Raw genomic sequence first — 115,343 nt, 5'->3', positions numbered from 1 at the left:
ATTTTAATTAAAAACTTGTAAGTGCTTTTTAATAAGGTTTCTAAATGATAATCCAATCCTGCCTCATAATGAGCTACTAAATTTAAAACTCTAGAAAAACACAATAAATCCTCACGCATTGACAATGATTTATTTGAAATAATTTTATCTAAGTATTTAATACACTCCTTATTATTACCAGCTCCAAAATGCAAACTTGCAAACTTGTAATAAAATATCATTTTATGATGCGCATCTATTTTATTATCAAATTGAACTAATTCAGTCTCAATTTCCGGAATCAATATTAGGCCATCATCAAAACTACCATCTATAAAGTGTAAATTTATTTTATGAAAATTACCATACAAAAAAACTAAAGAAGCCACATTTTCATCCTTCGGAAAATTAGATTGGTTAACAACAGAATGAAAGCTAGCCAACTTAGTTTCAAATTTTTCTTTATTTTTTATAAAATATAAAGCCTCTAACAAATAGTTATTTCCTTTTAAAAAAAACACAGGATTTAAGCTAATCATACTTGGGTTTTCATAAAATAAATTCACCCATTTTAAAGCATATTTATAACAGTTTAAAAAGTCCTGTGTTAAAAAACTATACCATAAATACGCTTTATAATACCATAATTTTTCTCTAAACCCCAAAGCAGATAAATCTACTTTAGGCAATCTGTCATTAAAATACGTCGTAACAGCTTTGCTTTCTTCTTCATTTTTTACATAACCCGTTTTTAATATTATACTATAAAGCTGTAATGATAAATTAGATAACTTACTAGCAACAACATTTAACTCACTTAATTGTTTTGCCTGAATAGTTAATTGATCTGCCCTATTACTAATACTTCTAGTTATGTACTGTGTTTCGATAATTTTTTCAAGTTCGACAATCTCAAAAGCAAGGTTTTTTTCTTCATTAATTATTGCTAACTCTTTGGCCTTATCTAAGATTTTAAGACTCTGTCTATACAATCCTTTGTGATATAAAATAGATGCAAAATCCAATTGTTCTCTTATTTGAGAGCGAATATTTTGATGAGAAGGGTTTAATTTAAGACTAATTAATATTTGCTTATACAAGTGTGCTTTAACATTAGCTAACTGCTGTTTTTTAACCACTCCACTTTTTAAAATAGCGTTTTCATTATACATTGAAGCTTTGTCTAAAAGATTAAAAAGATTTAAAAATTTAGAATCAGAATTCACTCCAAGTCTACCCACGTACAATTTAAATTGTCGCTTTTCAGACTTAGTTAAAGACTTAACTAATAAAAATAAATTATCTTTTTGCTCTTTAGTCATCAACTAATTAATTTCTTATATAACTGATTATTAGTGTTTTATAATATATTTCGTGTCTTGAACATCGTAGCTTCTCCTCCAATGCTAAATCAAACAGTTAACCAAAGTATACATTAGTAATTCAAAAGAAAAATAATTCTCTCTAAAAATGTCAAAAAACGCAATTCAAATATTTGATACAACGCTACGTGATGGCGAACAAGTACCAGGTTGTAAGCTAAATACAGAGCAAAAAGTAATTATTGCTACACAATTAGATCAATTAGGTGTTAACGTAATCGAAGCAGGTTTTCCTGTCTCTAGTCCAGGTGACTTCAAATCTGTAGAAGAAATATCAAAAATCGTAAAAAGCGCTACCGTTTGTGGCCTAACTAGAGCTGTAGAAAACGATATAAAAGTAGCTGCCCAAGCATTAACTCATGCTAAACATCCAAGAATTCATACAGGAATTGGCACATCTGACTCACACATAATTCATAAATTTAAATCAAACAAAGCAGATATCATACAACGCGCTTACGAAGCTGTAAAATATGCAAAATCCTTTGTTGAAGATGTCGAATTTTATGCTGAAGATGCTGGACGTACAGATAACGAGTATTTAGCAAGAGTGTGCGAAGCTGCAATAAAGGCAGGAGCAACAGTACTAAATATCCCTGATACAACGGGATACTGCTTACCAAGCGAGTATGGCGCAAAAATTAAATATTTAAAAGAGAATGTAAAAGGTATAGAAAACGCCATTTTATCTTGTCATTGCCATAACGATTTAGGTTTAGCAACCGCCAACTCTATTGAAGGCGTTATTAACGGAGCAAGACAAATAGAATGTACCATAAACGGAATTGGAGAGCGCGCAGGTAATACTGCACTTGAAGAAGTAGTCATGGTATTAAAACAACACCCTTACCTAAACCTAGATACTAGTATAAAAACCGAAATGCTTTACGGTCTCAGTCAATTAGTTTCAGATAGCATGGGGATTTACACACAACCAAATAAAGCTATTGTTGGAGCAAATGCTTTTGCACACAGCTCTGGCATACATCAAGATGGTGTGATAAAAAACCGTGAAACTTACGAAATAATCAACCCTAAAGATGTTGGTGTTACAGAATCTGCAATTGTATTAACAGCCAGAAGTGGTCGTGCTGCATTAGCATACAGAGCAAAAAACGTAGGTTACGAATTAACTAAACTTCAATTAGATGATGTTTATGCCAACTTTTTAAGTTTTGCTGATAGAAAAAAAGAAATAAATGATGGCGATATTCACCAAATTATTGAAACTAGTAAAGTGTATCAACAAATAATTTCGGCTTAATTATGGGACAAACATTATTTGATAAAGTTTGGGATGCTCACGTTGTAGAAACCGTTAAAGACGGACCGCAAGTATTATATATCGACAAACACTTAATACACGAGGTAACAAGTCCGCAAGCTTTTAATGAATTAGAAGAGCGAAATATACCTGTTTTTAGACCAAAACAAATTGTTGCAACTGCAGACCATAATACACCTACACAAAATCAACACTTACCCGTTAAAGATCTATTGTCTAGGAATCAATTAGAACAATTATCTCAAAACTGTAAAAAAAACAATATTACACTTTACCAATTAGGACACCAATACAATGGGATTGTTCATGTTATGGCTCCAGAATTAGGGATTACGCAACCAGGAATGACAATGGTTTGCGGTGACAGTCACACCTCAACACATGGTGCTTTTGGAACCATCGCTTTTGGTATTGGAACCAGTCAAGTCGCACAAGTTTTTGCAAGTCAATGCTTGCTTTTAACTAAGCCAAAAAGCTTGAGAGTGACCGTTAACGGTAAACTTAAAAATGGCGTATTACCTAAAGATGTTATTTTATACATTATTGCCAAACTAGGCACAAATTCTGGTACTGGCTACTTTTGCGAATACGCAGGAGATGTTTTTGAAAACATGTCCATGGAAGGCCGAATGACCGTTTGTAATATGAGTATTGAAATGGGCGCTCGAGGCGGAATGATTGCACCGGACCAAACCACTTTTGACTATGTAAAGAACAAAGAATTTGCACCAAAAGGAGACGCTTTTGATAAAAAAGTAGCCTATTGGAAAACATTACCAACGGATACCGATGCTATTTTTGACAAAGAATATGCTTTTGACGCACAAGACATAGAGCCTATGGTAACCTATGGCACAAACCCAGGAATGGGAATTAAGGTTACAGAAAACATACCTACAATAAATGATGCCTCTTTTGAAAAATCCTTAAAATATATGGATTTCAAAAAAGGAGAATCTTTAATTAACAAACCTATTAACTATGTCTTTATTGGCAGCTGTACAAATTCTAGAATTGAAGATTTTAGAATTGCAGCAAATTATATAAAAGGAAAACAAAAAGCAGATAATGTTACTGCATGGCTAGTTCCTGGCAGTAAACAAGTAGAAGCCCAAATTATAAAAGAAGGCCTTAAAGATGTATTTGACGCAGCTGGTTTTGAATTAAGACAACCAGGCTGCTCCGCTTGTTTAGCTATGAACGACGATAAAATTCCGCAAGGCGAATATTGTGTCTCAACCTCAAACCGAAACTTTGAAGGAAGACAAGGACAAGGTTCTAGAACTATTTTAGCTAGTCCTTTAGTAGCAGCTGCAACAGCTATTGAAGGCAAAATTGTGGACATAACAAAACAACTAAATTAAGATGGAAAAGTTTACAACATTACAATCTCAAGCTATTCCGTTAGCAATAGAAAACATAGATACAGATCAGATAATTCCTGCTCGATTTTTAAAAGCAACAGACCGTAAAGGCTTTGGAGACAACCTTTTTAAAGACTGGAGATTTAACAAAGACAATTCTATAAATGAAGCTTTCTCTTTAAACAATCCCAAATACTCTGGAAGCATTTTAGTCGCTGGAGATAATTTTGGTTGCGGTTCTAGTCGCGAGCACGCAGCTTGGGCTTTAAGTGATTACGGTTTTAAAGTAATAGTTTCAAGCTTTTTTGCAGACATCTTTAAGGGTAACGCATTAAACAACGGACTATTACCTGTTCAAGTTTCAGCAGAATTCCTAAAGGTATTGTTAGACGTTACAACTAATAGCCCCGAAACTGTTTTAGAGGTCAACCTTGAAGCACAAATTATCTCCGTAAAAGACACTTCTTTTAAGGAAGCATTTGAAATTGATGCTTACAAAAAAACCTGTATGATTAATGGTTACGATGATATTGACTACTTATTGAGTAAAAAAGAAAAAATTTCGGCTTTTGAAGCCAAAAAAAATACTAATAATTATACTATGAAATTAAACATAGCAGTTTTACCTGGTGATGGTATAGGTCCAGAAGTGACTAATCAATCTATAAAAGTTTTAAAAGCTATCGCTTTAGAATTTGATCACACCTTTTTATTTAAGGAAGCTCCTGTTGGCGCAATTGCAATTGACCAACACAACAACCCACTACCGGATAACACTTTGGATTTGTGCAAGTCTAGTGATGCCATTTTATTTGGGGCGATTGGAGATCCTAAATATGATAACGATCCAACAGCAAAAATAAGACCCGAACAAGGCTTATTAAAACTTAGAAAAGAACTTGGTTTATACGCAAACATAAGACCTGTAAAAGCATACGACATGCTTTTAGACAAATCGCCTCTAAAACAACACATTATAGAAGGTACAGATATTAGTATCTACAGAGAGTTGACAGGCGGAATTTACTTTGGCAAAAAACACTTAAGCGAAGACGGAAATACAGCATCTGATTTATGCGAATATTCTAAACACGAAATAGAACGCATCGCGCATTTAGCATTTAAAAACGCACAAAGCAGAAAGAAAAAGGTAACACTAGTTGATAAAGCTAATGTTTTAGAAACCTCTAGATTATGGCGCAAAGTTGTTACCGACCTAGCAAAAGACTATCCAGATGTGACCTTAGACTTTTTATTTGTGGATAATGCTGCCATGCAAATAATTTTAAATCCAAAACAGTTTGATGTTATTTTGACCGAAAACTTATTTGGAGACGTTATAAGTGACGAAGCTAGTGTAATTGGTGGTTCTATTGGACTATTAGCATCAGCCTCCATTGGAGACAAATACGCCATGTTTGAACCTATACACGGATCTTACCCGCAAGCAACTGGAAAAGGGATTGCAAATCCAATTGCATCTATATTAAGTGCGGCAATGCTTTTAGAACATTTTGACTTACACGAAGAAGCTAAATTAATAAAAGAAGGGGTGGAAAAATCTTTAAAATTAGAAATCACAACGCCAGATTTAAACGCATCATATACTAATGTTTCCACCGCTAAGGTTGGAGATTTTATTGCCGATTTTATAAGTAATCCAAATGATACGAATATTAATTTCAACAATATTCACTTAGGACAATCTACGATTATTTAACATTGTTTTTTTAGTCTAAAAAAAGCTCAGCAATTAAATTGCCGAGCTTTTTTTGTTTTAAATTATTTATAATTAGCCACAAAAAAACCTGAAAACAAAATGTCTTCAGGTTTTTTCAACAAATTAACTAAAGCTTAATGTTCATTTAATCTAAAGTCTGGATAAGCATCCATTCCATGCTCATGAGCATCAAGTCCTTCTAATTCCTCTTTTTCAGAAACTCTAATTCCAACTGTTTTCTTCATTATAAAAATAATTAAAAATGAAGACACAATACATATTGCTGCGTAAGACCCAACACCAATTAACTGGCTAAAAAATTGCGACCCACTAGCTAAATCTCCAAATATACCAACTGCTAAAGTTCCCCAAATTCCACAAGCCAAATGCACAGCAATTGCCCCAACCGGATCATCTAGTTTTAATTTATCTATTAATGATACTGCAAAAACAATTATTGCTCCAGCAATTGCACCAATTAATATAGCATCTGTCGGACTCATTTGATCTGCTCCAGCAGTAATTCCAACTAAACCTCCCAAAATACCATTTAAAAACATGGTTAAATCAAGGTTTTTATAAAGCGTTGTAGATACCAAAGCTGCTACAACACCTCCTGCTGCTGCTGCAAGACAAGTAGTTACAAGTGTTAGCGATGTTAAACTTGGATCGGCAGATAACACAGACCCACCATTAAACCCAAACCACCCAAGCCAAAGTATTAAAACTCCTGCAGTTGCTAATGGTATATTGTGTCCAGGAATCGCCTGAAGCTTTCCGTTTTTAAATTTCCCAATTCTTGGACCTAATAAGCAAACAGCAACTAACGCTGCCCATCCACCAACAGAGTGTACTAAAGTTGATCCTGCAAAGTCATAAAAAGGTGTTTCTAAACTGTCCAAAAATCCACCTCCCCATTTCCAAGAACCTGCAATTGGATATACTAAACCTACATATATAATAGTAAAAACCATAAATGGTCCTATTTTCATACGTTCAGCAACTGCTCCAGAGACTATAGTTGCAGCTGTTGCAGCAAACATCCCTTGAAACAAGAAGTCTGTCCAGTACGTATAACCTTCGTTATAAGCTAGGTCTAAAATTGCTTTTCCTGTTTCTGTATCAATTACAGTTGGAGATTCTAATCCAAAACCTGCAAAACCAATAAACCCATTAAATTCTCCAGGATACATTAAGTTGAAACCTACTAAACAATAAAGCAATAGTCCAACCGTGATTATAAATATGTTTTTAAATAAAATGTTTAGTGTGTTTTTTTGTCTCGTTAGTCCTATTTCCAAAAATGCAAAACCTAAATGCATAAAGAAAACCAGTGCTGTACAGATCATCATCCATACGTTATTTGTAGTAAGTAATTCCATGTTTTTTATTTTAAAGTGTTTCCTCCTTTTGCTCCTGTTCGTATTCTATAAACCTCATCAATTTGCGAGACAAATATTTTACCATCACCAACTTCTCCGGTAGACCCTGATTCTAAAATGGCTTTTATGGTTACTTCTTCAAAATCATCATTAACAACTATTGATAAATAGCGTCTTTGTATATCACTTGTACTATAAGAAACCCCTCTGTACACATGACCTTCTTTTTCGTTACCTAAACCTGTAACATCCCAATAAGAGAAGAAGTTTACGCCAACTTCATGCAATGCATTTTTAACTGCAGAAAATTTAGATTTTCTGATTATTGCTTCTACTTTTTTCATAATTAGTTTTTGTTAGAATTTATATATCGCTGCCAAAACAAAAGAACCTAAGCTTTTTGTTGCCATTAAATCTGTATCAATAAAATCGTCTTCAGAACTACTATCAAATCTAAATTCTGGTTTAATAATTAAGTCTTCGTCAATAACTAAGCTTCCTGTAAGCGTTAACCCAATAATACTTGGGTCATCATCTACAGATTCGCTTTGAGTTTGAAAATATTCTCCTCTTAATCCAATTGTAAATGTGTCGCTAAGACCATATTGTGGATATAAGTCTACTCCATAAAAACCTTCGCCATCACTGTCTGCATAGGCAGCGTTAATACCAATAAAAAAATCGTCTGAAGCATCAAAACCTCCAGTGTAGTCTACTTCAAAACCTAGTCCTGCATCATCGTATAGCAGATTTAAAAATTGTCCACTATATCCCAATTGCGCACCAACAGCGTAGCTTCCATCTGGATTGAACTCTGTTACATCTGTCTGGTTAAAAACACCTAGCATTAAACTGAAATCTTCAGATAATGTAAAATCTGCTTTTATACCTGTATGAGAAAATGGCCCATTTGAAAATAAATAAGACGTACTATAATTAAAATTTCCTGCTGGTGCAATAACCTCGTAACCTAAAAAGGTATTAAACTTACCTAATGTTAATTTTGTGTTTTCGCTAATATTATAAAAAGCAAACAATTGATTTAATACGGTTGCACTAGCCTCATCTCCTCTTGGACCAAAAACCAAATCTGCAACTGCTCCAACACGACCTTTCTCGTAGGATGCAATTATATTTCCCATTCCTAATGAAAATCCAGCAGTATTTGCAAAAGACGTTGTTGGAGCAATTTGATTTTCATCATTTGGCGCTGTTAAATTGGTTCTATGGTATGCATCCACACTACCTTCAATAGCAAACTTTTTTTCTAGTGTATTAGCATCTTCTTGGGCAAACAATGTTGTTGCAACCAAAAGAAGCGATAGAGTCAGTAATTGTTTCATAAAGATTGGTATTAAATTGGTTGGTTAATATCTCAAATCTATGTTAAAATTTATTTAACCCCTAAAAAACACGGGTTTACATCTTTATTTTTATTATAATTTCAATTTTACCCCTATTTTTTATAGGGTGTCGCAAATTACACGTCTATTTTTTAATAATATCGTATCATACAATTTGAGTAATTATTATAAAAACTGATATTATTTTGAGCTTTCTTTAGTTTTTTAAATTTTACGCAAACGTTTTCGCAATAAAAAGACCTATTTAACACATATTCCTCTTTGATGATTTATTAGTTTAATCCACATAAAATTATTTATAGTGTATTATATAATAGTCTAAATCAGAATTTCGGAAAAGTGTTTCTACTTTTTTCAAATTCCATTACTAGCGTGTATCTTACAGTTGTAATAAGGCACAAAAAGCCTTTAAATTTTACTTATTATGCTTAAAAAACAAGGACTTTATTTACCGGAATTTGAACACGATAATTGTGGTGCAGGATTTATATGTAGTTTAACCGGAAAACGATCTAACGATATTATCCATAAAGCGCTTGAAATATTAGTAAAATTAGAGCATCGTGGCGCTGTAAGTTCCGATGGAGTAACTGGAGATGGTGCAGGTATTTTAATTGATATTCCGCATAAATTCTTCAAGATTTTCTGTGAGTTTGATTTACCTGAAGCTGGAGAGTACGCAGTCAGTAATGTTTTCTTGCCAAGAAAGGAAAACCAACGTCAATATTGTATTGATATTTTTGAAAAAGAAATACAAAATCAAGGCCTTAAATTAATTGGTTGGAGAGACGTACCAGTTAACAGTAAAGTTTTAGGTGAAATTGCAAAAGTAACAGAACCTTTTGTAAAACAAATTTTTATAGGAAAGGCTAGCGATGCCCAAACCGAAAGAGAATTCAACATAAAATTATATGCTGCACGAAAAATTGCAGAACACACTATATATGATTCTAAATTATCCGAATCAAAATTCTTCTACCTACCAAGTCTATCTACTAAAATCATAATATTTAAAGGCTTACTAATGCCAGAACATATTAACGAATATTATTTAGACTTATTCAATTCGGCTTTAGACACTAGACTAGCATTAGTACACCAGCGTTTTTCCACTAATACATTTCCAACTTGGGATTTAGCACAACCGTTTAGATATATCTGTCATAATGGAGAAATAAATACGGTTAGAGGTAATGTATCACGTATGTTTTCTCGTGAAGAGATCATGGAAAGCCCATTATTTGGAGATGATATTAAAAAAATAATCCCTACTATCTTAATAGGGAAATCAGATTCTGCAACCCTAGACATGGTGGTTGAGTTACTATTAATGACAGGACGTTCGCTTCCAGAAGCGATGATGATGCTAGTTCCCGAAGCTTGGGAGAAAAACCCACACATGTCGGATTCTAAAAAAGCATTTTACGAATACAACTCCTGCCTAATGGAACCTTGGGACGGACCAGCTTCAATCCCATTTACAGACGGTAATTTTATAGGTGCTGTTTTGGACCGTAACGGATTACGACCATCACGATACACAGTTACCAAACAAGGAAATGTTATTATGTCTTCAGAAACTGGCGTTGTAGATATTGCTCCAGAAAACATAGAATTCCATGGTCGTTTAGAACCAGGAAAAATGTTTTTAGTTAACATGAGCGAAGGGCGCATTGTTAATGATGAAGAAATTAAAGAAGAAATAGCTGCAAAACACCCATACAGACAATGGTTAAACGAAAATCTAATACATCTTAGAGATATTGAAGCTAAAGAAGGACATATTAAATATGACGAAATAGAACTTAAAAAACGTGAAGTCGTTTTTGGCTATACGGAAGAAGATTTAAACACCATTATTCGTCCTATGGCACAATTAGGAAAAGAGCCTATTGGATCCATGGGAAGCGATACACCAATTGCAATTTTATCAGAAAGACCACAATTAATTTACAACTACTTCAAACAGTTATTTGCTCAAGTCACCAATCCGCCTTTAGATGGTATTAGAGAAGAGTTAATTACAGATATAAGCTTAACACTAGGTAGTGACGTCAATATATTTGACATCAATGCAGAACACTGTAAAAAATTAAAAATCCAAAATCCAGTTATCTCTAAACACGATTTAGATAAGATTAGAGATTATGATACTAATCCTGATTTTAAAGTCGAATCTATTTCGATGTTATACGAAGTAAATCGTGGATTAAATGAGCTTGAAGTCGCACTAGAAAACTTAGTCACTAAAGCTTCTAAAGCTATTGATAATGGCGCAAACATTATTATTTTATCAGATCGATTTGTAGACGAAAATCACGCACCAATTCCAGCACTTTTAGCTTGCTCTTACGTTAATCATGCGTTACACAAGTTAAAAAAACGCTCTAGAATTAGCTTAATTATTGAATCTGCAGAACCTCGTGAAGTACACCACTTTGCACTACTATTTGGTTATGGTGCAAGTGCTGTAAATCCATACATTGTAAACGAAATTGTACAAGAGCAAGTCAACAATGCAGATCTTACAGATTTAGAATATTTAGCTGCCATTAAAAACTACAACAAAGCAGTTGGAAAAGGAATTTTAAAAGTAATGAACAAGATTGGAATCTCCACCTTAAACTCTTATCGTGGCTCTCAATTGTTTGAATGTATCGGAATTAAAACCTCAACAGTCGAAAAATATTTTCCAAACACACCAACGCGTATTCAAGGTATTGGCTTAAGAGAAATAGAACAAGAAATTGTGAAACGCCACAAAAGGGCTTTTCATAAAAATACAGAACCACAAATTGAAGTTGGAGGAGATTATAGATGGAGACGTGGACAAGAAAAGCACATGTTTAACCCATTAACAGTTGCCAAACTTCAGGAATCGGTAAGAACCAATAAAGCATCTACATTTAAGGAATTTTCAGAATTAGTCAATAATCAATCTAAAAACCTAATGACTATCAGAGGCTTATTTGAATTTGATCAATTTGACCCAATTCCATTAGAAGAAGTAGAACCTTGGACAGAAATTGTAAAACGTTTCAAAACAGGAGCCATGTCTTATGGTTCGATTAGTAAAGAAGCACACGAAAATTTAGCGGTTGCCATGAACAGAATTGGAGGAAAATCTAACTCTGGTGAAGGTGGAGAAGACCAAGAACGTTTCTATAAAAGCTCACAAGGAGACTGGAGAAACTCAGCAATCAAGCAAGTCGCTTCTGGACGTTTTGGAGTGACTTCAAATTACTTAACAAGCGCAAGCGAAATTCAGATAAAAATAGCACAAGGTGCAAAACCTGGAGAAGGTGGTCAATTACCAGGACCAAAAGTAAATCCGGAAATTGCAAAAACAAGAAACTCGACACCTTATGTTGGTTTAATTTCACCACCACCTCATCACGACATTTACTCTATTGAAGATTTATCGCAATTAATTTACGATGTAAAATCAGCAAACAGAGAAGCTAGAATTAATGTAAAACTAGTATCAGAAATTGGAGTCGGTACAGTTGCAGCGGGAGTTGCTAAAGCAAAAGCAGACGTTATTTTAATTGCTGGTTTTGATGGTGGGACAGGTGCAACACCTTTAACCTCACAAAAACACACTGGTTTACCTTGGGAACTTGGTGTTGCAGAAGCACAGCAAACTTTAGTAATGAATGACCTTAGAAATCGTGTGGTTTTAGAATGTGACGGACAATTAAAAACAGGTCGTGATGTAGCTATTGCTTGTCTATTAGGAGCTGAAGAATTTGGTTTTGCTACTGCGCCTTTAGTAGCTTCAGGATGTATCATGATGCGTGTATGCCACTTAAACACCTGTCCAGTTGGAATTGCAACTCAAAATCCAGAACTACGTAAAAAATTTAAAGGAAAACCAGAACACGTCGTTAACTACATGTATTTTGTAGCACAAGAATTACGCGAGATTATGGCAAAATTAGGATTTAGAACTATTAATGAAATGGTTGGACAATCTCAAAAACTAAACAGAAATAAAGCTATAGATCATTACAAATCTTCAGGAATTGACTTAACACCAATCTTACACAAAGTAGAAGTCGCGGAAGATGTGCAATTATACAACACGTATTGTCAAGACCACAACTTGAATGTGCACTTAGATTTTAAAATAATCAAACAAGCACACCAAGCTTTATTTAGAAGACAAAAAACAAACTTAGCCATGCCTATTACAAATATAGATAGAGCAGTTGGAGCGATAATAAGTAACGAAATTTCGAAAATTTATGGGGCAGATGGTTTACCAAAAGACACAATAGATATTGACTTTACAGGTTCTGCAGGACAAAGTTTTGGAGCTTTTGCAACCAAAGGTTTAAAATTCACCGTGCACGGAAATACAAATGATTACTTAGGTAAAGGTTTATCAGGTGCTAAATTAATTATTAAAGTGCCAGAAAAATGCACCATTGTTCCGGAAGACAATATTATTACAGGAAACGTAACGCTGTATGGCGCAACCTCTGGAGAAGTTTATATAAACGGTAAAGCTGGCGAGCGTTTTTGTGTTAGAAATTCTGGCGCACAAGCAGTAGTTGAAGGTATTGGAGATCACGGCTGCGAGTATATGACTGGTGGAGTTGCTGTTATTCTTGGTACTGTAGGTCGAAACTTTGGAGCAGGAATGAGCGGAGGAGTTGCTTATGTTTTAGATGAAAAAGGAACCTTCAAACAAAACTGCAATTCCGAAGATTTAAATATCGATCCAATTGAAAACGAAGCTGACACGATTCAGTTAAAACAATTAATCGAAAATCATTTTGAAGCAACAGGAAGCCCGTTAGCAGAACGTATTTTAAAAGACTGGAACAATTACCTTCCTAAGTTTAAAAAAGTGTTGCCAGAAGAGTACAGACAAGCCTTAGTGAGATTAGAACAAGAACAACTAGAATTAGCTTAAATTATGGGAAAGATAACAGGATTTTTAGAGTTTAAGCGTGAGAACGAAAGTTATATCGCGCCAGAAAAACGCATAGAAAATTACAAAGAATTTACGGTTCCTTTACCAGAAAACCACTTGAAAGAACAAGGCGCACGCTGTATGGATTGCGGAATTCCGTTTTGCCACAGTGGTTGTCCGCTAGGGAATTTAATTCCAGATTTTAACGATAAAGTTTATCAAGGAAAATGGAAAGAAGCTGCTGAAATCTTACACAAAACCAACAACTTCCCAGAGTTTACAGGACGTTTATGCCCAGCACCTTGCGAAGAAGCTTGTGTTTTAGGTATTAATGAAGACCCAGTAACTATAGAAAATATTGAAAAAAACATAGTAGAAACCGCCTTTAATGAAGGTTGGATTACTGCACAGCCACCAAAAGTTAGAACCGAAAAAACCGTTGCTGTTATAGGCTCTGGACCAGCGGGATTAGCTGCTGCGCAACAATTAAATCGCGCAGGGCACACTGTTACTGTTTTTGAACGTGACGAAAAAGTAGGAGGCTTATTACGTTATGGTATCCCAGATTTTAAAATGGAGAAGAACGTGATTGACAGACGTGTTGCTGTTTTAGAAGAAGAAGGTATTATTTTTAAAACCAATGCACATGTTGGTGTTAATGTGGATGCAAACAAACTGAAAGATGACTTTGATGCTGTTGTGTTATGTGGAGGCGCTACAGTAAGACGAAGCATTCCTATTCCTGGAGCAGACTTGAAAGGCGTGACTCAAGCGATGGATTTTTTAAAACTAAATAATCAATACGTAGATGGTTTAGTAGATTTTAAAGACGTGATTTCTGCAAAAGGAAAAGACATTATCGTAATTGGTGGTGGAGATACAGGAAGTGATTGTATAGGAACGTCTAATCGTCATGGCGCAACTTCTGTGACTAATTTTGAGATTTTAAGCAAACCTTCTGAAGGCAGACCAGCAAATCAACCTTGGCCTTACTGGCCTATGAAGTTAAAAACAACCTCATCGCACCAAGAAGGTGTCGAGCGTTTTTTTAGCATTTCAACAAAAGAGTTTATTGGCGACAAAAAAGGAAACTTAAAAGGCTTAAAAACAGTTGAAGTCGAATGGATTTTTACTCCAGGAGAACGACCACAACTTAAAGAAGTTCCAAATACCGAAAAAGAATGGAAATGCGACATCGCATTATTAGCACTTGGATTTACAGGCGCTGAAAAAACTTTAGCTGATCAGTTTGGTTTAAAAATGGATTTTAGAACCAATATTGAAGCTGCAACAAAGGATTACAAAACAAATATCCCTGGTGTTTTTGCAGCTGGAGACATGCGTCGTGGACAATCATTAATTGTTTGGGCTATTTCTGAAGGAAGACAAGCTGCACATCATATTGACACGTATTTAATGGGAGAATCTAGCTTACCTTTAAAAGATGATAGCGATTTGCCTCGTGTTTAATATATTGAAAGTCGCTTAAGCTAAAAAAGCAAACTACTAAACTCAATTAAGAAGATTGCTTCGTTCCTCGCAATGACATACAGGACGTCATTACGAGGAGGAACGACGAAGTAATCTGTTTAATTAAAGCAAGAAAACTCTTTAAAACAAAAATTTTAAAAAAATTAGAGAGATTGATCCATTCCTCGCAATGACATACAGCACGTCATTGCGAGGAGGTACGACGAAGTAATCTGTTTAACTGAAACAAAAAAAAAAAAAACAATACTTAAATACAATCAAAAGATTGCTTCGTTCCTCGCAATGACACACAACACGTCATTACGAGGAGGCACGACGAAGTAATCTACTCAAATAAAAAACAAAATACTTTAAGAAAAACACCAAGTTTTGAAAGATTGCTTCGTACCTCGCAATGACAACACTAATTAAAAATTAAACAACCAGCCTTCACTTAAATCATTCCAATTTGGATTTTCTAAATTAATTAAACCTTCCTTCCTTTTCCTATTACCTGCTTTTAATTGTTTTTCTCTAATAATTGCCAAATTAATATCATCAAATTCTTCAAAATAAACTAGTTTTTGGCAATTATACCTTGATGCAAAACCTTTATAAACTTTTGTTTTATGTTGATATATGCGTTTTATTAGATGACTTGTTACACCTATATAAATTACAGTATTGTTTTTATTAGTCAAAAAATAAATATGAGACTTTTTCATATTTAAAGATAGAAATTTTGGTTTATACCTATTGTTTTTTCGAAATAAACCCGGATTTACTGATGATTAACAGAAAAACTGAAGAGATTGCTTCGTTCCTCGCAATGACATACAGCACGTCATTACGAGGAGGTACGACGAAGTAATCTGTTTAACTGAAACAAAAAACACAAAAAAAACAATACTTAAATACATTCAAAAGATTGCTTCGTTCCTCGCAATGACGAAAATAATGTTACTCAGGATACTTCCCACGAATTCCATCCAAACACAAATTACCAATACTACCAACATGCGTGTGTTGTTTAGATGTATCTGGCTCATAAGTTCCGTTTTCCACTTCGCCTCCAATTTTTTGATACGCTTCTCTAAAAGGCATACCTTCTACTACTAAAGTATTAATATTATCTACTGTAAATAGGTATTGATACTTTGCATCGTTTAAGTCTATTTCTTTTACAACAACTTGCTGAATGGCGTAATTAAAAATATCTAATAAGTCTTTTACATCTTCAATTGCTGCAATAATATTCTCTTTTAACAACTGAAAATCTCTATGGTATCCACTTGGCAAATTATTGGTAATCAAAACCATTTCAGTATGCAATGCTTGAATCTTATTGGCTTTCCCTCTAATTAATTCAAACACATCAGGATTCTTTTTATGTGGCATAATACTACTTCCTGTTGTTAACTCGTCGGGAAAAGCAATAAAGCCAAAATTCTGACTATTATACACACAAATATCCATTGCAAAACGTGCTAACGTATTACACACACTACCTAAAGCTAAAGCGATGGTACGTTCGCTTTTCCCTCTACTCATTTGCGCAGCAACAACGTTGTATTTTAAAGTAGCAAAGTTTAATTCTTTAGTCGTTAATTCTCTATCAATAGGAAACGAACTTCCGTAACCAGCAGCAGAACCTAGTGGATTTTGATCTACGGTCTTCAAGGCTGCATTTAACAAGTATACATCATCAATTAAAACCTCAGCATATGCAGAAAACCACAACCCAAATGAAGATGGCATTGCCACTTGTAAATGCGTATAACCAGGAAGCAAAGCGTCTTTATGCATTTCAGCCAAACCTAAAAGCGTATCAAAAAACGTTTTTGTTTTCTGATTGATTTCCTTTAAACTCTCTTTGTAATACAGCTGAAGCGCAACTAAAACTTGATCGTTTCTAGATCGTGCTGTGTGGATTTTCTTTCCGACATCACCTAAGGTTTTAGTCAGCTCATATTCAATTTTAGAATGTACATCTTCAAAGGACGCTTCGATAACAAAGGTTCCGTTTTCTATAGTTTCCGCAATAGCGTGCAAACCATTTTTAAGCTGTCCTAATTCTTCCGAAGAAACAATGCCAATAGACTCCAACATTATTGCATGCGCTAAAGATGCTTGCACATCGTACTTTGCAATATGTAAATCAATTTCTCTATCGTTTCCAACAGTAAATTGCTCTATTTTTTTATCGATACTAATTCCTTTGTCCCAGAGTTTCATAATTTTATTTTTTATTGTCATTGCGAGGAAGAATGACGAAGCAATCTGTTCCTTAAACATGAGATTGCTTCACTATGTTCGCAATGACGTTTCGCTTTTGCTACAGTACTTTTTCTAATAATTCAATATATATTTTAATCCCTTCTTCAATCTCTTTTAAGTAAATAAACTCGTCAGCAGAATGTGATCGCGTGCTATCTCCAGGCCCTAATTTTAAAGATGGACAACTCAACACCGCTTGATCTGATAAGGTTGGCGAACCATAGGTGCTTCTTCCAATTTCTATTCCTGCAATTACCAATGGATGCTCGATTGGAATGGATGACGAATTTAATTTTATACCTCTAGGAATAATACTATCGCAAGGCGCTTCCTTTTGTAAAATATCGACAATATCTTGGTTAGAATATTTATCGTTTACACGGACATCAACCACCAATTTCACATCCGCAGGAACTGCATTATGCTGCTTTCCTGCGTTGATTTGTGTAACGGTCAACTTTACCTCTCCCAAAGCTTCCGACGTCTTATCAAACGTGTAATTTTTAAACCATTCTAATACCGGAATTGATTTATAAATCGCATTATCGTGATTTGGATGCGCAGCGTGACTTGGCGTTCCTTTTACGATTGCATCAAACACAACTAAGCCTTTTTCGGCAACAGCCAAATTCATTAAAGTCGGCTCTCCAACAATAGCAACATCCACTTTTGGAATGACCGACAACATACTATTTAACCCATTTTCTCCGCTGCTTTCCTCTTCTGCGGAAGCGACAATTACTAGATTATAATTTAGGTCTTTTTTATCATAGAAATAAGCAAACGTTGCCAACAAACTCACCAAACAACCTCCAGCATCATTACTGCCTAAACCATATAATTTTCCGTCTTCAACAATAGCTTTAAATGGATCTTTAGTGTAACCATTATTAGGTTTTACCGTATCATGATGCGAGTTTAGCAATAGCGTTGGTTTGCTCTCGTCAAAATGCTTATTGGTTGCCCAAACATTATGATTGGTTCTTTTAAAAGGGATACCTTGTTGCCCAAACCAATGCTCGATATGCGCTGCTGTTGGACCTTCTTCCGAAGAAAACGACTGCGTTTCTATCAATTGTTTTAATAAAGCAATTGCTCTTGTTGTTAGTTTTTCTATCATTTTGAAATGGTTGTGTGTGTATTATTTTTATCGAAAAGCATTTCTGATTTACCAATACAAACTTTTTGAACTTGATTATTTACAGCATGAAAACAGTTATTTAATTTTGGCAACATGCCTTCATAAATAATACCGTTTTCAATTAACGGTTGATAGGTTTTTGTGTTGATGTTTTGGATAACAGAATCCTCATTATTTACATCTTCTAAAACACCATTTTTTTCGAAGCAATAATATAATTCAGTTTTATATTTTGTTGCGAAACCAATTGCTAATTCGGAAGCAATCGTATCTGCATTTGTGTTTAATAATTGCCCGTTTTTATCATGTGTAATTGCGCAAAACACAGGTGTAATCGTATTGTTTAAAAGAATCTCTAACGTTTCTATATTTACTTGTTTGACGTCTCCTGCAAACCCATAATCGATAGGCTTTGATGGTCTTAAATCCGAAACTATTGTGTTACCATCCGCTCCTGAAAAACCAATAGCATTACAATTATTGGCTTGTAATTGTGCGACTATAGTTTTATTGATTTTTCCAGCATATACCATTGTAATAATATCTAAAGTCACTTTGTCGGTTACGCGTCTTCCGTCAATCATTTTAACCTCAACTTGCATTTGTTGTGCTAATTTGGTTGCTAATTTTCCACCTCCATGTATTAAGATTTTAGGAGTATCTATAGTCGCGAATGCTTTTAGGAACTGCTGTAAAGCGTTATCATCATCGATGATGTTTCCTCCTATTTTTATGATTTTTAGTGTTTTCATGCTTATTCTTCTCTTGATGTGATACTGAAATTAATTCAGTATGACGTGACGGGTTAACATCAATTTGTTACTTACTTTAAATCTTCAGTCGTCAAGCTGAACTTGTTTCAGCTTCTCATTATTAGCTTCTTGTGTGATGCTGAAATTAATTCAGCATGACGTAATGGGTTAACATTAACCTGTTACTTACTTTAAATCTTTAGTCGTCAAGCTGAACTTGTTTCAGATTCTTATTATTAGCTTCTTGTGTGATACCGAAATTAATTCAGTATTACTATGTAATCTATTTCAATTAAAAGATTACTTCAATCGTTCCTCATTCGTAATGACGTTTACAATTTCTCCAAAATCTGTTTCAATACAATTTGCGCAGCAAAAGTTCTATTATTAGCTTGTTTAATTACAACAGACTGCTCACTATCCAAAACCGCATCTTCCACAACCACGTTACGTCTTACAGGCAAACAATGCATAAATTTTGCATGACCCAACTTCGCTTTTGTCATCATCCAATTCTTGTCTTGACTCAGTACTTTTCCGTAGTCTTTATAATTACTCCAGTTTTTAACATATACAAAATCGGCATCTTTCAAAGCCTCTTCCTGATTGTGATTTATTGGTGTGTTTTTCGTGATTACTTCGCTTAATTCATAACCTTCAGGATGCGTAATGGTTAAATCTACATCCATATTTTGCATCATTTCTACAAACGAATTCGCAACCGCTTGTGGCAATGCTTTTGGATGTGGTGCCCAAGACAATACTACTTTAGGTTTCGTTTTTTTAGATAATTCGGTAATCGTAATTGCATCAGCCAACGCTTGTAAAGGATGCGCTGTTGCACTTTCCATATTTATAATTGGCACTGTTGCGTATTTTACAAAGTTGTTCATCACAAACTCACTTTCATCCTTTGTCTTATCTGTTAAACTTGGGAATGCTCTCACAGCAATCACATCTCCATATTGCGAAATTACCTGCGCTGCTTCTTTAATGTGTTCCGATGTGTTTGTATTCATAATTGTACCATCTTCAAATTCTAAGTTCCAAGCGTCGTTTAAGTTTAAAATCATCACGTCCATTCCTAAGTTTTTCGCAGCTTTTTCTGTGCTTAATCGCGTTCTTAAACTGGAATTAAAAAACAGCATGACTAATGTTTTATGTTTTCCTAAATCTTCGAATTTAAAAGGATTTTTTTTAGTAAAATAGCGTCCTTTATGGTTTCTTGAAGATTTGATATATCTTTTATTTTTGTGTATTTTTTCATGTATTTATTATTCTCGTCTCGCTGAATGTGTTTTAATTTCTCACTGTTATGTGATTCTGAAACTAGTTCAGAATGACGTTACGTTTTTAATTGTCTTTTTACAACCTTTTAATATTCAATAAAACTCATATTTTAAAGTAACTTCCCTCAAGTATTCACCACTCTCGTCAAGCTGAATTTATTTCAGCTTCTCATTACTATCAGTTTCCCAATATTATGTGATTCTGAAACTAGTTCAGAATGACGTTACGTTTTTAATTGTCTTTTTACAACCTTTTAATATTCAATAAAACTCATATTTTAAAGTAACTACTCTCAAATATTCACAACTCTCGTCAAGCTGAATTTATTTCAGCTTCTCATTATTATGCGATTCTGAAACCAGTTCAGAATGACGTTGCTCAAGCTAGCCTTGTAACTCACTTTTTAAAGCCTCAAAAAACAAATCGATATGTTCTTTCTTTATCGTTAAAGGCGGAAGAATCCGTAATAAATTCGGGTTCTTAGCACTTCCTGTAAATATTTTATGATCGAAAATCAACTTTTTACGAAGATCTGCAATTGGAAAATCAAATTCCAATCCCAACATCAAACCACGTCCTTTTATGTTTTTTATAGCTGAAATTTCTTTCGCTTTTTCCATGAAATAAGCCGAAATCTCATTAGCATTTTGCATCAAATTCTCTTCTTTAATTACTTCCAAAACAGTAGAAGATGCAGCACATGCCAAGTGATTTCCTCCAAAAGTGGTTCCTAACAAACCAAAAGAGGCTTTAATATTTGGATGAATCAAAATCCCACCAATCGGAAAACCATTTCCCATACCTTTGGCAATCGATATAATATCAGGCGTCACATTATATTTCTGAAACGCGAAGAAATCTCCAGTTCTCCCAAAACCAGATTGCACCTCATCCGCAATAAAACAGGTGTTGTATTTTTTACACAATGCATCAATGCCTTCATAGAAAGTTGCAGTGCTTTCATCTAAACCTCCAACTCCCTGAATACATTCTATAATTACTGCACAAACATCGTTTTTAACCAATGCTTTTTCCACACCTGCTAAGTCTCCTAATTCTAGAATTTCAACCTCTTGCTGCGCATTAATTGGCGCAATAATCTTCGCGTTATCTGTTGCTGCAACTGCTGCAGAAGTACGACCATGGAAGCCATTTTTAAAAGCAATCACTTTTTTCTTTCCATTATGGAAGGATGCCAACTTTAAAGCATTCTCGTTAGCTTCTGCTCCAGAATTACACAAAAACAACTCATATTCTTTACAACCTGATAATTGCTCTAATTTATTGGCTAATTGCACTTGTAATGGATTCTGAATCGAGTTACTATAAAACCCTAATTTGGCAACTTGATCAGAAATGGCAGCCACATATTTTGGGTGCGAATGTCCAATAGAAATCACAGCATGTCCACCATATAAATCTAAATATTTGGTGTTATTTTCATCAAAAACAAAGACATCTACAGCCTTTACAGGTGTGATATCAAATAATGGATAGACGTTAAATAAACTCATATCTGCTCTTCTTTTATGGTATTAATTTTGTTAAACGAGGCAACCATACCTTGTATTAATGACGAACTCAATCCTTTGTGTTCCATCTCATTCAAACCTTCAATTGTACACCCTTTTGGAGTCGTTACTCTGTCTATTTCCTCTTCCGGATGATTCCCATTGGTAATCAATAAACTTGCTGCACCCTCACTGGTATACATCGCTAATTCTTGTGCTTCTTTTGCATCAAAACCTAACTGAATAGCAGCTTGAGTTGTAGCTCTAATTAAACGCATCCAAAACGCCACACCACTTGCGCAAACCACAGTAGCAGCTTGCATTTGACTTTCCGGAATACTTAACGAATGTCCTAAACGGTTAAAAATAGCCTCAGCAATTTTAATGCGTTTTGCGCCTTGCTCATTACTACACAAACACGTCATGGATTTACCAACTGCAATTGCTGTATTTGGCATCGCACGAATAATAAATTTATCTGCACCAACTTGCGCTTCAATCTTAGGAATTAGAAAACCTGTAATGGTCGAAATCAAGACGTGCTTCTCTGTTAATTCGGGCTTAATATCATTTAATATTTGCTCAAAATGCGCTGGTTGCACTGCAAAAATTATAATATCAGATTGTTTTACAGCTTCGGTATTATCCGTTGTTAAATGCACATTTTTATAACCATCAAACTCTTGAATCTCATCCAAATTCCGTTTGGTTAAATACAAACTAGTAATCGCATTGTTGGTAATCAAACCTTTTGCGATAGACTTTCCTAAGTTTCCTGTTCCTATAATTGCTATTTTCATTTGTTTGATTTTTTGTCATTACGAAAGAAGAATGACTGAAGTAATCTCATTAAACAGATTGCTTAAGGTTTACTTCGTTCACTCGTAAAGCTCGCAATGACTATTATCTTTTTAATTAAACGTTCTTTTTACTAAGACCTTTCGACTGCGCTCAAGGTGACCTCTTTTTGTTATTTGGGCGTTACCACAAGGGTCGCGTTTTCCGTTATATCTTTTTTGCCTTGTTCTCGATACAAATTTGCTCATGCTTCACAAATTCACTCGAACTGACGTCAAAAAAGGATGCCACTTCAACCGCTAACGCAGCTGCAGTACTTTTAAAAATAAGTTGCTTTCAATTTTAAACCTTCTGTTTCATCAAAACCAAACATTAAATTCATGTTTTGAACAGCTTGTCCCGAAGCGCCTTTTAATAAATTATCAATAATGCTAGTGACCAATAATTTGTCTTCATGTTTATGCAAATGAAGCATACACTTATTGGTATTTACTACTTGTTTTAAGTGAATCTCCTCATCCGAAACCACAGTAAAAGCAGCATCTTTATAAAACGCGTTATACAATGCTTTTGCGTCTTCCAAGCTTCCTTTAAACTTAGTGTACATAGTTGCAAAAATTCCTCTAGAAAAATCACCACGATTTGGCATAAAGTTAATTTCCGAATTAAAGTCTGACTGTAGCAGTTTCACAGATTGATTAATCTCTCCTAAATGTTGATGCGTAAAAGCCTTATAATGCGAAAAGTTATTATCTCGCCACGTAAAATGTGTGGTTGCCGATAAAGATGTTCCTGCGCCTGTCGCTCCTGTAACCGCATTAATATGTACATCGTTTTGCAATACCTCAGCTTCAGCTAAAGGCAATAAAGCCAACTGAATAGCAGATGCAAAACACCCTGGATTTGCAATATAATTCGTTTTTTTAATCACTTCTTTATTTAATTCTGGTAAACCATAAACAAACGTTTTACCTTCAAAAATGGCGTCTTTAGTTAACCTGAAATCATTACTTAAATCAATAATTTTAGTTTCAGCAGAAAATGAATTGCTCTCTAAAAATACTTTAGAATTTCCGTGACCTAAACACAAAAACAACACCTCTACTTCTGAGTTAACTTGACTTGAAAACTCTAAATCTGTACTGCCAATTAAATCTTGGTGTACTTTAGATATTTTGTTACCAGCATTTGACGTACTGTAAATAAAATTGATGTTTGCTTTTGGATGATTTAACAACAATCTAATAAGTTCTCCAGCTGTATAACCTGCTCCTCCAATGATTCCTATTTCTAATTTTTTCATATTGATTCTTTTACTTTACCATTCTTCGCTTAACACTTCGACTGCGCTCAGTGTGACACAAAACAATAATTTGCTTTAATTATCATTTTTGAGATACTGAAACACATTCAGTATGACTAAAATCAAGAGTTTACTTGCTGATAAATTTTATTTTGGTTGCCAACTATTTTGATAAACCCTTTAGCTTCATCTGCAGTCCAACCTTTATTTTCTTCGCCATAACTTCCAAACTTTGCATTCATTAAATCATGCTTAGAGTTAATTCCGTCTACGGTAAAATGATATGGTTTTAAGGTCACAAAAACATCTCCCGACACTTTGTCTTGGCTGCTTTGCAAAAAGGCTTCCATATCTCGCATTACAGGATCTAAATATTGTCCTTCATGCAAATGCATTCCGTAGAAATTTGACATATAATCCTTGTGTTGTAATTGCCATTTGGTCAACGTATGCTTTTCTAATAAATGATGTGCTTTTATAATAACCAAAGCACCTGCAGCTTCAAAACCAACACGCCCTTTTATACCAACAATAGTATCTCCAACATGTATATCTCTTCCAATTGCGTGCGCAGACGCTAGATTGTTTAATACTTCAATATTAACTTCTGGTGCATTTTTAATTCCGTTTACAGCAATCAATTCTCCTTTTAAAAAAGTTAGTGTCAATTTTTCATCCTCTGCATGTTTTAATTGCGAAGGATAAGCACTTTCGGGTAATGGTTTTTCTGATGTTAATGTTTCTTCTCCACCAACACTGGTTCCCCAAAGTCCTTTATTAACAGAGTATTTTGCCTTTTCCCAAGAAGCTTCGATACCGTTTTCTTTTAAGTAATCAATTTCTTGTTGTCTGCTTAAACTTCCGTCTCTAATTGGCGTGATGATTTTAATATGTGGTGCCAACGTTTGAAAAATCATATCAAAACGCACTTGATCGTTTCCTGCTCCTGTGCTTCCGTGTGCGATATATTCCGCATCAATACTTTTTGCATATTCGATAATTTCGATAGCTTGAATAATACGTTCTGCACTTACAGATAAAGGATAGGTATTGTTCTTCAAAACATTTCCGAAGATTAAATACTTAATCACTTTATCATAATACGATGCAATTGCGTCAATATTTTTATAGGTTGATACACCCATTTTATAAGCATTAGCTTCGATAGTTTTAATTTCTTCATCAGAAAAACCACCCGTATTTACGCTTACCGCGTGCACATCGTAACCCGCTTTACTTAAACTTACTGCGCAATAGGATGTGTCTAATCCACCACTATATGCTATGACTAATTTTTTACTCATCTTTCTTTTCTTTTTTTAAGAACATGGATTGCTTAATATTTTTCAATCTAGTCCATACTTTTTTATCATAATTATGATTGTGTGTTGTTTTAATTGTTTTTGAATCTTCTTTTGAAGGATCATACAACATCCCTGTACACAAACACATTTTTTGTTCTGTTCTGGTTAAAACATCAAAGTTTTTGCAGGTTTGACAACCATTCCAAAAAGATTGATCGTCTGTTAATTCGGAAAACGTAACCGGTTTATAACCTAAGTCGCTATTCATTTTCATAACCGCTAAACCTGTAGTAATACTAAATACTTTAGCATCTGGAAACTTGGTTCTAGAATGCACAAATATTTTCTGTTTGATCTGTTTAGCTAAGCCAATGTTTCTAAAATCTGGATGTACAATTAATCCAGAATTAGCTACAAATTTGCCATGACCCCATTGTTCGATATAACAAAATCCAGCAAATTTATCGTCCTCTAAAGCGATAACAGCATTGCCATTTTCCATTTTGGTAATGATGTATTCTGGCTTGCGTTTTGCAATCCCAGTGCCTCTAACTTGAGCAGCATCAGCAATAGTGTTACAAATAATATCTGCGTAAATACTATGCGATTTATTAGCAATAACAATTTCCATTGTAATTGAATTTTAAATTAAAAAATGTAATAATTTTTGTTTTTGAAAGCAGAACCGGACTCACCTTAGTTCTATAAATAGAAGTACACCCTAAGGGCGACGACGAAAAATTGGACGTAGGATTGTCCTGTTATTATTTCTAATAACTGTATTAAAAAAAGAAACTATTTGTATTGAATTGTTCACTGTTTGAAAAAAATAAAAACTATTAACTAAAAGCTTGAAGTATGCGTATTAGCGACGTCGTCTGCGTAATAGCAAACTTGTGGGTCTTTCGTTTTTATTTAGTAATGTAAACATGATACAAACGTATAATTTAATTTGATACAAAAGTTGATTTTGTTTCATTTTTGATGAATTTTTACGAATTTGAGAGTATTTACGGTCATAATTATCAAAATCACACTAAAAACTGAAATAAATCTGGTTTATCATTTAGATAATCACCATAAAAATTATAGCGTTTCATTTTAGTAATTAATGGCTCTAAATCGTTTGGAGATTTTAACTCAATTCCAACTACAGCAACATCGTTTTCTCGGTTTGCTTTTTTAGTGTATTCAAAATGAGTAATATCATCTGTATCGCCTAAAATATCAACAACAAAATCTCTTAATGCTCCGGAGCGTTGCGGAAACTTAACAATAAAATAGTGCTTTAAATCGGCATGCAATAATGCACGCTCTTTAATTTCGGCAGTACGCGTGATATCGTTATTACTTCCGCTAATAACACAAACTATATTTTTACCTTTAATTTCTTCTTTAAAATACTCTAAAGCAGATAAACTTAAAACTCCCGCAGGCTCTGCTACAATAGCTTCTTTATTGTATAAATCCAAAATGGTTTGACAAATCTTACCTTCATCTACGGTAACCACACGATGTAGCGTCTCTTTACAAATGGCGAAATTTAAATCGCCAACGCGTTTAACTGCAGCACCATCAACAAAGCTATCAATCTCTTCTAGTTCCGTATTTTTATTATTTCTTATTGACGTTAACATCGAAGGTGCACCTTTTGGCTCCACACCTATAATTTTTGTTTGCGGTGATAATAACTTAAAAACAGACGATAACCCTGAAGACAAACCACCTCCACCAATAGGTACGAAAACATAATCTATTGGATGAGACTCCGTTTGATCTATAATTTCTAGACCAACCGTTGCTTGACCTTCAATTACTTTTTTATCGTTAAATGGATGAATAAACGCTTTATTTAAACGTTCGCAATCCTCCATTGCTGCATGATACGCATCATCAAACGTATCGCCAATTAAAACGACTTCAATATACTCTTCGCCAAACATTTTAACCTGTTCCACCTTTTGATTTGGTGTTGGAGAAGGCATAAAAATAGTTCCTTTTATTTTTAATAATTTACAAGACAACGCCACACCTTGCGCATGGTTTCCTGCACTTGCACATACAATTCCTTTTTCTGCTTCTGCTTCAGTTAAAGACGACATTTTATTGTAAGCGCCTCTAATTTTATAGGAACGTACTTGCTGCAAGTCTTCGCGTTTAAACATGATATTTGCTTCAAATTGCTTTGAATATCGCATGTTTGAAATTAAAGGCGTTACGGTTGCAACGCCTCTTAATTTTTCGGCAGCAGCCTCAACAGCTTCTAAAGTGGGCCTGTATGTTGTTTTGGTTTCCTCCATGTTTGATGATATCCTAAATCAAGTTCAGGATGACAGTATTTTATTTTGTAAATGAAACACTTCGACTGCGCTCAGTGTGACAAGCTAATTAGCTATTATGCTAAAACTGATGCTTCCGTCTTAACATCCGATTTTATAATCTTCATTGCTGTCATTGCAGCTCTTAATCGATTTCCGACTGCTTCGATTGGATGATTTCTAATCGCATCGTTTACTGCTATTAATTCGATATTATCAACCCCTGTTGTTGCAGAAAATGATTTACCAATTATATCTGTTTCAACCGTATTCATAAAATCGGTTAATAACGGTTTGCAAGCGTGGTCAAATAAATAACAACCATATTCTGCCGTATCAGAAATGACCCTGTTCATTTCAAATAATTTTTTTCTAGCAATTGTATTCGCTATTAATGGTAACTCGTGAAGTGACTCGTAATACGCAGAATCTTCAATAATACCTGCACTTACCATAGTTTCGTAAGCTAATTCTACACCAGACTTTACAAATGCTACTAATAACGTACCGTGATCAAAATACTCTTGTTCAGGAATATGATCCGTTGTTAATGCTGTTTTCTCAAAAGCAGTTTCGCCAGTTGCCGCTCTCCATTTTAAAAGGTTTACATCATCATTTGCCCAATCTTCCATCATGGTTTTAGAGAAGTGACCTGAGATAATATCGTCCATATGCTTTTCGAATAACGGACGCATGATATCTTTTAATTCTTCAGACAATTGGTATGCTTTAATTTTTGCTGGATTGGATAAACGATCCATCATATTTGTAATTCCACCATGTTTTAAGGCTTCAGTAATCGTTTCCCAACCAAACTGAATTAATTTTCCAGCATAACTAGGCTCAATACCTTCTGCCACCATTTTATCGAATGACAAAATTGCTCCTGTTTGAAGTAAACCACATAAAATAGTTTGCTCTCCCATTAAATCACTTTTTACCTCAGCAACAAAAGACGATTCTAACACTCCTGCACGATGACCACCAGTTGCAGCTGCATAAGCTTTTGCCTGAGCCCAACCTTTATTTTCTGGATCGTTTTCTGGATGTACAGCAATAAGTGTTGGCACACCAAAACCACGTTTATACTCTTCTCTAACTTCGGTTCCTGGACATTTTGGAGCAACCATAATTACAGTTATATCTTCTCTTACTTTAGTGCCTTCTTCTACAATATTAAATCCGTGAGAATAACTTAGCGTAGCACCTTTTTTCATTAAAGGCATCACTGCTTTTACCACGTTTGTATGTTGCTTATCTGGCGTTAAATTCAAAACTAAATCTGCAGTAGGAATTAACTCGTCATAAGTCCCAACAGTAAATCCGTTAGAATTTGCGTTTTTAAAAGACTCGCGTTGCTCGTCAATTGCTACTTGCCTTAATGTGTATGAAATATCTAAACCAGAATCTCTCATGTTTAATCCTTGGTTTAAACCTTGTGCGCCACAACCAACAATTACAATTTTTTTGCCTTTTAATGCATTAACACCATCTTCAAACTCTGAAGCATCCATGAATCTACATTTACCTAATTGATCTAATTGGTTTCTTAATGATAATGTGTTGAAATAATTTGACATTGTCTTTTATTTTAATTGTTGGTTATGCTTGAAAAGCTTCTAGCATTGTTGATATTTTCATTTCGTCTTTTGTAACAGCAATACGTCCTGAGCGTGTAAATTGCATGATTCCAAAAGCACTTAATTCTCGATATAATAATTCTATTTCTTCTTTACGTCCTGATTTTTCAATAACAAAAAAGTCACGATTTACAGTTACAATTCTAGCGTTGCTTTCTTTAATTATATTCTGAATTTGTCGCTCCTCAAACAATAAATCAGATTTCATTTTAAAAATGCAAGACTCTTGATAGATGGTATCTTCATCTGTATGAAAATAAGCCTTAATAACTTCGACTTGTTTTTCAATTTGACCAATTATTTTTTTCATTTGGTCTTCGGTAATATTAACAACAATTGTAAATTTTGAAACGCCTTCAATTTCTGAAACCGAAGAATTTATGCTTTCAATATTTATATGTCTGCGCTGAAATATTGCCGAAATACGATTTAATAATCCTATATTATTTTCGGTGTAAACCGAAACAGTGTATATGTTGTTTTCTGCTTCCATATTATTCTAATCTTACGTCTGAAACTGATGCTCCTGTAGGTATCATTGGAAAAACATTGTCTTCCTTTTCTACACAAACTTCTAAAAAGTATGGTCCATCTGTGTTTATCATTTTAGCAACTGCATCCTTTAAATCTTCACGCTTTGTTACTTTTTGGGCTTCAATAAAATAGCCTTTTGCAATAGCTACAAAATCTGGATTTATCATTTCTGTAGACGCATAACGTTTATCGAAAAATAACTGTTGCCATTGGCGAACCATACCTAAAAACTCATTGTTTAAAACCACAATTTTTACTGGTACTTTTTGCTGAAAAATAGTACCCAATTCTTGAATGGTCATTTGATAACCACCATCACCAGAAATTGAAATTACCTCACGTTCTGGAGCTGCCATTTTTGCTCCAATTGCAGCAGGTAAACCAAAGCCCATTGTACCTAATCCACCAGAAGTGATATTGCTTCTTGTTTTATTAAAATTGGCATAACGACAAGCTATCATTTGGTGTTGACCAACGTCTGTTACAATAGCTGCATCACCTTTAGTTTGTGAATTAATTTCTTTTAAAACTTCACCCATTGTTAAACCTTCTTTTGTAGGATGGATGTCGTTTTTTATTACTTTCTCATATTCAATAGCATATAAATCTTTAAACTTTTGATGCCATTCTGGATGTGTTTTTTCTTCTAAAAGCGGAAGTAAAGCTGTTAAACTTTCTTTTGCATCACCTAAAACTGCCACATCTGTTTTTACATTTTTATCAATTTCGGCTGGATCAATTTCAAAATGAATCACTTTTGCCTGTTTCGCATAAGTTGCCAAATTACCAGTAACACGATCGTCAAAACGCATACCGATTGCTATTAGAAGGTCGCAGTCGTTAGTTAAAACATTTGGTGCATAATTACCATGCATACCAACCATACCAATATTTAAAGGATGAGATGTTGGAATTGCTCCTGCACCTAAAATGGTCCAAGCAGATGGGATTCCTGCTTTTTCTACTACAGCTTTAAATTCGGCTTCAGCCTGACCTAAAGACACGCCTTGACCCCAAACAATCATTGGTTTTTTTGCAGCATTAATTAATTTTGCAGCAGCTTTTACCGAAGTCTGGTCTAATTTTGGAATCGGAATATAACTTCTGACCCCTTTACATTTTTCGTATTTAAAATCGAACTCTTCAAACTGAGCATCTTTTGTTATATCAATTAAAACAGGACCTGGACGACCACTTTTAGCAATATAAAAGGCTTTGGCCATAACTTCAGGAATATCTGAAGCTTTAGTAATTTGGCAATTCCATTTTGTAACTGGAGTAGATATGCCAACAATATCTGTTTCCTGAAAAGCATCACTACCTAATAAATGCGAAGCCACTTGACCTGTAATACAGACCATTGGAGTGCTATCTATTTGCGCATCTGCAATACCTGTAATTAAGTTAGTTGCTCCTGGTCCCGACGTTGCAATTGCGACACCAACTTTACCAGAAATACGTGCATAACCTTGAGCAGAATGGGTTGCACCTTGCTCATGACGTGTTAACACATGATGAATTTTATCTTGATACTTATAAAGCTCGTCATAAACTGGCATGATTGCTCCACCAGGATATCCATAAAGGATATCAACCCCTTCGGCTAACAAACATTTTATAATAGCTTCACTACCAGAAATACGTTCTGTATTTTGCGTTGTGTTTGTTTCTTTTTCTATTGTTTTTGTATCCATATTAATCTTGTTAGGATCATTATATTTCTTGTTTAAAACTCGTCAGTAACACATCCTTTTGATGCAGACGATACGGTTTTAGCATATTTATATAATACACCACGTTTAAACTTTAAATCTGGTGCTTTCCATGATTGTCTTCTTTTTTGTAATTCCTCTTCAGACACTTCCAAAATAATACTGTTTGTTTCAGCATCAATAGTAATCATATCACCATCTTTTACAAATGCAATAGTCCCACCTTCTTGCGCTTCTGGCGTAATGTGTCCAACAACAAAACCATGTGTACCTCCAGAGAAACGACCATCTGTAATTAGTGCGACATCTTTACCTAAACCTGCTCCCATAATTGCTGCAGTTGGCTTTAACATTTCTGGCATTCCTGGACCTCCTTTTGGACCTTCGTAACGAATTACGACAACATCTCCTTTTTCTACTAATCCATCTCTTATACCATCATTGGCAGCATATTCGCCTTCAAATACTTTTGCTTTACCAATAAAACTTAACCCTTCTTTTCCTGTAATTTTAGCCACACTTCCTTCGGTTGCTAGATTACCATAAAGCATACGTAAGTGTCCCGAAATTTTAATTGGTTTTTCAATTGGCTTTATCACATCTTGACCTTCTTTTAGATCTTCAACATCCAATAAATTCTCTGCAATTGTTTTTCCTGTAACCGTTAAACAATCTCCATGAATTAAGCCTTTCTTTAAAAGGTATTTTAACACTGCAGGAATTCCGCCAACAGCGTGTACATCTTCCATTAGGTATTTTCCGCTAGGTTTTAAGTCGGCTAAAAATGGTGTATTGTCGCTTATATCTTGAAAATCTTTTAATGTGAAATCTATATCTGCTGCTCTTGCAATTGCTAAAAAGTGAAGTACAGCATTTGTAGAGCCTCCTAAAATTGTGACTAATCTAACCGCATTTTCAAGAGATTTACGTGTAATAATATCCGATGGCTTAATGTCTTTTTCTAATAACACACGCATGGCTTCACCAGCTTTAACAGACTCTTCTTTTTTGGCATCACTTAATGCTGGGTTTGAAGAATTAAATGGTAAAGTCATCCCTAAAGCTTCAATAGCCGAAGCCATAGTATTTGCGGTATACATACCACCACAAGCTCCTGCTCCTGGACATGCTTTTTCGACTATATTTTGATATTCTGTTTCTTCCATGGTTCCAGCAACTTTGCTTCCCCAAGCTTCAAAAGCAGAAACGACGTCTAATTTTTTTCCGTTATGACAACCAGAATCAATGGTACCACCATAAACCAAAATGGATGGACGGTTTAGCCTAATCATAGCAATTAAAGCTCCTGGCATATTTTTATCGCATCCAACAACTGTAATCAAACCATCATAACTCATGGCTTGCACAACGGTTTCCATAGAATCTGCAATAATATCACGAGATGGTAATGAATAACGCATGCCTGGCGTACCCATAGAAATACCATCACTTACACCAATAGTATTAAAAATAAGACCAATAATATCCTCGTTTTTAGTCCCTTCTTTTGCCAATTTTGCCAAATCATTTAAATGCATATTACAAGGGTTACCTTCGTAACCTGTGCTTGCAATACCAATAATTGGCTTAAAAAAATCTTCTTTTGTTAATCCAATAGCGTGCAACATAGCTTGAGCAGCGGGTTGCGTTGGATCTTGAGTGACTGTTTTACTGTATTTGTTTAATTCCATTTATGGTCGACTTCTATTTAAATATTAATCTAAATTAGAGTTTTGACCTTTTATGGTTAGTCTGTTTTTAAAAGACAGACTAAAGTCAGGTCGTAAAAATATAATATAAATTATTGATAATCAATATTTTAAGTTTAAAATATTATGACACCCAAGGTGCTTAATTTTATTTAAATACTTTTAAAAAGTGGGTTTAGAGATTTAGGGAAGTAATGAAAACAAAAAAACCGATTCAAATTAATGAATCGGTTTTGATGGTGGTCCCACCTGGGCTCGAACCAGGGACTTTCTGATTATGAGTCAGATACTCTAACCAGCTGAGTTATAGGACCCGAAATCGGATTGCAATATTACTACTTATTTTAAAGTCTTGCAAGACTTTTTTTAATTACTTAATCTCTTGACATAACTCTATTAATACACCATTGGACGATTTTGGATGTAAAAAAGCAACTAACTTATTGTCTGCTCCCTTTTTAAGTGTTTCATTTAAGACAATAAAACCTTCAGATTTTAATCTTAAAATTTCTGCTTTTATATCATCTACAGCAAAAGCTATGTGATGTATACCTTCACCTTTTTTCTCTAAAAACTTTGCAATTGGGCTATCTGACTTTGTTGCTTCCAATAACTCTATCTTATTGGGTCCAACTTCAAAAAAAGAGGTATTAACCCCTTCACTTTCTACCGTTTCAATTTTATAGTGTGGCTTGCCAAAAAGTTTAGCAAAAAGCGCATTAGATTCCTGTAAATTTTTGACTGCTATACCAATATGTTCTATTTTTTCCATTAATTATATAATTTAGGGTATAATAATTGCTTAATTATGGCTTAAAAGTAATATATTATTGTAATAACAACTATTTTTGCAACATGGAAGAAAGTCAAAGACAAAAAAATAGCCTCGGTTTTACAACGTGATTTAGTAGATATCCTTCAAGGTGCTGCTACACAAGGTGGAATGCGTGGTATAATTATATCTGTATCTAAGGTTAGAGTAACTGCAGATTTAACAGACGCTAAGGTTTATTTAAGCATATTCCCGAATGATAAAGCTAAAGAGCTTTTAGAAGGAATTAGAGCTAACAAACCTATGATTAGACATGAATTGGCACAACGTACCAAAAACCAATTACGCAGAATGCCTGTATTAGAGTTTTACGTTGACGACAGTTTAGAGCATATCGATAAAATTGAAAAATCTTTAAAAGGGGATGAAAATCCAATACAAAACCCAGATTTATTAGATAAACGTAGCAAAGGTTAATTGAATTTTTCATTATACATAGCAAAACGCTACATACGCAGTAAAAGCAGTAATAATGCCATTAACTTTATTACAATAATAGCTATTGTAGGTATCGTTTTAGGTGCAGCTTCACTGTTTATCGTACTATCTGGTTTTGCTGGATTAAGAGATTTTACGCTAGAATTTTCAAGTATTATAGATCCTGATTTAAAAGCAGAAACCAATATTGGTAAATCATTTACTCTAGATGAAAGCCAGAACCAACAATTGCTTGCTATAGATGGTGTTGCTAACTTTTCTAAAATAATAGAAGAACGTATTATCGCGTCTTCAGATGGTAATAACCATCCTGCTTATATAAAAGGGGTTGACCAAAATTATAACAAAATAACAGCCATAGACTCTGTAATACCTTACGGTAATTGGTTATATCAAGATACACCACAAATAGTTGTTGGTTGGGCAATATCTAACAGATTATCCGTATTTGTAAACGATTATAGTAAGACCGTTACACTATCTGTTCCAAAACCTGGAAAAGGTCAGATTACCTCTCAAAATCAAGCAATAAATCAAGTCAATACTATTAATGTTGGTATCTATGATATTAACGAAGAACTTAATAATAAATACATTTTTGCTTCAATTGAAACTGCTCGTCAATTATTAAATTACCAACCAAACCAAATTACCAGTCTAGAGTTTAAATTGACTGACAATGCTAACCAAGAAACAGTTATAACCAACATTAAACGCATTTTAGGTAAAAACATTATTATAAAAAATAAGGACCAACTAAACGATGCGATATACAAAATGCTAAATACAGAGAATTTAGCAGTCTATTTAATTTTTACATTAGTACTTATAATTGCCTTATTTAACGTCATAGGTTCTATTATAATGATGATTTTAGACAAAAAGAAAACCTTAAGTACCCTATACAATATAGGAGCAACAGTAAAAGACATAAGAAACATCTTTTTTTATCAAGGCATTTTAATGACTATTATTGGTGGGTTTTTAGGATTAGTAATAGGCTACATAGTTGTTCAATTACAAGCTAGTTTTGACTTAATAATGATTACACCAAGCTTACCTTATCCAGTTGCAATACACTTTAAAAACTTTGTAATAGTCATGCTAACTATTTCAATTTTAGGGATAATAGCTTCAAAAATAGCAGCCTCACGTATTACACGCGATTTAGTTAAGACTAATTAAAATTTGGGCAAGCTGCCTTAACAGGCAAACAGGCTCGCGCAACTCGCTCTCTTCGAGGAGCTCAGACAAATTGCTTCATCCTTCTTGCGCTTACTGTTGTATATAGTTGGCGCTTTGCTTAACAAAGTATTAGCCTGATTATTCTGTAAATTGAAAATCTGCAAACATTTCTAAAACCTCATCAAAAGCAGCAAATACATCTACAGATGCATCACTAGTAACCATTTTCATTCGGTGTTCTTTAAAATGCGGAATCCCTTTAAAGTAATTTGTATAATGACGTCTGGTTTCAAAAACACCAAGTGTTTCTCCTTTCCAGTCAATAGACATTTGTAAGTGTCTGCGTGCAGCATCCACACGCTCTTGCATGGTAATTGGTCTGTAATGTTCTCCGGTTTCAAAAAAGTGCTTAACCTGCTTAAAAAACCATGGATTACCAATAGTTGCACGACCAATCATACAGCCATCTAAACCATATTGGTCACGCATTTCCATTGCACGTTCTGGTGTAGTCACATCTCCATTTCCAAAAACAGGAATATGCATACGCGGATTATTTTTTACTTGTGCAATAGGTTTCCAGTCAGCTTCACCTTTATACATTTGCGCTCTAGTACGACCATGTATTGCAATAGCTTTACAGCCTACATCTTGAAGTCGTTCGGCAACCTCAACAATTCTAATAGAATCATGATCCCAACCTAAACGTGTTTTTACGGTTATTGGGATGTTAGTGCGTTTAACCATTTCGGCTGTTAGTTGTTCCATTAGGCAAACATCTTTTAAGATTCCTGCTCCTGCACCTTTACTAACAACTTTTTTAACAGGACACCCAAAATTGATATCAATAATATCAGGTTTTGACTCGGCAACAATATCAATGGTTTGTAACATACTATCCAAATTAGCTCCAAAGATTTGGATACCAACGGGACGTTCTTTTTCGTAAATATCTAATTTCATAACGCTTTTTGCTGCGTTACGTATTAAACCTTCGCTACTTACAAACTCTGTATATACCACATCTGCGCCTTGCTCTTTACACAATGCTCTAAATGGTGGATCTGACACATCTTCCATTGGTGCTAACAACAACGGGAAGTCTGGAAGTTCTATATTACCTATTTTTACCACAATACAATTTTGGTGCAAAATTAGTGTTTTTTAGGTAATTGTGTATATTTAACTAATAATCTATCTTTATTTGGACCTACCATTCAACCTTGAGCTTTTTGGCTTTAATGTAAACATCCACCTTGTTTTAGAATATCTAGCATTTTTTATAGCGTATCGCTATTATGTGTTTTTAAGAAAACGCAGTACTGATGTTATTAATAGCAATAATAGATTATCCATTATTTTAGGTGCAGCTTTGGGTGCTTTAATTGGCTCTAGATTGGTTGGGTTTTTAGAAAACCCTTTAATTGAATTATCCGCAAGCAACCTAATCCAATTATTTAATACCAAAACTATAATGGGTGGCTTGTTTGGTGGCTTACTTGGCGTGGAATTGGCAAAAAAAATAATTGGCGAAAAGCAATCTTCTGGAGACCTATTTGTCTTCCCTATAATTTTAGGAATCTTTATTGGTCGTATTGGTTGTTTTTTATCTGGTATTAACGAGTTTACTTATGGTAAAGTAACTACTTCTGCATTAGGAATGGATTTAGGTGATGGCATGCTACGCCATCCCACGTCTTTATATGAACTTGTCTTTTTAACCATATTATTTATTGCTTTAAAAACAATACACAAAACCTTCCGATTAAAAAATGGTGATTTATTCAAGCTTTTTATGCTAAGTTATTTTGGTTTTAGATTTTGTATCGAGTTTTTAAAACCTAATGTATTTTATACTTTTGGTTTAAGTAGTATCCAAATATTATGTGTAATTTGTTGGATGTATTACAGCAAATTTATTGCTAGTCTTTTACTTGGCAAACACGCGCGTTAGCGATAGAAACGGTATCCTTTTTTGAGGTACGAGAAAAAGATTTAGTGGATAGCGCGACCCTTGTGGTAACGCCCAAACAACTTAAAAAACAGAAAATGCCAGTTAGAAATTATACCTATTACGATTTTACTTTAAGCCTGTGTCCTGAGTGTTTAAAACGTGTGGATGCCAAAATTGTTTTTGAAAACGAGAATGTTTACATGTTAAAGCGTTGTAAGGAACATGGTAATAGTAAGGTTTTAATTGCTGACGATATTGAGTATTATAAAAACATCCGTAACTACAATAAACCTAGCGAAACGCCCTATACTTTTAACACCAAAACGGATTACGGTTGTCCTTACGATTGTGGTTTGTGTCCTGACCACGAGCAGCACAGTTGCCTGACTGTTGTTGAGGTAACGGATCGCTGTAATTTGACTTGTCCGACGTGTTATGCAGGCTCGTCACCAACATACGGTAGACATCGTACTTTAGACGAAGTTAAAGCCATGCTGGACACTATTGTTAGAAATGAAAAGGAGCCTGATGTGGTGCAAATATCTGGTGGAGAGCCAACCATACATCCTCAGTTTTGGGAAATTATGGACTATGCCAAAACGTTACCAATTAGGCATTTAATGCTGAATACTAATGGGATTAAAATTGCTAAAGATTTCGCTTTCGCGGAAAGATTAAAAACCTACGCTCCGGATTTTGAAATTTATTTACAATTTGATTCGTTTGAAAACAGCGTATTGCGCGAGCTTCGTGGTGCAGATTTAAATGATATCCGTAAACAAGCTATCGAAAATCTTAATAAACTAAACCTATCCACCACTTTAGTAGTAACCCTACAAAAAGGCTTAAATGATGGTGAGATTGGTAAAATTATTGATTACGCTTTAAAACAAAAATGTGTTAGAGGTGTAACATTACAACCAACACAAATTGCAGGACGTTTGGATAATTTTAATCCAGAAACGGATAGAATGACTATTACTGAAGTACGACGAAAAATAATGGAACAAACCACTATATTTAATGCTGACGACTTGCTTCCTGTACCTTGTAATCCAGATGCTTTGGTAATGGGTTACGCACTTAAATTAGGAGACGAAGTGTTTCCGTTAACGCGTTATATTAATCCAAACGATTTATTAGACAACAGTAAAAACACTATTATTTACGAGCAAGATGAAGCACTGCAAGGTAAAATGGTGGAGTTATTTAGTACAGGAAACTCGGTTGAAGTCGCGGAAGAAAATCTAAAATCCATCATGTGTTGCTTACCAAATATTGATGCTCCAGAATTAGGGTATGACAACTTATTTAGAGTCATTATCATGCAATTTATAGATGCTTATAACTTTGATGTTAGAGCCATAAAAAAATCGTGTGTGCATATTGTGGATAAAGACAATAAAATTATCCCTTTTGAAACCATGAATTTGTTTTATCGCGATGATAAAAAAGCCCGATTAGAAGCACTTAGAAACGAGATATAATTATGATATCATTACTTATTGAAGCTACAGGAGGAGGAGGAAATTATGACGGAATAGTCTTATTTTTTGCTGCTATCATGTTTGGACCAGCTATTTTATTAGCTATTATTGGTTTGGCGTTACTTAAAAAAAACAAAAAAGCAGCTAAAGTATTATTTATACTAGCTGCTGTTTATGTAATTGTTAGTTTAGGTATTTGTGGTAGTATGATGGCTTAGTAATACCCACAATCCATAAAACCCTAAAAATAACTCTGCAATAGTCCCAAATTTATAGCCAAAAGTTGGAACACCGTCTAAAGTTACACTTAGTAATCTTCCAAAACCTAAGCCTAGCATAAAAATCATATTGGTCACTAATGCTATTTTTAGATAATTGGCTTTAAATACTCCCAAAATCCAAAGTATAGAAAACCCTAAATACAGACCCATAATGGCTTTAAAAAAATTATGCTCGTCAATGGTGTTTAAATGAATATCGAACTGAGAGCTTGGATTAAAACCATAAAAAAAGACACCGGAACAACAATACATACTGATATGATTAAGTGTATTTTTGTTATTATGTCCTGGTTGGTGATTTTCATGGATTAATTAAGAAGCTTTAAAATTGTATTACAGCATCAACCATTGTGCCTTGTCTGTCTACTGTTATATTTGTTTTATCACCTTCTTTAAAAGTTGCTAATACCTTCATGTAACTCATCATATCAAAAACTGTACTATCGCCAAGTTTAACAACAATATCACCTTTTTGAAGGTTCGCTTTTTGTGCTGGTCTATCTTCGCTTATACCATCAATACGCATGCCTTTTCCGTCAAATAAATAATCTGGTATTACACCAAGTCCTACTTTAAAACGTGGTACTTCATCGCTTTCGTTTTTAGTTTTTCTAAAGGGTAGTTTCCCGTTGTTATCTAAATCTGTTATGATTTCAAAAATATAATTAGAAATGATTTGCATACCATTAAAATGTAAACGCTCTGTATCGTCTGATGGTTTGTGGTAATCTTCATGCTGACCTGTAAAAAAGTGCAAAACAGGAATGTCAGAATTATAAAAACTAGTATGATCACTTGGTCCAACACCAGACTCTTTTTGCACTAATTTAAAACGGTTATTGTGTGCTTGTAACGTCTGTTTAAAAATGGGTGACGTACCAACACCATAAACAGCCAATGTACTATCTGCTTTTAAACGACCAACCATATCCATGTTAATCATATAATTGGCTTTTTTGTTGTCGATTGTTGGATTTTTTGTGTAATAATTAGACCCTAATAAGCCCATTTCTTCGCCAGAAAATGTGATAAATAAATAGTTATTATTTGTGTTTTTAGCCTTTAACTTTTGTGCTAAATTTAGTAGCACTGCTACTCCACTTGCGTTATCATCTGCTCCATTATGTATTTCTTTTTTCGCCTCTAAATAAACTCCCTTCTGCTCCATAACCTAGGTGGTCATAATGTGCGCCAATAATTACAGTGTTATCGGCTTTGTTATCAATAAAACCAAGCACGTTTGTACCAGTAATTGTACTGTCACCATCTTTTACATTATACTTTACTTCTTGATGTGGATCTGTTTTTGGTTTAAAAGAAAACGCCTGAAAATAACCATCGGTTCCTTTTGGTGTTAAGCCTAAATTTTTAAAACGCTCTGCAATATATTTTGCAGCTTTTTGCTCGCCATTTGTACCTGTTTGACGACCTTCCAAAGCATCGTCAGCTAAAAACTGAACATCCTCTTGAATGGTAATTTCTTTTAAAATTTCGTGTTTGCATGAGGTGAAAACAAGTAAAAAAACAAGTAGTTTTATTAATTTCATGATAAGAAGTATTAATTTTACTCAAAATTAGGCAATTAAAGCCATTTAATAAAACCTATTATGAAAACACGCTTATTCGGAATTTTACTAGTTACAGCTTTTATTTTTTCATGTAAAAATGAAACTAAAACTGACGTTACTAATACAACCGTAAAACCTGAAGTTACTGAAGTAAAAAACCCTTTGATTTATCCTGAAGAAATTCATTTTAAAAATTTACGTCAAGTGACTTTTGGAGGTGATAATGCTGAAGCCTATTGGAGTTTTGATGATAGTAAATTGGTGTTTCAATCTAATTACAAAAAATGGAATGTTGGTTGTGACCAAATGTTTTTAATGGATGCCAATCAAACCTTTGATAGTATTGCACCACCAATGGTTAGTACAGGAATGGGACGTACAACATGCTCTTATTTTATGCCAGATAATAAGCATATTATTTATGCATCAACACATTTAGCAGATAAAGACTGTCCTGAAACCCCTTTACGCAAAAACGGTAAATACATTTGGCCTGTTTATGATACGTTTGACATTTTTGTTGCAGATTTAGAGGGTAATATTGTTAAGCAATTGACTAATGAGGTTGGTTATGATGCTGAGCCAACAGTATCGCCAAAAGGAGATAAAATTGTATTTACGTCCACAAGAAGTGGCGATTTAGAGTTATACACCATGAATTTGGATGGTAGTGATGTAAAACAAATTACAGATGAATTAGGTTATGATGGAGGTGCGTTTTTCTCGCCTGACGGAACAAAAATAATTTTCCGATCGTCTAGACCAAAAACAGAACAAGAAATTAAAGACTATAAAGATTTATTAGCTGAAGGTTTAGTTGAGCCAACAGATATGGAACTATACATTTGTAATGCAGATGGTAGTGATTTACGCCAATTAACGGATTTAGGAAATGCCAATTGGAGTCCGTTTTTTCACCCAAGTGGTAACAAGGTATTATTCTCTTCCAATTTTGAGGCAGAACGTGGTTTTCCGTTTAATTTATACTTAATTGATATTGATGGTAAAAACCTAGAGCGTGTTACACATGGCGAAACGTTTGATGCGTTTCCGGTGTTTTCTAACGATGGTAAAAAGTTAGCGTTTTCGTCTAACCGTAATAATGGTGGTGGACGCGATACTAATTTGTTTATTGCTGAATGGGTGGATTAATCTACTTTATTTAAAACGGTATTAAGCTAATTTTTAAGGTGATTTTAGGTGCTAATAATGTAGGTTGTACACATTTCATTATTGGCAATTTAAAATGTCTTAAAATCTTATTTTAGGTGATTGTTAATGTGGTGCAACCATACTGCTCTTTCATTAACTACAAAATCAAATTGCTTACCGTCTTTAGTCACAATCCTAATTCCGTTATTAATTAGTTTTGCAGTTTTACGGTTTATAATTTGATCAATATCTGAATAAGCAATATCTGTTTGTCCTGTTTGAATATTAATTTTGTGCGATTTAAAGATTAGCTTTTTATTGGTCAAAAATATTTTTCCACCTACACCTTCCATACCACGAAATAGATTAGCAGGACCTTCTACTTCAACAGTTTCGTCTGGTGATAAATCTGGTTTGATTGTATGTCCTATTTTATTAGAAAACTTGTCAGCAAGCTTTTGATTTATATACGGAAATCCAATACCAAAAAATAAACCAAAGAAAAGGGCTTGAAAAATAATATTGTTTGTTGAGTAAATATTTTCATCAGAAAAATAATCAAAAAGCCATAGTGTAAAACCGTATAACAGACCTGTACCTATTGCAAATAGTACTCGATATTTCCAATTGATTTTAATAAATTTTGTTCCTATTTCCATGATGGACTGTTTTGTGTTTATGCATCTAATTTAATAAATACAAACTGAATAAAATATTGCGCAGGAATTGTTAGTAACTAGTGTAGAGCTAGCCACTAATTATACATGGTGTTAGCGGTAGTATTTTTTTAATGAAAGCTCTTATATATAGCACATTTAGGATGTTGAATTTCAAATTCTACAAACTCATTTGGGTCTGGTATTTTTCCATTGTTAATATTCAACCAAGTCAAATTTAATCCATTTAACGGTTTAATACTATTTATGAATGGACTGTGAAGATTGACTGTCTTAAGGTTATATAATTTCGAAATTAAATCTATATCAGAAAATTGTCCTCCTATTTCAATGAATTCTAATTTTTCTAAATATTCTATGCCTTTTAAAGATGTTAGATCGGTACTTCGCAATGTAAGTGATTTTAATCTTTTTAAATTTTTTATGGGATACAAGTCTCCAAGCCTAGCTAAATCGTCGCAATTACTCGCATTAGCCCAAATTTCTTCAATGTCAAATATTTTCTGAATGTCGTCTAAAGTTATGTTTCCAATATATTCAATGGTATACCCGAAGGAAAATTTGTTATGAAGATTTTTTATTTTATCCTCACCTGTTATGATATGGTTGTAATAAAGTATATTTTTCCAAGCATCATTCAAATTATTCCACCACATTGCTATTTCGGATTTTTCTTCAAAAACTTTATGTTTTTTAAACTTAGGAATAAACGTATTGGTGTGTGTGGGGAATTTTCCTTTCAGCCAACAATAATTTATGTCTCGGTCAAGCCATTTTACATCCCATAAATTGCCAAACATAGAATTTGTTACGACAAAATCAACAGAAGTTTTCCCATTGTACTGCAAACCATTTTTTTTAATACATGACAGAACCACTTTACATCCATTGGGTTCATAAACCCTAGACTAACCAAGTCGTTATCTTCTTCGAAAGTTCTATTAGGACAATTTATTTTAAAAGAGTTTAGTCCTCCTTTATATTTTTTATCTATTGTTCTTTTAGGAATAATGAAATTATAAAATCTCAATCTTATACTCATAGTTCTGTTTCTTATTATCGCTAACGGTTACGTATAAGAATAGTTGCGGGTTTACGTGCGAGGATTTTCCGTAGGAAAATCAGACGTAGTAAACTTGCAACGACCTTTGGTTAAGCCCAAAATTGAGCAATTATTTTTATACATTGTTGTAAAACGTTTTTATATTGTCTTTTCAATCAGTTTTTTAATAAAAAATTCACTCACAACTATATTTCGCTTGTGATACATTTTTTTCTTTTCTCTGTAGTTTGGTCTTCTGGTTTTAGTTTTGCTCTTAAATCCACTTTATATTCAGTCGGTTTGGTTCGGGAATACGTAAAATTCCAAGATTTTATTTCGTTAATAAAGTCAGTTCCGTATTTAGGTAAAAATTGATTTTCAGAAATGCCTTTCATTAAATTCCGTATTGTTTTTTTATCCGATTCTATTGGTAAAATTTTTCCACTTTCTGATTTTAGAATGACAACGTTTTTTTTAGAATCAATTTCAACTATCGAGTGAGGTTTCCAAGCGAATATTCTAGCTTGAGAAATACCTAATTCCTTATGAACTTTTGCTTTCGCTTGATTCCAAGTTGTTCCGCTTCCAAGCAAGAACCTAAATAATATGTCGAATAGTTTGATCAAATGTTTTACAACGTGATTGTGTATGGTTAGTTGCGTGGTTTGGCAACTAAGTTAGCAAACATTTACGAACCCGTGAATATTCCTGCGGAATATTCGCAAGTAGTGAAGATCCTAGCAATTAATTATACACGGCTTAAGTTTGTCTTTCATTAAATTTAACTAATAAATAGAAAGAACAAAAGAGAGAAATAAGATTAGTATACACGGTGAAGCTTTAGACTTCGACAACATTGATAATCCTCTCTCTTTTTCTACTAAGATTTCGTTCAGTTCTGTGAGACCTAGATCTCGTTTTCAAGTTGTTGAAACATCAGTAGCTATGTTCTTTCCAAAATTCAAGTTATTATGAATAAATATAAAGAAATTTATGGAATTGACATTAGCAAAGATGTCTTTGATGTTTATGGTTCAAAAAGTGGACATAATCAATTTAAAAATGATGCAAAAGGTATTGTAAGCTTTCTAAAACATTTACCAAAAGACGTTTTAATAGTCATGGAAGCTACAGGCTATTATCATTATCGTTTAGCACAGTTTTTATATAAATCAGGAATTAGCGTTTCTGTAGTAAATCCATTATCTGTAAAGCGATTTATTCAGATGAAATTAGCTAAGGTAAAAACAGATAAAAGTGATGCTAAAGCAATAAGTGAGTATGGAGAAATGAATGATGTCCCATTGTATACGGCTTTAACAGATGTTCAGAGTGAGTGCTTACAATTGTTTAGACTATTAGATAGTTATATAAAACATAGAACAGCGACCAAGAATAAACTAAAAGGAGAAGAAGTTTTAGGAATTCCTTCAAGGTTTGTTTATCGTTCTTTAACTCGAAATCTGAAGCAATTAAACAAAGAGGTTTTAGTATTGGAATCTCGTTTATTAGCATTAGTAAAACAAGATCAGCAGCATCAATTAACATTAATAAAAAGTATTCCAGGAATGGGAGTTAAAACCGCTTTGTTTTTAATAGTAGTAACCGATGGCTTTAAGAAGTTTGAAAACGCATCACAGTTATGTAGTTATGTTGGTATTACACCCACTATACGAAAATCAGGGAGTAGTGTAAGAGGTCGAAGTAGAATAAGTAAAGTAGGCAACAAGAAACTAAGGAATCTATTGTTTTTATGTTCTTTTTCAGCGTGTAAGCACAATAAGGCTTGTAGAGAGATTTATGAACGATTAGTCGCTAAAGGAAAAAGTAAAAAGCTGGCATTAATAGCAGTAGGTAATAAGTTATTAAAACAGTCTTTTGCTATTGCTAAAAGTGGGAGACCTTATGATGAAAATTTTGTTTCAAGATTAGCTTAAAATGGCTTGTTTTTTAACTCAGTTCTTTGTTGTAGGTAGTTTTTATTTTATTTTTTCCAACCTTATTTTTTCAGGATTAAATTTCATTTCTTTATCAAATTCGTAAGCTTCTAGAAATAAATTATCAGTTTTAGAATAATTATCAACTAACAAATATGACATTCTATAATTTAAAGCTTTTTCTCCATTCAAAATTGTGTCTCTAATTACTTCTTGAGTTAATAGTCCAACAAGTCTATCGTCATATTGATTTTCGAATTCAAATTCCAGAGAGTTAAGAGCTTTTGTTGTCCTACTTGATATACTGTCATATAATTTGTCAGCTTTTTGTTCCAAATAATAAAAGGTTAAAGTTCTTTTATTTTTTTCATTCAATTCTAACGTTTCATATTCTGAATGAACTGAGATTTTAGCTTTATAAAAACCATCTCTATCAGATTTTTTAATATTTAGTACATAATAAAGTGAATTCAAGGAATCAAGAATTCCATTTTCAAATATTTTATACTGATTGTATATAGTATCATTATTCTTTGAAATATAAAGTTCATATTTTTCCTCTCTGAATTCATTCCATTTTACATTCAGATTTTCTTTTACATATGTAGAATCTTTTAGTAATCGATTTTCCATTACAGAAATTTTTTCTTTCTCTTTGCATGAGGTTAATGAAAGAATAGTAATAAATGAAATTAAGAAATGGATTTTCACAGGATGATTTTTAAATTACCTACAACGTTTATGTATAAGAATAGTTGCGGTTTTGTGTGCGAGGATTTTCCGCAGGAAAATCAGACGTAACAAAAGCGCAACGACCTTTGATTAAGCCTAAAAAAGCAATTATTTTTATACGGTATTGTACACAGTTTTATTCCAATTCATCTATTATTTTTATTATACTAACTGCACTGATGGCACTTATTACGCATAATTCAGCAAAGTGTTTCTCCGCGTTCAATTTATGAGTAGTTGAATTCATCAAATCAATTGAGTCACTTACAAATTCAATTGCTGATTCCGCTACTTTTCTCAAACCTTTATTTTTCTTTCCCTTTAATTCACTTGCAATATAAGTATGTAATTGATTCTTAAACTTGCCATTATTAAGTTCTATTGATGGGTCCTCTGCTTTGTGTAAGTTTGGATTGAAGACTTCTCTTGCTAATTTGTCCATTAAAGTTCTTCCACTATTTCCGATATTTTGATAGTCTGTCGATTCTGTACTTCTTTCAAGTAATTCAATTAACTTTTGTTGTCCAGAATTTATAACCTCCCATTTGGTATATATAGGTTTCACTTCTGAGGATAACAGTTCCAGTTTATCGTAATCAGGTAATAATTCTAATTTATCAATTAGTAATTCTGTCGAATCATTTATCCGTTTTTTTAAAATATCCTGTGTTCCTTTTTTTAACTCATAATATTTAGAGTAGATATCAGGTGTCAAGAATATTTTAATATTATAAGCATTCGGGAATGTTTGATAATTCCAATGTCGTTCAAAATCAAAAAAAGAATGATTAAGAATTTCTAACATATAGGATTCTGATTTTCTTTCGGCTATTTGCTTAAGAACATGCTTTATTTTAGGTACTAATGGTGGTTCTTGTTTCATTCCTCAAATTGTGTACAACGTTTATGTATAAGAATAGTGCGGTTTTGTGTGCGAGGATTTTCCGCAGGAAAATCAGATGTAACAAAAATGCACTAACCTTTGATTAAGCACTAAACTACGCATTATTTTTATACTGTGTTGGCGCTAGTTTTTTATTTTTCATATGTTTCTGATATAAAATCATTTGCGGTAAAAGGAAAATCATCATAAAGAAACTTGCTGGTGGAATTTTTTCAAATCCCTTAGTCAAAGCAAAAAATCCTAAAACTCCAATTGCGACAATAAGAATCATTGTGTTAATTATTAATGCCCATTTTAAAAATCCTTTTTCAGCCCAAATACCCCAACTATCAATAATTTCTTCTTCCTGAATTTCTTTTGAAAGGAAATTTATAAATTCCTGCGAGTCGCTTTTTAGAATATTGTTTGGACGATTATTTCCCAGTGTTATTTCAACCTTTTTCGTAATTATTTTTCTTAAGATTTGTCCTTGGTCAATTACTAGGCGTTTTATTTCATTAATTCGTATGTCTTCGATTTCTTTATAGTTGAAAAGAAGTTTTTTCTGCCATTCAAAATGAAGTGTTTCACTGTTACAACTTACGTTAAGTCGTCCGTAACAGAAATAGCAAAGTAATCCAAAAAGTCCAATTATTCCCAGAGCAGTCACAATTAATTGAACGATTGAGTTGTTAATATGGCTCGGAAGTATTAAAACTGGAATGAACATAATAGCAAAGGATAATATGCTTATCAATACTCTACTTTGCTTAAAAATCAATATACTGAAATTCTTTTTCAATGTCATTTTTAAATTAGCGCCAACAATTAAATAAAATGCCTATAAACCATAAACACAATAAAAAATAGCTATTATACTACTTCTCTAGGCGTTCACGTTCTTTCAGCGATTTAGTACGCTCGTTTGTTTGTAACGTAGTGTTTCCAAACTTGTAACTAAAACCTAATTTAACGTAACGGTTATCTATATTATGATAACTGTAATTGTTTTGGTTAGCAAATTTAGATCTTGCCCCAAGGTCTTGTTGGTTAAATAAATCGGCAAACATTAAACTAATTACTGCTTTGTTTTTTAAGGCCTTTTTACTTAAACTTAAATTAGAATATGTTATGGACTCTCCTAATAAAGTACCTTGTAAAAATTGACTATAATAAGCTACGGAAAGGTTAACAGATAGACTGTTATCTTTTAGCATATTAAACCCAGCATTAATTTCGGAGTAGTTTGACCACTGATTAAAATTAGACGTTTGATTATTAAAATCGATATCAAAATCGTGATTAAAAAGACTAGTCAAAAAGAAGACTGAATACTTGTTTGAGATATATAAATCTGCCATAAAATCAAGTCCATATTCTCTAACATTTTGAATATTGGTAGGCGAATAAATCAAAAAATTATTGGCGTTATCTTGTATAGGTAATTCGTTAATTTGGTTGGATACTGTTTTGTAATATGCCTCTATAGTAAAGGTGTTGTTAATAGAAGTCCCAATGGTAGCGTATGTTGTAAACGATGGTTGTAAGTTAGGATTACCTGAAACTATAATGTTATCGTTTAAAAAGAAGTTAAACGGATTTAAATTTGTGTAATTAGGACGTTGTATATATCTTTTATAGGATACATAAAGGTTAGCTTTTTCAAACGCTTGCCAAGTTACATTTAGTGTTGGAAACAACTCCAAGTAGTCTTGTGTTTGACTTACATTAGTCGCAGGAGAAAACCCTTCTAGATCAGTATGCTCTAATCTTAAACCTGCAGACATACTCCATTTATCCCAACTTTTATCATAACTTAAATATCCTGCATAAACAGACTCGTCATAATTAAAAGCATTTGTATTAGCTGTATTTAATACTTGGTTACCTGTAGTTTGGTCCACATCAAATTGCACAATGTCGCTGTCTGTATTTATGCTAGAGGATTTAACACCAAAGGATAGGTTAGAACTATCATTGATTGGTAGTTCGTAATCTAATTTTAAAGAAAAAATATCTGTAGATTGATTATTTCTGGTATTAAAAGCAGTACTAAAGTTTGAAGCGTTATTCTGGAAAAAATAGTCAGAATTGACATGTTGACTTCTATTAAAATCATAGGTCGTATAATGTGCATTTGCTAAAAATTTAGCACCATTTTTTAAATTAAGCTTATAGTCTAAATCTGTACCAATATTATACTTGTCATCTTTAGATGAATTATAAGAATTAAAATTGTAGTCATTTAACCCTTGTAAGTCGTTTACAAAAGTGCTTCCGTTTGTTTGATAATCAAAATATGGTAAATACAATACGTTTGAAGACAAGCTAAGGGTATTATTATCGTTAATATAATAATCAAAATTTAGATTTGCATTGTGTGTATTAGACGTTGTATTTCGGTCCAAATCTGTTCTCCAAAATTCTGTTGCAGTATTGTTTTCTTGGTAATTAATTTCGTCTAAATTGTGTCTATTTATCTTAGTATGGTTGTAGCTGTAATTAAGATTAACGTTTATTTTATCCGTTTTATAAAACTGATTTAATCCACCATCATATCTAGGATATACACCTTGTGTGTAATGCGTTGTAACGCTACCTCTGTAACCCATAATTAGGTTTTTACTCATCACAATTTTTAAGACAACACCACTAGAAGCATCATATTTAGCAGATGGACTGGTAATAACTTCTATTTTTTGGACCGCATTTGCTGAAGACGCATTTAACAACATAGCTAACTCTGATGCTGATAAGTTTACTTTTTTATCGTTTATATAAATTGTTGGGCTACTATTTTTAACCAAAATATTATCGTCCAAAACCAAAACACCTGGTGTACTTTTTAAAACATCAAGCATTGTACCTTCCACTAAAGCAGTATTTGCAACGTTAAATATCATGCGATCTGCTTGTTTTGTAAACGTTGGTTTTTTTGCATTAACGGTTACTTCGCCTAAAGTTTCTGGTAGTGTTTTTAATATTATGGTATCTAAATTAACATCATTAGCCAATGTTATATTTTTAGTTTCGGTTTCAAAACCTAAAAACGAGATTTTTAAAACATACTCTCCAGAGGTTAAATTGTCAATACTAAATTGACCATCTTCATTAGTACTTGATCCTGATATAACTTGTGATTGATCAGAAGTATACATAATTGCGTTAGCAAATAAAATGGGTTGATTTGAGTCATCTACAACGTTCCCAGAAATGGTTAAATCCTGAGCATAAGTAGTCATAGATAAACAAAAAACGATAATAAAATTAAAGCGATTCATTTATAATAGGTTAAGCCTGCAATATAATAATTGTAATTAACATTAAAGTGTGGGAAAAACCGCAAATTTATATGAATTTGTATTCCTAAGAAAAAAGAAAAAAGCCCAATAATTACTATATATTTGCAATATCTTTATTTATAAAGAGATTTGACTATGAAGAACATCAGAAATTTTTGCATAATTGCACATATTGATCACGGAAAAAGTACACTTGCCGATAGGTTACTAGACGCTACTGGCTCTGTAACAGCAAGAGAACAACAAGCCCAATTATTAGATAGTATGGATTTAGAACGCGAACGTGGTATTACCATTAAGTCGCATGCTATCCAAATGGACTACATTTATGAAGGCGAAAAATTTGTTTTAAACTTAATTGACACACCTGGTCACGTAGATTTTTCTTATGAAGTGTCAAGATCTATTGCAGCTTGTGAAGGTGCTTTACTAATTGTAGATGCTGCCCAAAGTATACAAGCGCAAACTATATCTAACCTTTATTTAGCCTTAGAGAATGATTTAGAGATTATTCCTGTTTTAAATAAAGTAGATTTACCAAGTGCAAATCCAGAAGAAGTTACAGATGATATTGTAGATTTATTAGGTTGCAAACCAGAAGATGTTATCCATGCAAGTGGTAAAACAGGTTTTGGAGTAGAAAACATTTTAAAAGCAATTATTGAGCGTATTCCTGCACCAAAAGGTGATCCTGATGCGCCTTTACAAGCCTTAATATTTGACTCAGTTTATAATACTTTTAGAGGTATTGAAACTTATTTTAGAGTATTTAATGGTGAAATTAAAAAAGGACAAAAAATTAAATTTGTTGCTACAGATAAAGAGTATAATGCAGACGAAGTTGGTACTTTAAAACTAACTCAGGTCGCAAAACAAAGTGTTAAAACAGGAGATGTAGGTTACCTAATTACAGGTATTAAAACTGCTAAAGAGGTAAAAGTAGGAGATACTATTACGGACTTTGCTAATCCAACGACTAATATTGTCGAAGGTTTTGAGGACGTAAAACCAATGGTTTTTGCTGGTATTTATCCAGTAGATACAGAGGATTATGAAGAGCTGAGAAACAGTATGGAAAAGCTACAACTTAATGATGCATCCTTAGTGTTTCAGGCAGAAAGCTCTGCAGCTTTAGGTTTTGGTTTCCGTTGTGGATTTTTAGGAATGTTACACATGGAAATTATCCAAGAGCGTTTAGAGCGTGAGTTTGACATGACGGTTATTACTACTGTACCTAACGTATCGTACCATGCTTACACAAATAAAAATCCTGAAGATGCTTTTATAGTGAATAACCCTTCGGATTTACCAGATCCTTCAACCGTAAATCGTGTTGAGGAACCTTATATTAAAGCAACGATAATTACAAAATCAGACTTTGTTGGTAATGTAATGAGCTTATGTATAGAAAAACGAGGGATGATTATTAATCAAACGTATTTAACACCAGAACGTGTAGAATTAACTTTTGAAATGCCTCTTGCCGAAATTGTATTTGACTTTTATGACCGATTAAAAACAGTGTCTAAAGGTTACGCATCTTTTGACTACCACCCAATAGGTATGAAGGTGTCTAAATTAGTACGATTAGACGTATTATTAAATGCACAGCCTGTAGATGCTTTGTCTGCTTTAATACACGCAGATAACGCACATAACATAGGTAAAAAAATGTGTGAGAAGTTAAAAGAATTAATTCCGCGTCAACAATTTGATATTCCTATTCAAGCTGCAATTGGAGCAAAAATTATAGCTAGAGAAACCGTTAAGGCTTTACGTAAGGATGTTACCGCAAAATGTTATGGTGGTGATATTTCGCGTAAGCGTAAACTTTTAGAGAAACAGAAAAAAGGTAAAAAACGTATGCGTCAAGTAGGTAATGTAGAAATACCTCAACAAGCATTTATGGCTGTTTTAAAACTTAACGATTAAGTTAACTATTAGATATAAAAAAAACCTTCATTATTAAAATGAAGGTTTTTTTATGCCTTATACTTTTAGTTAGACTGTGTCTACTTTTTCTACGTCTAAAGGTTTTCCTAAATAGACTAAATAATAACCTTCACTTACGTCTTCAAAATTAGTGTTGTAAGACGATATTATGTGTAACTCTCCTTCGTCATCCTTTATAAATAATGGAACTATTTCACGGTCTTCATTTGTGGTTTTAATTAAATCCATTAGATGTGCTTTATCTATAATTTCAATTTCTTGAATACTAGGAAATTTTCTAGTTACATCTGAAAGTGTGTTAAAGTCATCTGTATGAGAAAATAAACCTTCATGTGGATTATTATTTTCATCTAACATCTCTTCTGTAGACACTAATCTAAACGCACCATTTTCTCCAAATTGCTTTGAAAATTTATTGATAGCATATTTATTAATTTCGTTGTTTCCTGTTAAAGCCATTAAATATCCAACATCATTAAGCTCGATATTATCAGTTAATGTTTCAGAATAGATATTGGTGTTTATAGCTTCCAAACCAAGCTCTTTAGCTTTGTTAATGTTATTTTGATTACTATCAATTAGGACCACATGTCTACCATGTGACTCTAAGTAGTGCCCAATTAACCTAGATACTTTTGATGCTCCTACTATTAGTATTCCATTAGATTGGGTTAAAAACACACCAACTAACTTAGCAAAAAGTCTAGCTGTTGTCGCATTTAAAAGTACAGTACCTAAAACAATTACAAATACTAAAGGAGTAATATACTCGGCTCCTTCAACACCTTTACTAGCTAATTTTAAACCAAAAAGCGAAGCGATTCCTGCAGCTACAATACCACGTGGTCCAACCCAACTAATAAACAGTTTTTCGTTTAATTTGAGCTTAGATCCATACGTGCTTAAAAAGACACCAATAGGTCTAATAACTAATATTATTATAGCAAAAAGCGCTACTGTATTCCAGTTATAAATTAATAATAGCTCGCTGTAATTAATATTAGCTGCTAGTAAAATAAATAATATTGAAATTAATAATACGCTTAAAGATTCTTTAAAATATAATAAGTCTTTTAGGTATGGAGAGTTTGAGTTACCTAACACCATTCCCATGACCACTACTGCAAGTAATCCAGACTCGTGCGCAAAGACATCCGACAATACAAAAACACCTAAAACAGCTGCTAATGCAAAGACATTTAATAAATAATGAGGTACCCACTTTTTATTAATAATAAAATTTAAAGCATGTGCAAAAGTAAATCCAAAGGTAGCTCCAAATAACACAATTTTACCAAACTCTATTAATGCGGTTTTAGTAAACTCTCCACCTGCGTCAACACTAATAAATTCAAATACTAATACTGCTACTAATGCTCCGATTGGATCAATTAAAATCCCTTCCCATTTTAAAACTGCAGAGATGTCTTTTTTAAGCGGAATGTTTCTTAAAATAGGTGTAATTACTGTTGGTCCTGTAACAATAATTAATCCTGAAAATAAATATGAAATCTCCCATGTTAACCCAAATACGTAATGTGCTGCAATACCAGCACCAAAAAAGGTAACCAAAGACCCTACAGATATTAACTTGGTAATTACAGGTCCAACATTTTTAATTTCGCTCATTTTTAAGGTTAAACCTCCTTCAAAAAGAATAATACTAATGGCTAAGGATACAAAATAAAACAAGCTTTCGCCAGGAAATAAACCTTCGTCACCATTCCATATTGGTTCTATCCATTTGGTTCCATCTTCACTTAAAAACTCGGCTGCAATTGGACCAACCAACAAGCCAATTAATATTAAAGGTAAAATTGCTGGTATTTTTAATTTCCAAGCAACCCATTGTGCAAGTATTCCTAAAATAATGATTCCTCCTAATTCTATCATTCAATTATCGTTTTGGTGAAAATACTAATTCTAAAATTCTACTTCTATAATTTAACCCAAATTTAGAGTAAAAAGTTAAATTTTTAAGCCTAGACCACTATCTAACTCAATTTTTTTAAACTTAAAAAAATGGTATCTTACAATTTTTCATCAAAAAACTACTAACCTAATTGACAATAAAGCCCTTTAAAACCATTGGAATTGGTATCGCGTTTTCGCCCAATCTTAAAGCTAATATTTTTGAAGCTGCTAGACTAGCTTTATTTTTTGATGCTAAACTAATTATGATTCATATTGGAGCACAATCTGATGATAAGTCAAAAACCATAAATAGTATATTAAGTAGCTTTAAGAAAGATAATCTAAAGTATGAAGTCGTCTTTAAATCAGGAAACCCAGTTGCTGCTATATTAGACACTACAAATAAAAAAGATATAGACCTTTTAATTATTGGAGCTGCTAAACGTGAAAATTTATTAAAATACTATGTTGGTTCTATTGCTAGGAAAATAACTAGACAAGCCAAGTGTAGTCTACTATTATTAATTAATCCATCTATTGACAGAATTGTCTGTAGACACATAGTTGTTAATGGATTAGAAGATCCAAAAACCGAACAAACCATAGCGACTGCCTTTTATGTTGCATCAAAACTTAAAGCCGAAAAAATAACAATAGTAGAAGAAATTAAGCCCAATGAAATTGCAGTTAATGTAGATGATGATAAATCTTTAAGACATGCTAATATTGTCAGAGAACGTATTAGTAATCGTGAAACCTCAAGAATTAATCATATAATTGAAGATTTACCACAAGAACATACTAATACTAATACTAATACTATTGCAATTAAATCACAACCTATTTTTGGTACCCAAGGCTATTCCATTGGACATTATGCACAAATATCTCGAGCAGATTTATTAGTCATGAATGCGCCAACAAAAATGACGTTTTGGGATCGTTTATTTCCGCATGATATTGAACATATTTTAACTGAGCTACCAACCGATGTTTTAATTATTCAATGAGTCCAAAACAAAATAATACAACAGTCTTTTTTAAAGCATTACCTAAAAATATATTTTCTGGTTTTGTGGTAAGTCTTATTGCTTTACCTCTAGGTTTAGGATTGGCTATGGCTAGTGATGCACCTCCAATTTCTGGAGTAATTGCTGCTGTAATTGGTGGAATTTTAGTCTCTATTTTAGGTGGTAGTCACGTTACTATCTCTGGTCCAGGTAACGGATTAGTTGGTGTGCTTTTAGGTACTATTTTAACCTTGGGTATAGAAAGTGCTTATGCTGCCATTATTTGCTCTGGAGCCTTACTATTACTTTTAGGCTTTTTAAGATTAGGCAAATTAGCAGATTTTTTCCATCCTCTGCCATTCAAGGTATGCTAGCTGCTATTGGTCTTATTATACTAGGAAAACAGTTTCATATTATGTTAGCGCATAGGATTAAAAGGGAAGATACGGTTGATTATTTATTCGAAATTCCATTTACTATAAACGATGCTATACATTACGATAATACAGGGTTAATTTATGCTGCATTAGCTGGAGTTATTAGTTTTTTAATTATGATATTTTATTCTAAACTAAGAAACAAATACTTACAACTTATACCTGCTCCAATGTGGATTGTTATACTTTCTATTGGATTTAGTTATTACTTTGAGTTGGTTGCGCATCAAGCCAACCCAATTGCAATAAATTACATGATTTCTGGTATACCAGAATTTTCAGAAATTATATCGCAAATACCAACTGTGGATTTTAGTAAAATCGGGACATTTCCGTTTTGGACTAGTGTATTAGCTTTAACATTAATTGCTAGTATAGAGTCCTTGTTAAGCATCAAAGCTGTAGATAAATTAGATCCAGAAAAAGAAGAAGTAATGTAAACAGAGATCTTAAAGCCTTAGGATTAGCAACCATAGGAAGTGGATTTTTAGGTGGTCTTAATGTCGTAACTGTAATTGCAAGAAGCTCAGTTAACGTTAATAATGGCGGTAGTAATAGGTCTTCCAACTTTTTTCATGCTTTCTTTTTAGTTATTTTTATTGTCTTATTTAGTACGCAATTAGCACGTATACCATTACCAGCATTAATGGCAATATTAGTTTACACAGGATATAAACTAGCGTCTCCAGAAAATATTAAAAAGATTTTTAGAATTGGAAAAGAACAGTTAATCATCTTTTTTGTTACCCTAATTGTTACATTAAAAATTGGTTTAATTTCAGGTATTTTATCAGGAGTATTAATCACATTTATTATACATATTGTCTTAAATAAAAGTATATCACTTTTTGCCAGAAATTGGCTTAAACCAAACGTTTTAATGTTTCAAGAAGATGGTCATTATTACATAAGTGTTAAGCATTTTTGTAGCTTTTTAAATTTCTATAAATTAAAAGCTAAATTAGACGCAGTACCAGAAAACGAAGACGTTATTATTGATTTTTCGCTATGCCAATTTGTGGACCATACCGTTATGGAAAACCTTAATAACTATCAAGAGCTATTTGCAAAACGTGGTGGACACTTTGAAGTTTTAGGCTTAGATTTACACGATACAGACTCAGAACATCCATTTGCATTGCGTCGCTTAGTTCCTGTACCAAATGTTATTAAAAATAGCTTGACGCGTCGACAAACCACCATGGAGGAGTTAGCAAACGATTACAACTTAGACTACATTGCTAAAAAAGAAAAACAAACGGGCTTTTTAAACAATTTTTTATTTTTCAGGGTAAAACAAATCAACTACATCTATAACCAAACCATTAATAAAAGCAATGGTTTAAAATTATTTGATATCGAGTTTTCTGAAGGAGAATTTATTGCTAAAGAAGTCGTGCGTAGTACAATGCTTCATATTAAACTAAACAAACAAATTCCAGAGTTTACTCTAGACAGAGAAGGGTTTTTAGAAAAAGTCTATGCTTTTGCAGGTTTTAAAGATATTCCTATTAAAAACCACACCGATTTTTCCAATCGCTTTTATTTATTAGGTGAAGATACGCAAGCTATACAACAGTTTTTTACAGATGAAATCACGCACTTTTTTGAAAGTAATCCCTACTACCATATCGAGTCTAATGGTCAAGATTTGTTGGTCTTTGGACGCGAGCGATTAGCTAGCATAAAAGAAATTAAAGCACTTTACGATTTTGGTAAACGTCTAAAAGCGGTTATTTCTTAATAAAACCTTAATATTTTAAGTGTTTAACACTTATTTAGTAATTTGCAGGTAGTTTTAATACTAATTCTTTATAATGAAATTACACCCAATACAAGCTGGTCATTTTAAACTAGATGGAGGTGCCATGTTTGGTGTTGTCCCAAAAACTTTATGGACCAGAACCAATCCAGCAGATGCTAATAATTTAATAGATATCGCTGCACGTTGTTTATTAATTGAAGACGGAAACCGTTTGACACTAATTGACACAGGAATGGGAACCAAACAAAGCGAAAAGTTTTATGGTCATTACAACTTATATGGAGATGATACTATTGAAAAATCTTTAAAAGCAGTAGGTTTCTCTACAGACGATGTTACAGATGTGTTTTTAACGCACTTACATTTTGACCATTCTGGAGGTGCTTTTAATTATAATAAAGACCGTACAAAATTAAAATCTGCCTTTAAAAATGCTCACTTTTGGAGCAATAAAGACCATTGGAAATGGGCAACAGAGCCTAACAGACGTGAAGTTGCTTCGTTTTTAAAAGAAAACATATTACCAATGGAACAAAGTGGACGACTAAAATTTACAGACCTTCCGCAGGATGATATTTTAAAAAATTCAGCTTTAGGTTTCGATATATTTTATGCCAATGGACATACAGACAAACAAATGATACCAATGATTAATTACAAAGGTAAAACCATTTGTTTTATGGCAGACTTATTACCAACCGTTGGACATTTACCTTTACCCTTTGTAATGGGTTATGATACAAGACCATTGTTGACGTTAGACGAAAAAGAAAAATTCCTGAATCTAGCAGCAGATAACAATTATTACTTATTTTTGGAACACGATGCACACAACGAAATAATTACTGTGCAACACACAGAAAAAGGCGTACGATTAAAAGACACCTTTACTTGTAACGATATTTTTAATTAACAATTCAAAACAATTTATAATGAAGATTACCTATAAACCAATTTTATTTTCGGCTTTTGCTGCGATAGTTTTATCTAGTTGCGGTGGAAGTGCTCCAATATTATCTACACCTATAGAAAATATTGACAACACACCAATGAAAGAATCTGCCTTAACAGACGCAGAAGCACACAATTGGGGACACTTAGATTTAGTAAAAGATACTATTCCTGGTATGAGTGTTGATAAGGCTTACGCCGAAATTATTAAAGGTAAAAAAGGACAGCAAATTATTGTTGCTGTTATTGACTCTGGTATAGATATTACACATGAAGATTTAGATGGTGTTATCTGGACTAACCCTAAAGAAATTGCAGGAAACGGAAAAGATGATGACAATAATGGTTACATCGATGATGTCCATGGATGGAACTTTTTAGGAGATGGTTATGACGAGCAGTTAGAAATGACGCGTATTGTTGCAACTGGAGACACAAGTATCCCAAGATATGCTGAAGCAGCAGAAAAACTAGAAAAAGATTACCAACAAGCTTTAAGTGGTAAGCAACGTTACGACCAAATATATGGTCAAGTAAGCAGCGCAAATAAAGTATTAACAGCACACTTTAAAAAAGAAGATTATACACCTGCAGAAGTTAATGCAATCACTGCAGAAGAAGGATCTGAATTAGCAACAGCAGTAGCTACAGCTAAATTTATGTATGCTAACGGGATGACATCTATTCCAGAAGCTGAAAAGCAAATTAAAGGTGGTGTAGAGTATTTTACTGACCAATTAAACGCTAACTTAAACAAAGACTTTAACGGTCGTAAAACAGGAGATAATCCAAACGATTTTAACGATAAGCCAGGTTACGGAAACGGAAACGTTATGCCTGTAAAAAAATCTGAAAGTCATGGTACACACGTTGCAGGTATTATCGCTGCAGAGCGTAACAATGGTTTAGGAGCAAATGGTGTTGCTAATAACGTAAAAATTATGGCGCTTCGTGCAGTACCAAATGGTGACGAGTACGATAAAGATATTGCAAAAGCGATAAGATATGCTGTAGACAATGGCGCTAAAGTAATTAACGGTAGTTTTGGTAAAAGCTTTTCTATGCACCCAGAATGGGTAAGAGACGCTATTAAATATGCAAGTGATAAAGGTGTAATTTTTGTACATGCTGCTGGTAACGATAGTAAAGATGTAGATGTTGAAGCAAACTTCCCTGATGACAATATTGATTATGTAGAGTTATCAAACACTTACATTCGTGTTGGTGCATTAGCACCAAGTTATGGTACAAAATTAGTTGCTGGTTTTTCTAACTACGGTAAGAAAAATGTAGATGTTTTTGCTCCAGGAGCTCAAGTATATTCTACAACTCCAGAAAACGAATATGATACTAAAGGTGGTACAAGTATGGCTGCTCCTGCTGTTGCAGGTGTTGCTGCTTTAGTTTGGTCACAATATCCAAAACTAACAGGTGCACAAGTAAAACAAATTATTATGGATTCTGGTTTAGCTGTAACGTCTAAAGTTATTGTTGGTGGAGATGCTAAAAACATTCAACCATTTTCTGACCTAAGTCAATCGGCTAAAATTGTAAATGCTTATAACGCTTTAGTTATGGCTTCACAAATTTCTAAATAACAATTAATAATTCAAAAAAGCCTCAACCTATTATGTTGAGGCTTTTTTATTTCAATTTAAAACAATGAAAAAATTATTTCTTTTAATTTCCGCTTTTGGTATTTTATCGTCTTGTAATTCTACCAAACAAGTTGCCAATTCATCTAGTAACACAACAGATTCTAAATCTACCTATTGGCAACAACATGTAGATTACAAAATGGATATTGATATGGATGTAAACACGTATCAATACAATGGTAAACAAACGTTAGTCTATACTAACAACTCGCCAGATGTTTTAAATCGCGTGTATTACCATTTATATTTTAATGCCTTCCAACCAGGTAGCGAGATGGATGTACGTTCTCGTACTATTGAAGATCCAGATAGACGTGTTGGAGATCGTATTAGTAAATTGGCTCCAAACGAGATTGGTTACATTAAAGTAAAAAGCTTAAAGCAAGATGGTAAAACATTAAGCCATGAGACTGTTGGAACAGTTCTAGAGGTTGACTTAGCAAAACCTATTCAGCCAGGAGAAAGTGTGACTTTTACAATGGATTTTGATGCACAAGTACCACAACAAATTAGACGTTCTGGTCGTGATAATGCAGAAGGTGTTGCTTTATCAATGACGCAATGGTATCCTAAATTAGCAGAATATGATTTTGAAGGATGGCATGCTGACCCATACATTGGACGTGAGTTTCATGGTGTTTGGGGAGATTTTGAAGTAAATTTAACTATTGATAAAAATTACGTTGTTGGTGGTACAGGTTACCAACAAGGCGAAGCTGAAGTAAAAGGAAACAAAAAAACGTTACGTTTTAAAGCACCTAAAGTACATGACTTTACTTGGGCTGCAGATCCAGATTACATCCACGATACTATGCAAGTACCTAATGGTCCGATGCTAAACTTTTATTACAAAAACGATTTACCAGCAGAAAATTTACAGTTTTGGAAAGATTTACAGCCTAAAACAGTACAATTAATGCAATATCTATCTGAAAACGTTGGAAAATATCCATACGATCAATACTCTGTTATACAAGGTGGAGATGGTGGAATGGAGTACGCTATGTGTACATTAATTACAGGAAAGCGTAGTTTTGGTAGTTTAGTTGGTGTTACTGCACACGAAATGGCACATACTTGGTTTCAATTTTTATTAGCTTCTAATGAAGCTAAACATGAATGGATGGACGAAGGTTTTACAAGTTACATTAGTGATTATGCAATGGATGCTATTAACAATACTAACCTAAAAAATCCAGCTGCTGGAGCATATAATGGTTATTACTATTTAGTAAAATCAGGTAAAGAAAAACCACAGTCAACTCATGCAGATCGTTATGAAACAAACATGGCTTACGGTATTACTGCTTATAATAAAGGGTCTGTATTTTTATCTCAATTAGGATATATTATTGGAGAGGATAACCTAAAGAAAACGCTTAAAAAATATTTTGATGATTTTTCTTTTAAACACCCTAGACCACTTGATATTATTAGAACTGCTGAAAAGATTTCTGGTTTAGAATTAGATTGGTACTTAATGGACTGGACACAGACTACAAATACCATTGACTATGCTATTACATCTCTTGAAGAAAATAATAGCATTACAACCGTTAATTTAGAGCGTATAGGATTAATGCCAATGCCTTTAGATATTGAGGTAGCATATACTGATGGTACAACAGAGCAATATTACATCCCGTTACAAATGATGCGTGGTGAAAAGCCAGTAGCAACTACAACTAAAATCATAAACGATTGGGCTTGGGCAATGCCAACTTATAGCTTTAGTATTAGTAAGCCAAAAAGCATGATTAAATCTATTACTATAGATCCAAATCAGTTAATGGCAGATATAGATAAAACTAATAATACTGTAAAACAGTAGATAGGTTTAAATTAAACTAAAAAAAGCTACAACTTAAGTTGTAGCTTTTTTGTTTTATACATAAGGTCCAGATAAAAATCTACACCTTAAGTACTTAAATTGTATAAATAATTAGTTACAGTTACCTGTAATTTCTAATTTTTCAAATCCAACGATAAACGCTTTACCAGAAACAGTAGTTCTAATGTTAGTTACACCATTACTACATTTTCCATTTAATTCAGATAAAGCTGCACCAGCTTCTTTTTGAACATCCATTGGAGTAAATCCAAAAATGTTAACACCTTTTTTTACAACACTTACTTCTTTTCCTGCAGTTTTGTACTCAGATGGAGTAGATACAACACCCATTGTTCCACAACTTGTTGCTAAAAATAAAGAGGCAACTGATAATACTAATAATTTTTTCATTTAATTGTTGATTAAGTTTTTTATTAATCCAAATGTATAAAATATTGTTAAAAAAAACTATCAAATAAAAAGAATAAATAGAAGTTAGACTTAAAAATTTTAGTTCATTATATTTCAACATGTTAATTAATACTATTTATAAAATGAAATCATTTACTTTACTTTTAATTGTGTTACTAATATTTAGCTGCAAGGATGAAAACAGAACTAATACACCTTCGGTAAACAAAGAAAATAAGGTAGTATCATCCCAAACAAATCCAAAAACCGAAACTACTACAGGGATTATAACTATTCCTTTTTTAGAGGATATTAAAAGTTTAAAAAACGATACAACAACCAATCCTATTGAAACATTTCAGGAGACTGCTAAAATTTCTGCGAAAGCAATAATAAGCTTAAATAAAGACACTGTTGCTCCTGCATTAAATCAAGCAAAAGATTATACATATGCTGTAATTACAGTTGCAAATCACACTATAATTAAACTAAATTTAAAAGATTGTAAACCTTCAAGTGCTTGGGATGCTTGTATGCCAAAAGCAGAAGGTTATATTAAAAAAGGGGACTTAATATACCAAAATGACTATTGTAATAATATCATTGGATTACCAGATAATCAAGAGCGTATCTTATACTTGTTTTAAATAGTACAAATGTTTAACTTTTATTAATTTGTATATTAGCCTTTAATTAGATTTTAAACAGGATTACTTCTTGAACCATGCAGCAGATTGATCAAAAAATCACCACAATAATTAACCATTTTAATCTGAATAATTATGCGTTTTCAAAACGTATAGGTGTGACTGGTACAACTATTGACAGTATTATAAATGGACGTTTACAAAAGGATGGTACACGTAAAAAAACTAAGCCTGGTTATGACGTATTAAACGCCATTATTAATGTATTTGATATCAATCCAAATTATCTATTTGGAAAAAGTAAAGTCATGCTAAATCAAGATTTACCCAGTAGTCCATCATTTTCTAGTGTGCCTCAGGTAATTTCGGTATCAAGTGATAATAACGAAAATGTGATTTATGTACCTATAAAAGCAAGAGCAGGCTACCTAAATGGCTATGCTGACACCCAGTATATTCAAACCTTACCTTCTTTTTATATGCCTAATCTTGCCCATGGTACGTTTAGGTGTTTTGAAGTTCAAGGTCACTCAATGGTTAGTACATTTTTTGATGGAGATTTAGTATTTGCTAAATATGTAGAACAATTAGAGGATATAAAAAACGATCAAATTTATGTTGTAATTAGTAAAAACGATGGTATTGTTTTAAAGCGTATTATTAATACCACTACAACGGATAAAAAACTGATTTTAAAAAGTGATAACAAGGACGGAAATTATCCAGATTTTTCAATAAACGTTGAAGATATTATGGAAATTTGGCACGTAAAAATGTTTGCATCTAAACAAATATCTCAACCTGTTGATGTCTACGATAGGTTGCATGAACTTGAAACTAAATTAGTACAATTACAAGATTCAGTATTAAAAAAAGACTTAAAAAACAACTAATAATGCGTCTTACTTATAATAAACACGAAAAACTTAAAAGCCAAAAAGCAATCGAAAAATTGTTTGAACAAGGTAAATCAGTGTCTGCTTATCCATTACGTATGGTATATTTAAAAAATGATACTACTTTAAAAGTTGGTGTATCTGCCAGTAAACGTAATTTTAAAAAAGCTGTGGATAGGATTCGTGTTAAACGCTTGCTTAGGGAAGGCTACAGATTAAATAAAAATCTATTAATAGACAATAATAATGACCATTTCACGCTTATGATTTTATATCTTAGTAAAGAAATGCCAGATTTTGAGGTAATTAATCAAAAAATGAAAACGTTACTATCTAAATTTAATGACCAAATTTCTAAACCATAAGGACTTTTATTTTTAAAATTCTTATCGCATTTAGTTCAAAAAAATTATCATGAAAAACATATTAAAAAAACGTCTTATAATTCCAATATTAGCTGTTACCATTTTATTTACAGGTACTGCTTTTAAAAGCGATTTTTTTGAAATAGCTAAACAAATAGAAATATTCACAACACTTTTTAAAGAGCTGAATATGAACTATGTGGATGAAACTAATCCTGCAGAATTAATGGATAATGCCATTAAAAATATGCTTAACGACTTGGATCCATATACAAAATTTTATAACGAGCAAGATGTAGAAGCAGAGCGTATACGTCGTACAGGAGATTACACAGGAGTTGGAGCAAGGATTAAGACACTAAAAGATAAATTATTGGTTATTGAGCCCTACAAAGACTATCCAGCAGATAAAGCAGGATTAAAAGCTGGTGACGAAATTACAGCAGTAGATGGTACATTACTAGATGGTTTTGATGGTGATGCTTCAGACCTTTTAAAAGGAACACCAAACTCTACATTAGAAATTACCTATAAACGTCAAGGAAAAACAAATACAACCACTGTTACACGATCTGAAATAGAAATTGATGCTGTTCCTCACTTTTCCATGATAGACGCTAAAACAGGTTATATTGTGCTTCAAAAATTTAACGAAAAAGCGTCTTTACAAACTGGTTATGCTTTAAAAGATTTAAAAGCACAAGGTGCAACACAAATAATCTTAGATTTAAGAGGTAATCCTGGTGGCTTACTAAACGAAGCGGTTAATGTGGTTAACCTATTTGTACCAAAGGGACAATTAGTAGTTACCACAAAATCTAAAGTAAAAAAATATAATAAAACCTATTACACATCAAAAGAACCTATAGACACAACCATCCCAGTTGTAGTATTAATAGATGGTCGCAGTGCATCTGCATCAGAGATTGTTTCTGGGACATTACAAGACATTGATCGTGCAGTTATAGTTGGGTCTAGAAGTTTTGGTAAAGGACTAGTACAACGTCCTAAAAAACTAACTTATGGTACACAATTAAAAGTAACAATATCAAGATATTACACACCTTCTGGAAGATGTATACAGGCTTTAGATTATTGGAACAGAGATGACAATGGTAACGCTGTAAGAGTTAAACAAGAAAATTACAATGCCTTTAAAACTAAAAATGGTCGTAAAGTATTTGATGGTGGTGGTGTCTTTCCTGACGAAGCTTTAGAGGTGACTAAAAATACAGCAATAACAGACGCTATTTTAAATAGTCAAAGCATATTTGATTTTGCAACAACCTATTACTATAACAATAAAATAGAAGATATCTCTAAATTTAAATTAACAGATACCGACTTTAATACCTTTAAAAACTACCTAAATACATCAGGTTTTGAGTTTGAAACGGAAACTGAAAAAGCACTTAAAAAAGCAATGGAAGTTTCAAAATCTGAAAATTTAGATGACGATATTAGTAAGGATTATAAAACCTTAATAACTAATCTAGACAACTCTAAAGCTAAAGCTGTAGAGAATAATAAAAAACAATTAATTAACTTATTAACAGACGAAATCGTTAAACGTTACGTCTACAGAGAAGGGTTATATGAGTACTACAAAACTCATAATGAAGAGATTAAAACTGCAACAGATATTTTATCAAGTACCTCTAAATACAACAGATATTTAAACTAAATAAGCTAACACATTTTAACATATTAAATTTTTGGTATATTTAATGCTAGTTTATAATCATGAAGCATTTATTTTTATTAATATTATTAAGCACAACATTAGGTTTTTCGCAAAGCGAATTAACCCATGATGTGTATTTTAATACAGACGAATACGACGTTCCTTTAACTGAAGAAAACCGTATTTTACTATTTATTTCTAACTTAGATACCATAGCAATTCAAAAAATATCTATCTATGGTTTTACCGATGATAGAGGCTCTAATGACTATAATTTAGAGTTATCACAAAACAGAGCAAATACAATTAAAGAGTTGTTTTCCGGTTACGGAATTGACGAAAATTTAATTACCAATGTAAACGGAAAAGGTGAAATACTACTAAAAGTTTTAAACGAAGAAGAAGTCCACCAAATAAGAGGTTTAAACCGTAAGGTAGAAATTATTGTTACGCCAAAACTTCCCGAAAAAAAGACCATTACTAAACCTGAAGAAGTCACTGAAAATGAAACAGATGACAGTAAAAAAACTACAGATGACATAGCTAAAGGCACAATAAAAAAAGGGGATAAAATAACGCTAGACAAAATTTATTTTAAAACTAGTTATAGTTACGTAACTTCAGAGTCTAAAAAAACTTTAGAAGATTTAGCTAAGATTTTAGTCGCTAAAAAAAACATCTATTTTACCATACAAGGTCATGTATGTTGCACGCAAATGAGTCGTGATGCGGTAGATAAAAAAACCAAAAAACGCAATCTATCTGTAGCCAGAGCTAAATATATTTATGATTATTTAGCTAGAAAAGGCGTTGACAAAAAACGAATGAAATACGTAGGAATGCGTCGTAAATTTCCACTTGGTGGAGCTCCAGAACTAGACAGACGTGTGGAAATTTTAGTAACTTATGTAGGTAAAGAAGATTAATTAATCTTTAATCATCGCTACGTGTGGTATACCATCTTCTAGGTACTCCTCACCTATTTCAAAAAATTCTAAACTGTTATAAAAACGTTTTAAATAACACTGTGCAGAAATCTTAATTTTAGTTTCGTTATAATATGCTGCAATAGCTTCTATTGAGGCTTTCATTATAGCAACACCATATTTGTGTTGACGCTCATTATTAGCAACAACTACTCTACCAATACTAGAAAATTCAAAATAATCACCTGGTTTAAAAGCACGTGTGTAAGCCACTACTTTTTTGTTTTTAAAACCTATAATATGTAATGCTTTTTGATCTTTACCATCAATATCCTGATACACACAATCTTGTTCAACAACAAAAACTTCACTTCGTAATTGTAAAATATCATACAACTCTTGTGTTGTTAATTGCTCAAAAGTTTTAGTTTGTATGTCTAACATAATAGTAAATAATTAAAGTAAAGTTATAAATTAGACTACAACCTTAATAAGCTTATAGTCTAATATAGGGTTATTAACAATTAACTGGTATTTTATCGACACGGTTTTGATGACGACCACCTTCAAACTTAGTTTCTAAAAATGTGTCTACCATAGCTATAGCTTGTTGTACAGCTGTATAACGTGCAGGAATACAAATAATATTGGCATCATTATGTTGTCTTGTTAACTCTGTAATTTCTTTAGTCCAGCATATACCAGCTCTAACTTTTTGGTGTTTATTAGCAGTCATAGCTACACCATTTGCACTACCGCAAATTAAAATTCCAAAATCTACAGTATTGTTTGCTACATCATTTGCAACAGGATGCACAAAATCTGGATAATCTACGCTGTCTGTTTGGTCAGTACCATAGTTATTAACAGTGTAACCTTTTGCTTCTAAATGTTTAACGATAGCAAACTTATAGTCTGTGCCTGCATGATCGTTACCAATTGATATTTTCATAGTAGTAGTTGTGTTATTGTTTATTAGATTTCAAAGTTAATAATTGATTACAAGTATTAATAAGTAATAGCTATTAACTTATTCATAAAAATTAAATTCGTAATTATTTAAAAATCAATCACTATTATTAAATTGTTAACTACTCAGGATTAAGTATTAATTACTTGTTAATATCTTGTGATTGTTTTTTAAAACTTTTGTTAGGATTATCCAGTTAATTTTACAAACCAAAATTGGTTATTAACAACCAAAAAAGTTAGCCCTTTTTTTGCATACTTATCATTAAAAAAATTACAGATACCAACATCAATTTTTAAAATACTTATCAAAAATCTGTTGTCAACAGTCGTTATTAACAGTTGTTAATAACATAAGTATTTACTTTAAAACCAAATACTTTAGATAGCTAATAACTTGTTAATAGACTCTATTATTAAACAAATCAAATCAAAATCTAAAAAAGTTATACCGCTATTAACAAGCTATAATAATCACTATTTTTTTAAAATTTAAAAGAAAATAAATGATATATAGTATATATGTGAATAACTCTAAATTCAAGATTTAATATTAGTTTAATATCCATTTAATTATAATAACGTAGCTTTGTATAAACTTAATAACCAATCTTCTCCTTGTATTAAGTTATAAATAACAGAATTTCAAGTATCTTAGAGATTCAATAGATTACAAATTAAATGACAAAAAAAAACACAGGAAACCTTCAAATAATAAGATTTCCAACCTTACAAATACAATCTTAAGTATTTTAAAAAAAGAAAGAAACCAAAGCTTTAACTATAAGCAAATAGCAGCTAAAATAGGAGTTAATGATGCTAGTAGTCGTAATCAGATTATTAAAAAATTAGCGCAACTTAAAGCTAAAGAGGAGATTATAGAAACAGATCGTGGAAAATTTAAAGCAGTTGTTAACACTGAGTATCATACTGGTATTTTTGATGCAGCACAACGTGGTAACGGTTACGTTATTTGCGATGCTTTTGAGAACGATATTTATATAGCTTCTAACAATGTTAATAAAGCACTAAATGGTGACGAAGTAGAATTATACGTTTACAAACGAAGAAAACAAGGTAAGCTTGAAGGCGAGATTACCAATATTATCAAACGTGCTAAAACTGAGTATGTTGGTATTATACAAATACACGAAAAGAAAAACTTTGCTTTTGTTGTTGTAGATGGTAATAAAATGAAAACTGACATTTTTGTGCCAATTAATAAAACTTTAAAAGCCCAAGATGGCGATAAAGTTGTGGTTACAATGGAGGATTGGCCAGACAAAGCAGATTCACCTAATGGTCGTGTAATTAAAGTTTTAGGTAAAGCTGGAGAACATAATACAGAAATACATTCTATACTAGCAGAATATGGTTTACCATACGAGTTTCCAACCGAAGTAGAGGATTATGCAAATTCTATTGACTTAAATATTACTGCAGAAGAAATAGCAAAACGTCGTGATATGCGTAAAGATTTAACCTTTACTATAGATCCAAAAGATGCTAAAGATTTTGATGATGCGTTATCATTTACAGTTTTAGATAATGGTTTATATGAAATAGGAATCCATATTGCAGATGTATCACACTACCTTAAGGAAAATACTGTTTTAGATGATGAAGCTTATGAGCGTGCAACTTCAGTATACTTAGTAGATAGAGTTGTACCTATGTTACCAGAAATTTTATCAAATGGTGCTTGTTCATTACGTCCTCATGAAGAGAAATATACGTTTTCAGCAGTATTTAAAATTAATGATAAAGCCGAAATTAAAGACCAATGGTTTGGTCGTACAGTAACGTATAGTGATGCTCGTTTTGCTTATGAAGAAGCACAGGCAATCATTGAAAATAACATTACTTTTAACAAAGCCGAAATTATTTCTAATCCAGAAAAAATAGATACAACCATTCCAAATGAAGTATCATTAACTGGTAAACAGTATAATACAACTCCAGAAATAGCACAAGCGGTTTTAAAATTAGACGAGCTAGCTAAAAAAATGCGTAATAAACGTATGCAATCAGGAGCTATTAGTTTTGATAAAGTAGAAGTTAAATTCTCTTTAGATCAAGATGCAAATCCTATTGGTGTTCACTTTAAAACTAGTAAAGATGCTAACAAGTTAATAGAAGAGTTTATGCTTCTGGCTAACAAAAAAGTATCAGAGTTTGTTTCTAAAATGAAACCAGAAAAAACTTTTGTTTACCGTGTTCATGACGAGCCAGATGAAAGTAAACTAGCTGCTTTACAAGGCGTAGTTGCTAAGTTTGGTCATAAACTAAACTTTAAAAGTAAAGCCGGAATTGCATCATCTTTAAACCAGTTATTAACAGATGTTCAAGGTAAAAAAGAACAAAATTTAGTAGATACTTTAGCAATTAGAACCATGTCTAAAGCAGAGTATACCACTAAAAATATAGGACATTACGGATTGGCTTTTGGCGATTATTCTCACTTTACCTCACCAATTAGACGTTATCCAGATGTCATGGCACATAGATTGTTACAACGTTATTTAGATGGCGAAAAAAGTGCTAATCAAGAGGAATATGAAGAGAAGTGTAAACATTCTAGTAACATGGAATATTTAGCAACTAAAGCAGAACGTGACTCGATTAAATACATGCAAATTAGATTTATGCAAGACCATCAAGACGAGGAATTTGTTGGTGTAATTTCTGGTGTAACCGATTGGGGAATTTATGTAGAGATTATCTCTAATAAATGTGAAGGTATGGTTAGAATTAGAGATATTAATGACGATCATTATGATTTTGATCAAGAGCAATTTGCATTAGTTGGACGTAATACTAAAAAAGTATATCAACTTGGAGATGAGGTGATTGTTAAAGTAAAACAAGCCGATTTAGTAAAACGTCATCTTGACTTCAACCTAATTGGTAAGCACGAAGGTTAATAGTAACTAACCTTTTTTAACCCTTAAAAATTTTAAAAAATGTATCAATTAACTTTAAGTTTTTGATACATTTTTTTTAGCCAGTATATAGTTTTCGTTATTAACAGTAACTTTTTATTACATTTAACTACTAATATTTAAAACCAATAACCATGATATTAACAACAACAAATTCTATTGAAGGATTTAGAATAATTGAATACAAAGGGATTATAACTGGAACCTCTTTTGAGACTAAAACAAAATTTTCTTTTAAGACCGAAAAAAATAAAGAGTTAACAACAGACGTTATAAACGAAGCAAAGGAACATGCTTTTCAAGAGTTACAAACCAATGCTAGCAATTTAAATGCAAATGCAGTAGTTGGCATAAATGTTGATTTTGAAACCGTAAATGGCTCTTATTTTTTTGTTTCAGTAACAGGAACAGCAGTAAGCGTAGCACCTCAAAAATAAATAGTTAGTCTTTTTATTTTTTTAGTGTGTTTATAAATAAAAACTAATATTACTAAAAGTGTAACACTTGCAAAAAAGAAGCCTCTTTATTAAAACAAAACCTTTTTTAAAATGAAAAATTTATTAGTTACAGTTTTCTTTTTAGCAACAACTTTAATTTTTGCTCAAAATCCAAAAAACAAAAATGTTGGTGATTTTAACGAAGTTAAAGTCTTTGACTTAATTAAAGTAAGTCTAGTAAAATCTGACGAAAATAAAGTTATGATTACTGGAGAGGATGTAGATGATGTAGAGATTATAATTAAAAACAATACCTTAAAAGTACGCATGAAATTTGACCGTAGTTTTGATGGTACTAAAACTTTTGTGGCTGTGCATTACACAGATTTAAAAGTAATTGATGCTAATGAAGGAGCCATAGTTGTTGGTAACGAGTTAATAACTCAGGACAACATAGAGCTTCGTGCGCAAGAAGGCGCATCTATAATTGTTGGGTTAGACGTTAATACAGTTAATGTAAGAGCTGTTTCTGGAGGTATTGTAGAAACTAGAGGTAAAGCCAACACGCAAGACATAACGCTTAATACAGGAGGTATTTACGAAGGTCGTGATTTTGAAACAAAAAATACAACAGTAAAAGTTAGAGCAGCTGGTGAAGCAGAGGTTAAAGCAAGCGATTCTGTAGATGCACGTATTACAGCAGGTGGAACCATTGATATCTATGGAGATCCACAAATAGTAACTAAAAAGCACACGTTTGGAGGTTCTATTTCTGTAAAAAATGATTAAATAACTTAACCAGATTTATAATAAGGCTTCAAATTTAATTTGAAGCTTTTTTTATTTGTAGCTATAGTACTATGTGTTAATTAAATATTTTCTTTACTTTGTAGTAAACACAATTAAAATCAATGTTCGACGATATACTTGCAGCTATCCCTTTTGGTATAATACTTTCTTTTACCGTAGGACCTGTATTTTTTGTATTGTTAGAAACTAGTGCTACTAAAGGGGTAAGAAGTGCATTAATATTTGATGCTGGTGTAATTTTAGCCGATATTTTATTTATTGTAGTCGCCTTTTTTAGTACTGAAAGGTTACTTGGTAAAATTGAAAATGACCCTAATTTTATAATATTTGGTGGTGTATTATTGGTGTTTTATGGCATAATTTCGTTTGTTAAAACATCGCGATCGTTTAGATCTATTGTTAAAGAATATCATAAAGTAGAATTTAAAAAAGGCTACGGTAAACTATTTGTCAAAGGATTTTTACTTAACTTTATTAACATTGGTGTCTTATTAGGTTGGCTAGGTTTTATAGTTCTGGCAAGTAAAATTACAACTTCGCATAACGGAGTAATTGTTTTTGTTACAACCATGTTGGTTGCCTATTTTGTAACAGATCTAGTAAAAATTATTGCAGCTAAAAGACTTAAAAATAAATTAACGCCACGTCTTATTTTTAAAACTAAAAAAATTATTGCTTTAGTTATTTTAGGATTTGGTATTTTGCTGTTAGCACAAGGTTTTTTTCCAGAAGAAAAAGAAAAAATTAAAGAAAAGCTTGAGCAAATTAATCCATTATAATTTGTTTTATGAGTACTTTTCAACCCCAAAAAAATACCTTACTTCTTCGTATTTGTATCTCAATTTTACTTTTAGGTAACTTATTTAAAATTATGCATTGGCCAAATGCATATGATTTATTAACCTTTAGTATTAGTGGTATTTTGATAGTATATCCCATTCGTTTTTATTTTAAACAAGACAAAGAAACCATGGATTATATTAAAGTTATTATGATCGTTTTGTGGTGTTTAAACTTTCTTCTTGGATTTAATCAAGTATTTGGTTTTAGTATTTTAATAATACTATTTGGTTGGTGGTTATTAACAGAAAGCGCTAATTATTTTAATAACAATAAACTTGTCCTTTCCAATATTGCACAAAAAGTATATTACGGCTTTATAGCTATTAGTATTGGTAGTATTGCTTTTGGAACTCTTTTTAAAATTCAACATTGGCCTTACGCTAATGTCTTATTTACGTTAGGTGTTTTTTTGGCTTCTATATTAGTAATTGTAGACTATTTTGTAAGACGCAAAACGGAATATGTCTAAAACGCAATATCATATTTACGTTGTGGAATTGTCAAAAAAAGTATTTACTCAAAATACTAAGTTTAGAGCTGCCAATCCACAGTTTAATGGTGTTTTAGAGTGTTTATATGTTGGTATGACTAGCAAAACGCCCAAAGAGCGTTTTTTACAACATAAAACTGGCTACGTTAACAAAAAGGGACATAAGTTATCGTCTAACATTGTCCAGAAATATGGCATGTATTTAAGACCTAGTTTATACAACCATATTGGACCAATTGCAACTAGAGCAGAAGCTTTAAAAATGGAAGAAGCATTAGCTTTAGACTTACGTCGAAAAAAATATGCAGTCTGGTTTAATTAAAATTTTAGTGGTCATTGCGAGGTACGAAGCAATCTTTTCATAATTTTCAATCATAATTAGAAAAAATAAATGTATTATCTATGTTTTATATTTACATGATTGTTATTGTGTAACCTGCTTTTAATCAGTTAAAATTCATGTAAAATAAAGACATAAAAAAAAGCGCTACTTATAAAGTAACGCTTTCTTGAGGTGTCGAGCGGATTCGAACCGCTGTAGATGGTGTTGCAGACCACTGCCTAGCCACTCGGCCACGACACCCTTAATAGGACAGCAAATATAAAAATAATTACCGTTTTACCCTATTTCTGTTAGTTTTTTCTTTTTTCTGTTAATTCTACTGTAACCATCTGTACATCACCACCAATTGGAGGATTTATTTTACTTACAGCAACAGTTGCAATAGTAATTAATGTATCTTCTTTAAAAATACGATCTAAAATACGCTTAGCAACATGCTCTAAAAGTGCACTTGGTGTCGCCATTTCTTCAACTACAACTTTGTTTAAAAATACGTAATCTACTGTATCTTCTAATTTATCAGATGTTGTACTTTTTTGTAAATCTGCTTTCACTTTTAAATTTACTAAATAGTCGCTTCCAATAGCAGTTTCTTCTTTTAAACAACCATGATATGCAGTAACGCGTATATTTTCAACTTTAATTATTCCCATTTTCTTTAAATTTTGAGCAAAAGTACCTAAAATAGTAGTTTACTAAATTTTTAAAGTGTGGTTAAATTCATTTCAACTAAAAAATAACTAATTTTACAGCTTATTATTAAGTTGATGTAATAGCAATAATCAATTACAATAAAGTAAAACACGTATGTCTGAAGATAAAAAGTCACTCAATTTTTTAGAGCAAATTATAGAAGAAGATTTAACCAATGGTTTAGATCAAAGTAAACTACGTTTTAGATTTCCGCCAGAACCAAATGGATATTTACATATTGGTCATACTAAAGCAATTGGTATTAGTTTTGGTTTAGGCGAAAAATATAATGCACCAGTTAACCTTAGGTTTGATGATACTAATCCTGCTAAAGAAGAGCAGGAGTATGTAGATGCTATTAAAGAGGATATCTCTTGGTTAGGCTATCAATGGGCAAACGAGGTATACTCGTCAGATTATTTTCAAATTCTATTTGATTGGGCTGTACAGTTAATAAAAGATGGTAAAGCGTATGTGGATTCTCAATCTTCTGTCGCTATGGCAGAACAAAAAGGGACACCAACACAACCAGGAGTTGATGGACCATTTAGAAATAGATCTGTAGCAGAAAATCTTGACCTTTTTATGCGCATGAAAAATGGCGAGTTTAATGAAGGCGAACATATTTTACGTGCTAAAATAGACATGCAACATCCTAACATGTTAATGCGTGATCCATTAATGTATCGTATTTTAAAGAAAGCACACCACAGGACAGGAGACGATTGGTGTATTTATCCAATGTATGACTGGACGCATGGAGAAAGTGATTATATAGAGCAAATATCACACAGTTTATGCTCACTAGAGTTTAAGCCTCACAGAGAGCTTTACGACTGGTTTAAGGAGCAAGTGTATGATTATTCTAAATTAGAGTATCCAATGCAACCTAAACAACGTGAGTTTGCACGTTTAAACCTTAGTTATACTATCATGAGTAAACGTAAGTTGCTTAAGTTAGTAGAAGAAGGTATTGTAAACGGTTGGGATGATCCACGTATGCCTACAATTTCAGGACTACGTCGTCGTGGTTTTACACCAACAGCTATTAGAAAATTTGTAGAAACTGTTGGAGTTGCTAAACGTGATAATATTATTGACGTTGCACTTTTAGAGTTTTGTATACGTGAGGATTTAAACAAAAAAGCACCACGTGTAATGGCAGTTTTAGACCCTTTAAAAGTGGTTATTACAAATTATCCTGAAGATAAAGAGGAATGGTTAGAAGCCGAAAATAACCAAGAAGATGATGCAGCAGGTTTTAGAAAAGTACCTTTTTCTAGAGAAATCTATATAGAAAAAGAAGATTTTAAAGAGGAAGCTAGTAGTAAGTTTTTTAGACTAAAACTAGGCGGAGAAGTGCGTCTTAAAAATGCTTATATCATTAAAGCAGATAGTGTTGTTAAAGATGCAGATGGAAATGTTACTGAAGTACATTGTACATACTCTGAAGACACAGAACGTCGTATTAAAGGGACTTTACATTGGGTAAGTATTAAGCAAGCAATTAAAGCTGAAGTTAGAGAATACGACAGATTATTTTTAGACGAAGCACCAGATAGTCACGAGGATAAAGATTTTATGGAGTTTATTAATCCAAACTCTTTAAAAATTATAGACGCTTTTGTGGAGCCTAGTTTAAAAGAAGCTAAGGTAGGAGAGCAGTTTCAGTTTCAACGTTTAGGATATTTTAATGTGGATAACGACTCTAAAGCAGAGGCGTTAGTATTTAATAAAACTGTTGGTTTACGTGATAGTTGGGCAAAACAAAAACCAGCTGCCAATGCGCAAAATAACCAACAAAAACAACCACAACAAAACAATCGTCCTGCTATAGAGCAAATAAAATCATATGGTAAAAAATATGATAGGATGAAGCCAGAACAACAAGATAAGGCTAAAGCCGAAATACAAGCACTAGCAAAAGACGTTGCTTATCAAGATTTAGAACCACTATTTGGTACAGCAGTTAAAAAAGTAGGAACTCGTGTTATTACTATGATAACCTTAGGTATTTTACTTGATAATGGTTTAGATAAAAACGAAGCGATAACAGACTTTATTAACAAAGCGTTGGAAGACAAAAACGAGCTGTTAGTAAACGAAGCAAAAGCGCTTAACTAATAATTTAAAAACCTATCAGATGTAAAAATTTGATAGGTTTTTTTAGTATTAAAATTAGCTTTTACAAAGGCTACACTTATTTTAAGACTCTATTTACACGACAATTAGGCGTTGTTATTTATCTGTTTTATATACCATAATTAGTCTTTTTTTTGCTTGATATTATTTATAATAATGATAATAAAAGTGTTTTTAAAGGAGAATATAATAAGTCGTTTGGATTTGCTTTTTTTAAACGCGATGCCAAATTATCTGCTAAATTAAATCCAGGTTCTGCTAGAGGGTATTCTTCATCAGGTGCCTCAAGCTATTCCTCGTCGTCTTATTCTTCGTCTAGATCATCATCTTCAAGCAGTAGTTATTCTGGTGGAGGAGGACGATCCTCTGGAGGAGGTGCAAGTGGTAGTTGGTAATTTTATACTATTTTATTAAACCTTTATTTTGTAACGTTTTATGTTAATTAAGACTGATTAGTTAGTAATTAGTCTTTTATTTAAACCAGTGATACACTTTAAAATTTATAAAACGGTTATAGATCTTCCTGATTATTGGGATGCTTTACCGACTAATGATTTGTTTTTAAAAACTCCTTTTTTAAAAGCCTTAGAGCACTCTTGTCCAAAAAATATTAGTACTAATTATATTGGCATTTTTAAGGATAATAGTTTGGTAGGAATAGCTATTATACAACGCGTGCAGTTATATCTTGATGATGTCTTTAGAAATCCTACAGATAATACCTTAAAACGTCTTACAAAAGCTTTAATAGCTACTGTAGTTAGAGGTAATGCTTTAATTATTGGTAATTTGATGCATACTGGTCAACATGGTCTGTATTATAATACTAAAATGATTTCTCAAACCCTGTTTTTGGATACTATTTTTAAAGTTATTGACGCGTTATCAATTCAAATTAAAAAAGAAGACAATAAACGTGTTAGAATGATATGTTTTAAAGACTATTTTGAAACCGATAGTATCCATCAAAATCAACATTTATTTACTAAAAACAAGTTGTATAAATTACAAGTCCAGCCTAATATGGTTTTGGATATAATACCAAGTTGGAGTAGTAGTCAAGATTACGTTTTAGCATTAAGTAAAAAGTACAGAAGTCGTTACAAATCTGCTTTAAAAAAAGCAACTAATGTTATTAGAAAGGAATTAGATTTAAATGAAATAAATACAGCTTCGGAAGCTATATATATGTTGTATAAAAATGTTTCGGATAATGCTAAGGTTAATTCTTTTGTATTGGATAAAAGGCATTTTTTCAACTTTAAAAAAGAATTAGATCAAGATTTTAGGCTGTTTGGATATTATCTAAATGATCAATTAATAGGGTTTTATACCTTAATTTTAAACAATAACCAATTAGAAACTTACTTTTTAGGTTATAATCCGGATTTTCAATCCAAGTACCAATTGTATTTAAATATGTTGTATGATATGTTAGATTTTGCAATTTCAAATGGGTTTAAAAAGGTGGTTTATGCTAGAACTGCTATGGAGATTAAAAGCTCAGTTGGTGCTAAGCCTAATGCTATGAGTATATATATTAAGCATACTGACAATTTTATTTTAAATCCAACTTTAAAGTACATTGTAAACACATTAAATCCTACTTCAAAATGGGAGGAAAGACATCCATTTAAATAAGACTTTAGTAAATCTTTAGCATTATATTTTTTGTTTTGAAACGCCTTTACATTAATTTAGGTAAATAACTTAAAATCATACAGCTATGAATACGTCTCAAGAACTATTAACAAAAATATCTCAAAAAACAATTGAAATTAAAGAACACTATCCAGAGCTTCAAAAGTATCTAGATGAAACCAGGATTACCTTACCACATGGTGATAATAGTGCTGCTAAAGTGGATACGGAATCATTACAAAATTATTTAAATAGTTTAAATGAAATGGTTGATAAATATAAATCTAACTCATAAAAAAAGCCTCACATTTTGTGAGGCTTTTTTAGTATAAATTAAAGGATTAGTTTTCCTTTTTCTTTGCGTTTTTCATAGCTTCTCCAATTTGATTACTTGCTGTAAAACTTGCAACCATATCGTTTAGCATTGTACTACCTGCTTGAGGCGAGTTTGGTAATAATATTAAGTTACTGTTAGTCTCACTACCAATAGCTTGTAATGTATCATAATGTTGTGTAACTACAATTAAAGCAGATGCTTCTTGACTGTTAATACCAACACGATTTAATACATCTACAGACTCTTCTAGACCTCTAGCAATCTCACGTCTTTGGTCCGCAATACCTTGACCTTGTAAACGCTTACTTTCTGCTTCAGCTTTTGCTTTTTCAACTATTAATATACGTGCAGCATCTCCTTCAAATTGAGCAGCAGTTTTTTCTCTGTCTGCAGCATTAATACGGTTCATTGCAGCTTTTACTTGAGCATCTGGATCTATATCTGTTACTAAGGTTTTAATAATATCAAAACCATAGTCTGACATGGCATCATTTAATTCAGTTTTTACTGCAATTGCAATATCATCTTTTCTAACAAAAACATCATCTAATTTCATTTTAGGTACTTCGGCACGTACCACATCAAACACATAACTTGTAATTTGTTCATGTGGGTAATCTAATTTGTAAAAAGCATCATAAACTTTTTGACTAATTACACGATATTGTACAGATACTTTAAGACGTACAAATACATCATCTAAGGTTTTAGTTTCAATAATGACATCTAATTGTTGGATTTTTAAGCTTAATCTACCTGCTATTTTATCTACTACAGGAATCTTTAGATGTAATCCTGATTGGCGTATGCTATGGAATTTACCAAAACGCTCTACAATAACAGCTGTTTGTTGTTTTACAACAAAAAATGAGGATAAAAATACAAATAGTACAAGGACTATTAGGATAATAAGTGTTGGATTCATGAAAAATGGATTTTAATGGTTATACTACTATGGTTACTAAATTAAGTTATATTTGCGGACAAACCCCTTAATTTACTATGAAAAAAATTCAATTCATCTTATTAGTAGCACTAACTATAGGTTTTGTTACAAAAAACTTTGGTCAACATACAAGTTATAAAATTAAAAACGGATTTTCTTTGGGTGGAGGAATCACTCAATTTGATATCATTACAGACAATTTTGAAACTAAAAAAGGAGACGGTTGGATTGCTAACATGACTGCTACAGTGGATATTCCTCAAAAATGGTTTAATGTTAGTTACGGTATGCAATTGTCTGAAAACACGATTAGTACTACTGGATTTGATTTAGCATCCACTTTATTGGCCCAAGATGTGGAGTATAAAATTTTTACTGCTCAAGTACAATTTTTATGGCATGCTAAACCTTTTAGAAGCTCTCATTTTACTATAGATTTTGGTCCAATGTTACAATATAATAGTGATTTAGAGTTAAGTGATGACCAACAAGAAGACTTTATATTAGCAGATTTTGATACAGTTCAGGCTAAAGCTGTAAAGGATTTAAATAACTTTAATGTTAATGGTACTGTTGGTGCAACTTTAGGTATTGGCTTTTTTAAATTAAGAGCTCAATACATTTATGGGTTTACTAATATTTTAGGTGCTTTAAATGACTCAGATTTTAATCAAGCATTAGGTAGAGATTTTAAAGGAAACCAAAGCATGTTTGCCTTTACAGGAATGTTGACTTTTTAGGTTTTATACTACATAAAAGACATTAAAAAAGCCATCTAATTTAGATGGCTTTTTTGTTTTATATACTTTTAATAAGTTGTTCTATGCGTTTGATACTTTCGTTTTTACCAATCATATACATAATTTCAAAAACATCAGGTCCTTGTAAAGCACCAACTAAAGCCAAACGTAAAGGCATCATTACTTTACCAAAACCGATATCATTTGAAGTAATCCATCCTTTTATGTCTTTTTGAAGGGTTTCCACTTCAAAATCTTCAATGTTAGATACAACAGCTAAAACATCTGTCATTATAGCTTTAGTATCCTCTTTAAAGGCTTTTTTAGAAGCTTTTTCATCATAACTTTCCGGAGCAACAAAAAAGTAACTGCTTAAATCCCAAAAGTCATTGACAAATGTGGCACGTTCTTTAATTAATCCAACAACTAATGCTATATAATTTACATCAATTGCTTCTAATTGTTTGTGGTTTTTTTGAAAAGCTTCTGCTAAATCATCGTTAGATTGCTCTTGCATGTAATGGTGATTAAACCATTTAATTTTATCAGGATCAAAACGTGCTCCTGCTTTATTCACTCTGTTTAAATCAAAAGCAGCAACTAATTCTTCTAACTCAAAAATCTCTTGTTCTGTACCAGGATTCCAACCTAAAAAGGCTAAAAAGTTAATAACTGCCTCTGCAAAGTAGCCTTCTTCTTTATAACCAGTAGCGCTATCACCAAATTCTGGATTCCATGCTAAAGGAAACACTGGAAAACCTAACTTATCACCATCACGCTTACTTAATTTTCCTTTTCCTGTTGGCTTTAATATTAATGGTAAATGTGCAAATTCTGGTTGTTCCCATCCAAAAGCTTGGTATAATTGAAAGTGTAATGCTAAACTTGGTAACCATTCTTCACCTCGTATAACATGCGTAATTTCCATTAAATGGTCATCTACAATATTTGCTAAGTGGTACGTAGGCATACCATCGCTTTTAAATAATACTTTATCATCTAAAACGTTAGTATCTATTTTAATATCACCACGAATAATATCTTTTAAATGTAGTGTTTGATCTTGTGGACTTTTAAATCTAATAACGTAATCGTCTCCAGCATCTAATTTAGCTTTAACTTGCGTTTCTGTAAGTGCTAACGAGTTGCTTAAATTTAAGCGATTATGCCAATTATAAATAAACGTTTTACCATTAGACTCGTCTTGAGTTCTATGAAAATCTAATTCCTCTGACGTATCAAAAGCATAGTAAGCATTTCCGCTAGCAATTAATTGGTCAGCATATTGTTTATATAAAGCTTTACGTTCACTTTGTCTGTAAGGTCCAAATTTTTCATTTTTATCTGGTCCTTCATCAAAAGGGATATTACACCAATTTAAGGCGTCCACAATGTATTGCTCTGCACCTTCTACATAACGATTTTGATCTGTATCTTCAATACGTAATACAAAAGTTCCGTTATGTTTTTTAGCAAATAAATAGTTAAAAAGAGCTGTACGTACACCTCCAATATGTAAAGGTCCTGTTGGACTTGGTGCAAAACGCACTCTGACTTGTTTTGACATCTTGTTTTGTTTGAGTGTACAAAGATAGAATAGAGTAGTAGAAACAGCAAAAAAATAAGGATAAAGAACAGCTTTATACACAGGCTTTTTTCCGCGTAAGCGATTACCTTTAACAATAACTTATAATCCTATATATTTAGGTGTAAAAATAAAAATGTATTTTAGTCAGTTAAATAGCAATTACTTGAATAATTTTAATACTATACAGACCAAATTAGAGCAATTTATTAGAAAATATTATACTAATGAGTTGATAAAAGGTGCGCTATTATTTTTTAGTATTGGCTTGCTGTATTTTATTTTTACACTGTTAATCGAACATTTTTTATGGCTAAGTCCAACCGCTAGAACCGTTTTGTTTTGGTTGTTTATAATTGTCGAATTAACGCTGTTTGTTAGATTTATTGTTCTACCATTAGCTAGATTATTTAAACTTAAAAAGGGTATTGATTATAAAAAAGCATCTTCAATTATTGGTAATCATTTTCCAGAAGTTAACGATAAGTTACTTAATGTTTTACAATTAAAGGAAGCTGGTAGTCAATCGGAATTATTATTGGCAAGTATTGATCAAAAATCAGAAGAATTAAGCCCAATACCGTTTAAGTTAGCAGTTAATTTTAAACAAAACATAAAGTATTTAAAATATGCAGCTATACCTATTTTAATATTTGTAATTGCTGCTATTTCTGGTAAGTTAAATTGGTTTAGCGACAGCTACAAAAGGGTTGTTAATTATCAAACTGCTTATGAGCCTCCTGCTCCTTTTGCTTTTTTTGTGTTAAATGAAAACTTACAAACTACCCAAAATAAAGAATTTAGGTTATTAGCAACAACGCAAGGCGATGTAGTACCAGATAATGTTAAAATTACTTACAATAACGAAACTTATTTTTTGCAACAACGTCAATCCGGAACTTTTGAATACGTTTTTGAACAACCCAATACAGACATAACTTTTAATTTTACTGCTAATGGTGTTACTAGTAAACCATACACTTTAAAAGTTGTAGAAGTACCTACATTGGTTGGGTTTGATATGCATTTGGAGTATCCAAACTATACCAACAAACGTAACGAAACTTTAAAAGGTATTGGTAATGCAATTGTACCACAAGGAACCAAAATTACATGGCAGCTTAATACTAAAGCGACGGAAAAGGTTGATTTAATAAGTACAGATACTATTGCTTTTTCTAGTATAAAATCTGGTTATTTTGAGATCTCAAAAAAGGTATATTCTAATTTTGATTACAACATTAGCACCAGTAATAAGTCTATTAAAAATTACGAAAACTTAGCTTACGGTATTACTATTATTAAAGATCAATATCCTGATTTAAAGTTAGAAGTTAAGGTAGATAGTTTAGATAATCAAACCCTTTATTTTAAAGGACAAGTAAGTGATGATTATGGATTAATTAAGCTGCAATTGGTATATTATCCAAGAGATAATCCAGCTGCTAAAAAAACGCTAAACATTCCTGTCGCAAAATCTAATTTTGATCAATTTATAGGCAGCTTTCCTAATAACTTATCAGTAGATGCAGGTGTGTCTTATGATTTGTATTTTGAGGTATTTGATAACGATGCTGTTAATAGTATTAAAAGTACTAAAAGTTCTGTGTTTAATTTTAGAAAACGTACACAGGATGAGGAAGAAGAAAAGCAATTACAAGAGCAAAATCAAACCGTTAAGGATTTAAATAAGTCTTTAGAAAAATTTGACAAACAGCAAAAGGAATTACAAGAGTTATCTAAAACGCAAAAAGAAAAAGCTGAATTAAACTTTAATGATAAGAAAAAATTTGAAAACTTTTTAAAACGTCAGAAAGAACAAGAACAAATGATGAAGCAATTCAACAAAAAGTTGAAGGATAATTTAGACGAATTTCAAAAAGATAAAAAGGAAGACGATCAGTTTAAGGAAGATTTAAAACAACGTCTTAAGGATAATGAAGACCAACTTAAGCAAGATGAAAAATTGCTTGAAGAATTAGAAAAACTAAAAGACAAATTTAGTAAAGAGCAGTTTACAAAAAAGTTGGACAATCTTGCTAAAAAGGCTAAAAGTCAAAAACGAAGTTTAGAACAATTGGTAGAGCTTACTAAACGTTATTATGTGACTAAAAAAATGGAAAAAATTAGTGACGAGCTTGATAAATTGGCAAAAGAACAAGATAAATTAGCTAATAGTAAAGCGGAAGAAAATACTAGTGACAAACAAGACGAGATCAATAAAAAATTTGAAGATTTACAAAAACAATTAGAGGATTTAGAAAAGGATAATCAAGATTTAAAAAATCCGATGGATGTACCTCGAGACAAAAATAACGAGGAAAACATTAAGGAAGAGCAGCAAGAGGCAAGTGACCAGTTACAGGAAAAAGAAGCTGCTAAGGATGAGAAACAAAAAAAAGATAAACAACAATCAGCAAAACAAAAGCAAAAAAGTGCAGCTCAAAAAATGAAAAAAATGAGTCAAAGTATGCAGATGCAAATGGCTGGTGCTGCGCAAGAGCAACTAGAGGAAGATATTGCTATGTTACGTCAGATCTTGGATAATTTGGTGATTTTTTCTATGGATGAAGAAGCTTTGATGAAACAATTTAAAAGCATAGAAATTAATCATAATGAGTATGCGACTTACCTTAAAAAACAAAAAGAACTTCGTACACATTTTGAGCATGTTGATGATAGTCTTTTTGCTATATCATTAAGACAGCCTAAGTTTTCTGAAGATATAAATAGAGAGATTAACGAAGTATATTATAATATAGATATGGCGTTAGACGAGTTTTCTGAAAATAAAATTTATCAAGGTGTATCGTCACAACAATATGTAGTTACTTCTGCCAATAATTTGGCTGATTTTTTAAGTGGTGCTTTAGATAATATGCAAAACCAAATGGGTATGCCATCTCCAGGACAAGGTGAAGGAGGTATGCCAATGCCAGATATTATTATTAGCCAAGAAGAGTTAGCTAAAAAAATGGGTGAAGCCATGAAAAAAGGTAAAGAAGGTAAAAAGGGAGAAGAAGGTGATAAAGGTGAATCTGGTGAAAACGGAAAAGCTGGCGAAAGTGGAAAAGATGGAAAAGACGGTAAATCAGGAGAAAATGGCGATGGAGATGGACAAGGAGAAGGTAAGGGTAAAGGTGGTAAACCAGGAGAAAATGGTCAAGGTCAAGGCGGAAGTCAACAAGGTGATAATGGATTAAATGAAGAAGGTAATGCTGAATTATTTAAAATTTATCAAGAACAGCAAATGTTGCGTCAAGCTTTAGAAGAGCGATTGGATAAAGAAGGTTTAGGTGAAAGTAGAGAAGCAAAGCAATTGTTAAAAGACATGGAGCAGGTTGAGTTGGATTTAATTAACAAAGGTTTTACCAATCAAACGCTTAGTAAAATGATCAATATTCAGCATCAGTTATTAAAACTCGAAAATGCAGTATTACAACAAGGTCAAGAACAAAAGCGACAATCTGAAACTAATACAACAGTGTTTAAAAATACAACTAACAATCAAATAGATAAGGCCAAACAATATTTTAATACAACTGAGATATTGAATAAGCAAACCTTACCTTTGCAGCAAATTTATAAGCAAAAAGCACAACAGTATTTTAAACAACAAAATGATTAGTTTTAATAACGAAACCGATTTTAAGCTTCAAGATGAAGCGAAAATCTCTAAATGGATATCTTCTATTATTTTAAAAGAAAACTGCAAGGAGGACGAGATAAATTATGTGTTTTGTGATGACGAGTATCTACATAAATTGAATGTAGAATTTCTACAACACGATACACTGACCGATGTTATTAGTTTTGATTACTCGGTAGGAAAAACACTACAAGGAGATATTTTTATTTCTGTAGAACGTGTTGCGGATAATGCAAAAGATTTTGATGTTTCATTTGATGCAGAATTACATCGTGTTATAATTCATGGTATTTTACATTATTGTGGATATAAAGATAAGACTGAAGCTGATGCTAGCTTAATGCGTGCTAAAGAAAACGAAGCATTAGCGTTATTAAAAGCAATGTAATTGTTTGTTGTATATTTGCACGCTTTTAAAAGTAAAATAATAAAAACGTTCCACGTGGAACAATCAATATAATGATACTGAGTTTTGCTTGGTATTAATTCAAATTAAAATTATGTTTAACGAAGTATATGATGTAATTGTAGTTGGAGCTGGTCATGCAGGAAGTGAAGCAGCAGCATCTGCAGCTAATATGGGTAGCAAGACTTTGCTAATTACCATGAATTTACAAAACATTGCTCAAATGTCTTGTAATCCAGCAATGGGTGGAATTGCTAAAGGACAAATTGTAAGAGAGATTGATGCGCTTGGTGGTTACTCTGGTATTGTAAGTGACACCTCTGCTATTCAATTTAAAATGCTAAACAAATCTAAAGGACCTGCAATGTGGAGTCCAAGAGTCCAAAGTGACAGAATGCGTTTTGCTGAAGATTGGCGTTTGATTTTAGAGCAAACTAAAAACCTTGATTTTTATCAAGAAATGGTTTCTGGTCTAATTGTGGAAAATGGAAAAGTTGCAGGTGTGACAACATCACTTGGAGTTAAGATAAAAGCTAAAAGTGTTGTCTTAACTAATGGTACTTTTTTAAATGGTTTAATCCATATTGGAGATAAAAATTTTGGTGGAGGTAGAGCAGGAGAAAGAGCTGCAACTGGAATAACTGAACAGTTAGTTAATTTGGGTTTTGAATCTGGTAGAATGAAAACCGGAACACCACCAAGAGTGGATGGTCGATCTCTGGATTTTTCTAAAATGGTCGAGCAACCTGGAGATGTTAATCCAGAAAAATTTTCATATTTAGACACTACAAAACCATTAACTCATCAACGTTCTTGTCACATGTCTTATACAAGTGAAAAGGTTCATGATTTATTGCGCGAAGGGTTTGATCGTTCGCCAATGTTTAATGGTCGTATTAAAAGTTTAGGACCTAGATATTGTCCTTCTATAGAAGATAAAATTAATCGTTTTGCAGATAAAAATAGACATCAATTATTTGTGGAACCTGAAGGTTGGAATACTTGCGAATATTATATAAATGGCTTCTCAACTTCGCTTCCAGAAGATGTTCAATTTAAGGCTTTACGTTCTGTAGTTGGTTTTGAAAACGTTAAGTTTTTTAGACCAGGTTATGCTATAGAATACGATTATTTTCCACCAACACAATTAAAGCACACTTTAGAAACTAAGTTAGTAGATGGCTTATATTTTGCTGGTCAAATTAACGGTACAACAGGTTATGAAGAAGCAGCGTCTCAAGGTTTAATGGCAGGAATAAATGCAGCATTAAAAGTGCAAGAACGCGATCCTTTTATACTGCAAAGAGACGAAGCTTATATAGGTGTTTTGGTTGATGATTTAATAACTAAAGGAACTGAAGAGCCATACAGAATGTTTACTTCTAGAGCGGAATATAGAACGTTATTACGTCAAGATAATGCAGATATAAGATTAACACCAAAAGGATTTGATTTAGGTTTAGCTAGCGAAAAACGTTTAATAAGAATGGAGGAGAAGCATGATGCAGCTGAAAAATTTGTGCAATTTTTTAGAGACACAAGTGTTACACCTGACGAAATTAATCCTGTGTTAGAAGCAAAAGATTCTGCTGCAATTAGACAGCAAGATAAGATGTTTAAAATGTTTGCTAGACCAAATATTGGTATTGAAGATATGAAGCAAATTGAATCTGTTTCAGGTTATATTAATGATAATAATTTGGACAGTGAGGTTATTGAACAAGCCGAAATTCAAGTGAAATATTCAGGCTATATTGCAAAAGAAAAGAATAATGCCGATAAGCTTACGCGTCTAGAAAATATAAAAATCCCACCTAATTTTGACTATTCAAAACTGCAGTCTATGAGTTTTGAAGCTAGAGAAAAACTTAAAAAAATACAACCTGTAACCATCTCTCAGGCATCAAGAATTAGTGGTGTATCACCATCAGATATTTCTGTTTTGTTGGTGTATATGGGTAGATAAATTGGATAAAAAAACAGAACGTTCCACGTGGAACGTTCTGTTTTTTTAATTATTGATGGATAACATAATTGTATTCTTATCAAAAAATCAATCAAAATATAAGTAATTGTGGCTAGTCAAAATAATCAAAATGTGTTTATAGAAGTAAAAGATCACTCAGTTTCTGGAGAGGTTTTTAAATTAATTGAAAACAGAACTTATGGTTATTTGGAAACGATTCCTAAACCAACTTTAGATAAATTACCAGAATATTATAAAACCGAGGATTATATTTCTCATACAGATTCTAAAAGAAATCTATTAGAAAACGTGTATCATGCAGTAAGGGAAATAGCATTAAAGCGAAAACTAAAGTTGATTGATTCATTTCAAACTAACGATAAATACATTTTAGATTATGGTTGTGGTACAGGAGATTTTTTAAAAACTGCATTAAATAATGGATGGCATGTTTCCGGAATTGAACCAAATGAGGAAGCAAGATTAATAGCAAATCAAAAAACTAAAAACGCAGTATTAGATCTGTCACAAATAAAAACTTTAAAAACTCAAAGTTTTGATGTTATCACCTTGTGGCATGTTTTAGAACATATTCCAAATTTAGAAGAACAAATTACACTACTTAAAACGTTACTTAAACCAAACGGTGTTTTAATTGTTGCGGTACCAAATTACAATAGTTACGACGCTAAACATTATAAACAATTTTGGGCAGCTTTTGATGTGCCAAGACATTTATGGCATTTTAATCAAACTTCTATTTCTAATTTATTTAAGACAGTTAATTTAAAAGTTCAATTTGCTAAGCCTATGCTTTTTGATTCATATTATGTTAGTCTATTATCTGAAAAATATAAATCTGGACGAATGAATATATTTAAAGCTTTTTGGATTGGTTGTGTCTCAAATTTTAAAGCACGGTCTTCTGGGCAATATTCTTCATTGATTTATACGCTTAAAACAGCTAAAAAGTAATTTAATAATCAGGATTAAACGATTTCAAGTCCTAACATATAAATATATTGCTTTTATTAAAAAACGCCTTAAACACGCTTATATGAGGTCGTTTTTAATAACTATTTCTTATTTAGAATTAAAATTATTATAAAAAATTCTTATTCTTTTAAAATCTGTTAAAAAAAATAAAATTTGACATATTTAATTATTTACATTTGCTCAAAATCAAAATAAATTAAAATGAAAAAAATAATAGGTTTAGCAATTGTTGCATTAGTATTTACATCTTGTCAAAAGCAAAAAATTGCTTACGTTGATAATGGTCTTGTAATTAATGAAATTAAAGAGAAAGTAGATTTAGAAGCAAGATATAATGAAAAGGATGAAGCCTTTAAAAAAAAGGTAGATAGTTTCCGTCAGGTATTTCAAGTTGAATACCAAAAAGTAGCAACGCTTTCTAAAAGTCAACAAGAATCAGAATTACAAGCTTTAAACCAAAAAGCACAAGGCTTACAACAAACTTGGCAAGCAGAACAGCAAAACTTTCAAAACGAATATCAAGTAGAAATAGATTCTTTAATATCTAAAGTTAAAGGTTTTGTAAAGGATTACGGAAAAACTAATAATTATGATTACATTTTAGGGACTGTAGAGAATTCTCCAAGTGTAATGTATGGAAAAGAGGAGAATGATTTGACTCAAAAAATCATTGAAGACTTAAATGCGGCATATAAAAAGTAAGATTTTTACAGATTTTTTAAAAAAGGCGATTAACTACTGTTAATCGCCTTTTTTGACTTATAATACTTTAAATATCAGTCTTTTTGATATAAATAGCTATATTTATTGCGCTATTAATTATTTTCAATAAAGATTATGAGAGGCTTGCTTTTGCGCTTTGCTATCTTCATTTCTATGTTTTCGTTTACTTATGCTCAGCAAACAGTACCATTTACAACGCAAAAAGCGTTTTATATTTATGGTGATGCTGCAGTAATAGGTAATAACATATTAAGTAAAGATAAACAAGAACCGTACAATGATTATCTGTTAACCAACGATGATATTGATATGGTCTATGTGGATATTGATCAGGATAAAACGACGTTTTCATCTAGTTCTGCCAATCTTAAATTACCTGATAATCAGTCTAAAATTGCATATGCAGTCTTATATTGGTCCGCAACATACAGTTATATAAAAGGAACAAGAAGAGAAGAGGATGCTCAATTTTATTTTCAAGGTAATCGACAAAAAAACAGGTCTTTAATTAACAAGGTAAAACTTAAATTACCTGGAGAAAATTATCAAAATATTACAGGTAATGTGTTGTTTGATGGAGCAAAAAATCCAGCGTTTGCTTTAAATGCGCCTTACGTTTGCTTTGCAGATGTTACTAAACAATTACAAGAGGCTAAACAAGTAAATGGAGAATACACAGTAGCTAATATTAATGCAACCCAAGGATATGTAGCTGGTGGAAGTGCAGCTGGCTGGATGTTGTATGTTGTTTACGAAGCACCAACTAGTAAACCTAAGTATATCACTACTTTTAATGGTTTTTCTCATATTGGTAATCAACCAGAAATCATTTCATTGGACGATTTTAAAACACCAGATAAAGGAGCGACTAGTACAGCAATTGTATTAGCAACTTTAGAAGGGGATTCTGCATTGTCTGGAGATCAATGCATTGTCGCTAACCCAGTAACTAACAAAGCGTGGCAATTACAAGCTCTTAACAGGGATAAAGATAATTTTTTTAGTAGTCAAATAACTTCAGTATCTACAGCTAATACTATTAGATATCCAAACAGTAGTAATACTTTAGGATTTGATTTGGCAACAGTTACCTTACCAAATAATGATGAGGCAGTAATAGTCAATGGAACAGAAAAAGTAGACCTTATTTTTAATACTAAACAGGATCGTTTTTACTTGTTTTTTACTGCTTTTAATACTGAAATTAGTGAGTCATTTTTAAAAGAAATTCAATCAAATATACCTGTAAATGCTATTGTTTTAACGTCAGAAAAACTTAATTCAAACACCGTGTTAATACCTGATAATGAGTTAGTTAAATCTGAAATGGAAACAATAAAAACTATTTCTAAAACGGATATTAAAACTATCGGTCAAGCCGAAAATTTTAACATTACTACACAATCCTTTGCTTTAAAACAACCAGTAATTATTAAAAAGGAGCTAAAGCAAGAATTGGTTGTGCCTATGTCTAGTGAGATACTATCGTCTAAGTCACAAAATGAAGCGCTAGCTAAAGGAGATGTTTTAATTTCATCTACTAATTATGTGCGCGCATTAAAAATAGAAGACAAACCTTTAGAAACACAAGCATTTAAGTTGTTATTAGAAAAAAACGCAGCACTCATAGAAGGTGCAAAAGAAGGCTATTATGTTATAAATAAGTTTTTTTCCGAATCCCAAAATGCAATTAATTGGCAAAAATATTTAAAAGAAAAAGGTTACGATAGTCAGATACTTATTGATGAAACTGAACAATTATTTTATGTTTACGTCTTTCATACCCAAAATTTTTATGATGCTTACATGCAACATAAAACATTACTTAATAACGCTCTTTTTAGTCAAAATTGGGTGTTTAAAGTTAATATGATTGACTATTAACTACTTAAGTATATACAAGGCCATTAAGGTTGGAATTAAGTAAATTACAATAGTTCTTGCGCCATCATAGTCTTTTGCAACACGTTGACCAAACAATAAAAGCAGTAGTGTTATAGCACTTAAAATTGCAGCATAAAAACCAAAACTGGTATTACTATCAATTATTAAAGTAAAGCAACCTATTACAGCAAATACGCCTGCAATGGTTTCTAAAATTAATATTATAGCGACATTTAAAGGTACCATATTAGCCATAAATGTTTTTGAAAAATGACCTTTTAGCCATTCAATATTACCTTTCCAATCGGTTATTTTATCGTATCCTGATTGTAAAAAAGTTATAGCTAAAAACAGTAGTAAAATTAGCTCTGTAATGTTATTAAGTACGTTATTCATAAAAGTTGGTTTTTAAAATTAGTTAGTCACTTTTAGCAGTAAAATTGGATTCCATTATTGATAATGGATATCGTGATTTTACCAGGAGCAATTTGTTCTCCATCGGCTTGAAAGTATGTATTAGTATTGTTATTTTCTATTAAAAGATTATTTGTCTTAAAGGTTTTTACTTTGTCATGAAACACTATTTTACCATTAAATAATTTAAAGATATTTTTTATAATATCCCATTTGTAAAAACGGTTAGCAATGGTTATATCAAATAGGCCATCTTTAGGATTTGCTTTATGCGTTAATTGCATACCAGAACCAGTGTATTTACAAATCCCTATCTGTATCATAAAGCAAGATTTTAAATTTATAACCTCAGAGTTTGTAGTTATTTTGGTTTCAAAAAAACGATATTTAAAAAGTCCTTTTAAAGCGCCTAAAATGTAGGTAAATTGACCAAAAGTCCTGTTGTTATTAACAATGTTTACCACTAAACCATCAAAACCAATTCCGGTTAGGTTTAAAAAATATTTATTTGAAATGTTTTGATCTAAGTAATTAATACAACCAACATCTTGAGTATTAATTGTTCCGTTTAAAATAGTATCTAAAGCCTTATTTATGTTTTTTGATATACCATGTGTCTTTACCCAATCATTACCAGTTCCAATAGGTATAACACCAAAAATGATGCTCTTGTAATTACTATTATCCTGACTAAATACACCATTAATAAAATTGTTTAATGTACCGTCACCACCAATAATTATAAATTGTTTATGGCCTTTTTTAATAGCTGTATGCGTAATTTCAATTTCGTGATTGGGATGAGTTGTAAAACTATACTCAATATTAAAATAAAGATTTAATTTGGACTGTATAGCTAGCCAAACCTTTTTACCATGTCCATTTCCAGAAACAGGATTAATGATGACAAAAAAATTACGTTTTGCTGTCAATTTAATCTTGTTTAGCGTGTAGTAATCGCGTTAGCTTAATACTTAAGTCAGTTAGTATTATTTTAGAATTCCCGTTACGTTCTATATGGTAAATAGCATCGTTTAACTCGTTAGAAATATCCATTATATTATTATTATGAATAAAAGGAGCAAACTTAGCTATATCAAAATTTTTGCTTTTAGTTTCAAAGTAAACTAATTCTTCAGCACCATAATTTAGTAACATGGCTTGTCTGAAAAAATCTAAGCAAAAATTTAAAAACTGTTTTTGCGTTTCTCGTCCAGTTTTAGCAATGTCTTCGCTCCATCCAATTAAATCATGGATTGCACCTTTATTTCCTTTAGCTTTAAAAGCAGCACGAATCCAAAAAATAAACCACTGCTCAAATTGGTCATCTTCACTATCATGATAGACTAAATCACAAGCTTTATTGTAATTTCCATCCGCTTGGTGTGCTATTTTTGTAGCAGTAGCATCATCCAGATTAAATTGTTTAATAATTCCCGATTTAATATCGTCTTCGGCTAATGGAGGAAAATGTAAAATTTGACAACGCGATCTTATGGTGTTAATAATCTGTTCTTCCTCTTCTGCGATTAAAATAAAAACGGTATTGTTTGGTGGCTCTTCAATTAATTTAAGCAGCTTGTTAGCAGCTTGTGTATTCATTTTTTCAGCCATCCAAATTAGCATAACTTTATAACCACCTTCGTAAGATTTTAAACTTAACGCTTTTACAATATCTAAAGCTTCATCTACACCTATTTGACCTTGTTTATTGTCAACGCCTAATAGTCTGTACCAATCAAATAAGTTTCCGTATGGTTGTTCTTTAAGTAATTGCCTCCATTCTTCTAAAAAATAAGAAGAAACTGGATGTTTTTTAACCTTACCTGTAGTGGTAACAGGAAACGCAAAGTGTAAATCTGGGTGAGAAAAATTATTAAATTTTAAATTACAAACTTCGTTTTCTCCTGTGTTTTCACTCAAAGTGTTTTTACACAAAATATATTGTGCATAAGCAATAGCCATAGGTAAGGTTCCGGAACCCTCAGGTCCAACAAAAAGTTGGGCATGTGGTATACGACCATTATTAGCACTTGTTGTTAAGTGTTTTTTAATATGATTTAATCCTAAAATATCACTGAAAAGCATAGGCAAATATAGTTTTCCTATTATTGAAAAACTATTTTTATTAAAAATTGATTTTAGCTTAACAAATTTAAAGTATGGCAGTATTTGTATATATTTGAGGATTATTAATTGTTCTACATCTTTAAAATGAAAAAGTTATTTGGCTTACTTTTTATTATAACAGGATCTTACCATGTTATTGCGCAAGAAACTGAACAAGTAAATTCAGTCACCAATGGAGGTCTTGAATTTAAATCTTTAAACGAATTCTACATTTTTGGAGATACTGCAGTAATTGGTAATAACATTTTAAGTGAGGATGATAAAGATGCTTTTAATGATTTAACGGTTAATAACGACGATACTAAAATGCGTTATGTTGATATTGACAGAGACACCGAAACTTTTAGCTCTAGCCAAGCAACGCTAACCTTACCAGAGGACTTTAAAAAAATAGCATATGCAGGCTTATATTGGTCAGCAACCTATGCTTATGAAAAAGGTACACGTAAAGAGCAAAAAGGTAATTACGATTATCGAGGCAGTGGAGAGCGATCTGCAGTAATTAATCAGATTAAATTTAAATTACCTAATCAAGAGTATCAGGATTTAACAGGAGAAGTAATATATGATGGGTCTACAGATCCAACACACGCCATTAATGCACCTTATGTGTGTTATGCAGACGTAACATCGTTATTAAAACAAGCAGAAAACAAATCAGGCGATTACGTCGTTGCTAATGTAAAAGCTACAGAAGGCTATTTGTCTGGTGGTAGTGCAGCAGGTTGGATGTTATACGTAGTATACCAATCACCTACAGACAATCCAAGATACATATCAACGTATCATGGTTTTGCTTTAATTAATAAGCAAGAACCTTTGGATTTAGAATTTAAAAATTTTAAATCCGTAGAAAAAGGAAATGTAAAAACATCGGTAATACTATCTGCTTTGGAAGGAGATTCCGCATTAGAAGGTGATGATTTTGCAATAATAAAGCAGCGTGATGGTAGTTTTCAATCATTAAGTAATGGAGCACGCTATCAACAAAACTTTTTCAATAGTTCTATTACTAATAATAGTATAAAAAATAGGGATCGACTACCTAATAGTGAGAATACGCTTGGATTTGATATTGCACAACTTGATATTCCTAATTATAATAATGCAATAATTAATAATAGTACAAGTCAAACAACGCTTAGATTAAAGACACAAGCAGATAGATTTTACCTGTATTTTACAGCATTTCAAACAGAAATAGCTCAAAATTATTTTGACGACATTGTACAAGATAATAACCCAAGTGCAAGCCAAACAGCTAATGTATCTCCAGAGATTGTAAGATCACAACCAGAAACAGTACCAAGCTATAATACTAAAAAGAAACGTCAACCATATAGTTACACAAAACGTGGATTAAAGTCCAAAGCATTTAAATATTTAAAAAATAAAAAAGCGACAACTATTGCAGGAATAGAAGGTGGCTATTATGTTATAGCAGGTGTCTTTGCAGAAAACATGAGAGCAAGAAAATGGACAGATTATTTAAATAACAAAGGGTATACAGCAAAAGCGTTTATTAACCCTAAAAACAGTTGGAATTACGTCTATTTATTTAGAGGAGATACCGCAGAAGAAGCCTTTAAAATGGCAGAAGATTTTAAAACAAATTACAGATATAGAGATACTTGGGTTTTAAAAGCAAACCTAAACTAAAAACATAGCAAACAAATGAAAACACTTAACGACTTTAATTTTAAAAACAAAAAAGCTTTAATTCGTGTAGACTTTAATGTTCCTTTAGACGCGGACTTTAATGTTACAGATGCTACCAGAATTCAAGCAGCAAAACCAACCATAATCAAAATATTAGAAGATGGTGGAAGTTGTATTTTAATGTCTCATTTAGGAAGACCAAAAGGTGCTCAAGAGGAGTTTTCGTTAAAACACATAGCAAATAAAGTAGAAGATATTATTGGTGTGGAGACTCAGTTTGTTTCGGACTGTGTAGGTGAAGCTGCAGAAAAAGCAGCAGCTAACCTTGAACCAGGGAAAATACTTATTTTAGAAAATTTACGTTTTCATGAAGAAGAGTCTAAAGGCGATGTCGCTTTCGCGGAAAAACTAGCCAAACTAGGAGACATTTATGTAAATGATGCGTTTGGTACAGCACACAGAGCGCATGCGTCTACAACAATAATCGCACAGTTTTTTCCAGAAAAAAATGTTTTGGTTACCTATTAGAGCAAGAAATTAAAAGTATTGATAAAGTAATGAAAACTGGCGAAAAACCAGTATTAGCAGTGCTTGGAGGCGCAAAAGTATCCTCTAAAATCACTATAATAGAAAACATTTTAGACAAAGTAGATCACTTAATTATTGGAGGAGGTATGACCTTTACCTTTGTTAAAGCACAAGGAGGTAATGTTGGAGATTCTATTTGCGAAGATGATAAAATGGACTTAGCATTAGACATTTTAAAACAAGCTAAAGCAAAAAACGTACAGATACATTTACCAGTAGATGTTTTGGCAGCAAATGCGTTTAGCAACGAGGCAGACACTCAAGTTGTGGATGTTAATAAAATACCTGACGGATGGCAAGGTTTAGATGCTGGTCCAAAATCCAAAGCTATATTCCATGATGTTGTAATGCAATGCAAAACAGTACTTTGGAATGGTCCTTTAGGTGTTTTTGAGATGGAAAATTTCGCAAACGGAACGATAGAGTTAGGTAACTCCATTGCAGAAGCTACTAAAAATGGAGCATTCTCATTAGTTGGAGGTGGTGACTCTGTTGCTGCAGTTAAGCAATTTGGTTTTGAAAACAAAGTAAGTTATGTAAGTACAGGAGGAGGAGCAATGCTAGAAAGTTTAGAAGGTAAAACCCTTCCAGGAATTGCTGCAATTTTAGACTAAAAGTAAACGTTACAGCATAAAATCAAACAAATAATAAATGCAGCATTTAAAAATATATATCTCCTTTTTATTAGTCCTATTTGGCTTTACATTTAGTGTGGCTCAAGACACATTACAAGCGCAAACAAGATTAACTCAGGATAAACTGATAGAAGGAGAAAACTACGTTATTGATACAATAATTGATGGTCAAGCTTACTTTAAAAAAACAGTAGAGGGATTACAACCTTTACCACAAGTTTTAGAAGATCACGAATTTGCTTCTAAAATTGATAAAAAATGGCTTGAAGAGTTATATAGTAACACACTTTATGATACCATTTACAGAGACGTTTCAGGATTAAAATATGATGCAGTTTATTATCCAGAGTTAACTACAGATACTTTAAAAGCTAGACTTTCTCGCTTAAACGCAAGAACACCTTTTAATGTTGAATATAACCCTGGTTTAGAAAGCGTTATTAAGTCCTTTTTAAAAAATCGTCATCAATCATTTGAGCGTTTAATGGGTTTAAGTAATTATTACTTTCCTATGTTTGAGCGCGAACTTGATAATTACGACATTCCTTTAGAAATGAAATATTTAGCAATTGTAGAGTCTGCTTTAAAACCAAGAGCTAGATCTAGAGTTGGAGCAACCGGTTTATGGCAGTTTATGTTTGCAACAGGTAAGGAATATGGTTTGGATGTAAGTAGTTATGTGGATGAGCGCAGTGATCCGATTAAAGCGACTATTGCTGCTTCACAATATTTATCAAAATTATATAAATTATTTGGAGATTGGGATTTAGCATTAGCTGCATATAATTCTGGTCCAGGTAATGTTAGCAAGGCTATTAGACGCTCTGGTGGTTATCAAAACTATTGGAATATTAGACCTAATTTACCTAGAGAAACTGCTGGTTATGTGCCAGCTTTTTTAGCCACTATGTATATTTTTGAATATGCAAAGGAGCATGGCTTTGTACAACATAAACCAGAGTTTCATTTAATAGAAACAGATACAATTCACGTTAAACATATGATTACTCTAGACCAAGTGTCAGAGTATACAGGTGTAGAGATAGAGACGCTTCAGTTTTTAAATCCAGCATACAAATTAGACGTTATACCTTATATAAAAGGTAAAAATTACACACTACGTTTACCACGAAATATTATTGGAGCTTTTGTAAATAACGAGGACCAACTGTATGCTCATGCAAAAGCAGAATTGGATAAACGAGAAAAACCATTACCTCAATTTCAGGATTCTGATACTAAAACAAGGTATAGGGTAAAACAAGGAGATTATCTAGGTAAAATAGCCAGGAAATTTGGCGTTAGAGTAAGTCAAATTAAGCAATGGAATGGGATGCGCAATAATAACCTTAAAATAGGTCAGCGATTAACCATATATCCTAGAAACGGAGTGCCAGTAAGCCAATCTAAAGCTGTAGCTTCGGTTAAAAAAAGTACTAAGCCAGTAAATGGAAAAACATATACTGTGCAACAAGGCGATAGTCTATGGAGTATCTCTCAAAAGTTTTCTGGTATTTCTGTCCAAAATATTAAAGATTGGAACGATATTAGTGGTACTAAATTAAAACCAGGAATGAAACTTTTAGTTTCTAAAGGGTAAGTAATCATTTAAATAGCATAATAAAATGAAAAAATTAGCTGTATTAATTGTATTAGTGTGTACAATATTATCGTGCAACGAAGAGACAAAACAAAACCAGCGTATGGTCCCAAAATCTTCAGGAAACTTATATAACGTTAGTGTTGTTGTAGATAACGAGTTATGGAAAGGTAATGTTGGAGACGCTATTAGAGACGTATTAACTACTGTAGTACCTGGATTACCACAACCAGAGCCTATGTTTGATATTAATCAAATTCCGCCAAAAGTTTTTTCTGGATTTGCTGCAAAAAATAGAATTGTTTTAAAAATAGAACAAAGCGACAAGTCTGAGATTAAAATAGCTACAGATGCGTATGCACAACCTCAAAAGGTAGTAGTTGTATCAGGACCAAATGACAGCAAAATTATTGAGGTTTTAAAGTCTAATAAAGATAAAATTTTAGATACGTTTAAAAACCAAGAAATTGAAGCACGTCAAACGTTGACAAACAACTCACTGCATACAAATAATAACATAGAAAAAAAATTAGGAATCTCGGTTAAGTTTCCATCTATCTATAGAATAGCTAAAGAGGATGGTGATTTTTTCTGGGTTAGAAAAAATTTAACAACAGGAACTAATAATTTTATGGTGTACCAAGTACCATTAGATGCTATAGATAAAGAAGGTGATATTACACAGCAAATTATAACTATTAGAGATAGTGTTGGTAAAAAGTATATTCCTGGACCAATAGATGGCTCATACATGAAAACCGAAGAAGCTTACACACCCTTTTTATTCACAACTATAATTGATAATAAACCAACATATGAAGTAAGAAGCACTTGGGATATTGAAGGCACATATAATGCAGGACCATTTGTTAACTACATGGTAGAAGATAAAATTAATAACCGTTATGTAGTATTAGAAGGTTTTACTTTTGCACCATCAGTTAATAAGCGTGATTATATATTAGAGCTAGAGTCTATTATTAAATCCTTGAAAATTAACTAAAGCAGTTTTAAGTCATAAAAAAACCCAATGCATTGCATTGGGTTTTTTTATAATAAAGTAAGATTACTTTTTATCTTTATTGTCTTCTTCGTCTTTACTAGCGTCTTTAAACTCTTTAATTCCGCTACCTAGTCCACGCATTAATTCTGGAATTTTCTTTCCACCAAATAAAAGTAATATCGCTACCACTATTATTATCATTGATGTTGGTCCTGGCATACCTAAAAATATACTTGCTGAAATCATAACTAAAAATTTAGACCACAAAGTTAATAATTAAACTTTAATAATAACGTTAAAACACTAACTTTAGCTTTAGCTAAAGATGTTAGCACAATTTTTTATTTACTTTTGTTTTTAATATGGTAAAATCTGAAAAAAATCTAAAAAAATTAAGAAGAAACTACTTCACAAGTATCGTTTAGTTATTTTAAACGATGATACTTTTGAAGAACGTCTTTCACTTAATTTAACGCGTTTAAACGTGTTTATACTTGGAACAATATCTGCTATTTTATTAATTGTTTTAACTACCATTTTAATAGCTTTTACACCTTTAAAGGAATATATTCCAGGATATTCATCCACAACACTTAAAAAGAAAGCTGTTAAATTAAGTTTTCAAACAGATTCTTTACAACGTACTATTGATTTAAACGAAAAATATTTTGCGTCTATAAAACAAGTATTACAAGGCGAAGTAAGTACGGTTAAGTTTAATAAAGATTCTATCATACAAGCTGCTAAATTAGAAGCTAGTCAAGTTGATTTAAATCCAATTAAAGAAGATTCGATTCTTAGACAAAAAGTAGATAAAGAAGATAAATATAGCTTGTTTGAAACCGCTACATCCAAAGCAAACTTTGTTTTATTTCCACCAGTAAATGGTACAATTAGCGAAAACTATAACGTTAAAACTAAACACTACGCTGTGGATGTTGTCGTTGCTAAAGACACGCCTATAAAATCTACTGCAGATGGAACTGTAATTTTTGCCGAGTGGACTGCTCAAACTGGTCACGTTATTATAATCGAACATAGTCAAGGTCTAATATCTGTATACAAACACAACGCTTCTTTAACTAAAGCGCAAGGTGATTTGGTTAAAGCAGGAGAAGTGATTGCTACTGCAGGAAATACAGGCGAGTTATCTACAGGTCCACACCTTCATTTTGAATTATGGAGTGACGGTTATCCAGTAAACCCAACTAATTTTATAGATTTTAAATAATGCCATCAATTAAAGCAGCTTTAGCTAAACCATTTGCAAAACGCATTTATAAAAAAGTGCAAAAATGGGCCAATAACCCAATTCAAACACAAGATAAAGTGTTTAAAGATCTTATTAGCCAAGCCTCAAGTACAACGTTTGGTATTGATCACGATTTTATTAGTATTAATAATTATCAAGACTTTATAAAACGTGTACCAATTAGGGATTATGAAGACCTTAAACCTTATGTGGACAAGGTTGTGGCTGGTCAAGAGAATATTTTGTGGCCAGGAAAACCATTATATTTTGCAAAAACGTCAGGTACAACTTCAGGCGCAAAATACATTCCGTTAACTAAAGACAGTATGCCAAACCATGTAAACGCAGCTAGAAATGCTATTTTACTTTACATACATGAAACAGGAAACGCCAAGTTTGTAGACGGAAAAATGATTTTTTTACAAGGAAGCCCAGTTTTAAAAGAACAAAATGGAATACAACTGGGTCGACTATCTGGTATTGTAGCGCACTTTGTCCCTAAATATCTTCAAAAAAATAGAATGCCATCATGGGAAACTAACTGTATTGAAGATTGGGAAACTAAAGTAGAAGCAATAGTCGAGGAGACAGTTAATCAAGACATGTCAATAATATCCGGAATTCCTTCGTGGGTACAAATGTATTTTGAAAAACTGCAACAAAAAACAGGTAAAAAAATAGGAGACATATTTAAAAATTTCAACCTATTTATTTTTGGAGGTGTTAACTATGAACCTTATCGTGCAAAATTTGAAAACTTAATAGGTCGAAAAGTGGATAGTATTGAGTTGTATCCAGCAAGTGAAGGATTTTTTGCTTTTCAGGACAAACAAAATGTAAAAGGAATGTTATTGCAACTTGATTCTGGAATGTTTTACGAGTTTGTAAAAGCTGATCAGTTTTTTGATAACAATCCAAAACGTATTACAATTAAAGATGTGGAGGTTGGCGTTAATTATGTCATGATTATATCTACTAATGCAGGTTTATGGGCTTATAATATTGGAGATACTATAATGTTTACAGACACAAAACCCTATAGAGTAATTGTATCTGGTAGAATAAAACATTTTATTTCTGCTTTTGGCGAACATGTTATTGGTAAAGAGGTCGAACAAGCCATGAAAGAGGCTACACAAGGGACAGATATAAGAATAAATGAGTTTACAGTTGCGCCACAAATTAATCCAGAAGTAGGATTACCGTATCATGAATGGTTTGTAGAATTTGAAAACGCACCAAAAGACATTTCTGCTTTAGCAAAAAAAATAGACGCTTCGTTGCAAAAACAAAACAGTTATTACTTAGATTTGATAGAGGGAAAAGTATTACAACCTTTAAAAATTAGTAAGGTTAATAAAAATGGATTTCAAAATTACATGAAATCTATTGGTAAATTAGGAGGTCAAAATAAAATACCACGTCTAGCTAATGACCGCAAAATAGCTGACGCTTTAAAACCACACATTTTAGCTAAATAATATTATCTTTGGCCATTAAACACATTACATGAGTAGTATGATAAAACAACATGAAAGAACGAGAGCTCAAGAAAGCTCAAATGCAATAGAACGTATGTATATTACTATGCGTCACTTGTTTAATAGAGGGTTTTATAAGCCAATGGGTGTGTCTGGAGAGACACTTCGTGAAGCATTATTAGTGCTTAGACCAGAAATTTATGGGTCTATATCTGAAGAAAAAGCGGAGCTTGAAGGGTTACTTTACGTAATTGATAGATTGCCTCATGGTATTGAAGAGTGTCGATTTATTAATCTAACTAGTGATGAAGGCTATAAGGATTCTCATTTTGAAGCAATAATTCCTCCAAAACGAAGAAGAAACTGCTATCGTATTGATGATGAGCAAATGAATATTGAAATCACTAGAGGTCGCTCTGAGATTTATGATATATTAACGCATTTAACCTTTTTATTTGTCGAATCCCATAAAATTAGTAAGCGAGTTATTATTGATGAAAATGGCGCAACAACAAGAGATTGGCAAAAGCTAGAAGCAGCAGTATTAAACAAGAAAAAATTAACGCAAAAAGAACGTGAAATTGCGATCACGCATACCGCAAATATTTTAGGACGCACGTTTAAAGAGCTGTCTACCGTTTATAACGTTTTTGCATTGCCAAATAAACCAGAGCGTTTATTACATATTGTATATTGGTTAGGTAAATTAGCAATTGATGAGGTTGTTAATAATAACAAACGTACTGTAACATTTAGTCCAGTGTTAAGAGAACGATTAGGTCACCATATCCATGGTGAAATCTGGGCTAACACGATAAAAAATACACTTAAAAAAGAAGGTCTTTTAGAAAGACCAATCCATATTATTAGTGCCAATTTACATAGTGTCATGAATACACTATACTCTCCAATTGCATTAAAAGCCGAAACCTCTAAAACCGAAATTTTTAAAGTGTACGAAGCCTTAAGCCAAAGCGATAATAAAGCATTGCGTAATAAGGTCACCCAAAAGGCGTTGCAACAAGGTATGATTTTTATTCCAGACACTTCTGGAACAAATATAGATGTTCAGATTTTTGATACTGCTAAGCTTGACTTATCAAAGACAGACTTAAACTTACCAAAACAAGATAAAAATTCTGAAGCACCTGTGCTTTTTGTTATGGATTATGCTTTTGGAGAACAAGCGTATGAAACAATTGACGAGTTTTTAAAACCGTTTAGGGAAGGAGACACCAAAACACATCTAAATATCGAGTCTATATCAATAATGGGTAAAGCAGGTATATTAGAAGGTGCAAAAGGAGACATAATGATACCTTCTGCACATATTTTTGAAGGAACAGCAGATAATTATCCTTTTGAAAATGAGTTAAACAAGTCTGATTTAGAAAATCAAGGTGTTGCAGTATATGAAGGAAGTATGATTACCGTTTTAGGAACATCACTTCAAAATAAGGATATATTAAAGTTTTTTTATAATTCTACTTGGAATGTAATTGGACTTGAAATGGAAGGTGCGCATTATCAAAAAGCAATACAAGCAGCATCTAAAGTTAGAGGTAGTATAAATCCAAACGTAAAAGTAAGATACGCATACTATGCTAGTGATAATCCATTGGAATCTGGTGGAACATTAGCTTCTGGAGGACTAGGAACTTCAGGTGTAAAACCAACCTATTTAATTACTAGGAAAATTTTACAACAAATATTTAATTAAATATATAAAAAGTATGAGTACAGAATTACAACCTGAAAAAAACAATAAGGACGACGTGGATTTAATTGTTTTTTTCAATTTAATTGGAAATACGTTTAATAAATTTCTGGTTTTTATAAAATCAATTTTTGTTGGTATTTATGGTCTGTTTATAGCATTAATTAGAGCTATATTTATTAATATTAAAATTATACTTGCAGTTGCTGTTGTGGCAATAATTATAGGTTATGTATTAGATACACAAAAAGAAAAGGTGTATTATTCTGAAATGTTTGTAGTACCTAAATTTCAATCAAAATATGAATTGATAAACAGTATAAAATATTACAACTCGTTGATTGCAGTTGGAGACACAGAAGAATTAACATCTCAGTTTGGAATAAATGAAACAGAAGCAAAATCTCTGATGGGTTTTGAAGTAGAAATAGGTCCAGAGTCAAAAAACGAACAATTAGAAAGCTTTAATGGGTTTTTAAAAACCTTAGATAGTACAACAAAGACTAAAATTACTTTTGAAGACTATATAGATAATAGAAATATTTATACTGCCAATGTATTTTTGTTAAGAGCGCGTTCCCACAATTATAAGATATTTAAAAAGTTGGAAGGTGGTTTGTCTAAGTCTATAAACAACGTGTTTTCTGATATAGAAAAGAAAAAAAGAGACTCTGTTTTAATTTTAGAAAAAGAAAACTTAGAGTTATCTTTAGTTGAAGTTAGAAAGATGAAAGACGCTTACTTAGATGTATTACAAAAAGAATCAGAAAAAAATATAGTATCTTCTAATCTAGGCAGCTCTTTAGGTTTTCAAGTAGAGAAAACAGAAACAAAAGAGGACCAATTATTAACAAAAGAATTAGACATCTTAAAACAGTTAAATGGACTTAAAAAAGAGCTGGTAGTTAATGACGAAATATTTGAAAAAATTTCTTCATTTAAAGAAAAAGGGCTTTTAGAAAACATTTGGTATAAAAAATATAAAATAATATTCCCGCTTATAGCATTAGTTTTACTAGCTTTGGTAGGCTCTTTTATAAAGTTTTATAAGCATGTAGTCAATTATAAATAGGTATTAAATAGTACAATATTTTACAATGAGTGAAAATAATAAAGAAATAAAATCAAACAACGAAGAAGTAGATTTAGTTGTTTTTTTTAACCTAATAGGCAACACTTTTAATAAATTACTAAACAATATATTTAGGATATTTAAATATATATTTTCAGTATTAATTTTTACGCTTAGGTTTTTTATTAATAGATGGAAAATTATTTTAGGCATTGTGCTATTAGCAGCTGTCATTGGATATGCTTTAGAGAAAACTAAACCTACTGCTTTTCAAGCAGAGATGTTGGTAGAGCCTTATTTTAATTCTAAGTTTCAATTGGTTAATAATATTGATTATTTTAACGCATTAATAGCTAGTGGTGACACGCAATCATTACAAAAAATATTTAAGATTGATAAAGAAACAGTAAATGCCATTAATGGATTTAGTATAGAGCCTGGACCTGAAACAGAAAATGATAAATTGTTGCAATATGAGAAATTTATAGCGCAATTAGACAGTGTAAGATCTCAAGAATATTCTTATGATGACTTTATTAGTAATAGAAGTGAGTATGCAGGAAAGTTCTTTTTAATTAAGGCATATGCCTCAAAAGCTAATATATTTAAGGATTTGGAAGATGGTATATTAACGTCTTTTGTAAATAATTATTCAAACAAAGCCATGAAAAGGCGTGATGATTTAATTAATATTCAAAAAGAAAATCTTGAAGATCAATTACAACAAGTAAAAGATTTACAAAATATTTATATTAATGTAATAGAAAGAGAGTCTAATAATAAAGAAAAAAGCTTTAAAATTGGCGACATATCTATATCAGGTAGTGATGGTCAAAAAACTAGAGAATACGAGCTATTACAAGAAGAACAAAGAATAAGAAACGAATTAAAAAAGTTAGAGGAACAAAAAATTGAAGAAGATGTTGTATACGAGGTAATATCCAGCTTTCAGGAAGTTGGTAACATATCAAGTCATTGGAAAGAAAAATATTCAATTATTTTCCCAATAGTGTCATTAGTAATACTAATATTATTTTTTATGATTAAAAAAATAATCACTTTTACTTTAAATTATGAAGAATAAAACCATACTTGTTACTGGAGGAGCAGGTTTTATTGGTTCTAATTTTATATCGTATTATTTAAATGAAAACCCTAACGTAAATCTGGTAAATTTAGACAACTTAACCTATGCTGGTGATTTGTCTAATTTAGATGAAGTTGAAAATAATCCTAATTATACTTTTGTAAAAGGTGACATTTGCGATAGAGGATTAATTGAGCAGTTGTTTGATAAGCATCAATTTGATGGTGTAATACATTTTGCAGCAGAATCTCATGTAGATAATTCAATTACTAATCCAGGAGCTTTTATAGATACTAATATTACAGGAACCTTTAATTTAATAGATGTAGCAAAATCTTATTGGATGTCAGCTCCTTTTCAATTTAAAAAAGGAAAAGAAAATAATAGATTTCATCATATATCTACGGATGAGGTTTATGGCTCTTTGGGTGATACAGGTTTATTTAAAGAGGATACACCATACGCACCTAATAGTCCATATAGTGCTTCAAAAGCAGCCTCAGATTTTATAGTTAGAAGCTATTTTCATACATATGGTCTTAATGTTGTTACAACAAATTGTTCTAATAATTATGGACCTAAACAACACAATGAAAAATTAATTCCAACTATAATTAGAAAAGCGCTTTCAGGAGAAAAGATTCCTATCTATGGAGATGGTAAAAATATTAGAGACTGGTTGTATGTTCTAGACCACTGCAAAGGTATTGCTTTAGTTTTTACACAAGGTAAATCTGGTGAGACTTACAATATAGGAGGTAGAAATGAGCGTAACAATTTAACTATTGTGGATACTATATGTTCAATTTTGGACAATATTAAGCCAGCAAATAAATCTTATAAAGAGCAAATTACCTTTGTAAAAGATAGACCAGGTCACGATTTAAGATATGCTATTGATGCTACAAAAATTGAAAACGATCTAGGCTGGAAAGCAGACGAGAATTTTGAGTCTGGAATTAGAAAAACCATTGACTGGTATTTAAAAAAATATAATAGTTAATAAATTATCATTAATGAAAGGAATTATATTAGCAGGTGGATCAGGTACAAGGTTACATCCTTTAACCAAAGTATTAAGTAAGCAATTAATGCCTATTTATGATAAACCAATGATATATTATCCTTTATCCACATTAATCCATGCAGGTATAAGAGAAGTTTTAATTATATCTACACCAGACCATTTGCCTTTATTCAAACAATTGTTAGGAGATGGTAGCCAATTAGGATGTAATTTTGAATATGAAGTGCAAAAGGCTCCTAACGGATTAGCCGAAGCTTTTATTATAGGGAAAAATTTTATCGGAAAAGATAAAGTAGCATTAATATTAGGAGATAATATATTTTATGGAACAGGTCTATCGGATTTATTAAAATCAAATATTAATCCAGATGGTGGTATCGTGTATGCTTATCATGTTACAGACCCAGAACGTTACGGAGTTGTAAACTTTGATCAAGAAGGTAAAGCATTATCCATTGAGGAGAAACCAGAAAAACCAAAATCAAATTACGCAGTTCCTGGAATTTATTTTTACGATAACAGTGTAATCCAAATTGCAGAAAACATTAAACCAAGTCATAGAGGTGAATTGGAAATTACAGATGTAAATAAAGCATATCTGGAACAGGGTAAATTACAAGTATCTATTCTGGATAAAGGTACCGCTTGGTTGGATACAGGTACATTTAACTCGTTGATGCAAGCATCGCAGTTTGTTCAAGTGATAGAAGAACGTCAAGGTTTAAAAATAGGAGCAATAGAAGAGGCTGCATATAGCAGTGGTTTTATTTCTAAACAACAATTAATAGATTTAGCAACACCATTACTAAAAAGTGGTTATGGTGAGCATTTAATTAGTTTAGTAAATCAATAATAAATGAATATTGTCAAAACAAAACTTAAAGATTGTTTCATTTTTGAACCAACCATTTTTGGTGATACTCGAGGCTATTTTTTTGAAAGCTATAATAAAAGTAAATTTGAATCTTTAATTGGTAAAGCAATTAATTTTATTCAAGACAACGAGGCTTTTTCTAATAAAGGAGCGTTAAGAGGTCTTCATTTTCAAGAAGGTAAATTTGCCCAAGCTAAATTAGTTAGGGTAACACAAGGCTTAGTATTGGACGTAGCAGTAGATTTACGACCAGATTCTGAAACCTTTTTACAACATATAGCTGTTGAGTTATCTTCGGATAATAAAAAACAACTTTTTGTACCTAGAGGATTTGCACATGGTTATATAGTACTTAGTCAGACAGCAGTATTTAATTATAAATGTGATAATGTATATAATAAAGACTCTGAAAACGGTGTAATATACAATGATAAAGACTTAAATATAGATTGGAAACTTAGTCCTGATCAATTTATAGTTTCAGAAAAAGATAAGATTCTTCCAACTATAAAAACACTTTACAAATGAAAAAAATCCTTGTAACAGGTTCAAACGGACAACTAGGATCATGTTTAAAAATAAAATCTAAAGAACAAGACACTTTAGATTTTGTTTTTTTAGATAGTAAAGGGTTAGACGTTACTAATGTCAACCAGATTAATAAAGTTTTTAGTGAAAACAACTTTGATTACTGTATTAACTGTGCTGCATATACAGCAGTTGACCAAGCAGAAGACGATAGTGATATAGCTTATAATATAAATACTTTAGGAGCTAAAAATTTAGCTGAAGCCTCTAAAAAATTTAAAGTAATTTTAATTCATGTTTCAACAGATTTTGTCTTTAACGGTAAAGCGGAAACGCCATACAAAGAAACAGATAAAACAAACCCTTTAGGTGTTTACGGATCTACTAAATTGCAAGGAGAACATGAAATTCAATCTATATTAAGCGACTATTATATAATTAGAACTTCTTGGTTATATTCTGAATTTAAAAATAATTTTGTAAAAACGATGCTAAATCTAGCATCAAAAAGAAGTGAATTAAGTATTGTTAATGATCAAAAAGGGACTCCTACAAATGCAAACGATTTATCAGAAGCTATTGTAAAGGTAATTAATAGCGATAAAAAAGCATTTGGGCTATATCATTTTAGTAACTTAGGTGAAACAACGTGGTTTAATTTTGCGAATAAGATATTTGAATTAACTAATACCAAAATCAAACTTATACCAGTAAATTCTTCGGAATATGTAACCAAAGCACTCAGACCAAAGTACAGTGTAATGGATAAAACAAAAATAATAGACACCTTTGATTTAAAGGTTTTAGATTGGGAAAAAAGTTTAAAAAATCATTTAAATAACCATGGGTCTTAAAGTTTGAAAAACTTTAATTATAGGAATTTAATTACGTAAGATATATCAATAAGCTATATTTGTGTCCTAAATTTGAAAATAATAGATAAATAAATTAACTCTATTTAGAGTCCCTAATAAAAAGTAACATGAATAATAAAATCGCAATTATAGGTTTAGGATACGTTGGTCTTCCATTAGCAGTAGAGTTTGCTAAAAAATATAAAGTTGTAGGATTTGATATAAATAAAGACAGAGTCAATAGTCTAAATAATGGACATGATTCCACTTTAGAGGTTAGTGATGACAACCTAAAACATGTTCTTAAATCAGATTCAGATAAGGGTTTAGAGTTAAGTTTTGACTATAATGCAATAGCCGATTGTAATATTTATATAGTGACAGTTCCAACACCTGTTGATAAAAACAATAGACCTATTTTAACACCATTAATCAAATCTTCAGAAACTGTAGGAAAATTATTAAAAAAGGATGATATCGTAATTTATGAGTCAACCGTTTATCCAGGAGTAACAGAAGACGAGTGTGTCCCTATTCTTGAAAAAGAAAGTGGATTAAAATTTAATAAAGATTTTTTCTGTGGTTACTCGCCAGAGCGTATTAATCCAGGAGATAAGCAACATACGGTAGCAAATATTTTAAAAGTTACCTCTGGGTCTACTCCAGAAATAGGTATTAAAGTTAATGACCTATATGCATCAATTATAACAGCAGGAACACATTTAGCACCAACAATTAAAGTTGCGGAAGCTGCTAAAGTAATTGAAAATGCACAAAGAGATATAAATATTGCATTTGTAAACGAACTAGCTAAGATTTTTAATAAATTAGATATTGATACACACGCTGTTTTAGAAGCAGCAGGTACAAAATGGAACTTTTTACCATTTAAACCAGGTTTAGTAGGAGGACATTGTATTGGTGTTGATCCTTTTTATTTAGCTCAAAAAGCACAAGAAGTTGGTTACCATCCTGAGATTATTTTAGCAGGAAGACGATTAAACGATAGTATGGGAGAATATGTGGCTACTGAAGTTTTAAAACTAATGGTAACTAATGATATTACTATCAAAAACGCAAAAGTTTTAATGTTGGGTATAACCTTTAAAGAGAATTGCCCAGATATTAGAAATACAAAAGCAATTGATGTTTATAACGCTTTAACAAACTTTAATATGAATGTTGATGTCTATGATCCGTGGGCAAATACAGATGAAGTAAAAAGCGAGTACGGAATTAATACCATTGAAACACTTTCAGGAGAATATGATGCTATAGTCCATGTTGTAGCACACAAAGAGTTTTCAGAAATTAATTTAGACAGCTTAAAGCATCGTAACTCAATAGTGTATGATGTTAAAGGTAGCTTAGATATAAATAAAATAAATAAAAGATTATAAAATGCTGTATCAAAACAAATATCATAATCAAGACTTATCAAAATATACATTTCTAGTAACAGGAGGAGCAGGGTTTATTGGTTCTAATTTAGTAGAATATCTTTTAAAGTATGATGCTAAGAGGGTTGTTATTTTAGACAATCTCGCAACTGGTCATCTAGAAAATATTAAACCGTTTTTAGAACAGCCTAATTGTGAATTTATAAATGGGGATATCAGAGACTTAGAAACATGTAAAAAAGCAATGTTGGGTGTGGATTATGTTTTACATCAAGCAGCATTAGGATCAGTACCACGATCAATTAACAATCCAATTACATCAAACGAAGTTAATGTAGGTGGTTTTTTAAATATGTTAGTAGCATCTAAGGACTCAGAGACTGTTAAAAAAATGGTGTACGCTGCAAGTTCTTCAACTTATGGAGATCATCCAGGTTTGCCTAAAATTGAAGACCAAATAGGAAAACCATTGTCACCTTATGCAGTTACTAAATATGTTAATGAGCTTTACGCTGATGTCTTTAATAAAACCTATGGATTAGAAACTGTTGGTTTACGTTATTTTAACGTATTTGGACAAAGACAAGATCCAAATGGTGCTTATGCAGCTGTTATACCAAAATTTATTGGTCAGTTTCTTAATAATGAAGATTTAACAATCAATGGAGATGGAAAACACTCAAGAGATTTTACCTTTATTGAAAACGTAGTACAAGCTAATATAAAGTCTGCCTTAACGCCTAACAAACCAAATGTAAACCAAGTTTACAACGTGGCATATGGAGAAAACACTAATCTGTTACAGCTTGTAGAGGCTATTAAAGATGGATTAACAGCTTTGGATAAATCTACATCTTCCAAAGTAATTCACGGTTCTGATAGAGCTGGAGATGTTAAACACTCGTTAGCAGACATAACCAAAGCAAAAGATAACTTTGGATACAATCCTAAATACTCTTTTTCGGAAGGAATTAAACTAACAGTAAAGTATTACAAGGAAAAAAGTATCTAGCAAAAAACAAACAGCTAATATTTTTTAGCTCTAAAACATAAAAATTATAATATGGTTTTTAAGAATAAAATATTATTGATAACTGGTGGTACTGGGTCATTTGGAAACGCTGTATTGAACAGATTTTTGGATACAGATCACTTCAGTGAAATTCGTGTATTCTCAAGAGATGAGAAAAAACAAGAAGATCAAAGAAGAAGATTATCACACCCTAAAGTAAAGTTTTACATTGGTGATGTTAGAGATCCGCAATCTGTAGAAACAGCTGTAAGAGGTGTGGATTATATATTTCACGCTGCAGCATTAAAACAAGTACCATCATGTGAGTTTTTTCCTGTAGAAGCAGTTAAAACAAATGTTTTAGGGACAGAAAATGTTTTAGAAGCAGCTATTAGAAATAACGTAAAAAATGTCGTGGTATTAAGTACGGATAAAGCTGTTTACCCTATTAATGCAATGGGTATTTCAAAAGCAATGATGGAAAAAGTATTAGTTGCAAAATCTAGAAATGCAGGTAATACAATTATTTCCGGAACACGTTATGGAAACGTAATGGCTTCAAGAGGTTCTGTGATACCATTGTTTGTTGATCAAATTAAGTCAAATCAAGATTTAACTCTTACAGATCCTAGTATGACTCGATTTATGATGACATTAGAAGATGCTGTAGACTTAGTATTATACGCATTTGAGCATGCAAACCCAGGAGATATGTTTGTACAAAAAGCACCAGCTGCAACCGTAGAGACTTTAGCTCAAGCATTATTAAGTATGTATAAAAGCGAAAGCGAAATTAAAGTCATTGGTACACGTCACGGAGAAAAACTTTTTGAGTCTCTATTAACAAGAGAAGAAAAAGTTAAAGCTGAAGACATGGGAGACTATTATAGAATTCCGGCTGACAATAGAGACTTAAACTATGCTAACTATTTTTCTGAAGGTGAAATAGATATGAATACAATAGAAGACTATCATTCTCATAACACAGAACGTTTGGATGTTGAAGGAATGAAAAAATTGTTATTAAAGTTAGACTTTATTAAAGAAGACATTAACTAAATATCTAAATGAATAAAGACGAACCTAAATTAATTTTAGGAGGACAGCACACCGATCAAAGAGGACAAATAGAATTCTTTAATGAATTTGACATGGGTCCTATCAAACGCGTTTATTTTACTACGCATTTTGATATTGAAACTGTTAGAGCTTGGCAAGGACATATTATAGAAAGTCGTTGGTTTACTTGTGTAAGTGGTAGTTTTATAATAAAACTTATTCAGATTGATGATTGGGATAACCCATCGGATAATTTAAAAGAATATGAATATGAATTATCTTCAGAAAAACAAGAAGTACTCTATATTCCAAACGGTTACGTAAATGGGTTTAAAGCATTAAAAACAAACTCTAAACTAATGGTTATGTCTAATTACGGATTTAATGAAATAGAAAACGATGAAGTAAGATTTGATAAAAATAAATGGGTTAAATGGGACAATTATTAAAAGTAGGAGTTACTGGACAAGGAGGTTTTATGGGCAAGCACCTATATAATTTTCTAGGTACCAAGGAAGAAAAAATTAAACGAATAAATTTTGAAAGAAATTATTTTGAAAACCAAAACTTACTTCAAGATTTTGTAAAGTCATGTGACGTGATCGTTCACATAGCAGCTATGAACCGACATGAAGATCAACAAGTAATTTATAATACTAATGTTGAATTAGTAAAAAAAATTATTTCTGCTTGTGAAGTAACAAACGCTACACCTAAAATTATTTTTTCATCGTCAACCCAAGAAGAAAAAGATAATCTATACGGTAAATCTAAACGAGATGGAAGACAACTTCTAGAAAACTGGGCACAAATTAATAATGGTAAAGTAGCATCATTAATAATTCCTAATGTTTTTGGACCTTTTGGAAAACCGTTTTACAACTCTTTTATAGCTACATTTTCTCATCAAATTATAAAAGGAGAACAACCAACAGTAATAAATGATAGTACAGTAAATTTAATATACATAAACCAATTGTCTCAGGCTTTTTATACTGAAATCATAAAGCAAGCTGACGACAACATTACATCATATGTAGTACCTCATACATCCTCTAAAAAAGTATCAGAAATTTTAGAATTGTTATATGATTATAAAAAACATTATTTGGATAATGGGCAAGTTCCAAAAGTGGATTTAAATTCTTTTGAATTAGATCTTTTTAATACGTTTACTAGTTTTATTCCTAAAGATTATTTTCCAAGAAAATTCATAAAACATACCGATAATAGAGGAGCGTTTGTAGAAATCATGCGTGCAGGTAGCGCAGGGCAATCATCATACTCAACAACTGTTCCTGGAATTACACGTGGTAACCATTACCACACACGCAAAGTAGAACGTTTTGCTGTAATAAGCGGTAAAGCCTCTATTAAACTCAGAAAAATCGACTCAGAAGAAGTGATAGATTACATATTAGATGGAGACAATCCAGCATATGTAGACATGCCAATTTGGTACACACACAATATTACAAATATTGGTGAAACAGAATTAATAACATTATTCTGGATAAATGAACCATACAATCCGGAAGACGCAGACACATATTTTGTAGAAGTATAATAAAAATTACAATGAAAAAACTAAAAGTAGTAACGGTCGTTGGAACACGACCTGAAATAATAAGACTATCGTGCACATTAATAGCATTAGACCAAAGTGATGCTATTGAGCATATTTTAGTTCACACAGGACAGAATTATGATTATGAGTTAAACGAAATTTTCTTTGATGATTTAGGACTAAGAAAACCAGATTATTTTCTTGAAGCTGCAGGAAAAAACGCAACAGAAACAGTTGGGAATATTTTGATTAAAATAGATCCAATTTTAGAAAAAGAAAATCCAGATGCCTTTTTAGTACTTGGAGATACTAATTCTTGTTTATGTGCTATTCCAGCTAAAAAACGTCAAATCCCAATATTTCATATGGAAGCTGGAAACCGTTGTTTTGATCAACGTGTCCCAGAAGAAACTAATCGTAAAATAGTTGATCACGTATCAGATATTAATCTAACGTATAGTAGTATTGCACGCGAATATTTACTTAAAGAAGGACTTTCTCCAGATAGAGTTATTAAAACAGGAAGTCCAATGTATGAAGTTTTAAACAAGTTTTTAACTAAAATCAAGAATTCTAATGTTTTAGAAAAATTAGGTTTAGAAAAAAACAAATTCTTTGTAGTATCCTCTCATAGAGAAGAAAACATAAGCAATCCTAAAAACTTTAAAGGCCTAATAGATTCTTTAAATTTAATAGCAGAAACTTACGATTATCCTATAATAGTATCTACGCATCCAAGAACACGAAATATGTTGGATAGTAAAGATA

The 115,343-nt window shown here is 32.2% G+C and carries 99 protein-coding genes, 2 tRNA genes and 4 pseudogenes (2 of these 105 cut by a window edge); 61 read left to right on the top strand and 44 right to left on the bottom strand.

All coding sequences use genetic code 11. From position 1 onward, the window contains the following. Positions 1–1,301 carry the 5' portion of a hypothetical protein gene (locus tag AC0L3M_RS12540; protein ID WP_473430980.1) on the bottom strand. The gene continues 250 nt to the left of window position 1, outside the view, so the window shows 1,301 of its 1,551 coding nt (coding positions 1–1,301); the start codon lies at positions 1,299–1,301; its stop codon lies beyond the left edge, outside the window. Positions 1,302–1,449: 148 nt separating this feature from the next. On the opposite strand from AC0L3M_RS12540, the gene AC0L3M_RS12535 reads away from it, so the two are divergent. The 4 genes and pseudogenes from AC0L3M_RS12535 to leuB all read left to right on the top strand — a co-directional run bounded on the left by AC0L3M_RS12535 (position 1,450) and on the right by leuB (position 5,730). Then, a complete protein-coding gene (locus tag AC0L3M_RS12535) occupies positions 1,450–2,625 on the top strand; it encodes a 2-isopropylmalate synthase (RefSeq protein ID WP_292948320.1) in 1,176 nt (391 codons plus the stop codon). Between the two features lie 2 nt (positions 2,626–2,627). Further along, complete coding sequence (leuC, locus tag AC0L3M_RS12530) at positions 2,628–4,010, top strand: 3-isopropylmalate dehydratase large subunit (RefSeq protein ID WP_473430979.1); 1,383 nt, start codon at positions 2,628–2,630, stop codon at positions 4,008–4,010. A gap of 1 nt (position 4,011) precedes the next feature. Continuing rightward, positions 4,012–4,545: pseudogene (gene leuD, locus AC0L3M_RS12525) on the top strand (3-isopropylmalate dehydratase small subunit); the annotation flags it as partial. A gap of 66 nt (positions 4,546–4,611) precedes the next feature. Next, positions 4,612–5,730, top strand: coding sequence for a 3-isopropylmalate dehydrogenase (gene leuB, locus AC0L3M_RS12520; protein ID WP_473432511.1), 1,119 nt, complete (start codon positions 4,612–4,614; stop codon positions 5,728–5,730). Between the two features lie 134 nt (positions 5,731–5,864). Here leuB and AC0L3M_RS12515 read toward each other — a convergent pair whose 3' ends face one another. The 3 genes from AC0L3M_RS12515 to AC0L3M_RS12505 are packed head-to-tail and all read right to left on the bottom strand — an operon-like array spanning position 5,865 to position 8,455. After that, the gene (locus AC0L3M_RS12515) at positions 5,865–7,112 is read right to left on the bottom strand and encodes an ammonium transporter (RefSeq protein WP_473430978.1); all 1,248 of its coding nucleotides are present in this window, start codon (positions 7,110–7,112) and stop codon (positions 5,865–5,867) included. A gap of 5 nt (positions 7,113–7,117) precedes the next feature. Then, entirely contained in the window at positions 7,118–7,456 is a 339-nt protein-coding gene (locus AC0L3M_RS12510) for a P-II family nitrogen regulator (protein ID WP_090836999.1), read from the bottom strand. A gap of 12 nt (positions 7,457–7,468) precedes the next feature. After that, the gene (locus tag AC0L3M_RS12505) at positions 7,469–8,455 is read right to left on the bottom strand and encodes an outer membrane beta-barrel protein (protein WP_473430977.1); all 987 of its coding nucleotides are present in this window, start codon (positions 8,453–8,455) and stop codon (positions 7,469–7,471) included. A gap of 445 nt (positions 8,456–8,900) precedes the next feature. Here AC0L3M_RS12505 and gltB point away from each other — a divergent pair, with 445 nt between their 5' ends. Continuing rightward, the gene (gene gltB, locus AC0L3M_RS12500; protein ID WP_473430976.1) at positions 8,901–13,397 is read left to right on the top strand and encodes a glutamate synthase large subunit; all 4,497 of its coding nucleotides are present in this window, start codon (positions 8,901–8,903) and stop codon (positions 13,395–13,397) included. A gap of 3 nt (positions 13,398–13,400) precedes the next feature. Beyond that, positions 13,401–14,867: a glutamate synthase subunit beta gene (locus AC0L3M_RS12495; protein ID WP_473430975.1), complete on the top strand. Its 1,467-nt coding sequence runs from the start codon at positions 13,401–13,403 to the stop codon at positions 14,865–14,867. Between the two features lie 428 nt (positions 14,868–15,295). On the opposite strand, the gene AC0L3M_RS12490 is transcribed toward AC0L3M_RS12495, so the two are convergent. The 17 genes and pseudogenes from AC0L3M_RS12490 to mce all read right to left on the bottom strand — a co-directional run bounded on the left by AC0L3M_RS12490 (position 15,296) and on the right by mce (position 33,928). Then, a complete protein-coding gene (locus tag AC0L3M_RS12490; RefSeq protein ID WP_473430974.1) occupies positions 15,296–15,592 on the bottom strand; it encodes a GIY-YIG nuclease family protein in 297 nt (98 codons plus the stop codon). 235 nt (positions 15,593–15,827) lie between these two features. Beyond that, the gene (gene argH / locus AC0L3M_RS12485) at positions 15,828–17,102 is read right to left on the bottom strand and encodes an argininosuccinate lyase (protein ID WP_473430973.1); all 1,275 of its coding nucleotides are present in this window, start codon (positions 17,100–17,102) and stop codon (positions 15,828–15,830) included. Between the two features lie 100 nt (positions 17,103–17,202). Beyond that, complete coding sequence (locus tag AC0L3M_RS12480) at positions 17,203–18,264, bottom strand: M20 family metallo-hydrolase (protein WP_473430972.1); 1,062 nt, start codon at positions 18,262–18,264, stop codon at positions 17,203–17,205. After that, the gene (gene argB / locus AC0L3M_RS12475) at positions 18,261–19,037 is read right to left on the bottom strand and encodes an acetylglutamate kinase (protein WP_473430971.1); all 777 of its coding nucleotides are present in this window, start codon (positions 19,035–19,037) and stop codon (positions 18,261–18,263) included. Before argB ends, AC0L3M_RS12480 begins: the two co-directional genes overlap by 4 nt. Before the next feature lie 332 nt (positions 19,038–19,369). Then, a pseudogene (locus tag AC0L3M_RS12470) lies at positions 19,370–20,304 on the bottom strand (Rossmann-fold NAD(P)-binding domain-containing protein). A 406-nt stretch (positions 20,305–20,710) separates the two neighbouring features. Next, positions 20,711–21,841 (bottom strand): aspartate aminotransferase family protein, encoded by a 1,131-nt coding sequence (locus AC0L3M_RS12465; RefSeq protein WP_473430970.1) that lies wholly within the window; start codon positions 21,839–21,841, stop codon positions 20,711–20,713. Beyond that, a complete protein-coding gene (proC, locus tag AC0L3M_RS12460) occupies positions 21,838–22,638 on the bottom strand; it encodes a pyrroline-5-carboxylate reductase (protein WP_473430969.1) in 801 nt (266 codons plus the stop codon). Before proC ends, AC0L3M_RS12465 begins: the two co-directional genes overlap by 4 nt. Positions 22,639–22,955: 317 nt before the next feature. Further along, a complete protein-coding gene (gene argC / locus AC0L3M_RS12455) occupies positions 22,956–23,939 on the bottom strand; it encodes an N-acetyl-gamma-glutamyl-phosphate reductase (protein WP_473430968.1) in 984 nt (327 codons plus the stop codon). A 122-nt stretch (positions 23,940–24,061) separates the two neighbouring features. Then, complete coding sequence (locus AC0L3M_RS12450; protein WP_473430967.1) at positions 24,062–25,243, bottom strand: argininosuccinate synthase; 1,182 nt, start codon at positions 25,241–25,243, stop codon at positions 24,062–24,064. Then, positions 25,236–25,874 (bottom strand): GNAT family N-acetyltransferase, encoded by a 639-nt coding sequence (locus tag AC0L3M_RS12445; protein WP_473430966.1) that lies wholly within the window; start codon positions 25,872–25,874, stop codon positions 25,236–25,238. The genes AC0L3M_RS12450 and AC0L3M_RS12445 overlap by 8 nt, the downstream gene beginning before the upstream one ends. A 400-nt stretch (positions 25,875–26,274) precedes the next feature. Continuing rightward, a complete protein-coding gene (gene ilvA, locus AC0L3M_RS12440; protein WP_473430965.1) occupies positions 26,275–27,543 on the bottom strand; it encodes a threonine ammonia-lyase IlvA in 1,269 nt (422 codons plus the stop codon). A 95-nt stretch (positions 27,544–27,638) separates the two neighbouring features. Continuing rightward, on the bottom strand, positions 27,639–29,141 hold the full coding sequence (gene ilvC / locus AC0L3M_RS12435) for a ketol-acid reductoisomerase (protein WP_473430964.1): 1,503 nt from the start codon (positions 29,139–29,141) through the stop codon (positions 27,639–27,641). 22 nt (positions 29,142–29,163) lie between these two features. Next, on the bottom strand, positions 29,164–29,694 hold the full coding sequence (gene ilvN / locus AC0L3M_RS12430) for an acetolactate synthase small subunit (protein ID WP_028288914.1): 531 nt from the start codon (positions 29,692–29,694) through the stop codon (positions 29,164–29,166). 1 nt (position 29,695) lies between these two features. Further along, entirely contained in the window at positions 29,696–31,429 is a 1,734-nt protein-coding gene (gene ilvB / locus AC0L3M_RS12425; RefSeq protein ID WP_473430963.1) for a biosynthetic-type acetolactate synthase large subunit, read from the bottom strand. A 32-nt stretch (positions 31,430–31,461) separates the two neighbouring features. Next, positions 31,462–33,138, bottom strand: a complete 1,677-nt coding sequence (gene ilvD / locus AC0L3M_RS12420) for a dihydroxy-acid dehydratase (protein ID WP_473430962.1) — start codon at positions 33,136–33,138, stop codon at positions 31,462–31,464. Positions 33,139–33,393: 255 nt separating this feature from the next. Next, positions 33,394–33,470, bottom strand: a tRNA-Ile gene (locus AC0L3M_RS12415). A 56-nt stretch (positions 33,471–33,526) separates the two neighbouring features. Next, a complete protein-coding gene (gene mce / locus AC0L3M_RS12410; RefSeq protein ID WP_473430961.1) occupies positions 33,527–33,928 on the bottom strand; it encodes a methylmalonyl-CoA epimerase in 402 nt (133 codons plus the stop codon). Between the two features lie 72 nt (positions 33,929–34,000). Between mce and rbfA the strand changes: the two genes are divergently transcribed. Together rbfA and AC0L3M_RS12400 are read left to right on the top strand one after the other, a co-directional pair. After that, the gene (rbfA, locus tag AC0L3M_RS12405) at positions 34,001–34,405 is read left to right on the top strand and encodes a 30S ribosome-binding factor RbfA (RefSeq protein WP_473432510.1); all 405 of its coding nucleotides are present in this window, start codon (positions 34,001–34,003) and stop codon (positions 34,403–34,405) included. Next, positions 34,406–35,611 carry an ABC transporter permease gene (locus AC0L3M_RS12400; RefSeq protein WP_292948250.1) on the top strand — a complete coding sequence of 402 codons (1,206 nt, stop codon included), beginning with the start codon at positions 34,406–34,408 and terminating at the stop codon, positions 35,609–35,611. It begins immediately after the preceding gene. 138 nt (positions 35,612–35,749) lie between these two features. Here AC0L3M_RS12400 and dusB read toward each other — a convergent pair whose 3' ends face one another. Next, positions 35,750–36,745, bottom strand: coding sequence for a tRNA dihydrouridine synthase DusB (gene dusB / locus AC0L3M_RS12395; RefSeq protein WP_473430960.1), 996 nt, complete (start codon positions 36,743–36,745; stop codon positions 35,750–35,752). Between the two features lie 70 nt (positions 36,746–36,815). Between dusB and AC0L3M_RS12390 the strand changes: the two genes are divergently transcribed. The 3 genes from AC0L3M_RS12390 to AC0L3M_RS12380 all read left to right on the top strand — a co-directional run bounded on the left by AC0L3M_RS12390 (position 36,816) and on the right by AC0L3M_RS12380 (position 39,270). Then, entirely contained in the window at positions 36,816–37,565 is a 750-nt protein-coding gene (locus tag AC0L3M_RS12390) for a prolipoprotein diacylglyceryl transferase (protein WP_473430959.1), read from the top strand. Positions 37,566–37,660: 95 nt separating this feature from the next. Then, on the top strand, positions 37,661–39,052 hold the full coding sequence (locus tag AC0L3M_RS12385) for a radical SAM protein (RefSeq protein WP_473430958.1): 1,392 nt from the start codon (positions 37,661–37,663) through the stop codon (positions 39,050–39,052). Positions 39,053–39,054: 2 nt separating this feature from the next. Beyond that, complete coding sequence (locus tag AC0L3M_RS12380; protein ID WP_292948244.1) at positions 39,055–39,270, top strand: hypothetical protein; 216 nt, start codon at positions 39,055–39,057, stop codon at positions 39,268–39,270. Here AC0L3M_RS12380 and AC0L3M_RS12375 read toward each other — a convergent pair. The 3 genes from AC0L3M_RS12375 to AC0L3M_RS12365 form a co-directional block, all read right to left on the bottom strand. Next, a complete protein-coding gene (locus AC0L3M_RS12375) occupies positions 39,241–39,585 on the bottom strand; it encodes a DUF4345 domain-containing protein (RefSeq protein WP_473430957.1) in 345 nt (114 codons plus the stop codon). The genes AC0L3M_RS12380 and AC0L3M_RS12375 overlap by 30 nt on opposite strands. Positions 39,586–39,655: 70 nt before the next feature. Next, positions 39,656–40,501 carry a M28 family peptidase gene (locus tag AC0L3M_RS12370; protein WP_473430956.1) on the bottom strand — a complete coding sequence of 282 codons (846 nt, stop codon included), beginning with the start codon at positions 40,499–40,501 and terminating at the stop codon, positions 39,656–39,658. After that, positions 40,455–40,880: a hypothetical protein gene (locus AC0L3M_RS12365; protein ID WP_473430955.1), complete on the bottom strand. Its 426-nt coding sequence runs from the start codon at positions 40,878–40,880 to the stop codon at positions 40,455–40,457. Before AC0L3M_RS12365 ends, AC0L3M_RS12370 begins: the two co-directional genes overlap by 47 nt. A 60-nt stretch (positions 40,881–40,940) precedes the next feature. On the opposite strand from AC0L3M_RS12365, the gene AC0L3M_RS12360 reads away from it, so the two are divergent. Further along, on the top strand, positions 40,941–42,053 hold the full coding sequence (locus tag AC0L3M_RS12360; protein WP_342861975.1) for a TolB family protein: 1,113 nt from the start codon (positions 40,941–40,943) through the stop codon (positions 42,051–42,053). Between the two features lie 107 nt (positions 42,054–42,160). Here the strand turns inward: AC0L3M_RS12360 and AC0L3M_RS12355 are convergent, their stop codons facing one another. The 3 genes from AC0L3M_RS12355 to AC0L3M_RS12345 form a co-directional block, all read right to left on the bottom strand. Beyond that, positions 42,161–42,712, bottom strand: a complete 552-nt coding sequence (locus tag AC0L3M_RS12355) for a GRAM domain-containing protein (protein ID WP_473430954.1) — start codon at positions 42,710–42,712, stop codon at positions 42,161–42,163. A gap of 128 nt (positions 42,713–42,840) precedes the next feature. Next, positions 42,841–43,578: a hypothetical protein gene (locus AC0L3M_RS12350; RefSeq protein ID WP_473430953.1), complete on the bottom strand. Its 738-nt coding sequence runs from the start codon at positions 43,576–43,578 to the stop codon at positions 42,841–42,843. 400 nt (positions 43,579–43,978) lie between these two features. Continuing rightward, positions 43,979–44,365, bottom strand: a complete 387-nt coding sequence (locus tag AC0L3M_RS12345) for a hypothetical protein (protein ID WP_473430952.1) — start codon at positions 44,363–44,365, stop codon at positions 43,979–43,981. 378 nt (positions 44,366–44,743) lie between these two features. Here AC0L3M_RS12345 and AC0L3M_RS12340 point away from each other — a divergent pair, with 378 nt between their 5' ends. Continuing rightward, the gene (locus AC0L3M_RS12340) at positions 44,744–45,709 is read left to right on the top strand and encodes an IS110 family RNA-guided transposase (protein WP_473430951.1); all 966 of its coding nucleotides are present in this window, start codon (positions 44,744–44,746) and stop codon (positions 45,707–45,709) included. A gap of 42 nt (positions 45,710–45,751) precedes the next feature. Here the strand turns inward: AC0L3M_RS12340 and AC0L3M_RS12335 are convergent, their stop codons facing one another. The 4 genes from AC0L3M_RS12335 to AC0L3M_RS12320 form a co-directional block, all read right to left on the bottom strand. Then, positions 45,752–46,342: a hypothetical protein gene (locus AC0L3M_RS12335; RefSeq protein WP_473430950.1), complete on the bottom strand. Its 591-nt coding sequence runs from the start codon at positions 46,340–46,342 to the stop codon at positions 45,752–45,754. Between the two features lie 235 nt (positions 46,343–46,577). Further along, positions 46,578–47,324 carry a hypothetical protein gene (locus tag AC0L3M_RS12330; RefSeq protein ID WP_473430949.1) on the bottom strand — a complete coding sequence of 249 codons (747 nt, stop codon included), beginning with the start codon at positions 47,322–47,324 and terminating at the stop codon, positions 46,578–46,580. A gap of 115 nt (positions 47,325–47,439) precedes the next feature. Beyond that, the gene (locus tag AC0L3M_RS12325; protein ID WP_473430948.1) at positions 47,440–48,126 is read right to left on the bottom strand and encodes a hypothetical protein; all 687 of its coding nucleotides are present in this window, start codon (positions 48,124–48,126) and stop codon (positions 47,440–47,442) included. 76 nt (positions 48,127–48,202) lie between these two features. Beyond that, positions 48,203–50,605, bottom strand: a complete 2,403-nt coding sequence (locus AC0L3M_RS12320; RefSeq protein ID WP_473430947.1) for a TonB-dependent receptor domain-containing protein — start codon at positions 50,603–50,605, stop codon at positions 48,203–48,205. Between the two features lie 156 nt (positions 50,606–50,761). Between AC0L3M_RS12320 and lepA the strand changes: the two genes are divergently transcribed. Next, the gene (gene lepA, locus AC0L3M_RS12315) at positions 50,762–52,558 is read left to right on the top strand and encodes a translation elongation factor 4 (protein ID WP_145005069.1); all 1,797 of its coding nucleotides are present in this window, start codon (positions 50,762–50,764) and stop codon (positions 52,556–52,558) included. A gap of 69 nt (positions 52,559–52,627) precedes the next feature. Here the strand turns inward: lepA and AC0L3M_RS12310 are convergent, their stop codons facing one another. Next, on the bottom strand, positions 52,628–54,472 hold the full coding sequence (locus AC0L3M_RS12310) for a cation:proton antiporter (RefSeq protein WP_145005066.1): 1,845 nt from the start codon (positions 54,470–54,472) through the stop codon (positions 52,628–52,630). 170 nt (positions 54,473–54,642) lie between these two features. On the opposite strand from AC0L3M_RS12310, the gene AC0L3M_RS12305 reads away from it, so the two are divergent. From AC0L3M_RS12305 to AC0L3M_RS12280, 6 genes and pseudogenes are all read left to right on the top strand, one after another. Next, entirely contained in the window at positions 54,643–55,503 is an 861-nt protein-coding gene (locus AC0L3M_RS12305) for a universal stress protein (protein WP_473430946.1), read from the top strand. Further along, positions 55,500–56,380: pseudogene (locus AC0L3M_RS12300) on the top strand (SulP family inorganic anion transporter). Before AC0L3M_RS12305 ends, AC0L3M_RS12300 begins: the two are co-directional and overlap by 4 nt. Next, positions 56,350–57,684, top strand: a complete 1,335-nt coding sequence (locus tag AC0L3M_RS12295; protein WP_473432509.1) for a SulP family inorganic anion transporter — start codon at positions 56,350–56,352, stop codon at positions 57,682–57,684. Before AC0L3M_RS12300 ends, AC0L3M_RS12295 begins: the two are co-directional and overlap by 31 nt. 73 nt (positions 57,685–57,757) lie before the next feature. After that, the gene (locus tag AC0L3M_RS12290) at positions 57,758–58,618 is read left to right on the top strand and encodes an MBL fold metallo-hydrolase (RefSeq protein ID WP_473430945.1); all 861 of its coding nucleotides are present in this window, start codon (positions 57,758–57,760) and stop codon (positions 58,616–58,618) included. Between the two features lie 19 nt (positions 58,619–58,637). Further along, a complete protein-coding gene (locus tag AC0L3M_RS12285; RefSeq protein WP_473430944.1) occupies positions 58,638–60,254 on the top strand; it encodes a S8 family peptidase in 1,617 nt (538 codons plus the stop codon). A gap of 64 nt (positions 60,255–60,318) precedes the next feature. Further along, complete coding sequence (locus AC0L3M_RS12280) at positions 60,319–62,145, top strand: M1 family metallopeptidase (RefSeq protein WP_473430943.1); 1,827 nt, start codon at positions 60,319–60,321, stop codon at positions 62,143–62,145. A 111-nt stretch (positions 62,146–62,256) separates the two neighbouring features. On the opposite strand, the gene AC0L3M_RS12275 is transcribed toward AC0L3M_RS12280, so the two are convergent. Then, positions 62,257–62,556, bottom strand: coding sequence for a hypothetical protein (locus tag AC0L3M_RS12275; RefSeq protein ID WP_473430942.1), 300 nt, complete (start codon positions 62,554–62,556; stop codon positions 62,257–62,259). 143 nt (positions 62,557–62,699) lie between these two features. Between AC0L3M_RS12275 and AC0L3M_RS12270 the strand changes: the two genes are divergently transcribed. From AC0L3M_RS12270 to AC0L3M_RS12250, 5 genes are all read left to right on the top strand, one after another. Next, on the top strand, positions 62,700–63,203 hold the full coding sequence (locus tag AC0L3M_RS12270; RefSeq protein WP_473430941.1) for a hypothetical protein: 504 nt from the start codon (positions 62,700–62,702) through the stop codon (positions 63,201–63,203). A 77-nt stretch (positions 63,204–63,280) separates the two neighbouring features. After that, the gene (locus AC0L3M_RS12265; protein WP_473430940.1) at positions 63,281–64,096 is read left to right on the top strand and encodes a S24 family peptidase; all 816 of its coding nucleotides are present in this window, start codon (positions 63,281–63,283) and stop codon (positions 64,094–64,096) included. 2 nt (positions 64,097–64,098) lie between these two features. Beyond that, entirely contained in the window at positions 64,099–64,464 is a 366-nt protein-coding gene (gene rnpA / locus AC0L3M_RS12260; RefSeq protein ID WP_145005040.1) for a ribonuclease P protein component, read from the top strand. A 49-nt stretch (positions 64,465–64,513) separates the two neighbouring features. Further along, complete coding sequence (locus tag AC0L3M_RS12255; RefSeq protein WP_473430939.1) at positions 64,514–66,148, top strand: S41 family peptidase; 1,635 nt, start codon at positions 64,514–64,516, stop codon at positions 66,146–66,148. Positions 66,149–66,207: 59 nt separating this feature from the next. After that, entirely contained in the window at positions 66,208–67,074 is an 867-nt protein-coding gene (locus AC0L3M_RS12250; protein WP_473430938.1) for an OmpA family protein, read from the top strand. Here the strand turns inward: AC0L3M_RS12250 and AC0L3M_RS12245 are convergent, their stop codons facing one another. Both AC0L3M_RS12245 and rpiB read right to left on the bottom strand, forming a co-directional pair. Further along, positions 67,075–67,518 (bottom strand): GNAT family N-acetyltransferase, encoded by a 444-nt coding sequence (locus AC0L3M_RS12245; protein ID WP_473430937.1) that lies wholly within the window; start codon positions 67,516–67,518, stop codon positions 67,075–67,077. It lies immediately after the preceding gene. 73 nt (positions 67,519–67,591) lie between these two features. Then, positions 67,592–68,026 carry a ribose 5-phosphate isomerase B gene (gene rpiB / locus AC0L3M_RS12240; protein WP_341587835.1) on the bottom strand — a complete coding sequence of 145 codons (435 nt, stop codon included), beginning with the start codon at positions 68,024–68,026 and terminating at the stop codon, positions 67,592–67,594. 682 nt (positions 68,027–68,708) lie between these two features. Between rpiB and AC0L3M_RS12235 the strand changes: the two genes are divergently transcribed. The 6 genes from AC0L3M_RS12235 to AC0L3M_RS12210 all read left to right on the top strand — a co-directional run bounded on the left by AC0L3M_RS12235 (position 68,709) and on the right by AC0L3M_RS12210 (position 73,887). Beyond that, complete coding sequence (locus AC0L3M_RS12235; RefSeq protein WP_473432508.1) at positions 68,709–70,967, top strand: ribonuclease R family protein; 2,259 nt, start codon at positions 68,709–68,711, stop codon at positions 70,965–70,967. 152 nt (positions 70,968–71,119) lie between these two features. Continuing rightward, positions 71,120–71,422, top strand: coding sequence for a YbjQ family protein (locus AC0L3M_RS12230; RefSeq protein ID WP_145005022.1), 303 nt, complete (start codon positions 71,120–71,122; stop codon positions 71,420–71,422). Between the two features lie 111 nt (positions 71,423–71,533). Then, complete coding sequence (locus tag AC0L3M_RS12225) at positions 71,534–72,211, top strand: head GIN domain-containing protein (RefSeq protein ID WP_473430936.1); 678 nt, start codon at positions 71,534–71,536, stop codon at positions 72,209–72,211. Positions 72,212–72,333: 122 nt separating this feature from the next. Next, positions 72,334–73,011 (top strand): LysE family translocator, encoded by a 678-nt coding sequence (locus AC0L3M_RS12220; RefSeq protein ID WP_145005016.1) that lies wholly within the window; start codon positions 72,334–72,336, stop codon positions 73,009–73,011. A 92-nt stretch (positions 73,012–73,103) separates the two neighbouring features. Continuing rightward, a complete protein-coding gene (locus AC0L3M_RS12215) occupies positions 73,104–73,544 on the top strand; it encodes a GldL-related protein (RefSeq protein WP_473430935.1) in 441 nt (146 codons plus the stop codon). Then, the gene (locus AC0L3M_RS12210) at positions 73,537–73,887 is read left to right on the top strand and encodes a ribose-5-phosphate isomerase (RefSeq protein ID WP_292948187.1); all 351 of its coding nucleotides are present in this window, start codon (positions 73,537–73,539) and stop codon (positions 73,885–73,887) included. The genes AC0L3M_RS12215 and AC0L3M_RS12210 overlap by 8 nt, the downstream gene beginning before the upstream one ends. Before the next feature lie 190 nt (positions 73,888–74,077). Here AC0L3M_RS12210 and AC0L3M_RS12205 read toward each other — a convergent pair. Continuing rightward, positions 74,078–74,148, bottom strand: a tRNA-Cys gene (locus AC0L3M_RS12205). 50 nt (positions 74,149–74,198) lie between these two features. Continuing rightward, complete coding sequence (gene folB, locus AC0L3M_RS12200) at positions 74,199–74,561, bottom strand: dihydroneopterin aldolase (RefSeq protein WP_028282533.1); 363 nt, start codon at positions 74,559–74,561, stop codon at positions 74,199–74,201. A 154-nt stretch (positions 74,562–74,715) separates the two neighbouring features. On the opposite strand from folB, the gene AC0L3M_RS12195 reads away from it, so the two are divergent. From AC0L3M_RS12195 to AC0L3M_RS12180, 4 genes are all read left to right on the top strand, one after another. Beyond that, positions 74,716–76,725 (top strand): glutamine--tRNA ligase/YqeY domain fusion protein, encoded by a 2,010-nt coding sequence (locus AC0L3M_RS12195; RefSeq protein ID WP_473430934.1) that lies wholly within the window; start codon positions 74,716–74,718, stop codon positions 76,723–76,725. 152 nt (positions 76,726–76,877) lie between these two features. Beyond that, a complete protein-coding gene (locus AC0L3M_RS12190; protein ID WP_473430933.1) occupies positions 76,878–77,138 on the top strand; it encodes a hypothetical protein in 261 nt (86 codons plus the stop codon). An 88-nt stretch (positions 77,139–77,226) separates the two neighbouring features. Further along, the gene (locus tag AC0L3M_RS12185; RefSeq protein ID WP_473430932.1) at positions 77,227–78,384 is read left to right on the top strand and encodes a GNAT family N-acetyltransferase; all 1,158 of its coding nucleotides are present in this window, start codon (positions 77,227–77,229) and stop codon (positions 78,382–78,384) included. 85 nt (positions 78,385–78,469) lie between these two features. Further along, positions 78,470–78,679, top strand: coding sequence for a hypothetical protein (locus AC0L3M_RS12180; protein WP_292948177.1), 210 nt, complete (start codon positions 78,470–78,472; stop codon positions 78,677–78,679). 46 nt (positions 78,680–78,725) lie between these two features. Here the strand turns inward: AC0L3M_RS12180 and AC0L3M_RS12175 are convergent, their stop codons facing one another. Further along, entirely contained in the window at positions 78,726–79,646 is a 921-nt protein-coding gene (locus tag AC0L3M_RS12175) for an SPFH domain-containing protein (RefSeq protein WP_145004995.1), read from the bottom strand. Positions 79,647–79,723: 77 nt separating this feature from the next. Here AC0L3M_RS12175 and AC0L3M_RS12170 point away from each other — a divergent pair, with 77 nt between their 5' ends. Further along, on the top strand, positions 79,724–80,407 hold the full coding sequence (locus AC0L3M_RS12170) for a hypothetical protein (protein ID WP_145004992.1): 684 nt from the start codon (positions 79,724–79,726) through the stop codon (positions 80,405–80,407). A gap of 58 nt (positions 80,408–80,465) precedes the next feature. Here the strand turns inward: AC0L3M_RS12170 and gltX are convergent, their stop codons facing one another. Further along, positions 80,466–81,974, bottom strand: coding sequence for a glutamate--tRNA ligase (gene gltX / locus AC0L3M_RS12165; protein WP_473430931.1), 1,509 nt, complete (start codon positions 81,972–81,974; stop codon positions 80,466–80,468). 184 nt (positions 81,975–82,158) lie between these two features. On the opposite strand from gltX, the gene AC0L3M_RS12160 reads away from it, so the two are divergent. The 6 genes from AC0L3M_RS12160 (at position 82,159) to AC0L3M_RS12135 (ending at position 91,616) form a co-directional block, all read left to right on the top strand. Beyond that, a complete protein-coding gene (locus tag AC0L3M_RS12160; RefSeq protein ID WP_473430930.1) occupies positions 82,159–85,620 on the top strand; it encodes a hypothetical protein in 3,462 nt (1,153 codons plus the stop codon). Continuing rightward, complete coding sequence (gene ybeY, locus AC0L3M_RS12155) at positions 85,613–86,029, top strand: rRNA maturation RNase YbeY (protein ID WP_473430929.1); 417 nt, start codon at positions 85,613–85,615, stop codon at positions 86,027–86,029. Before AC0L3M_RS12160 ends, ybeY begins: the two co-directional genes overlap by 8 nt. A gap of 112 nt (positions 86,030–86,141) precedes the next feature. After that, positions 86,142–88,013, top strand: coding sequence for a tRNA uridine-5-carboxymethylaminomethyl(34) synthesis enzyme MnmG (mnmG, locus tag AC0L3M_RS12150; protein WP_473430928.1), 1,872 nt, complete (start codon positions 86,142–86,144; stop codon positions 88,011–88,013). A 108-nt stretch (positions 88,014–88,121) separates the two neighbouring features. Further along, the gene (locus AC0L3M_RS12145; RefSeq protein WP_473430927.1) at positions 88,122–88,988 is read left to right on the top strand and encodes a class I SAM-dependent methyltransferase; all 867 of its coding nucleotides are present in this window, start codon (positions 88,122–88,124) and stop codon (positions 88,986–88,988) included. A 222-nt stretch (positions 88,989–89,210) separates the two neighbouring features. Further along, a complete protein-coding gene (locus AC0L3M_RS12140; protein WP_292948162.1) occupies positions 89,211–89,711 on the top strand; it encodes an OmpH/Skp family outer membrane protein in 501 nt (166 codons plus the stop codon). Between the two features lie 174 nt (positions 89,712–89,885). Continuing rightward, entirely contained in the window at positions 89,886–91,616 is a 1,731-nt protein-coding gene (locus AC0L3M_RS12135; RefSeq protein WP_473430926.1) for a hypothetical protein, read from the top strand. Here the strand turns inward: AC0L3M_RS12135 and AC0L3M_RS12130 are convergent, their stop codons facing one another. Genes AC0L3M_RS12130 through AC0L3M_RS12120 form a run of 3 tightly spaced genes read right to left on the bottom strand, consistent with a single transcriptional unit; the run spans position 91,617 to position 94,118 of the window. Beyond that, on the bottom strand, positions 91,617–92,012 hold the full coding sequence (locus tag AC0L3M_RS12130) for a DoxX family membrane protein (RefSeq protein ID WP_292948158.1): 396 nt from the start codon (positions 92,010–92,012) through the stop codon (positions 91,617–91,619). Between the two features lie 32 nt (positions 92,013–92,044). Next, a complete protein-coding gene (locus AC0L3M_RS12125) occupies positions 92,045–92,962 on the bottom strand; it encodes a diacylglycerol/lipid kinase family protein (protein ID WP_473430925.1) in 918 nt (305 codons plus the stop codon). Between the two features lies 1 nt (position 92,963). Then, on the bottom strand, positions 92,964–94,118 hold the full coding sequence (locus AC0L3M_RS12120; RefSeq protein ID WP_473430924.1) for a DNA polymerase III subunit: 1,155 nt from the start codon (positions 94,116–94,118) through the stop codon (positions 92,964–92,966). Positions 94,119–94,244: 126 nt separating this feature from the next. On the opposite strand from AC0L3M_RS12120, the gene AC0L3M_RS12115 reads away from it, so the two are divergent. From AC0L3M_RS12115 to AC0L3M_RS12100, 4 genes and pseudogenes are all read left to right on the top strand, one after another. Continuing rightward, entirely contained in the window at positions 94,245–95,819 is a 1,575-nt protein-coding gene (locus tag AC0L3M_RS12115) for an SPOR domain-containing protein (RefSeq protein ID WP_473430923.1), read from the top strand. Positions 95,820–95,834: 15 nt separating this feature from the next. After that, a pseudogene (locus AC0L3M_RS12110) lies at positions 95,835–97,021 on the top strand (phosphoglycerate kinase). Positions 97,022–97,058: 37 nt separating this feature from the next. After that, positions 97,059–98,642, top strand: a complete 1,584-nt coding sequence (locus AC0L3M_RS12105) for a lytic transglycosylase domain-containing protein (RefSeq protein ID WP_473430922.1) — start codon at positions 97,059–97,061, stop codon at positions 98,640–98,642. Between the two features lie 25 nt (positions 98,643–98,667). After that, positions 98,668–99,645 carry a DUF4837 family protein gene (locus AC0L3M_RS12100; RefSeq protein WP_473430921.1) on the top strand — a complete coding sequence of 326 codons (978 nt, stop codon included), beginning with the start codon at positions 98,668–98,670 and terminating at the stop codon, positions 99,643–99,645. A gap of 63 nt (positions 99,646–99,708) precedes the next feature. On the opposite strand, the gene AC0L3M_RS12095 is transcribed toward AC0L3M_RS12100, so the two are convergent. After that, positions 99,709–99,891, bottom strand: a complete 183-nt coding sequence (locus AC0L3M_RS12095) for a twin-arginine translocase TatA/TatE family subunit (protein ID WP_145004948.1) — start codon at positions 99,889–99,891, stop codon at positions 99,709–99,711. A gap of 145 nt (positions 99,892–100,036) precedes the next feature. Here AC0L3M_RS12095 and AC0L3M_RS12090 point away from each other — a divergent pair, with 145 nt between their 5' ends. From AC0L3M_RS12090 to wecB, 15 genes are all read left to right on the top strand, one after another. Beyond that, positions 100,037–100,876: a M23 family metallopeptidase gene (locus AC0L3M_RS12090; RefSeq protein ID WP_473432507.1), complete on the top strand. Its 840-nt coding sequence runs from the start codon at positions 100,037–100,039 to the stop codon at positions 100,874–100,876. After that, complete coding sequence (locus AC0L3M_RS12085; RefSeq protein ID WP_473430920.1) at positions 100,876–102,378, top strand: GH3 auxin-responsive promoter family protein; 1,503 nt, start codon at positions 100,876–100,878, stop codon at positions 102,376–102,378. The genes AC0L3M_RS12090 and AC0L3M_RS12085 overlap by 1 nt, the downstream gene beginning before the upstream one ends. Before the next feature lie 28 nt (positions 102,379–102,406). Next, positions 102,407–104,098 carry a DUF6909 family protein gene (locus AC0L3M_RS12080; protein ID WP_145004939.1) on the top strand — a complete coding sequence of 564 codons (1,692 nt, stop codon included), beginning with the start codon at positions 102,407–102,409 and terminating at the stop codon, positions 104,096–104,098. A gap of 13 nt (positions 104,099–104,111) precedes the next feature. After that, entirely contained in the window at positions 104,112–105,167 is a 1,056-nt protein-coding gene (locus tag AC0L3M_RS12075) for a hypothetical protein (RefSeq protein WP_473430919.1), read from the top strand. 25 nt (positions 105,168–105,192) lie between these two features. Next, positions 105,193–106,251, top strand: coding sequence for a hypothetical protein (locus tag AC0L3M_RS12070; protein WP_473430918.1), 1,059 nt, complete (start codon positions 105,193–105,195; stop codon positions 106,249–106,251). Next, on the top strand, positions 106,241–107,257 hold the full coding sequence (rfbB, locus tag AC0L3M_RS12065; protein WP_473430917.1) for a dTDP-glucose 4,6-dehydratase: 1,017 nt from the start codon (positions 106,241–106,243) through the stop codon (positions 107,255–107,257). Before AC0L3M_RS12070 ends, rfbB begins: the two co-directional genes overlap by 11 nt. 13 nt (positions 107,258–107,270) lie before the next feature. Next, positions 107,271–108,134, top strand: a complete 864-nt coding sequence (gene rfbA / locus AC0L3M_RS12060) for a glucose-1-phosphate thymidylyltransferase RfbA (protein ID WP_473430916.1) — start codon at positions 107,271–107,273, stop codon at positions 108,132–108,134. Between the two features lie 3 nt (positions 108,135–108,137). Next, positions 108,138–108,683, top strand: a complete 546-nt coding sequence (rfbC, locus tag AC0L3M_RS12055; protein ID WP_473430915.1) for a dTDP-4-dehydrorhamnose 3,5-epimerase — start codon at positions 108,138–108,140, stop codon at positions 108,681–108,683. Then, positions 108,680–109,537: a dTDP-4-dehydrorhamnose reductase gene (gene rfbD, locus AC0L3M_RS12050; protein ID WP_473430914.1), complete on the top strand. Its 858-nt coding sequence runs from the start codon at positions 108,680–108,682 to the stop codon at positions 109,535–109,537. The genes rfbC and rfbD overlap by 4 nt, the downstream gene beginning before the upstream one ends. A 128-nt stretch (positions 109,538–109,665) precedes the next feature. Further along, positions 109,666–110,937, top strand: coding sequence for a nucleotide sugar dehydrogenase (locus AC0L3M_RS12045; protein ID WP_473430913.1), 1,272 nt, complete (start codon positions 109,666–109,668; stop codon positions 110,935–110,937). Between the two features lies 1 nt (position 110,938). Further along, on the top strand, positions 110,939–111,949 hold the full coding sequence (locus AC0L3M_RS12040; RefSeq protein ID WP_473430912.1) for an SDR family oxidoreductase: 1,011 nt from the start codon (positions 110,939–110,941) through the stop codon (positions 111,947–111,949). Positions 111,950–112,000: 51 nt separating this feature from the next. Further along, positions 112,001–113,008, top strand: coding sequence for a polysaccharide biosynthesis protein (locus tag AC0L3M_RS12035; RefSeq protein WP_292948133.1), 1,008 nt, complete (start codon positions 112,001–112,003; stop codon positions 113,006–113,008). Positions 113,009–113,016: 8 nt separating this feature from the next. Then, positions 113,017–113,457 (top strand): WxcM-like domain-containing protein, encoded by a 441-nt coding sequence (locus tag AC0L3M_RS12030; protein WP_473430911.1) that lies wholly within the window; start codon positions 113,017–113,019, stop codon positions 113,455–113,457. After that, on the top strand, positions 113,442–114,575 hold the full coding sequence (locus AC0L3M_RS12025) for a polysaccharide biosynthesis C-terminal domain-containing protein (protein WP_473430910.1): 1,134 nt from the start codon (positions 113,442–113,444) through the stop codon (positions 114,573–114,575). Before AC0L3M_RS12030 ends, AC0L3M_RS12025 begins: the two co-directional genes overlap by 16 nt. Before the next feature lie 11 nt (positions 114,576–114,586). Beyond that, positions 114,587–115,343 carry the 5' portion of a non-hydrolyzing UDP-N-acetylglucosamine 2-epimerase gene (gene wecB / locus AC0L3M_RS12020; RefSeq protein WP_292948129.1) on the top strand. The gene runs 380 nt beyond the window's last position, so 757 of the gene's 1,137 nt are visible here — the first part of the coding sequence; its start codon is at positions 114,587–114,589; its stop codon lies off the right edge, out of view.

Source organism: Olleya sp. KJ81-1 (assembly GCF_055808135.1).
Note: the sequence above shows the minus strand (reverse complement) of the source record. Positions and strands in the feature narration are given on the sequence as shown.

Excerpts from the sequence above, each read along its gene's own strand:
- AC0L3M_RS12535 (WP_292948320.1), top strand. The coding sequence starts at position 1,450 with ATGTCAAAAAACGCAATTCAAATATTTGATACAACGCTACGTGATGGC.
- leuC (WP_473430979.1), top strand. The coding sequence starts at position 2,628 with ATGGGACAAACATTATTTGATAAAGTTTGGGATGCTCACGTTGTAGAA.
- leuB (WP_473432511.1), top strand. The coding sequence starts at position 4,612 with ATGAAATTAAACATAGCAGTTTTACCTGGTGATGGTATAGGTCCAGAA.
- AC0L3M_RS12515 (WP_473430978.1), bottom strand. The coding sequence starts at position 7,112 with ATGGAATTACTTACTACAAATAACGTATGGATGATGATCTGTACAGCA.
- AC0L3M_RS12510 (WP_090836999.1), bottom strand. The coding sequence starts at position 7,456 with ATGAAAAAAGTAGAAGCAATAATCAGAAAATCTAAATTTTCTGCAGTT.
- AC0L3M_RS12505 (WP_473430977.1), bottom strand. The coding sequence starts at position 8,455 with ATGAAACAATTACTGACTCTATCGCTTCTTTTGGTTGCAACAACATTG.
- gltB (WP_473430976.1), top strand. The coding sequence starts at position 8,901 with ATGCTTAAAAAACAAGGACTTTATTTACCGGAATTTGAACACGATAAT.
- AC0L3M_RS12495 (WP_473430975.1), top strand. The coding sequence starts at position 13,401 with ATGGGAAAGATAACAGGATTTTTAGAGTTTAAGCGTGAGAACGAAAGT.
- AC0L3M_RS12490 (WP_473430974.1), bottom strand. The coding sequence starts at position 15,592 with ATGAAAAAGTCTCATATTTATTTTTTGACTAATAAAAACAATACTGTA.
- argH (WP_473430973.1), bottom strand. The coding sequence starts at position 17,102 with ATGAAACTCTGGGACAAAGGAATTAGTATCGATAAAAAAATAGAGCAA.
- AC0L3M_RS12480 (WP_473430972.1), bottom strand. The coding sequence starts at position 18,264 with ATGATAGAAAAACTAACAACAAGAGCAATTGCTTTATTAAAACAATTG.
- argB (WP_473430971.1), bottom strand. The coding sequence starts at position 19,037 with ATGAAAACACTAAAAATCATAAAAATAGGAGGAAACATCATCGATGAT.
- AC0L3M_RS12465 (WP_473430970.1), bottom strand. The coding sequence starts at position 21,841 with ATGAGTTTATTTAACGTCTATCCATTATTTGATATCACACCTGTAAAG.
- proC (WP_473430969.1), bottom strand. The coding sequence starts at position 22,638 with ATGAAAATAGCAATTATAGGAACAGGAAACTTAGGAAAGTCTATCGCA.
- argC (WP_473430968.1), bottom strand. The coding sequence starts at position 23,939 with ATGAAAAAATTAGAAATAGGAATCATTGGAGGAGCAGGTTATACAGCT.
- AC0L3M_RS12450 (WP_473430967.1), bottom strand. The coding sequence starts at position 25,243 with ATGAGTAAAAAATTAGTCATAGCATATAGTGGTGGATTAGACACATCC.
- AC0L3M_RS12445 (WP_473430966.1), bottom strand. The coding sequence starts at position 25,874 with ATGGAAATTGTTATTGCTAATAAATCGCATAGTATTTACGCAGATATT.
- ilvA (WP_473430965.1), bottom strand. The coding sequence starts at position 27,543 with ATGGAGGAAACCAAAACAACATACAGGCCCACTTTAGAAGCTGTTGAG.
- ilvC (WP_473430964.1), bottom strand. The coding sequence starts at position 29,141 with ATGTCAAATTATTTCAACACATTATCATTAAGAAACCAATTAGATCAA.
- ilvN (WP_028288914.1), bottom strand. The coding sequence starts at position 29,694 with ATGGAAGCAGAAAACAACATATACACTGTTTCGGTTTACACCGAAAAT.
- ilvB (WP_473430963.1), bottom strand. The coding sequence starts at position 31,429 with ATGGATACAAAAACAATAGAAAAAGAAACAAACACAACGCAAAATACA.
- ilvD (WP_473430962.1), bottom strand. The coding sequence starts at position 33,138 with ATGGAATTAAACAAATACAGTAAAACAGTCACTCAAGATCCAACGCAA.
- mce (WP_473430961.1), bottom strand. The coding sequence starts at position 33,928 with ATGGAAAAAATAGAACATATTGGTATAGCAGTCAAAAATTTACAGGAA.
- AC0L3M_RS12385 (WP_473430958.1), top strand. The coding sequence starts at position 37,661 with ATGCCAGTTAGAAATTATACCTATTACGATTTTACTTTAAGCCTGTGT.
- AC0L3M_RS12380 (WP_292948244.1), top strand. The coding sequence starts at position 39,055 with ATGATATCATTACTTATTGAAGCTACAGGAGGAGGAGGAAATTATGAC.
- AC0L3M_RS12375 (WP_473430957.1), bottom strand. The coding sequence starts at position 39,585 with ATGTATTGTTGTTCCGGTGTCTTTTTTTATGGTTTTAATCCAAGCTCT.
- AC0L3M_RS12370 (WP_473430956.1), bottom strand. The coding sequence starts at position 40,501 with ATGGAGCAGAAGGGAGTTTATTTAGAGGCGAAAAAAGAAATACATAAT.
- AC0L3M_RS12365 (WP_473430955.1), bottom strand. The coding sequence starts at position 40,880 with ATGAAATTAATAAAACTACTTGTTTTTTTACTTGTTTTCACCTCATGC.
- AC0L3M_RS12360 (WP_342861975.1), top strand. The coding sequence starts at position 40,941 with ATGAAAACACGCTTATTCGGAATTTTACTAGTTACAGCTTTTATTTTT.
- AC0L3M_RS12355 (WP_473430954.1), bottom strand. The coding sequence starts at position 42,712 with ATGGAAATAGGAACAAAATTTATTAAAATCAATTGGAAATATCGAGTA.
- AC0L3M_RS12340 (WP_473430951.1), top strand. The coding sequence starts at position 44,744 with ATGAATAAATATAAAGAAATTTATGGAATTGACATTAGCAAAGATGTC.
- AC0L3M_RS12335 (WP_473430950.1), bottom strand. The coding sequence starts at position 46,342 with ATGGAAAATCGATTACTAAAAGATTCTACATATGTAAAAGAAAATCTG.
- AC0L3M_RS12330 (WP_473430949.1), bottom strand. The coding sequence starts at position 47,324 with ATGAAACAAGAACCACCATTAGTACCTAAAATAAAGCATGTTCTTAAG.
- AC0L3M_RS12320 (WP_473430947.1), bottom strand. The coding sequence starts at position 50,605 with ATGAATCGCTTTAATTTTATTATCGTTTTTTGTTTATCTATGACTACT.
- lepA (WP_145005069.1), top strand. The coding sequence starts at position 50,762 with ATGAAGAACATCAGAAATTTTTGCATAATTGCACATATTGATCACGGA.
- AC0L3M_RS12310 (WP_145005066.1), bottom strand. The coding sequence starts at position 54,472 with ATGATAGAATTAGGAGGAATCATTATTTTAGGAATACTTGCACAATGG.
- AC0L3M_RS12290 (WP_473430945.1), top strand. The coding sequence starts at position 57,758 with ATGAAATTACACCCAATACAAGCTGGTCATTTTAAACTAGATGGAGGT.
- AC0L3M_RS12285 (WP_473430944.1), top strand. The coding sequence starts at position 58,638 with ATGAAGATTACCTATAAACCAATTTTATTTTCGGCTTTTGCTGCGATA.
- AC0L3M_RS12280 (WP_473430943.1), top strand. The coding sequence starts at position 60,319 with ATGAAAAAATTATTTCTTTTAATTTCCGCTTTTGGTATTTTATCGTCT.
- AC0L3M_RS12275 (WP_473430942.1), bottom strand. The coding sequence starts at position 62,556 with ATGAAAAAATTATTAGTATTATCAGTTGCCTCTTTATTTTTAGCAACA.
- AC0L3M_RS12270 (WP_473430941.1), top strand. The coding sequence starts at position 62,700 with ATGAAATCATTTACTTTACTTTTAATTGTGTTACTAATATTTAGCTGC.
- AC0L3M_RS12265 (WP_473430940.1), top strand. The coding sequence starts at position 63,281 with ATGCAGCAGATTGATCAAAAAATCACCACAATAATTAACCATTTTAAT.
- rnpA (WP_145005040.1), top strand. The coding sequence starts at position 64,099 with ATGCGTCTTACTTATAATAAACACGAAAAACTTAAAAGCCAAAAAGCA.
- AC0L3M_RS12255 (WP_473430939.1), top strand. The coding sequence starts at position 64,514 with ATGAAAAACATATTAAAAAAACGTCTTATAATTCCAATATTAGCTGTT.
- AC0L3M_RS12250 (WP_473430938.1), top strand. The coding sequence starts at position 66,208 with ATGAAGCATTTATTTTTATTAATATTATTAAGCACAACATTAGGTTTT.
- AC0L3M_RS12245 (WP_473430937.1), bottom strand. The coding sequence starts at position 67,518 with ATGTTAGACATACAAACTAAAACTTTTGAGCAATTAACAACACAAGAG.
- rpiB (WP_341587835.1), bottom strand. The coding sequence starts at position 68,026 with ATGAAAATATCAATTGGTAACGATCATGCAGGCACAGACTATAAGTTT.
- AC0L3M_RS12230 (WP_145005022.1), top strand. The coding sequence starts at position 71,120 with ATGATATTAACAACAACAAATTCTATTGAAGGATTTAGAATAATTGAA.
- AC0L3M_RS12225 (WP_473430936.1), top strand. The coding sequence starts at position 71,534 with ATGAAAAATTTATTAGTTACAGTTTTCTTTTTAGCAACAACTTTAATT.
- AC0L3M_RS12220 (WP_145005016.1), top strand. The coding sequence starts at position 72,334 with ATGTTCGACGATATACTTGCAGCTATCCCTTTTGGTATAATACTTTCT.
- AC0L3M_RS12215 (WP_473430935.1), top strand. The coding sequence starts at position 73,104 with ATGCATTGGCCAAATGCATATGATTTATTAACCTTTAGTATTAGTGGT.
- AC0L3M_RS12210 (WP_292948187.1), top strand. The coding sequence starts at position 73,537 with ATGTCTAAAACGCAATATCATATTTACGTTGTGGAATTGTCAAAAAAA.
- folB (WP_028282533.1), bottom strand. The coding sequence starts at position 74,561 with ATGGGAATAATTAAAGTTGAAAATATACGCGTTACTGCATATCATGGT.
- AC0L3M_RS12195 (WP_473430934.1), top strand. The coding sequence starts at position 74,716 with ATGTCTGAAGATAAAAAGTCACTCAATTTTTTAGAGCAAATTATAGAA.
- AC0L3M_RS12180 (WP_292948177.1), top strand. The coding sequence starts at position 78,470 with ATGAATACGTCTCAAGAACTATTAACAAAAATATCTCAAAAAACAATT.
- AC0L3M_RS12175 (WP_145004995.1), bottom strand. The coding sequence starts at position 79,646 with ATGAATCCAACACTTATTATCCTAATAGTCCTTGTACTATTTGTATTT.
- AC0L3M_RS12170 (WP_145004992.1), top strand. The coding sequence starts at position 79,724 with ATGAAAAAAATTCAATTCATCTTATTAGTAGCACTAACTATAGGTTTT.
- gltX (WP_473430931.1), bottom strand. The coding sequence starts at position 81,974 with ATGTCAAAACAAGTCAGAGTGCGTTTTGCACCAAGTCCAACAGGACCT.
- ybeY (WP_473430929.1), top strand. The coding sequence starts at position 85,613 with ATGATTAGTTTTAATAACGAAACCGATTTTAAGCTTCAAGATGAAGCG.
- mnmG (WP_473430928.1), top strand. The coding sequence starts at position 86,142 with ATGTTTAACGAAGTATATGATGTAATTGTAGTTGGAGCTGGTCATGCA.
- AC0L3M_RS12140 (WP_292948162.1), top strand. The coding sequence starts at position 89,211 with ATGAAAAAAATAATAGGTTTAGCAATTGTTGCATTAGTATTTACATCT.
- AC0L3M_RS12135 (WP_473430926.1), top strand. The coding sequence starts at position 89,886 with ATGTTTTCGTTTACTTATGCTCAGCAAACAGTACCATTTACAACGCAA.
- AC0L3M_RS12130 (WP_292948158.1), bottom strand. The coding sequence starts at position 92,012 with ATGAATAACGTACTTAATAACATTACAGAGCTAATTTTACTACTGTTT.
- AC0L3M_RS12120 (WP_473430924.1), bottom strand. The coding sequence starts at position 94,118 with ATGCTTTTCAGTGATATTTTAGGATTAAATCATATTAAAAAACACTTA.
- AC0L3M_RS12115 (WP_473430923.1), top strand. The coding sequence starts at position 94,245 with ATGAAAAAGTTATTTGGCTTACTTTTTATTATAACAGGATCTTACCAT.
- AC0L3M_RS12105 (WP_473430922.1), top strand. The coding sequence starts at position 97,059 with ATGCAGCATTTAAAAATATATATCTCCTTTTTATTAGTCCTATTTGGC.
- AC0L3M_RS12100 (WP_473430921.1), top strand. The coding sequence starts at position 98,668 with ATGAAAAAATTAGCTGTATTAATTGTATTAGTGTGTACAATATTATCG.
- AC0L3M_RS12095 (WP_145004948.1), bottom strand. The coding sequence starts at position 99,891 with ATGATTTCAGCAAGTATATTTTTAGGTATGCCAGGACCAACATCAATG.
- AC0L3M_RS12085 (WP_473430920.1), top strand. The coding sequence starts at position 100,876 with ATGCCATCAATTAAAGCAGCTTTAGCTAAACCATTTGCAAAACGCATT.
- AC0L3M_RS12080 (WP_145004939.1), top strand. The coding sequence starts at position 102,407 with ATGAGTAGTATGATAAAACAACATGAAAGAACGAGAGCTCAAGAAAGC.
- AC0L3M_RS12075 (WP_473430919.1), top strand. The coding sequence starts at position 104,112 with ATGAGTACAGAATTACAACCTGAAAAAAACAATAAGGACGACGTGGAT.
- AC0L3M_RS12070 (WP_473430918.1), top strand. The coding sequence starts at position 105,193 with ATGAGTGAAAATAATAAAGAAATAAAATCAAACAACGAAGAAGTAGAT.
- rfbB (WP_473430917.1), top strand. The coding sequence starts at position 106,241 with ATGAAGAATAAAACCATACTTGTTACTGGAGGAGCAGGTTTTATTGGT.
- rfbA (WP_473430916.1), top strand. The coding sequence starts at position 107,271 with ATGAAAGGAATTATATTAGCAGGTGGATCAGGTACAAGGTTACATCCT.
- rfbC (WP_473430915.1), top strand. The coding sequence starts at position 108,138 with ATGAATATTGTCAAAACAAAACTTAAAGATTGTTTCATTTTTGAACCA.
- rfbD (WP_473430914.1), top strand. The coding sequence starts at position 108,680 with ATGAAAAAAATCCTTGTAACAGGTTCAAACGGACAACTAGGATCATGT.
- AC0L3M_RS12045 (WP_473430913.1), top strand. The coding sequence starts at position 109,666 with ATGAATAATAAAATCGCAATTATAGGTTTAGGATACGTTGGTCTTCCA.
- AC0L3M_RS12040 (WP_473430912.1), top strand. The coding sequence starts at position 110,939 with ATGCTGTATCAAAACAAATATCATAATCAAGACTTATCAAAATATACA.
- AC0L3M_RS12035 (WP_292948133.1), top strand. The coding sequence starts at position 112,001 with ATGGTTTTTAAGAATAAAATATTATTGATAACTGGTGGTACTGGGTCA.
- AC0L3M_RS12030 (WP_473430911.1), top strand. The coding sequence starts at position 113,017 with ATGAATAAAGACGAACCTAAATTAATTTTAGGAGGACAGCACACCGAT.
- AC0L3M_RS12025 (WP_473430910.1), top strand. The coding sequence starts at position 113,442 with ATGGGACAATTATTAAAAGTAGGAGTTACTGGACAAGGAGGTTTTATG.